Origin of the sequence: Streptomyces sp. CB03234, from assembly GCF_001905885.1 — a bacterium.
GTDB lineage: Bacteria > Actinomycetota > Actinomycetes > Streptomycetales > Streptomycetaceae > Streptomyces.
The window spans coordinates 1-110,780 of the sequence record NZ_LIYH01000008.1 but is presented as its reverse complement, the minus strand read 5'-3'; the positions used below and the strand labels follow the sequence as shown (position 1 = coordinate 110,780).

The window sequence follows — 110,780 nt, the reverse complement described above, 5'->3', positions numbered from 1 at the left end:
CCGCCGGGGCGATGGAGGTGATCGTCCCGTAGTTGGTGTAGACCGGGTCCGGACCGGGGCCGCCGGAGAGGTCGGGACTGATGGCCTGCCAGGTCACGCCGCCGTCCGTGGACCGGTTGAGCACCTCGGAGCCGTAGTACAGGATCTTCGGGTCCCGGGGATCGAAGACGACGGGCGTGAACCAGTTGCGCCGCTTGAAGGCCGTCTTGTCGGCGAAGTAGGTGAGGGTGTCGCCGCCGTCCGTGGACCGGAAGCAGTTGCCGTACTGGTAGCAGGCGAACACCTTGTTCACGTCGGTCGGGTCGATGAGGTTCTCCTCGCCGTCCCCGCCGAGGTACTCGTTGAAACCGTCCCCGCCCCAGGAGCGCAGGGAGCCGTTGTCCTGGGACCCGCCGGAGATCCGTGAGGGGTCCTGCGGGCTGATGGCGGCGCTGTAGAGCTGGGTGTACGGCTCGTGGCGGGCCTTGACCCAGCCGCCGTCCCCGTTCGCGTCCGACCGGTAGACGCCACCGTCGTTGCCCAGGTAGACGCGGCCCGGCCGGCGCGGGTCCCAGACCATCGCGTGCTGGTCGACGTGGATCGTCGCATCGTCGTACGTCCAGGTGGCGCCGGCGTCCTTCGAGGTCATCAGCGGTACCCCGGCGACGTGCACATGCCTGGCGTCCTCCGGGTCGGTCCACACCTTCCCGAACCACCAGCCGAAGCTCGACTGCGACCCGGTGAGCTTCTCGTCCGCCGGTGTCCGGCTCCAGGTGCCGCCCCCGTCGGTGGAGGTGTAGAAGCCCTCGAAGGGGCCGCTGGTCTTGTTGACGATGGCGTAGAGCCGTTCCCCGGCGACGGCCAGCCCGATCCGCCCCACGTCCGGCCCCCGCGCGGGCAGGCCGCCGCCGAGCCGCTCCCAGGTCCTCCCGCCGTCGGCGCTGCGGAACACACCGGAGCCGACGCCGCCGTACGTCCGCAGGGCCGGCGTACGGCGGTGGTCCCACAGCACCGCGTACAGCTCCTCGCCCTGGACGAACACCTCGGTGGCGCCGGTGAATTCGTTCTCCCCGGCGAGAATCCGCCGCCAGGTCTCCCCGCCGTCGTCCGAGCGGTACACGCCGCGGTCGCCACCGCCGTTGTACAGCGAGCCGGCCGCGGCCACGTAGATCCGCCGGGGATCGGCCGGGTCCACCGTGATGGCGCTGATCGCACCGGAGTCGCGCAGCCCGATGGGCCGCCAGTTCGCTCCGCCGTCGGTGCTGCGGTAGAGGCCGGTGCCTTCGTACGTGATGCTGCCGCCGCCCGGGTTGGGCTCGCCGGTCCCGGCGTACAGCGTGCCGTCGGGGGCGGTGGCGATCGCGCCCATGGCCTGGGTCCAGCCGTCCGGCCACGCGGACGTGAAGGTCTGCCCGGCGTCCGTGCTGCGCCATACGCCGCCACTGGCCGCCGCGGCGTACACGGTGTCGGCGCGCGTGGGGTCGAGCGCGAGGGAGACGATCCGTCCGCCGATGTTGGTGGGCCCGACGGACTTCCAGCGCCCGCCCACCGTGGGCAGCCGGCGTGCCTGCGCGGCGGCGGTCTCGTGGGCGTGGCGCGGAATCGACTGTCCCGGCAGCGTCTTCTGCAGGTACCGGTACTCGGCCGGCGCGGCAGGCCCCCGGACCGGCCGGTACACATCGGGCGGTCCCGGTGGCGCGGCCCCTGCGGGCGCCGTGAGCAGGCCCAGGCCCAGGAGCGGTGCGAGGACCAGCGGAAGCAGACGTCTGCGCATGGACACCCTCTCGTCGTCATGGCCATCTCAAGCCGTGCCGACGTTACGAGAGGGACCAGGGCAACAGAAGGGCGCACACCGGACTTTGTGGCGGCCGCGTCCGGCGGGCGCAAGGAGCGACCGCAGAACTACGTCTTTGGTGCCGGTCCGCCCGGGTCCGCGGTCGGATTCGCCGAGCCGGTACGGAAGTTGGCGTCACACCATGCGTATAGGACTACTTGGCACCGGAAACGTCGCACGAGCACTGGCCCAGGGCTGGAGTGCCACGGGACACGATGTGCTCCTCGGTTCGCGCCGGCCCGAGGACCGGACGGACCTCGGTCTCCCCGTGGCGGGACTGAGCGAGACGGCCACCCACGCGGGGGTGCTGGTCAACGCCACACCCGGGGCCGTCTCCGTGGAACTGCTGCACTCCATCGGGGCACCCGCACTGGCCGGCGCCCTCCTGATCGATGTGGGGGTCGGCCTCTCCGACGACTTCACCGAACTCTCGCACCCCAACAGCGGCCTGGGCGAACAGATCCAGGAAGCCTTCCCGCTGACCCCCGTCGTCAAGACGCTGTGCACCATGGACTCCACCGTGATGATCGCCCCGGACGCTCTCGAGGTGGTCCCCCTCCCGGCTGGCCGGTGAGACTCGGGCGGCGCGAGCCTCACAGGGACCGCGCCACCCGGAAGCCGACGTCGTCGATCCGCAGGGTCGGGTGGCTGCGGCGCCGCACCGAGGCGCGGCAGCTCCACCGCTCGTCGAACCACCCGCCGCCCCGCAGCACCCGGTAGGTGCCGTAGACCTCGGGGTCGTAGAGGTCCCAGCACCACTCCCACACATTGCCCAACGTGTCGTACAGACCCCAGGCGTTGGGCTGCCTGTCGCCCACGTCGTGGCTCCGCTCGTCCGAGTTGCCGCGATGCCAGGCGATCTCGTCGAGCTCCCCGTACCTCGCGCCGGTCGTACCGGCCCGGCAGGCGTGCTCCCACTCGGCCTCGGTGGGGAGCCGGTAGCCGGTGCAGGACGCGTCCCACTCGACGTCGTCGGTATCCGTACGGAGGTGATACGCGGGCGCCAGTCCTTCCCGCTCGGACAGGGCGTTGCAGAACCGGACCGCGTCCCACCAGGACACGTCCTCGACCGGCCGGCGGTCACCGTGCGAGGCGTGCGAGGCGTCGCCGGGCCGCCGGCCGGTGACGCGTGCGTACGCCGCCCGGGTGACCGGCGATCCCCCGATCCGGTAGGGCGCGAGTGCGACCGGCCAGCTCCGCCGGGTTCGCCGGTCCGACAGCCTGACCCGCCCCGCCGGGATGGTGACCATCTCGTAGTCCCCGCTCACATTCATGATCAGATGATCCCACCGCGACCACGGGTGCTGTCCGCCGTCCGGAGCTCATTGACCTGATCTTGAGCACCGCCTTAGGGTGATTGCCACCCCTCACATCGATCGCTCGTTGGGCGCCTCATGGTCCTCGCATCGCCTGCCCGCCGCCGCGCCGCTGTTTTCGCCGGCTCCGCCCTCCTGACCACGGGACTCGCGTTCACGCTGTCGGCGTGCGCGGACGGCGCCCCGCCCGCGGGCGGGCAGGGCGCCGTCTCCTCGACCTCCTTGACGCTCACCGGCGCCTCGCTCGCCGACGCCCTGGAGGCGCAGGCCACGGCCGTCGAGCGCCGACCCGGGCCGAAGGTGTGCACCACGGACCCGGCCGACCGGGCGGCCTGCCACAACCCGGGCGGGACGATTGACCCCCACGGGGGAGACCTGGACGGCGACGGCGTCTTCGAGCCGCACGAGCCCGTCGGCCCCGGCTACAAGGACCCGCGCGCGTACGACGGCGGGAGGACGTCCGGTGAGACGCAGTGCGAGTGGCTGCGCTCGCAGGGCAAGGCCTGCTGAGTCCGGCCGGGACGGCAAGTCGGCCGTTGGCGTGGCCCTGGGGCGGGGCCGAGCGGCATCACAGGGAGCCGCGCACGCCTGGCGCGTAACCCTCCGGCGCCGGAGGTGGGGGTGGGACACGGATGGCCACTCCAGTCCCGAGCTGGATGCCGGGGACCTTCTCACCCACCCCCCCCATGGCCGCGAGTCCCTCACGATCTCCGTCCGGCCCACCGCCACGCGCCGTACCCGGTGCCACTGACAGCGCCGGCCATGACCCGTGGCGGTACGGGCGGCACCGGCGGCACCGCTCAGCTCTCGCCCGGCCTGATGCGGCCGCGCCAGCCGCCGGATTCGCCGCCCTGACGCTCGATGAAGTCCTTGAACCGCCGCATGTCACCCTTCACGCGCTGGTCGATCGTGCCGGTGAGGTCGGCCGCCTTCTCCGCGACGCCGCTCGTCTCGACGTCCATCACCAGCTCCACGCGCGTGTGCGTGTCGTCCAGGCGCTGGAAGCTGACCACACCCTTCTGCTGGGTGTCACCGCTGATGGTCCTCCACGCGATCCGCTCGTCCGGCAGCTGGTCGACGATCTCGGTGTCGAACTCGCGCCGCACCCCACCGATCTTGGTCTTCCAGTGGTTGTGGCGGTCGTCGACCTGGATGACCTCTTCGACGCCCTCCATGAAGTTCGGGAATTCCTCGAACATGGTCCACTGGTTGTAGGCGGTGTGGACGGGGACCTCGACCTCGACAGCTTCCTTTACCGTGCTCATCAGCGTCTCTCCTCGTTCCCGGTCTGCGGCGCGGCAGGGATCCGCCGCGCACGTCGGCCGGTGATGCGGGTACCCGCTCACGTGGATCCATGCCCGCCCGTTCCACGTGACGGTGCCCCGCCCTCCTCCCCCCTGGAGGGCGGGGCACCGTCATACCCCCGCCGGTGGATCAGCCCCGGACGTTCTTGAGCAGCACCTTCACGTCGTGGCCCTTGTGCCAGCCCGTGTCCACGAGCGGGCTGTGGTGGCTCTCGGTGCCCCAGACGTAGTACTTGTGCCACGACTGATGCCACTGGCCGTTCAGGTTCGAGCCGGTGGCCGTGTAGACCTGGGCGACCTTGCCGTCGCGCTTGTTGTCCCAGATGTAGAGCTGGGCCTTGGTCTGCGTGTTCAGGCCGCTGTACCGGTCGCACTCGCGGTACTTGACCCCGGCGGCGTTGTCGTCGACCTGGATGGTCCGCCACGCCGTGCAGGCCGCGGCCACACCCACCTCCGACGGGGAGGCCGCCGCCGTCGGCGCCAGGGTGGCGGTGGCCGCCGCGGCGAGCGCCACCGCGCCCAGTGCCATGCGCTTGCGTACGTTCATCTTGCGTACGTCCATCTCGTGCCGTTCCTTTCCGACGACCACGGGCCCGGTCCCCCGGTCGGGTCCCCCGAAAGACCCGCGGTCCCGGCGGTCGCGGTGGTCGGCCGCGCGCCGTGGTGCTGGTCCAAGAACCTACGGGCGGTCCGCCCGCCGCGTCGTCCCCCGCCGGGTTGACCTGCCCGCCCACCCCCGGCGGTAGGTCCGCGGTTCCTGCAACTCCCGCGGTACGGCGAGCGGTTGACGTAGCACCCTCTCCACCCGGGTTACGCTGCGGCGATGCGGATCCGCCCCCTTGCCGCCGACGTACTGATCGCGGCGGCGACGACCACCGTGGCCGTGCTGCTCGGACAGGAGGCCACGAGCCAGGGGTGGCCCGCGCTCGACCTCGCCGGCCACCTGCTGGTGGGGCTGGTCAGCCTGCCGGTCGCGGTCCGCGGCAGGGCGCCCGTCGCCGTCTGCCTCTTCGTCCTGGCGATGTGGACCGTGTACGTCACCGCCGGCTACTGGCCCGTGGTGAACTCCTTCGCCCCCATGCTGGCCCTCTACACGGTCGCCTCGCTGCGCCCCCTGCGCACAGCGGCCGGCTGTGCGGCCCTGATGAGCGCCGTGTGGATCTACGCGGGCCTCGTCAGCGACCGCGCCCACATGCCGTCCGTCGTCGGTCAGGCCCTTGGTTTCTCCCTCGTCCTGGTCCGCTTCGGACATCTCGCCCGCCGCTCCGCCGAGCTGGCCCGCCGGCTGCGCGACGAACAGGAGGAGCGGGCCCGCCGCGAGGTGGCCGAGGAACGCGGCCGGATCGCACGTGAGCTCCACGACGTGGTCGCCCACCACATGTCGGTGATATCCGTGCAGGCGGGGCTGGCCCGCTTCGTCTTCGACTCCGACCCCGGCACGGCCCGCACCGCCCTGGGGACCATCGCGGGCACCAGCGCGGAGGCCCTGGAGGAACTGCGGCGCGTGCTGCAGGTGCTGCGCGCCGACGGGGACGGCGGCCCGGCCGCGCCCATGCCGGGCCTCGCCCGCCTGGAGGAGATGGCCGGACGCGTACGGGCCGGGGGAGTGCCGGTCGAGCTGCGCGTCGACGGTACGCCGCGCCCGCTGCCGCCCGGGGTGGACCTGTGCGCGTACCGGGTCGTCCAGGAGGCCCTGACGAACGTACTGAAACACGCGCCGGGCGCCCGTGCGCTGGTGGAGGTCCACTACCGGCAGCACCATGTGGCGGTTTCGGTCACGGACGACGGTGAGGGGGTGATTCAGGACAGAGTGCGCACGGGGAGTGGACATGGCTTGATCGGGATGCGGGAGCGGGCCAAGCTGTACGGGGGGACGATCAGCATCGGCCCGCGGAGCGAGGGGGGATTCGCCGTCCGGCTGACCCTGCCGACCTCCACCCGGACCGCACGGCAGGGAGACGGCACGACGGAATGACCAGGGTGCTCGTCGTCGACGACCAGTTCCTCATCCGGGCCGGACTGGTGGGGCTGTTGCGTGCCGCGCCGGGGATCGAGGTCGTGGGCGAGGCCAGTGACGGCGAGGAGGCCGTCGCGCTGGTGGCCGGGACCCGGCCCGACGTGGTCCTCATGGACATCAGGATGCCCGGCATGGGCGGCATCGCGGCCACGGAGAAGATCCTCGCCGAGGCGCCGGACCCGGCCCCCAAGGTCCTGGTGCTGACCACCTTCGACCTCGACGAGTACGTGTACGGGGCGCTGCGCGCCGGCGCCTCCGGCTTCCTGCTCAAGGACTCGGGACCCGAGCGGCTGCTCGCCGCGGTCGCGGCGGTCGGCGGCGGTGACGCGCTCTTCGCGCCCAGCGTCACCCGGCGGCTGGTGGAGGCGTTCGCGCGGCAGGCCGGCAGCGAGCCTGCCCAACCGCCCCCGGACCTCGGCATGTTGACCGGCCGGGAGACCGAGGTACTGCGGCTGACCGCGCGCGGCCTGAGCAACCAGGAGATCGCCGGTGAGCTCTTCATCAGCGAGGCGACCGTCAAGACCCACCTGAACCGCGCCATGAACAAGCTGGACCTGGACAGCCGCGCGCAGGCCGTCGTGGTGGCGTACGAGACGGGCCTGGTGACACCCGGCGGCGGCTGAGCCGATGAACCGAACGGTGCGACGGCACGTATGGAGGGTCGACCTTCTCTTTCGCACCGGTACGGCATTGGGGGCCATGGATGAAGCACGGGCGGCGCACCCTCCGGCGGGCCATCAGACTGGCGGCCGTCGGCGGGCTGCTCTGCGGCGGGCTGATGGTGTCGCAGGCGGTGGCGGGGGAGACGCCGACGTCGGACGGCCGTACGGCCGTCGACGGTGTCACCCCGTCCGCCGATCCGGCGGCGGATCTCGTCGCGCGGCTGGGTACGTCGCGTACCGCCGGTAGCTGGATCGGGGCGGACGGCCGCCCGGTCGTCGCGGTGACCGACGACGCCACGGCCGCCGAAGTGCGGCGCGCGGGAGCGCGGGCCGAGGTGAAGCGGCACAGCATGGAGGACCTCAGCTCGGCGACCGAGACCCTGCGGCGGGCTCCCAGGGTGCCCGGCACCGCCTGGGTGGTGGACTACGCCGCCAACGAGGTGAAGGTGTACGCGGACCGTACCGTCTCCGCCGCCGACTGGTCGCGCATGTCCGACGTCGCCCACCGGGCGGGAGACTTCGTCCATATGCGGCGGACCGAGGGCGAGTTCACCACCAGGGTCAATGGCGCGGTCCCCATCTTCAACGGAACCGGCCGCTGCTCCGTGGGCTTCAACGTCACCGACGGCCGGGACAACTTCATCCTGACGGCCGGGCATTGCGGCCCCGAGGGCACCCGCTGGTTCAGCGGCAGCCAGGGTCTCGACGGGCAGATCGGCACCACCGTCGCCCGCAGCTTCCCCGGCAAGGACTTCTCCCTCGTCCGGTACGACGACCGCGACGCCTTCGACGGGACCAACGCCGTGGACATCGGCGAGGGCCGGAGCGTGCCCGTCATCGGCGCGGCCGACCCCGTCGTCGGCCAGCAGGTCTTCCGCAGCGGCAGCACCACGGGACTCCGGTCGGGACGGGTGACCGCGTTGAACGCCACGGTGAACTACCGCGAGGGCACGGTGACCGGGCTGATCGCGACCACGGTCTGCGCCGAGCCCGGGGACAGCGGTGGCCCGCTCCTCGCGGAAGGCCTCGCGCTGGGAGTGACCTCGGGCGGCAACGGCGACTGCACGGAGGGAGGCATGACGTTCTTCCAGCCGGTGACCTCGGCGCTGACCGCCCTGGGCGTACGGGTCATCGACGGGCGCCTCGCCGCCGACCGGAGCACCGTCGCCGCCCCGACCACGCCGCCCTCGGCACCTCCGTCCCCCGCCGCCGCCGCGCCGCCCGCCCAGGCCGTCGCCCCACCGGGCGGCGGCACGGGGCAGCGGACGGTCACCGGGATCGTGAGTGCGCGCGAGCTCGTCCCGGGCCTCGGGGTCATCGGCGTGAGCCTGCTCGGGCTGCTCGCCGTCCGGTGGCTCCTCGCCGAGCGCGCCGACCGCGACCACCTCCGCGCGCACTACTCCCAGAACTGGGGTTGACGCTGGATGGATTATCTCTTTCGTGTCGAATAATCCGGTTATCGTCCCACGTGCTTAAGGTGAGCCCGCTGAAGCCACCCCCCTACGCTTGGGAGACATAACAATGGGTCAGTTCGCACGTACCTGGGGCGCCGGCATCTCCGCCGCCGCACTGATCGCCGGCTCGGTCGGAACCGCCGTGGCGGTCTCGTCCCCGTCCTCCGCGCCCAGCAAGCCCGCGGCGTCCAGCACCGCACTCACGACCGCGTCGGCCAACGCCACGATGAAGAGCGTGCGGGCGTGGCAGCAGTTCCGCATCCGCGGCGTCGTCAAGAGCCTGCGGCCGGGCAGCAAGGTCACCCTCCAGCAGAAGCAGGGCAGGCGCTGGGTGTCGCTCCCCGCCTCGATGAACACCACGTCCCGCTCCACCTACAGCATGCGCGTCGTGCTCGGCCTGAAGGGCCACAACAAGCTGCGCCTCGTCGACAGCCGCAAGCGGGTCGTATCGCCCGTCATCAACGTCTGGGTGCGCTGACACCCGCAGGCCTCCGGGCTCGCCCGCCGCAACGGCGTCGCGAGCCCGGCCCGTCCCGGCCCAGCCCGGCCCACGGGAAGGCACGTTAGGGTCGTCCTGTGTCCGAACTCGATGCGTTCAGCGATCAGCTCGACTGTCCGATGTACGTCGTGACAGCCGCGGCCGGCGACGAGCGGGCCGGCTGCCTGGTCGGATTCGCCTCCCAGTGCTCGATCCGGCCACCCCGCTTCGCCGTATGGCTCTCCACGGCCAACCGCACCTACCGGGTGGCACGCCACGCCACCCACCTGGGCGTCCACCTCCTCCACCGCGAACAGGCCGCCCTCGCCCGGCTCTTCGGCGGCGAGACCGGCGACGAGACCGACAAGTTCCGGCAGGTCGCCTGGGAGCCCCGCCACGGCGGGGTACCGGTCCTGTCCGACGCCTGCGTCTGGTTCGTCGGCCGTGTCCACAGCCGGGCCGACGGCGGGGACCACGTGGGCTTCCTCCTGGACCCCGTCGAGACCTCCCCACCGGCGCCGGGGCGCCCGCCGCTGGTCGTCCTCAGCGACGTCGCGGACCTGTCGCCGGGTCACCCCGCCTGACGCGGAGGCGTCTTCAGGCGGCGGGCCTGGTTGAATGTGCCGGGATCACGGGGGATGCGGGGGAGCGGGGGCACCGATGGACGAACAGGCCGTGCTGCTGGCGCGCTTCGGAGAGGACCGGGCCCACCTGAGAGCGGTGGCCTACCGGATGCTCGGCTCGCTCAGCGAGGCCGACGACGCGCTGCAGGACGCCTGGCTGCGCGCCAGTCGCGCCGGCACAGGAGGCGTCGAGAACCTCACCGGATGGCTGACCACCGTGGTGGCACGGGTCTGCCTGAACATGCTCCGCAGCCGGCGGACGCGGGGCGAGCAGCCCCTGGAGACGCCATGACCGAGCGGTCCCCGGCCGCGGCACGACAACTCGCGAGCCGCGCCCGCCGCCGGATCAAGGGCGGCACCCCGGAACCCCACGCAACCGACCTGGCGCGCCGCCGGCGTGTCGTCGACGCCTTCCTGGCCGCCACCCGCGGCGGCGACTTCGAGGGGCTCGTGGCACTCCTCCACCCCGACGTGGTGCTCCGGGCCGACCCGGCCGTCGTCCCCACCCCCGAGCCCGTCGTCGTCCGCGGTGCCCGTCCCGTGGCCGAGGGCGCGATGGCCGCCATGAGCCGGGCCAGGTTCACCGACCCGCCCTGCTCGACGGTACGGCCGGCCTGGTGATGGCCCCGCGCGGCTGGGTCACCTCGACCTCGCCGTTCTGGACGACTGACCGGGACACCCTCCACGCCATGGCGAGCGCGGGCGTCCCCTGGCCGGCCAGGTACCAACTAGGTACCATCGCAGGTATGCCGTCCTTGAACATCACCTTCACCGACGAGGAGCTGGAGGAGGTCCGCGCCGCGGCGGCCGCCGAAGGCAAGTCCCTCAAGCAGTACGTCCACGACCTGCCCCTGCGTGAACGTCAGCGGCGTCAGTTCGTCCGCTACGCCGTCTCCTGGGGCGAGGCGCACCGCGCCGAGTTCGACGAGGCCTTCCCCGACGAGCTTCCCCAGGCCGACGGCCGCCGGGGAGGCGCGGCCGCCTGATGGTGCTCTACATCGACGTTCCCTGGCTCCTGGACGTCCAGGAGCAGGCGGTACCCGAAGACGTCAGCGTCGCGGACTACTCCGCCCTCGTCGCGGCCGTCGCCCGCCACAAGACGCGCATCCCGCGCCCCACCACGGCCGAACCCGACCCCGCCTGGCGCGCGGCCGCCCTCCTGCACACCCTCGTACGCCTCCAGCCGCTGCCGCACCGCAACTCGCTGTACGCCTGTCAGGTCGCCGTCGCCTACATGCACGCCTCCGGCGAGGGGATCGACGCGCCGTACGGGGCCCTGGTGGACCTGGTGCGCGACATCCAGGCGGCCAAGGCCACCGTCTACCAGGCGGCGGACCGCATTCGCGGCTGGCGCATCTGAGCGCGCGCGGCGCGTCCCGCTCCGCCGCGACTCCGCCACGACTCCGCCACGACGCCGTGTCCGGCACCGCGCAGCGTGCCGACCGGCGTTCCGCTCCCCGTGCAGGGGACCTTCAGCAACCTCGCACCCGGCTGATCGTTTGCAGTCATGGGCGGGACCTCTCCGCCCATGACTGACTACCTGGAGGCCCGATGCGCAGGAAGCTCTCGACCACCGCCGCCGCGCTCGCGTTCGCTATCACCACCGCTCTGAGCGGCGTTGTCGCCTCTGCCGGCACCACCGTCGCCGCCGTCGCCGAACCCACGGTGCGCGAGCAGGCGGACCGGATCATGAACCTCACCTACCGGGAGTTCGCCAGGACGCCGCGCATCGAGCCGTTCAACTGGACCACCGACGGCTGCTCCGTACCCGCCGGCTACGCCCCGTACAGCCAAGTGTTCCGCCCCGCCTGCGTCCAGCACGACTTCGGGTACCGCAACTACGGTGCCAACCACGAGCTGAAGCTCAGCCCGACCCGCGAGACGAAGAACTGGATCGACAGCCGGTTCAGGACCGAGATGGAGCGTGTCTGCCAGGACACCTACGTCACACCCCTGGCCCACATCAACTGCGTGAACGCGGCCCAGGCGTACCACCTCGCGGTGAGCTTCGGAGGGGACGCGGCGTTCTTCTGAGGCGTGGTCCCGGGAGCGTAAGGGCCGTGCCGGATCCCTCCGGCACGGCCCTTACGCTCGTCGCGCATGCGCCCGCGTTCTTTCGTGGCCGTCGCTACTGCCCGGCCGGAGTCGTCGGCGTCCGTCCGGTGAAGCGGTGCCACCAGTGGCGGCGCCGGGGGTGCACGGCCCTGCCGAGCCGGCGGCCGATCAGCAGATAGCCCAGCAGGGCGCCCGTCGTGTTGAGCAGGACGTCGTCGACGTCGAAGGCCCGTCCGGTGATGAGGGCGCCCTGGACGAGTTCGACCAGCGTCATCACCAGCGCGGTGACCACCGCCACCCGCAGCAGCCCGCGAGCGCGCGGCACGAGCACCGGCAGCAGCACGCCGAACGGGACGCCCAGCACGACGTTGCCGCCGAGCTGCTTGACGGTGTCCCGGAAAGCGGGCTGGGCGAGATAGTCGCGGATGGAGTCCCCGGGCCGCAGATTGGTGTGCGTCATCGGCTCGGAGGCGGCCGAGGGTTCCAGGGTCAGCCGGGCCAGCACCACCGCGAAAGCCACCATCCCCGCGAAGGCCAGCAGCATGACCACCGCCCGGCCCCAGCGGGACGCGCCCCGCCTTTCCCTCACCGCGTCGTCGCGCAGGTCGGTTCGCGCCATCACCAGCTCCCAAGTCAGGTCGTCCGCTTGCGATCCCGTTACCCCCGACAAGACGCGGCACGCGCCCGTAACCGTGGGTGATGGTCCGGGATGCGCGCAGGGGGAGGTTCTGTTTGTCTGATGTGGCCCGGCTTGGGCGGCCACATTCAGATGTGGCAGACGTACCGGACGGAAAGCAGGACCATCGTGAGCATTGCGGACGAACCCAGCAGTCGAGTCCTCCAGATGCGCGCCAAGGCGCAGGAGTTGGAGCAGGCGGCGGAACGCGCCACCGACCCGCAGGACCGGCAGCGGCTGAGGGAGAAGGCTCGCCGGCTCAAGGAGCAGAGCGAGCAGGAGCGTGGCATGACACGCGAGGACATCGACCCGATGTAGCGGGCCGGTCGGGACAGGCGGCAGCCGTCTGCCATGGGTGACGCGTCATCGGCCGACGGCTGCCGTCCGCCCGTGCCCGGGGCATGTCGCACGACCTCGCACGGGCCTATCGCACGCGCCCTTCGGCCGCCTCTTCGTCCTGCTCGTCGGGCAGGTGGACGTCGTCGACGGAGATGTTCACCTCGACCACCTCCAGGCCCGTCATACGCTCGACCGCCTCGATGACGTTCTCCCGGACATCACCGGCCACGTCCGCGATGGCCAGGCCGTACTCGACGACGACTTCCAGGTCGATGGCGGCCTGGCGCTCCCCGACCTCCACCTTGACGCCGCGTGTGACGCTCGCGCGCCCGCCGGGAACGCGGTCGCGCACCGCTCCCATGGTGCGGGCGAGCCCGCCGCCCAGGGAATGAATGCCGTCCACCTCTCCGGCCGCCATCCCGGCGATCTTCACCACCACCCCGTCCGCGATGGTCGTCCTGCCCCGCGTCGCCGGGTCGGCGCCACGGGATTCGGACATGCTCTTCGTCGAACCGGTCGGCTCCGTCATGGGGAAGCCACCTCCTCGATGCGCACGCTCGGCTTCCGGGGGCATGGATGCGGTACGGATCCTCTTCCCAGCGTGCCCCCGGTGGACCTCCGACGCCACGCGAGCCCGGACCGACACACGCCCGGCGGGTGTGCGCCGCGTAGCAGGACGAGCACTGTTCGGGTACGGTCGGGAACAGAGAAGTCGTGGTTCCGAAGTGTGCGCCCGTGATCGCGATCACGGGCGTTTGTGCTGTCACACCCCATGTCGGGCCCGCACTCTCCGGGCCCGCACGGTGCGGGCCATTTCAGGCATAGGAGGCCGGAATGGCTACTGGAACGGTCAAGTGGTTCAACAGCGAGAAGGGCTTCGGCTTCATCGCGCAGGACGGCGGCGGGCCGGACGTCTTCGCCCACTACTCCCACATCACCGGCGCCGGTTACCGTGAGCTGACGGAGGGTCAGAAGGTGTCCTTCGACGTCACCGAGGGCCGCAAGGGGCCCCAGGCGGAGAACATCGTCTCCGCCTGACGCGAGGCGGACACCGACACGACCACAACGCGCGTGGTGCTCCGGCGGCGTGGCCCCGGGGACACCACGCGCGCGTCATGCGGGGCCCGGCCCGGTCAGGCGATGTGCAGCCGGGCCTCCACCGCGCCGCGCGCCGAAGCCACTGTGGCGGCTTCGGCCTCCACCTGCTCGCGGACGGCGGAGGACAGCCGTCCGAAGGGCGTGACCGTCAGGTCGACCTTGCGGCCGGCGGCCCTGGCGCGCCAGGTGCCGGCGATCTCCGAACCGACCAGCAGCGCGCCCGGGCCTCCGACGGCCCGCCAGATCTCCTTCTCCCGCCCCTTGTCCGGCACCAGCAACGTCCGGTCGCGTGCCTGCAGGTACGGGTCGCCCGGCGGCAGCAGCCGCACGAGTCCGCGGCTCCGGGCCGACAGCAGCGCGTCCAGGCCGGCGGCGGGCAGCCACGCCCTCCTGCCCTCCAGCGACACCTCGGCCAGGTCGTCCGGCCACACCGCTCTCACCCCGGCCGGCCTGGTGCCGAGGAACTTCGCCACCTCGGCGGGGCCGGCGGGGCCCAGGAACCGCAGATAGGCGCGGACCAGCTCGCTCGTCCCGGACGCCTCGGCCGGCACGGGAAACCCCTCGGCCAGCGGCGCGAGTACCGTCCCTGCCCCTTCCGGCACGACCCCGATCGCCCCGAAGAGCCCGGCCTGCTGGAAGAGCAGCCCGGAGATGTGCTGGGCGCCGCACCGCTCACACCAGTAGGTCAGCGACTCCGGTACGGCGGCGCTGACCGCCGTACTGACCTCGCCCTTGCTCATCGGCGCGGTCACCACCTCGCGGAACGCCTCGGCGGTGACCCGGAAGGCCGCGACACCGAGCCGCGCCCCCTCCCTGATCACCGCCGTGTCGATCCGCGCCGTCGCGTCGGCGTCGTCCACCGGCCACAGGGCCGCGGCGAGCGCGGGCAGACCACCGCGCCGGTGCAGATGCGGCGCGCCACGGAACGACCAGACGAGCTCCAGCCCGTCGGGGGACGCGCCCCGCGCGGCCAGCGCCAGCCGGGCGGAGCCGTACGGTGTGTCCTGCGCCCCCAGGGCGAGTACGCCGGGGTCGGGCGAGGAGCGGTCGAAGCCGTGGACCGCCACCCGGTGGGCCAGAACCTGACCCCGGCTCACATGGACCGGGCGCGTACCGCTCACGACCGCACCCTACCCACACCCGGAGCGGCCCCCCCCGAATATTGACGTGCGGCGTGACCGGCCCCTCCGTAGGGTCGGTGCCCGTGGAACCGCTCAGTGAGAAACAGATCCGCTCGTCGTTCGTCAACTGCACCAAGGGGGAGGCGGCCCGGCTCAGACTGCCGTCCGACTTCGCCGGCCTTCCGTGGGAGGACCTGGACTTCCTGGGGTGGGTGGATCCGGGGGCTCCGCTGCGGGCCCACCTCGTGCTGCCCCGTGCCGACGGTCCGGTGGGCATCACCCTGCGCGTCCCGGCCGTGAGCCGTACCAGTGCCGTGAAGTCCAGCCTCTGCCAGATATGCCTGACCGGACACGCCTCTTCCGGAGTGACCCTGCTCGCCGCGCCGCTGGCAGGTGCGCGGGGCCGCGAGGGCAACACGGTCGGGATCTACCTCTGCTCCGACCTCGCCTGCCCGTTGTACGTGCGCGGCAAGCGGCAGCCGAAGCTGCGCTCCGGGCGCTATGAGGAGTCCCTCACCCTGGAGGAGCGCATCGCCCGTATGGAGGCCAACCTGGACGCCTTCGCGGCCAAGGTCACCACGGGCTGAGTCCCGGACGCTGACACGCCTGGGACGTGCGTACCGGGGCCGGGCCTCGCGCACCGGTGATGATGAGCGCATGGACGTCACCGAGGTACTCCTGCCCGGGGTGGGGATCCGGTACGAGTTCACCAACCACGAGGGGGTCCGGATCGGCATCGTCGCGGGCCGGACCGGTGACTTCGAGCTGGTCGTCTACGTGGGCGGCGACCCCGACGAGGGCCGTCCCGTGGTGCGGCTCAACAGCGAGGAGGCGGACGCGGTCGCCGAGATCCTGGGGGCTCCGCGCATCGCGGAACGCTTCGCCGACCTCACCAAGGAGGTGCCCGGACTGCTGTCCGGCCAGGTCGAGGTCCGGTCCTCCAGCCCGTACGCGGGTCGGCCGCTGGGACGTACCAGGGCAAGGACCCGGACGGGTGCCTCCGTCGTGGCGATCGTCCGTGGTGAGGACGTGATCGCGTCGCCGACGCCGGACGAACGGCTCCGGGCCGGTGACGTCCTGGTCGTGATCGGGACCCGTGACGGAATCGCCGGCGTGGACCGGATCGTCCAGGGCTGAGTGTGCGTACTCCCGTCACGCTGCTGCTGGAGCTCGGCCTCATCCTCACCGCCCTCAGCGTGCTGGGTGCCGTGGCGCGCCGCTTCACGTTCTCGCCGGTCCCGCTCTACCTGCTCGCGGGCCTCGCCCTGGGCGAGGGCGGGATCGCGCCCGTCCCGGCCGCCGGCGAGTTCGTGGAGACCGGGGCCGCCATCGGGGTCGTCCTGCTCCTGCTCACCCTGGGGCTGCAGTTCTCCCTCACCGAGTTCACGGTCAGCATGCGCCGGCACGTGCCCTCCGCCCTGGTGGACCTCGTCCTGAACGCGGTGCCGGGCGCGGTGGCCGGATGGCTCCTCGGCCTGGACGGTGTCGGCATCCTGGCCCTGGCGGGCGCTACGTACGTCTCCTCCTCGGGCATGGTCGCCCGGCTCCTGGCCGACCTGCGACGACTGGGCAACCGCGAGACCCCGGCGATCCTGTCCGTGCTGGTCATGGAGGACTTCGCCATGGCCGCCTACCTGCCCCTGCTGGCCGTCCTCGCCTCCGGCGGCCCCTGGTGGCAGGCCGTGCTCGGGGTCCTCGCGGCGGTCGGTGCGGTGCTGGCGGCCTTCGCCGCCTCCTACCGGTGGGGTCATCACCTGGGCCGGCTGCTGTCGCACCCCGACGCCGAGCAGCTGATGCTGCGGGTCCTCGGCCTCACCCTGATCGTCGCCGCGCTCGCCGAACTCGTCCATGCCACCGCGGCGGTGGCCGCGTTCCTCGTCGGCCTCTCCCTCACCGGCGAGACCGCCGACCGGGCCCGGGCGGTGCTCAGCCCCCTGCGGGACCTGTTCTCGGCGATCTTCTTCCTGGCCATCGGGCTGTCGGTCGGCCCGGACGAGTTGGTGCCGCTCCTGCCGGCCGCCATGGCCCTGGCCGCGGTCACGGCCGCAACCAAACTCCTCACCGGCCAGTACGCCGCCTCCCGGGACCAAGTGGGCCGCCGGGGCCGGCTGCGCGCCGGGACGGCACTCATCGTGCGCGGCGAGTTCTCCATCGTCATCATCGGCCTGGTCGGCACGGTCAACGACGACCTCGCCCCACTGGTCACCGCGTACGTCTTCGTCCTCGCCATCGCGGGGCCGCTCCTGGCGCGACTCGCCGGCACCCCTCCCCGCCGCCTGGAGAAGGGCCGGTACGGATGACCGGTACGGATGAAACGTTCGATGGGGGAGAATACGTACGTATACGAGTGGCTTCTCCCGCGCGAATCCTTCCCGTGAAGCAGGTGGCGTCATGGAACACGAGTCGGAAGGGCGCATCCTGGCGCAGATAGAGCGCAGGCTCACCAGCGACGACCCCGAGCTCGCCGCCCGCATGAACACGCTCAACGAACAGTTCTCCGAGGGGCAGGAGGCGCGCCAAAGGCGCGAGGGCCAGGGAAGCGAACCGCTCGCCCCTGAGCGGAACCGGCACAGGAGGACCCTGCTGATCCTGGTCGTCATCGCCCTTGTGGGGCTGCTCCTGACGGCGATCCTCAACGCGTCGTCGAACGAGTCCCCGGCGCCGCCCGGCAGCACCACCCCCGCCGTGTCCGCGCGACCACTGGCGTGACCGGTGGTGCGGGAGCCGCGCGAGGGGCGGCGCCGCCCCTCAGCCCCGCTCAGCCCCGCTCAGCCCCGGCTCGGGTGCCATGCGCCCGAAGGCGGCCCGGATCCGGTCGTGGTGCTCCACGTCGGTCCATACGTCCATGGGGTGCGGGCGCGATACGTACCAGGCCCAGATGCTTGCGCCAAGGCCGGCCATCAGTGGTATCGCCAGCCAGGTCAGTGCAGCCACAGTGGTCTCCCTTCGCGTCGGGTGTACATGGGTGTGCGTACGCCGCGGAGCCGCACGGTGAGCGCCCCGGGCGGGGGCGCTCACCGGTGAGTCAGGACCCCAGCTCCTTGCGGCCGCCGCTGCTGATCTCGATCTTGCGCGGCCTGGCCTGCTCGGCGACCGGGATGCGCAGGGTCAGCACACCCGCGTCGTACGTCGCCTCGATCTTCTCCGTGTCCAGGGTCTCGCCGAGGAACACCTGGCGGGTGAACGTGCCGGTCGGCCGCTCCGAGATCACCAGTTCGGCGCCCTCCCGGCCGGTCACCGGCTTGCGTTCGGCCTGAACGGTCAGCACGTCCCGCTCGACGCTCAGGTCCACGGAGCCGGGGTCGACGCCCGGCAGGTCGAACGTGACCCAGACGGAGCCGTCTTCGCGCCAGGCGTCCATGGGCATCGCCGAAGGACGCTGCGCACCGTTGAAGAGCTGCTGAGTGAGTCGGTCCAGCTCACGGAAGGGATCCGTCCGCATCAGCATCGAGTCATCGCCTCCTCGTGTCGTCGGGGTGTCGTCGAGCGCCGCCGCGACGGGCGTCTCGCGACGGCTCTTATATAACTCACACCAGACAACTTGACAAGTGGGGACTCAACTTTTATCCCAGTAAGTGCATGCAGCCGGAGGAGAGGTCATGGCACGCGTGGTGCTGGAGGGCAGCGACATCGTCGTCCGCCTGTCCTGGTGGGAGAAACTGGCCGCACGCCGCCGACAGGTACGGGTTCCGGTCTCCGCGCTGCGCCCGGGTCCGGATCGAACCCGACTGGTGGCGGGCGCTGCGGGGTCGGTGCGGCAAGGGCGTCTGGATCCCCGCGCGGCGGTGCGTGGGCGTCCGGCACTTCGGCGACGAGACCGACTTCGTGGCCGTCCGGTCGGGCAGGCCCGTCCTGTGCGTCGAGCTGCGCCGGCGGGCACCCTTCAGCCGCTTGGCGGTGTCCGACCCCGACCCGGCGCAGACGATGCGCCACCTGCGGCCCCTGGTCCCGCGCGAGCGCCTGGGCTGAGCGCGCCGGGACGCGCACCGGCCCCGCCGCCGCACGCCCCGCGTACGTCAGAGCGCCTTCGTGACCGGGGGGACGTAGTCGCCCACGAGCGTGCGGTGCCACCAGGCGCGGGTGCGCCGCCGTTCGTGCCGGTCGGTGAAGCGGTAGCGGTAGAGGCGGACGCGGAGGTACGTCGGCGGGGAGCCGGCGAAGGGGTTGCCGCGCAGGAGCCCGAGGACGACCGGGTCGTTGTCGAGGAGCTTGACGAGCAGCGCCGCGAACCAGGGGACCGCGTACGCCGGCGAGATCGCGGCGAACCACATCAGCCAGTCCAGCCGCAGGTGGTACGGGGCGATTTGCGGCGGCACGCGGCCCACGTCACCCGGTTTGCCCTTGAAGCGGTACTCCTTCCACACCGTGTCGTCGGTGATCTCCGGCTCGTCGGTGCCTTCGATCACCACCTCGTGGCGCGTCCGGCCGACGCTGCCGAAGGCGCCGTAGGTGTTGACCAGGTGAAGGGGGTTGAAGGAGTAGTTCATCAGCTGGTGGCGGGAGAGCAGATTGCGGGCCGGCCAGTAGCTCAGAACGGCCACCAGCGCGGTGACGGCGACCACCGTGCCCGCGTACCAGGCCGGTGTGGCGGCGAAGGCGGGCGGCTCGGGCAGTGGCAGCACCTCGGCGGCCCGCGCCCCGTCGATCGCGGTCACCGCCAGGAGGACGGCCAGCCAGTTGAGCCACGCGAAGTTCCCCGATGCCACGAGCCAGAGCTGTGTCACCACGATGACGCCGGCGGCCACGCTCGCGACCGGCTGCGGCGCGAACAGCAGCACCGGGGCACCCAGCTGTGCGACGTGGTTGGCGGCGGTCTCCACCCGGTGCAGGGGCCTCGGCAGGTGGTGGAAGAACCAGCTGAACGGGCCCGGCATCGGCTGGGTCTCGTGGTGGTAGTACAGGCAGGTCAGGTCGCGCCAGCACGGATCGCCGCGCAATTTGATCAGCCCGGCGCCGAACTCCAGACGGAACAGCAGCCAGCGCAACAGGAACAGCACCAGGACCGGCGGCGCCGTGCGCTCGTTCCCCAGGAAGATCGCCAGGAAGCCGGCCTCCAGCAGCAACGACTCCCACATGAACGCGTACCACGTCTGCCCGGCATTGACGATCGACAGGTACAGCACCCACAGCAGCGCCCACATCAGCATCGAGGCCCACAGCGGTACGCGGTCGGCCGCACCCGCCGCCACGGCGGCGGAGAGCGCCACCCCCGTCCACGCGACCCCCGCGAAGAACCGGTCGGAGTAGTGGAGGTGGAAAACGCTGGGCGAGCGCCGGAAGGGCACGGACGCGACGAACCGTGGCACCGGCAGCAGCCCGCGCTCGCCGATGAGCGCCCGGAACTGCAGGAGGCTGCTCAAGAAGGCGACGAGGTACACGGCGGCCAGGCCACGCTGGAAGATCAGCCTGCCCAGCCAGTAGTCGCCCTCCGTGAACCACTCCACAGCGGCCTCCCCAGGAGGATCCCTCTCACCCGGCCGGGGTGCGGTCGGTGCGGTCGGTGCGGTCGGTGCGGCCGGTCCGGCCCGTCCGGTCGGTCCCCGCCGGGGCACCACGGCTCGCGTCCCGCAGGACGCGGGCGACCAGTTCCGGAGCGTCGGCCATCGGCACATGGCCGCAGCCGGGCAGCGGCACCAGCCGGGCCCCGGGGATCATGGCCTTGGCCCGCGCCGCCTGCCACGGCGGCAGAAGAGGGTCGCGCGTGCCCCACGCGATGGTGACCGGCACATCACGGATGTCACCGCTGAACAACCTCGACGTCCGCCCCGCCCGGAGGGCGGCCTTGCACGCCGCGCTCTGCCGGGCCAAGGCCAGCACCGCGTACGCGTACCTCCGCTCGGCGCCGTTCCAGAACCCCGCCGGGGCCAGCGCCGTCACACTGCGCACCCGCCCCGCCTGCGCCAGACGCAACGCGATCAGCCCGCCCAGCGAATGGCCCGCCACATGCGGCCGCTCCACCCCCAGCGCGGCGAACAGCGCACCCATCCAGGCAACCGCCGCGTCCAGGTCGCGCGGCACCGCCGGGTCCAGGTCGGGCGACTGCCCGAAGCCCGGAAGATCCATGGCGATCGTCTCCCGCCCGGTGATCAGCGGCGCCACGGCCCCCCACACCCGCCGGTCGTCGCCGACCCCGTGCAACAGGACCAGCGGCTCGCCGTCACCCTGCCGTTCGTACGCGACGGTGACGGCGGCCATGCCGGCGGCGTGACCTTCCACGAAAGCAGACGCCAGAGGGAGCATCGGACACCTCCCTCAGCCAGTCTCTCCCCACGGGAAAAATCCGTGAAGGCACGGCCGATTCCCGACTCCCGGGCCCCGGCGGTGGACAGCGCGACCGGTGCGGCGTTTTCCTATTGGTCGACGGGCGTGCAGGCGGCTTCGCGCGGCTTCACGCGGCTTCCGGCAACGGAAGGGGGCATCCGGCGATGCCTGACCCATTCCACACCTCCGTCACCACAGACCCCGGCGGCGACGCCGTCCTGACCGTGTCCGGCGAACTCGACATCGTCACCGGCGAGGAGCTTCGCAGCCGACTGCGCACCGCGCTGGACCGCTCGCACACCGTCCTCCTCGACCTGTCCGGCGTCACCTTCCTGGACTGCTCCGGCCTGCGCGTCCTGCTCTGGGCCCGTCGACAGGCCGCCGCCGAAGACGTCCGGCTCCTGCTCCACGCGCCTTCACCCGCCGTGGACAAGATCCTCAGGGCGACCCGCCTGGAAACGGCCTTCACCCTCTGCGCCCCCTCCCCGGCCACGGCACACCCCCTGCTCCCGGCAAGCGGCTGAACCGCCGGCCCCGGTCACCCGTCCGGGCCCGGCCGTTGGGCCGACTGACGCGCCTGCGCGGTGCGCGGTGCGCGGTCGGCCCGCAGCGTGGTGGGGGACGGTGGTGGGAGGGACCGCCACCGTCGTACTGCCACAGGACACGACGAGTGAGGCCGGGCCATGCAGGAAGCACGGTTGATCGCAGGCTCACGGGAGGGCGCTGCGCTCGTGACGCGGGACGAGGGCTACCAGCCCGCCGCCGGAACGGCCGCGCGCCCGCTGCCCTGGCTGGCCGCCGTCGCCGCCGCCTTCACGCTCGCCCAGCTCGTCCTGGTCGTACCCGGTCTCGGGCTCGGCTGGGACGAGACCGTGTACGTCAGCCAGGTGAGCCCCCAGGCCCCGGCGGCGTTCTTCAGCGCGCCCCGGGCGCGGGGCATCAGCTTCCTGGTGGCGCCCGTCGCGGCGCTGACCACGTCCATGGAGGCGCTCCGCGTCTACCTGGCCCTGCTGTCGGGCTGCGGCCTGTTCCTCGCGCTGTGGGTGTGGCGGCGGCTGCTGCCGGTACCGGTGCTCGCGGTCGGCGGGGCGCTGTTCGCGACCCTGTGGGTCACGTTGTTCTACGGCCCGCAGGCGATGCCGAACCTGTGGGTCGCCTACGGGGCGCTCGCCGCGGCCGGGTTCTTCCTGCGCGCCGCGCGGGACCCCGGCGACCGGTGGGCCCTGCCCGGCCTGGGCGCCGGCGTGGCACTCGCCGCGGTGATGCGCCCGACCGACGCGGTGTGGCTGGCCCTGCCCCTCGCGGTGGCGGCGCCGTTCACGCGGCCGGCCCGCCGCCGGCCCCTGGCGGTGGTGGCCGTGCTCGCGGCCGGTCTGGTGCTCGGCTGCGCCCCCTGGGTCGCCGAGGCGTACGCGCACTACGGCGGCCTTCCCGCGAGGCTGCGGCGCGCCAGCGAGATCCAGGGCCACCTCGGCTGGTACTTCGCCGTCGACGACCATGCGCGGGCCCTCGGCGGGCGGACGCTGTGCCGCCCCTGCGACGTGCCCTGGCGGCATCCGCTCGCCGCCGTCTGGTTCCTCGCGCTGCCCCTGCTCGTGGCGGGCGGCGTGTGGGCAGCCGCCAGTACCCGCCACCGTGCCCCGGTCGTCCTGGCGACCGTGACCGGCCTGGTGCTCGCCACGCCCTACCTCTTCACCGTCGGGTACGCCGCCCCGCGCTTCCTGCTGCCCGCGTACGCCCTGCTGGCCCTGCCCGTCGCCCAGTGCCTGGTCCGGGCGGCCGGGCGCCGCACGGCCGTCGCCCTGATGGCCCTGGCGGCCGTCGCGCACCTGGCGGTGCAGTACCGGGTGCTCGACGGCGTGGCCGACCGGGTACGCCGCGACAGCGTCACCCTCGGCCGTGTCGCCGCCGAGCTGCGCGCGCAGGGCGTCCGCCCGCCCTGTGTGGTCAGCGGCGAGGACGCGATCCGGGTGGCGTTCCGCGCCGGGTGCGCCTCCCGCCAGCCCTCGGGCCACGACGGCAGCATCACGCCCCAGGGCCTCGCCGCCCTGGGCCTGCGCCGGCCGGTCGCGGTCCTGGTCTCCGACCTGGGCGGCATCCCGCCCTACGCCCGCCACTGGCGCGTCCACCGGCTCCCCGACCTGGGCCACCGCACCGGCCTGCGCGGCTACCTGTCACCGGCGGCGACACCGGCGGGGTGACACGGCGGTTTATGCCGGGCGGTGCGGGAAACGCGGACAGCGACGCTGCGCTGCCTCAGGAGGCCGCGATGGAGTACGTCGAAGAGGGCCCCTACCGGTTCCGTATCGGCCGCCGGGGAGACATGCGGGTGCCGGGCGTGGTGTTCGCGTCCCGGGCGTTGCTGCGGGACGCGGAGAAGTCGCTGGAGCAGGTCGTCAACGTGGCGACGCTGCCGGGCATCGTGAGCGCCTCGTACGCCATGCCCGACATCCACTGGGGCTACGGCTTCCCCATCGGGGGAGTCGCGGCCACCGCCATCGACGAGGGCGGTGTCGTCTCGCCCGGCGGTGTCGGCTTCGACATCTCCTGCGGGGTACGGCTGCTGGCCGCCGACTGCGACCGGCGGGCGCTGGATCCGGTGCTGCACCCGCTCATGGACGGCCTCGGCCAGGTGATCCCGCGCGGCGCCGGACCGGGTGGCGTCTGGCGGCTGAGCAGCCGTGAGCTGGAACGGGTCCTCCAGGGAGGCTCCCGGTACGCGGTGGAGGAGGGCCACGGCGAGGAACGCGACCTGCGGCGCTGCGAGGACGGCGGGGCCGTCCCCGACGCGGACGTGGACCAGGTCAACGAGCGGGCGCGCGAGCGGGGGCTCGGCCAGGTCGGCAGCCTCGGCTCGGGAAACCACTTCCTGGAGGTCCAGCGGGTCGCCGAGGTCTACGACGAGGCCGTGGCCGCCGCGTTCGGGCTCGCCGCCGACCAGGTGTGCGTGATGATCCACTGCGGGTCGCGCGGGCTCGGGCACCAGATCTGCTCGGACCACGTCCGGGCGATGGACAAGGCCATGGCCCGGTACGGGATCGGCGTACCGGACCGGCAACTGGCCTGCACCCCGGTCGACTCGCCCGAGGGCCGCGCGTACCTGGGCGCGATGGCGGCGGCGGCCAACTACGGCCGCGCCAACCGCCAGTTGCTCGCCCAGGCGGCCCGCCGGGTCTTCCGCCGCGAGGCCGAAGCCCGGCTCACGCTCGTGTACGACGTGTCCCACAACCTCGCCAAGGTCGAGACGCACCCGGTCGACGGCCGGCCGCGCCGGCTGTGCGTCCACCGCAAGGGCGCCACCCGGGCGTTCCCGCCCGGCCACCCGGAGCTGCCAGCGGACCTGCGCGCCGTGGGCCAGCCGGTGCTCATCCCCGGCACCATGGGCACCGCCTCGTACGTCCTCACCGGCGTCCCCGGCGGCGACGCCTTCCACTCCACCTGCCACGGGGCGGGCCGTGTGATGAGCCGCCACCAGGCGGCCCGCACCATCGGCGGCAAGCAGCTGCGGGCCCGGCTGGAGGCGGACGGCATCGCGGTACGGCCGGTGTCGTGGCGGGGGCTGGCCGAGGAGACCCCGGAGGCGTACAAGGACGTCACCGCGGTGGTGGAGGCGAGCGAGGGCGCGGGACTGTGCCGCAAGGTGGCCCGCCTGGTCCCGCTCGGCGTGGTCAAGGGCTAGCTGTTCCCGGACGTCGGTCAGACGTCGACCGTCACCGCGCACGACCATCCGTACGGATCCGGCGCCAGGTGCAGCTCGTGCCACGACACGGCCTTGGGCACGGCGCCGGTGATCGGCACGGACCGTACGTCCGTCACCGCCATCCGTACGTCCAGCCCGCCGTCCACCGTCTCCACCTCGACGTCCACCGGCACGTCGCCGTGCACCTCCAGCCGGAAGACGACCTCGTCCAGCAGCGCCGCCAGCAGGTCGTCGTCGCTGCCCTCGGCCACCTGCACCTGCCGTACGGCGGTCGCCCGCACCCCCGAGACGTCCGCGAAGCACTCGACCATCCCGAGCACCGCCTCCACCAGGCACTGCTCACGGCTCCCGCCCCACGCCTCGACGCGCACGTCGGCCGTGTGCGGCACCGCGCGGTGCCCGCTCGCCCCGGGGCTCCGGTCCAGCCTGTCGTCGTCCGAGTCACCGGCCATGACGACCGCGTGCCCTTCTCACCCCACCCGCATGCGTCCCTAGCGCCATCCGTTACGGCACGGGCGGCACGCGTCAGGCCCGAGCGCCGGTCACGGGGGCAGCCGACTGATGCTCCCGGGTCGCGGAGCGGGGAGCATCGTCGTAGACAGGGGACATGAGCGAGGAGAAGACGTGGTGGCATCCCGGCGAGATCGTTCCCGCCAGCGGGATCTACGAGTGCGACTGCGGCGCGGGGCACCACTGGAGCACGGATGTGAAGGGTCACCGCTTCCCGCCCCTGCCGTTCGGGTGTCCGGGCAGCTCGTGGTCGCTGAAGACCGAGGCCCACCCGGACGAGCCGTCCGCGTAGGGGAAGCCGAGGAGGCGTCAGGCGTAGTGGCGGTAGACCGCCTGGGCCACGCAGGCGGGCTTGTCGCTGCCCTCGACCTCCACTGTGAAGGTCAGTGGCATCTGTACGCCGTTGCCCTTGACCTCCTCGACCGTACCGACGGCGCCGTGCAGGCGGACCCTGGCGCCGACCGGCACGGGGCTGGGGAAGCGGACCTTGTCCAGGCCGTAGTTGACGCTCATGGAGATCCCGGTGATCCGCAGCAGTTCGTTGAAGAGCGGGATGATCAGCGACAGGGTCAGGTAGCCGTGGGCGATGGGCCCGCCGAAGGGGCCCTCCTTGGCCTTCTCCGGGTCGGTGTGGATCCACTGGTGGTCATCGGTGGCGTCGGCGAAGGTGTTCACCCGCTCCTGGGTGATCTCCCGCCAGGCGGTGCGGCCGAGGTCGGCGCCGCTCAGGGAGGTGAGCTGGTCGAGGCCATGGGCTGTGGTGGGCATGGGGTTCCTTTCAGGGGTGCGCCGGGTCGCTGGGACCGTCGGCGTAGGCGGCGCGCAGGGCGGGCTTGATGATCTTTCCGGAGGCCGTACGGGGAAGGGCGCCGGCGAAGACGACCGACTTGGGGATCTTGTACTTGGCGAGCCTGCCGTGCAGGTGGCCGAGGACGTCGGGTGCGTCGGCGGCGCGGAATCCGGGCTTCAGGACCACGACCGCGCGGCCCACTTCGCCCCAGACGTCGTCGGCGACACCGATGACCGCGCATTCGGCGACGGCGGGATGGCTCAGGATCAGGTCCTCGACCTCGGCCGGGTAGACGTTCTCCCCGCCCGAGACGAACATGTCCTTGACCCGGTCGACGATGTAGGCGTACCCGTCCGCGTCCGTCCTGGCGACGTCGCCGGTGCGCAGCCAGCCGTCCTCGGTGAAGGCGTCCGCGGTGTCGTCCGGCCGGCCCCAGTAGCCGGACATGACGTTGGGGCCGCAGACGAGGATCTCGCCGCTCTCGCCCGGTGCGGCGGCACGGCCGTCGGGCAGCACCACACGGGTGTCGGTGAAGAAGTGCGGCACGCCCGCGGAGCCTGCCTTGGCCGAGGTCTGCTCCCGGTCCAGGTAGAGCACCCCGGGGGAGGCCTCGGTCATGCCGTAGCCCTGGCTGAAGGCCAGGCCGCGCGCCAGGTACGTGGCGATGGTGCGGGCCGGGACCGGTGCGCCGCCGCAGTTGAGGGTGCGGAGGCTGGACAGGTCGGTGTCCGCCCACCGGGGCCTGGCGGCCATGGCGTCGTACATGGTGGGAACGCCGAACATGTACGTCACGCGCTCGGCTTCGACGAGCCCCAGGACGCGGTCGGCGTCGAACGCGCCGAGCAGCACCACGCGCCCGCCCTTGAGGAGCGTCGGCAGACAGGTCATGTTGAGCCCGGCGGTGTGGAACAGCGGGGCGACGACCAGGGTGACCTCGTCACCGGCCAGGTCGATGTCGACCAGGACGTTGACGCTGTTCCAGACGATGTTGGCATGGGAGAGGACGGCGCCCTTGGGACGTCCGGTGGTTCCCGAGGTGTACATGATCATGCACGGGTCGTCCGGGGCGACCGCCTCGTCCAGCGGCTCCGTCCCGCCGCCGGCGAGCAGCTCCTCGTAGCCGAGGGCGCCGGTCCCCGGATCCCCGAGGGCGACGCGGTGGCACACGCCCGCCTCCGCGGCGGCCGCGGCCGCGACCCCGGCCGGCTCCTGCGCGTGGACCAGGACGGTGCTCCCCGAGTCGGAGAGGTTGTACGCCAGCTCCGGCGCCGCCAGCCGGGTGTTGAGCGGGACGAAGACCGCCCCGAGCACACCGGCCGCGAACAGCGTCTCCAGGAAGGCCGGGTGGTTGGGGCCCAGGTACGCGACCCGGTCGCCCCGGCCCGTACCCAGGGCGCGCAGGGCGTGCGCCAGGCGCAGCACCCGCTGGTGCAGCTCCCGGTACGTCCACGTACGGCCCTCGTGGACGACGGCGATCCGGTCCGGGGTCTTGCGGGCCCGGCGGGCCGGCCAGGAGCCGATGCCTTGGTTCAACACGGCGACCCCTTTCAGTCCTTGAGGAGGCCGAGCAGGCGGGCGGCGTTGTCCTTCAGGATCTTCGGCCGGACCTCCGGCTTGATGTCGAGCTTCTCGAAGTCGGCGAGCCACCGGTCGGGGGTGATGACGGGGTAGTCGGAGCCGAAGAGGACCTTGTCCTGGAGCAGGGAGTTGGCGTACCGCACCAGCTGCGGCGGGAAGTACTTCGGCGACCAGCCGGACAGGTCGATGTAGACGTACGGCTTGTGGGTGGCGACGGCCAGCGCCTCGTCCTGCCACGGGAAGGACGGGTGGGCCAGGATGATCCGCAGCTGCGGGAAGTCCACGGCGACGTCGTCGACGAGCATGGGGTTGGAGTACTTCAGCCGGATGCCACCGCCACCGGGAACACCGGCGCCGATGCCGGTCTGGCCGGTGTGGAACAGCGCGGGTACGCCGAGCTCCTCGATGGCTTCGTACAGCGGGTAGGCGAGCCGGTCGTCGGGCGAGAAGGCCTGGATGCTGGGGTGGAACTTGAAGCCGCGTACGCCGTACTCCTCCACCAGGCGGCGGGCCTCGCGCACTCCCGCCCGGCCCTTGTGCGGGTCGATGCTCGCGAAGGGAATGAGGACGCCGGGGTGGGCGGCGCAGCTCTCGGCGATCTCCTCGTTGGAGATGCGCGGGTGACCGGTGGCGTGTTCGGCGTCCACGGTGAACACCACGGCGGCCATGCGGCGTTCGCGGTAGTGGGCGGCCATCTCCTCGATGGTGGGCTGCCGGTGGCCGTGGGACGTGAAGTACTCCTCGGAGGCGCCGAGCAGCTCGGGGCTCAAGGACCCGTGGCCGTCCTTGGAGACCTCCGCGTGGGTGTGCATGTCGATGGCGGTCAGCTGCGTGACGTCGAGCGCGAGGTCGCTCATCTCAGGCCTCCGGTGCCTTGGGCGCCGGGATGCCGTAGGTCTCCGGCTCGGCGCCGACGCCGTCGTACCACTGCGCCGCGATCGCGCCGGCGCTCCAGCCGCCGTCGGCGAAGGCGACCGCCTTCTCCTTGGGGTGCGCCCACAGGGCCAGCCGGTCGCCGCCGATGCCGATGGCCTGTCCGGTGACGTCCTTGGCGGCGTCGGAGGCCAGGAAGGTGATCAGCGCGGCGACGTCCTCGACCGTGCCCAGGCCTTCGTCCTTGCGCAGCCAGTCCGGCAGCGGCTCGCCGGTGCGCTCGGCTTCGGCGATGACCGGTGCGAAGGCCGGGATGGTCTTGGTCATCTCGGTGGCCGCGACCGGCACGACGGCGTTGACGGTGATGCCGGCCCTGGCCAGCTCCATGGCCCAGGTACGCGCCATGGCGACGATGCCGGCCTTGGCGGCGGCGTAGTTGGTCTGGCCGAAGTTGCCCCGCTGCCCGGCCGGCGACGATATGAGGACGATCCGGCCTCCGGTCGCCTGCTCCCGCATCCGGACCGCGGCCGCCCGGGCGCAGGTGAAGGTGCCGCGCAGGTGCACCTTGATCACGGCGTCGAAGTCCTCGTCCGTCATCTTCCACAGCACGCGGTCGCGGAGGATGCCGGCGTTGGTGACGAGCACGTCCAGGCGTCCGAACTCCCGCACCGCCGTGTCCACCAGCTGCTCGGCCGCCGTGGTGTCGCCGACCGCGGCCACCACACCGGTGGCCTTGCCGCCCTCGGCGGTGATGGCGGCGACCGCGGCGTCGACCGAGTCGCGGTCGACGTCGTTGACGACGACCGAGGCTCCGGCGGCGGCCAGTGCCCGGGCGTAACCGAGCCCGAGCCCCCGTCCGCTGCCGGTCACGACCGCGACTTTGCCGTGCAGATCCATGGTGTGCACCTCTCTGGTGGTGTGTGGGGGAGGGCCGGGCGCGCGCAGCGGCACGGGGCAGCCGGCCACTGAGCGATCGACAGGAATCCTGATGGTTTGGAGTGTGGTCGATGCTCAGGATTCCTGTCAATGGCCTAGGGTGGGCGCATCATCGAGGACCGGTCGGCAGCACTTTGGAGGCGTGGACGTGGAGGCAGTGGCGAAGTCCGGGACGGGGGGAGGGGTGAGCACGGGCGGCCCCTCGCTGCTCTATCTGGTCAAGCGGACGGAACTGGTCGTACGCGCACGCCTCGAGGAGCTGCTCAAGCCCGCCGGCATCACGGCACTGCAGTACACGGCCCTCACCGTCCTGGAACGGCACGACGGCCTGTCCGCCGCGCAGCTCGCCCGGGACTCCTTCGTCACGGCCCAGTCCATGGCCGACATGGTCCGCACACTGGAGAACCGCGGCCTGATCCGCCGCGAGCCCAACCCCCGCAACCGGCGCGAGAAGGTCGTCCTCCTCGCCGACGCCGGCCGCCGGCTGCTGGCCGAGTACGCCGAGCCGGCGCGGCGGCTGGAGGAGCGCATGATCCTGGACTTCGACGAGGAGGAGACCGCCCGGTTCCGCGACTGCCTGAACCGTGCCTACCGCGCGCTGTCCTGACGCGGGATGTGCCTGGCGGTGGCCGGCGCCGCCGGTGGCGCGGTGGGTGTCCCGCCGGCCACCGGCGGCGCCGGCCTACTGGAGCGCGTACATGCGAATGGCGACGACGTCCTCGCCCTCGGGGCGGGCGAGCCCCACGAAGACCGTCTCGGCGAGCCACCGGTGGGCGGGCGCGTCCGTCCGGAAGGCGGGGGAGGTCCGGTAGTAGTGCCCGGCCTCCGAGACCTGCAGGTCGCCGTCGTACTGGTCCGGGCAGTCGGACTTGGGCCGGTAGTAGCCCCGGTTGACGATGTCGATCACCGCACCGTCGTCGGCCTGGATCAGGTAGCGCGCGTCCAGCTCGCAGACCTCGCCCCGGGTGCTGCTCCAGTCGCCGCCGCCCGCCAGCACTTTTCCGCGCAGCAGCGGCCCTTCCACGCTGCCTCCGACGATGGGGGTGAATTCGGTGACCTCTCCGTCGCCGTGACCGATGTGGAGCGTCTCGGCGACTTGGGCGCGGATCTCGAACGCGAAGGTGAGAGCAGGTGTGAAGGACACGGTGGGACTCCGTTTTCGTGAGTGGGGCGCGTCGTGTCCGCCGGGGGCGGGACGCGCGGGGGCAGGGGCGTGAGAGGTTGCTCGACGCGTCGGCCTGCTGGTCGTGGGGAGGGAATCGCCGCTGCTCGGAGGCGGTCGGGCAGCATGGCCGCCGCGATCGTCGAGGCCGGGCGCGGCAGCGGGGAAGCTGCGGTGGCGTGCGCACAGCGGCGGTGTGGACGCAGAAGCTACCGGCCCCCGTGCCGTTGTGTCACCCCCGTCCATGTCGCACTGCCGGATCTGCCGAGAGGACGGCTCAGGGTCTTGACGCGTTTGCCCGCCGGATGCAAGCGTGACATGCAACAACGTTATATGACGTTCGTTTATGAAGGCTTGCCGCCATCCCCACGCCTCGACGGCGAGCGCTCCTCTCCCGCTCCCCCTCCCTTCCTCTCTCCCCGGCAAGGAGCATCAGCCATGGCTGCAAGAAGACCGGTGCTGACGGTGCTCATCAGCGTGGGTGTGCTGGCCACCACGTCCTGCACCTCCACGTCCAACGGATCCGGCGGCGCGCCCCGCCCCCTCCGGCTCACCACCACCACAACGCCCGGTACCGGCGCGGTGGACCGGGTCACCTGGGCACTGCCCTACGGCGAGCCCACGACCCTGGACCCGGCGAAGGTCGGTGACTACTCGCCCCAGACGGTCGAGGCGAACCTCTGCGACACACTGACGCGGATGAACGCGGACTTCTCCCTGAGCCCCGGCCTGGCCCGCAAGGTGACCTGGAAGGACAACCGCACCCTGGTGCTCGACCTCCGGGCGGACGTGACGTTCTGGGACGGCTCCCGCATGACGCCCGAGGACGTGATCCACAGCCTGGAACGGCAGACCGACCCCAAGACGCAGGCGCTGTACGGGAACTACCTCGCCGCGGTGACGTCGATCAAGGCCACCGGCCCGCACCAGGTGACCCTGCGCACCAGGACGTACGACCAGACCCTCCCCAAAGCCCTGTCGACGTCCTTCGGCGCGGTCAGCCGGAAGGCGTACGCCCAGAAGGCCGGCGCCGCCTACGGCACCGCCAAGGGCGGACTCATGTGCACCGGGCCGTTCAAGCTGGCCTCCTGGAAGTCCGGCCACAGCATCACCCTCGAACGCAACGACGCCTACTGGGACGCCCGGCTCAAGCCCAAGGTCGGCGAACTCGTCTTCACCTTCATCACCAACAGCAACACACTGACCAGCGCCCTCCTCTCCGGCGAAGTGGACGGCACCTACGAACTGCCGCCCAGCAGTGCCACCGCGCTCGCCAGGGCCGGCAACGGCGACACCTACCTCGGCCCGTCCACCCAGAACGTCCTGCTGGTCCCCGGCAGCGCCCAGTCCCCCGCCGCGGACCGCCGGCTCCTGGACGCCCTGTCGCTCTCCCTGGACCGGACCGCACTGATCAAGAACGTGTTCGGCGGCGACGCCACGCCCCTGAAGTCGCTCGTCCCGCCCCTCACATGGCGCGGCGACAAGGCGGCCGACCGGTACGACGCCGCCTACGCGGCCCTGCCGGCCGCCCCCGCGCCCGACCTGGAGCGGGCCAGGAAACTGATGGCCCAGGTCGGCCCCGTGTCACGGCCCCTGGTGGCGGCGATCCCGGCGGGTGACCAGAAGGGACTGCAGACGCTCACGTTCCTCCAGGCCGCCGCCAAGAAGCTCGGGGTCGACATACAGCTCCGGCTGCTGCAGCCCACCGAGATGTCCTCGCTCTTCTACGACCCCTCCATCCGCCAGGGCATCGACCTGATCCTCACCTTCGGGTACGTCGGCATGCCCGACCCCGCGGCGTACGTGGCGGAAATGGTCACCCCGCGCGGGTTGTTCAACTGGACCGGCTACGACAACCCCGCCGTGACCCGGCTCCTCCAGCAGGCCCGTACGTCCTCCGACCCCCAGGCCTCGGCCAAGGCCTTCGGTGAAGCCCAGGCCCTCTTCACCCCCACCGTCCCGGTGATCCACCTCGCCGCCACCCACGAACGGATGTACATGAACAAGCGCATCAGCGGCGCGCCCACCTCCTTCGCCTACATGGGCATGCCGTGGGCCGCGTACCTCGGCGGCACCGCGAAGTGACCCGCGCACCCCTCACCCTCAAGGAGACGACGATGAGCACCAGCAGCCCGGGCGAGAAGCCGCTGTGGGACCACTCCGCCGCCGAACTGGCCGCCGGCATCCGCGACAAGGCCTTCTCCGCCACCGAGGTCGCGCAGGCGTTCCTCCAGCGGATCGACGAGACCAACCCGGCCGTCAACGCCCTCGTGGACATCCGCCCCGAGGAGGCACTCGCCCAGGCCGCGGAGGCGGACGCGAAGGTCGCCGCCGGTGAGCCGCTGGAACCGCTGCACGGCGTACCGGTCTCCATCAAGATCAACACCTCGCAGCGCGGATACGCCAGCTCCCACGGAATCCCCGCCTGGGCCGGCGCCGTCGCCGGGGACGACGCGGCGTGCGTCGCCGCCCTGCGCCGGGCGGGCGCGAACCTCATGGGCCGCAGCAACAGCCCCGCGTTCGCCGTACGGTGGTTCACCGGCAACGACCTGCACGGCCGGACGCTCAACCCGTGGAGCAGCGCCCACACCCCCGGCGGGTCCTCCGGCGGCGCCGCCGCCGCGGTCGCGTCCGGGATGGTGCCCATCGCCCAGGGCAACGACATCGGCGGTTCCATCCGGTTCCCGGCCTACTGCTGCGGCGCCGTCGGCCTCCGGCCCACGGTGGGCCTCGTCTCCGCCACCGAGCCGGCCCAGGGAGCGGAGTTCGACGCCCCGCTCTCCTTCCAGACCATGGCGGTGCACGGACCGCTGGGCTGGACGGTCGACGACGTCCGGCTGGGCCTGCACGCCATGGTGACCCCCGACCTCCTGGACCCGGTCGGCCTCCCGGCGCGCCCGCCGCTCGGCGAGCCGCGCCCGGTGAAGGTCGCCGTCGTCCGCGACGCCGGACTGGCCAAGCCGCACCCGGCCGTGGAGGCGGCCATCGACAGCGCGGCCGCCTGGCTCGGCGAAGCCGGCTACGAGGTGGAGGAGGCCGAGCTGCCGCTGCTCGGCGAGGCGGCGCGGCTGTGGTCGCTGCTGCTCTACGAGGAGCTGCGCACGATGATGCCGGAGATCGAACGGTTCGGCGACGACACGGTGCGGCTCTCGCTCGCCTCGTCGTTCGCCGCGGCCACCGAGCACTGGGGCGAGCGGCCCACGCTGGAGGCCTACATCAAGGGCTACGCGCGGCGCGGCACCCTCATCACCCGGCTCCAGCAGTACCTCGGCGACGACCGGATCCTGCTGACGCCCGTGTCGGCCGAGCCCCCGTTCGAACAGGACGCGGACCTGGCGGGCGACGCCCGCGTACGCGAACTGCTCGCCGCGCAGTGGCCCATGCAGGCCGTCCCGGTGCTCGGCTTCCCGGCGATGTCGGTACCCACCGGCCTCCGGGACGGGCTCCCGTCCGGTGTACAGCTGATCGGTGGGCGGTTCCGCGAGAACCTGCTCCTCCACGCGGCCACGGAGATCGAGGCCCGCGCCGAGCGGACCCGGCCGCCGCTGGCGCCGTCCGGCGCCGCCTGAGCCGGGCGACCGGCCGCGACACGCGCATGCGCCCCCTCGCCCGCCCTCCGGGGGCCGGCGAGGGGGCGCGACCGTGTCCGGTCCCGACCGTGGGAGGTCATTCCGCGGCGGCGTCTTCCGGCCGTCCTGCGCCGCCCCGGCATGGGGAGTCGCCCGGCGGGGGAGGCCACCCCTCATGTTCGTGATCCCCCGCACATCGGCATCGGCCTCGGAGCAGGCCCGGCGACGATTCCTGGCCGACGGGTACGCGCCCCTGCGCGGCCTGCTCAGCCCGCGAGGACAGGCCGACCTGCGCGAGGAAGCGGCCCGGCTGGAGAAAGTCGCGCGCCGCCGCGACTTCGCCATGACGTGCATGGACGCATCGCCGCGCCATATGACCACCCTCGGCGGCCAGGTGATCGCCCAGGAGTCCCGCATCATTCCGGAGGCGTACGCCGACGAGGGGCTGCGCGCCCTGCTGTCCGCACTCACCGGGGACGAGATCACCGGCGTCCCCGATCAGGTCGAGCGGCACGTGCTGAACATCCTGCACCGCCGGGGCGACACCCACGGCGCCCACACCGACGACTACCCGTACGCCCTGGTGCTCTTCCTCGAAGCACCCGGCGCACCGGACGACGGCGGTCTCCTGGAGTACGTGCCCCGCGCCGCGTCACTGCGCGACCTCGACGCCCCCTCGGTCCGCGCGGTCCACCACCGGCCGGGCGACGCCTACCTGCTGCGCAGCGACACCACCGCGCACCGGGTCACCCCGCTCGCCCGAACCGGCGTGCGCCGCACGGTCGTCAACTTCGCCTACACCACTCCGTACGCCACGCGCCGGCCCACGCCCTCCGCCCGCGAGCTGTACGCCTGACGCATGACGAAGGGCGCTTGTCCGGCCCCCTGTGTGCCCGGACAAGCGCCCTTCGTCGTGCGTCAGGCCACGGCCTGGTGCGCCCGTCTGCGAGGTTTCCAGCCCGGCTTGGGGATGGAGCCGATCAGGCGGCGCGTGTACGCGTCCCCCGGGTGGTCCAGGACCTCCGCGACCGGGCCGTACTCGACGACCTTCCCGGACCGCATCACCAGGACTTCGTCGCTGATGTGCCGCACGGCGCCGAGGTCGTGGGTGATGAACAGCAGGGACGTCCCCGTGGTGGCCCGGATGCGGGCGAGCAGCCCCAGGATCTGGGCCTGGATCGACACGTCCAGTGCGGCGATCGCCTCATCGAGGATCAGCACCCGCGGTTCGGCGGCGAGCGCGCGGGCGATGGCGACGCGTTGGCGCTGGCCGCCCGAGAGGGCCTTGGGCAGGGACGTGGCCTGCCGCTCGTCCAGGCCCACCATGTCGAACAGTTCCGCGACCCGGGCCCGCAGCGCCTCGCCCCGCAGCGGCTGGTGCAGCGCGACGGCCTCCGCGACCGCGTCGCACACCCGCTGGCGCCGGTCGAGCGAGGAGTAGGGGTCCTGGAAGACCATCTGGATCTGCCGGCCCCGGGCACGCCGCTCACCCCGCCGCACGCGCCCTGGCCGGCGCTCGCTTCCCGCGACCACGATCCGCCCCCCACTGGGCGCCTCCAGCCCGGCGATCATGCGAGCGGTGGTCGTCTTGCCGGATCCCGACTCACCGACGACCGCCAGTGACCCCTGCTCGGGAAGGCGGAAGGTGACGTCGTCGACGGCGACGAAGTCGCCGAACACCTTGCGCAGGTTCGTTACCTCAAGCATGCGTGCCGGCCTCCTCGGGCGAGTGCGTGTGGGGGAAGTGGCAGGCCGCCGTGGACTCGCCCGCGGAACGCGGTGCGGGCCGCTCGACGCGGCACAGCTCCCGCACATCGGGACACCGGTCGCTGAAGGCACACCCCGCCGGTACCTCGAACCCGGACAGCGGCCTGCCCGCGATGGCCCGCAGCTCGGCGCCGGTGTCGCCGACCGCCGGGCGGGACGCGAGCAGGGCGCGCGTGTACGGGTGACCGGCCCGCGACCGCAGCAGGCCGGCCGGGAGTTCCTCGACGGTCGAACCCGCGTACATCACCACGACCCGGTCGCACACGGCGGCGGCCAGTTCCAGGTCGTGCGTGATGAACAGCATGGCGAGCCCGCGGGCTTCCCGGGCCTCGCCGATGATGGCCATCACCTCCTCCTGCGTCGTCACGTCCAGCGCGGTGGTCGGCTCGTCGGCGAGCAGCAGCCGGGGTTCGGCGGCCAGCGCGGCGGCGATCATGACGCGTTGCAGCAGGCCGCCCGACAGCTCGTGCGGCCGCTGCCGCATGCGCCGTTCCGCGTCGCCGATGCCGACCTCCCGCAGGATGCCGGTCACCTTGGCGACGGCCTCGGCGGCGGGAACACCGCGAGCGGTCGTCAGCCCCTCCACCAGGAAGTCGCCGACGCTACGGGCCGGGTTGACGTGCGCCCGTGGATCCTGGAACACCATGGCGACGTCGCCGGCACGGAACGTACGCAGCCGTTCCCGGGACATGCCGGGTACGGACTCGCCGGCGAAGAGCAGCTCGCCGCGCATCCGGGCGCCCTGGGGCAGCAGGCGCAGAACCGAACGGGCCGTCAGGGACTTGCCCGATCCCGACTCGCCCACCAGGGCGACGGCCCGCCCTTCGGCGATGCTCAGGTCCGCGCGGTGGACGACGGTCTTCAGCGTTCCGTCCAGGGGCAGTTCGAGGCTGAGCCCCTCGATGTGCAGCAGGGGGGAGGATGTCATGCGTTTTCTCCGAGCAGGCGGCGGGACAGCCCCGTTCCCAGCAGGTTGAACGCGACCACCACCACGAGGATGACGAGGCCCGCGTACAGCGACTGCTGCGGCTGGCCGGCGAGGATCGAGGGGGCCCCGTTGGCCACCATCAGTCCCCACTCGGGGTCCGGCGGCTGGCTGCCCAGCCCCAGGAACGAGATGGCGGCCACGTCGAGGAGGGCGTACCCGAAGCCGATGGTGGCCTGGACGAGAACGAGGGGCAGCAGATTCGGCAGCAGGTGCCGCAGCCAGATCCGAGGGGTGGGCGCCCCGAGGAGCTGGAGCGCAGAGACGTACGGCAGGTTGCGCTCCTTGAGCGCGGCCGACCGCACCACCCGGGTGATCAGCGGGAGGTACGCGATCGACAGGGCCACCACCGGGGCGGCGAGCCCGGCTCCGAAGACGGCGGCGGCGAGCACCGCCATGATCAGGCCCGGGAACCCGAACACCACGTCCAGGGCGCCGGATACGAACCGGTCGAGCCACCCCCCGGCCCAGGCGGCGGTCAGCGCGAGCAGCGTGCCGAGCGTGGTGGAGATCAGGATCACCAGGGCCGGGGCCGCCAGGCTGGAACGCGTACCGCAGATGAGCCTGGAGAGGATGTCGCGTCCGGTGTCGTCCGTGCCCAGCAGGTGCGCCCCGGAGGGCCCGGCGTTGACGCCCAGCGGGTCGACGGCGTTGGGGTCGTACGGGGCGACCAGCGGGCCCACCGCGGCCAGCAGGACGAACAGGGCCACCACACCGCCGGCGGCGAGCGTCACACGGTCGCGCGGGCGCCCGGTCCGGGCCTTGGCACCGGGTATGCGCGCGGTACGGCTGAACAAGGCGGTGCTCATCCGGTCCCCTTCTGTGCGGCCGCCCGGGGGTCGAGCGCGGCGCTGACCAGGTCGACGGCGGTGTTGATGACGACGAACACGACCACGAAGATCAAAGACACGGCCTGGACCACGGCCATGTCCTGCTTCGACGCCGCCTCGATCATGAGGGCGCCCAGGCCACCGGTCCCGAACGCCTGCTCGGCGACGGCGGCGGTGGCGATGAGGCCCGCGACGCCCACGCCGGACACCGCGCACACGGGGCCGGACGCGTTGTGCAGCACGTGCCGTCTGATGACGGTCCGTTCGGGTACGCCCCGGCTGCGGGCGGTCTCCACATGCTCCGAGCGCATCTCCGCGCGCACCGCCGTCCGGGTCACCTGGGCGACGTAACCGGTCCACGTCACCGCCAGCGCGAGCGCCGGCAGCGTCAGGTGCGACAGGGTGCCGGCGAAGCCCTCGCCGGAGCCGTACACCGGGAACCACGGCAGCTGGACGGCGAACACCCAGATGAGCAGGACCGACATGATGAACGTCGGCACCGCCATCGCGCCCGCCGTGAGCGTCGTGGCCAGCGTCTCGGTCCGCCCCCCGCGCAGTGCGGCGACCGTGCCGATGAGCGTGCCGGCGAGGAGGACCAGGACGGAGGCGTACGCCACCAGCGCGACGGTGTCGCCCGCGCGGGCGCCGATGAGGCCCGCGACGGAGTCGCGGTAGACCAGGGACTTGCCGAAGTCGCCCTGGGCGAAGCTGCTCAGCCAGTGCCAGTAGCCCGCGAGGAACGGATCGTCCAGGTGGTATTCGCGGTGGATCTGCTCCAGTACCTCGGGGTCGGGGCTGCGGCTGCCGCCGACGAGCAGCGTGGCGGGGTCGCCGGGGGTGAGGAACAGGGCGCCGTAGATGGCCAGGCTGGAGGCGAGGACGGTCACCACGAGCGTGCCCAGCCGGGTGGCGACGAACCGGAGCGTCATGGCCGCTCACCCCTGGTGGCGCCGGCGGGCAGGACGGTGAGGCGCAGGCGTGAGGGGTGGGCGCGGCCGGTCCGCAGCGTCTGGAGGCTCGCCTTGGGGGTGACGGTCAGCCACGGGTTCTCGGTGGAGCCGGAGTTGGGCAGGTGGTTGGGGAAGTCGCTGCTGGCGATCACGAGCGCGAGCCGGTGCCCCGGGCGCAGCCGGTAGCCGGTGTGGCCCAGCGCGATCTCCGCCTCGCCCGCGCCGTCGGCCGTGTCCAGCTGCGCGCAGCCCCGCACGATCAGCCGTGCGGTGCCGTCCGGGGCGAGGTCGAGGAGCCGGACGAACACATCGAACGTGGGCGCGGTGCTGTCCACGTGGAGCACCGCGTGCACGGGCCCGGCGAGGTCGAGCGGCGTGCCGGACGCCGGGCCGGTGAAGACCAGGACGTCGTCCCGGTCCGCCGTGGGGCGCTCGTCCGGATGGTCACGCAGCAGCATGAAGGTGTTCTCGGTGGCGGAGGGTACGAGGTCGTCCGGGTCGTACCGCCATTCCACGGATCCCGTGCCCGACGACGGCGCGGCGTCGAGGCGCCCGCCCGGCACCGGGCCGGTGGCCGCTGCCGGTTCCCCCAGGTACAGGTCGACCGGCGCGGCCTCCGGCGGCGGCCAGGCCGTCGCCGTACGCCAGCCGACGTGCCCGAGCTTCCACCGCACGCGCGGCAGCGACTCGGGCCGGGCACTGCCCTTGAGGAAGACGTCGAAGAACTCCAGCGCGGGCCCGGTGTAGGAGTCCAGCATGGTGTCGAGAGCGGCCTCGTCGGCCATGTGATCGGTGCCCGGGGTCACCGGGGCGTTCTCGAGGAAGTAGTTCTCGTGGTCCGTCGTGTCGGCGACCAGGTACTGCACCGCCGACCAGCCGGGGCGCCGGGCCAGTTCGGTGTAGTCCCGCATGTGGGCGATGCCGAGGTTGTCGAACCAGCCCACGCAGTGCAGCACCGGTACCGGACGGGCGTCGTAGGGGTGCGGTCCGTTGTACGGGGGCAGCGGGATGCCGCCGACGATCAGGTCGAAGCCCGCCGAGCGCTTCCCGATGACCGCGAAGGCCTGTTCGTACGCGGCGATCAGCGGACGCGTGGTGAGGTCGGCCTCGTACTCGTAGCTGTCGTTGTCGATCCAGTGGTGCGCCTGGTAGTCGGCGCCCTCCAGCCACAACGGCTGCCGGCCGGACCCGGTGTCGTAACTCGCCACCCCGGGGCCGTTGCTGGTGCAGGTCACCCGGGGCACGATCGCCCGGAGGGCGGGATGCTGGCCGGCGACCGCCGACCACTGGGTGAAGCCGTAGTACGAGTCGCCGAACATGCCCACGAGGCCGTTGGACCACGGCTGGTGCGTCACCCACTCGATGGTGTCGTACCCGTCGTCCACCTCGCCGGTCCAGCCCAGAGTCTCGCCCTGCGAGCGGAACTTGCCCCGGACGTCCTGGACCACCATCACGTAACCGCGTGCCGTGAACCGCTCCGCCACCTTCTCGAAGAAGACGTAACGGCTGTTCTTGTCGTACGGCAGGCGGACGAGCACGGTCGGGGCGGGGTCGGGGCGGGCGCCGTAGACGTCGGTGGCCAGCAGCACTCCGTCCCGCATGCGCACCATGTGCTGCTGCGCCTGCGGGGGGACGGGCTGGGGGGTGACGCGCTCGACGGCAAGGCTCATGGGCCCTCCACAGAGAAGAAACGCTGAGAAAACAACGTGATATAACAACGTTGCATCTGAGTGTCCGCACCGTCAACCCCACTGAGCTAGGTTGCCCTCATGCCGATCGACGTCGACGAAGTCCAGCGCCGCAAGGAAATCGCCCGGGCCACCCTTGCCGTCGCCGCCCGTGACGGGGCCCGCGCGGTCACCATCCGCGCCGTCGCCAAGGAACTGGGCGGCTCCACGGCGATGGTCACCAACTACGTGCCCACCCGCATAGCGCTGATCACCAACGCCGTCCATGCCGCCGAATCCCGCTGGCGCGCCGACCTGGAAGCGCGCGTGGGCGATCTGCGGGGCAAGGAACGCCTGCGGGCCATGGTGGAGTGGAACCTCAGCACCGAGCCCGACGACCTGCTGCTGCGTACGCTCTGGGTCGAGATGCTCTCCTCGGCGCACACCGACCCCAACGGGATCGACCGGGACGAGGCGCGCGAGTCACGGCAGGAGTTCGTCGACGCGGCCATCGCGGCCGGAGCGCCCGACGCCGACCTGGCCGCCGACGTCCTCTCCCTGCTGACCCGCGGCTACTTCGTCTCCACCGTCGAGGACCCGGCCTTCTGGACGGCCGAGCGGACGGCCCGGGTCGCCCGGGCCGTCGTCGACGCACTGGTCGGCGACTGACCAGGGGGCCTACGGGGCCGGCTCCACGGGGCCGAAGTCCCTCTCGATCAGGTCCCTGGCGCGCAGCAGGGCATCGGCGATCGCCGGCTCCCGGCCCGTGAAGCGCTGGGTGGGGGTGGGGACGCTGATGGCCGCGACCCCCCAGGCGGCCGTGCGGACCGCGACGCCGACGGCGCAGATGCCGAGCGTGTGCTCCTCACGGTCGAGGGCGACGCCCGTGCGGCGCACGCCGTCGAGGTCGCGGCGCAGTGCCGAGCGGGTGGTGAGGGTGTGCGCTGTCTCGGCGGTGAGCCGGTTCGGTACGGCGTCCTCGAGCGCCGTCACCGGGAGGGCGGCCAGCATGGCCTTGCCCGGCGCGCAGCAGTGCGGGGGGAAGCCGGCGCCCACCGCACTGACCGCGCGCAGCCGTTGGTCGGAGACGACCTGGTCGACGAAGAGCACCTGGTGGTTCTCCAGGACCGACAGGTCTACGGTCTCCCGCAGTTCCCGGGAGAGTTCCTCCAGGTACGGACGGAGGTCGACGACGAGGGCGGACCGTACGGAAGCGGCCATACGGCGGACCTCCGGACCCAGCCGGTAGCGCCCCCGGTTGCCCGCCAGGGTCACCAGCCCCTCCGCCTCCAGCGCGCCGAGGATCCGGTGCACGGTGGACTTGGCCAGACCGATCCGCTCGACGACCTCCGCCTGGGTCAGCCCCGACGGAGCCGCCCGGAGGAGACGCAGCACCTCCGCCGCCCGGGCGATGACCTGGATGCCGCCCGTGCCGCCTCGTCCCGCCCGCGTCTGCTCGTCGACCGCCGTCATGGCAAGTGCCCCCTTCTCACGTCGTGTCCAGGACAGACTGCCGTACGGAGGGGGAACGTGCGGCTACCGGCCCGGCAGACCGAGGAGCCGCTCCGTCTCCGCCACTCCGGCGACGGCCAGGTCCAGGTCCCGGGCGAGGGCGACCGCGCGCTCGACCAACGGCCGGTTGCCGGGCGCCAGTTCCCCCTTGCGCAGGTGCAGGGTGTCCTCCAGCCCGGCGCGGGCGTTGCCGCCCAGAGCCAGCCCCATGGCGGTGAGCGGCAGGTTGTGCCGGCCGATCGCGACCACCTGCCAGACCGCGTCCGGGGGCAGCCGGCGCACCATGGCGAGGAGGTTGTCCGCGGTGGCGGCCATGCCGCCCCGGACGCCGAGGACGACGGAGAACTGCAGCGGCTCGGCGAGCAGGCCTTCCTCCCACAGCCGCAGGCACGCCTCCAGGTGGCCCGTGTCGTAGATCTCCAGTTCCGGTTTGATGTCCAGCTCCCGCATCCGGGCGGCCAGACGCCGCACCTTGCCGGGCGGATTGCGGAACTCGCCGTCGCCGAAACTCATCGAGCAGGGGTTGAGCGTGGCCATCCGGGGCCGCAGCTCCACCAGCCGCTCCCGCTCCTCGAACGGCACGCTCAGTCCGACCCCCGTGGACAACTGGATCAGCACCGGGCACCGTTCGGCGATCAGCTCCATGGTCCGGCGCGCGGTCCCAGGGTCGGCGGTCGGCCGCTGGTTCTCGTCACGCAGATGCAGGTGGGCGACCGACGCGCCCGCGTCGTACGCGTCGGCGACGGCCGCGGCGATCTCCTCCGGAGCGGTCGGCAGGTGCGGGTTGTCGGCCGTGGTGGCGATCGGCCCGGTGGGGGCGACGGTGATGACGACGCCCATCTCAGCCCTCCCCGGGCGGCAGCGCGATGGTGACGAGCAGGGTGGCGGGGCGGTGGGAGCGGTTCTCCAGCGAACGGGTCTCTCCCTTGTCCAGGTGGACGGAGTCGTACCGCCGCAGCGTCGCCTCCCGGCCGTCGGCGGTGACCACCAGCTCGCCGTCGAGGACGACGTACACCGTCTCCTCCACCGTGGGCGCCGCCTGCGCCACCCCGCCCGGCAGGTAGTACGACAGCCCCGTCCAGAACCGGGTGGTCGGCCCGGCCTCATGTCCCTGCAGCCGCAGCGCGCCGACACCGTGGTGCGACGGCGGCCGGTACGGCGGGGCCTGATCGAGCGCCGTGACGCGCATCGGGCTCATCCGCGCTCCCCCGTCTCGATCCGGTACGTGCCGGCCGGGTCGACGATGGCGACCAGGCGCACGATGCAGCCGTCACCGCCCGTCCAGCGCCAGGGGAAGGCGGCGAAGGTGACGCGCTTGCCGGTGACCTTGTCCAGGTCGCCGCCCACGTTCTCGAAGCCGATGATGCCCTGGGACAGGATGGCCCGGTGGCACGGCTCCCACTCGGGGAAGTCGTCCAGCACCGCGCGGCCGGTCTCGGCCTCGTACTCCTCGCAGGCCCACGGCAGCAGGCCGTCCGGGGCGCCCGGACCGTGCGGGCCGATGGCGGTGGCCAGCGGGTGGTCGAGGGCCTGGGTGTCGGTGCCGACGGCCTTGACGCCCTTGGCGGCGAACCACTCGCCGGCCTCCTTGTAGAAACCGGGGGAGTAGGCGTAGTAGTCGCTGTTGTCGCCGTAGGTGTGGTGCCAGCCGGTGTTCACGACGACGATGTCGCCGGGGCGTATCGCGGGGGTGGCGGCCTCCAGGTCGGCGGCGGTGACCACCTCCCACTTCTTCTTGGGTATCGACACCACCACGCCGGTGCCGAAGAAGGAGCTGAGCGGGATCTCGTCGAGCAGCGGGGTGTTCTCCACGACGTGGCCGGGGGCGTCGATGTGGGTGCCCGAGTGCATGACCGTGGTGATCCGCTGGGTCAGGACGCGGGACTTGGACATGCTGTGCAGGCGCTCGATCCGCACGTCCTCGAAGTACGGCCAGCAGGGCGTGCCGTGCCCCCACGGGTGGGAGAGGTCGTAGAACTCCAGGCCCTGCTCGGCCGCGCCCAGGGGCCAGGTGAAGGAGGTGTCGTTCATCGTGTCAGCCTTTCGCGGGTCGGTCGTCGGACGGGGTGTCGTCCGCACGGGAGGTGAGCTGCTCGGTGACGTGCCGGGCGAGCCGGGCGGCCGCCCGGTCGCGGCTGCCGTCGGGCCAGGCGAGGAAGCCGCGGCCGCTCTTGGCGCCCAGGTCGCCCGCGGCCACGAGGTCGCGCAGCAGGGGCGAGGGAGCGGGGGAGCGGTCCAGGGCGGGCAGGACGGCGTCGTGGATGGCGAGGGTGAGGTCGAGGCCGACGTAATCGGCGTTCTCCAGTGGGCCCATGGCGCCCAGCCGCAGGCCGATGGTGTTGCGCACCACCGTGTCGACGGTCTCCGCGCTGCACAACCCGCCGGCGACCAGTGCGATCGCCTCGCGCCACAGCGCGTGCTGCAGACGGTTGCCGACGAACCCCGGTACGTCGCGCTCGACGCGTACCGGCAGCTTGCCGAGGGCGGCGAGCAGAGCGGTGGTGCGCGTCATCGTCCGCTCGCTGGTGTGGCTGCCGCGGACCACCTCGACGACGGGTATCAGGCCGGGTGGGTTCCACCAGTGGGTGCCCACCACCCGTTCGGGGCGGGTGGTGCGCTCGGCGATGCCGCTCACCGGCAGGACGGAGGTGTTGGTGGCCAGCAGGGCGTCCGGCAGCAGTCGGTCCAGGCGCGCGAACAGGTCCCGCTTCACCGCCAGGTCCTCGGCGACGGCCTCCACGACGAGATCGGCGCCCGTGACGGCGGTGGCCAGGTCGGTGCTGCCGTCGACGGCGACGCCGTCGGTGCCCCGCAGGGCGTCCACCGCGCGGTGCAGGGCGCCGGGGTCGAGGTCGTGCAGCCGCACCGGATGGCCCGCGGCCGCGAACACCTCCGCGATGCCGTGACCCATCAGACCCGCGCCGACGACGGCGACGGTCAGCATGCGGTGTACCCGCCGTCGAGGTACAGCACCTGTCCGGTGACAAAAGCCGAGGCGTCGCTGAGCAGGTAGATCAACGCCCCGGAGAAATCGGCCGGTTCGGCCAGGCGGCCGAGCGGGACGCGGGCGAGGATGGCGTCGCGGGTCGCGGTGGCCTTCGCGTCGTCCTCGTACATCCAGGCGGTCAGCTCCGAGCGGAACAGCGTGGGAGCCAGTACGTTCACCCGGATCCCGGCACCGCCCCACTCGGCGGCCAGCGTGCGCCCGAGCAGGTCGACCGCGGCCTTGGAGGGGCAGTAGGCGGAGTATCCGGCGGCGTGGCCGAGCCTGCCCCGGGTGGACGACACCAGCACCACGCTGCCGCCACCGCCGCGGCCGAGGATGTGCCGCCCCACTGCCCGGCACATCAGCCACGGTCCGCGCACGTTGGCCGACTGCACGGCGTCGAAGTCCTCCACCGCCATCTCGGTGATGGGCGCGACGTGGTTCATGCCGGAGGCGACGAGCAGGCCGTGCACGTCGCCGTACGCCTCGACCGCGGCGTCCACGATCGCCTCGGCGTCCGCCGGGCCGTCCGGCCGGCGCCCGACCGTGACGACGCGGCCGGGTCCGTCCAGCTCGGCGGCGAGTGCGTTCAGCTTGTCGGTGTGGGCGCCGGCGAGGGTCAGGTGAGCGCCCGACGCGTGCAGGGCGCGCGCCGCGGCGCTGCCGAGCGCGCCGGTGGCGCCGGTGATGAGGACCGAGCGTTGGTCGAGACGGAAGTCGGTGAGGGGAGAAACAGCAGGAAGGAGTGCCACGAGAACCCCCTAGGTTCCGTGATGCGAATCAGACGTGCCGTATCGCGGTTCAACGTAGGGCCCGCCTGAGCCCCCGTCAATGACTTCCACATGACGGGGTGTTGGCGCGCGCGGCCGACTCCGGCGGGCGGGCCCCGGGCTCCACGGTGCGGGCGAACGTGGTGCGGCCTACCGCGACCGTGCCCGCCGCCGCCCGGCCTCGGACGAGGCCCTCGTCAGTCCTGGCCGCCGTCACCTGCCGCCGGTCCGGCCAGGCCGCGTTCCATGGTGTCCACCAGGAGGTTCAGGGCGTCCAGCACCTGGCCCCGCCCCTCGCCGAGACCGGCCAGCAGCCGGGCCTCGATGGCCAGTTGATGGGGGAACAGGGCGTCCACGGCGGCCTTGCCCTCCTCCGTGAGCGCCACCAGGGACGCGCGGCGGTCGGCGGGGTTGGCCGTACGGGCGATGAGGCCCCGCTTCTCCAGTTTGGCCAGCGCCTTGCTGATGGCCGCCCGGGACAGCTTGCGCAGGTCGGCGATGCGGCTGGCGGTCACCGGCTGGTCGAGGTGGCGCAGCGGGACGAGGAGGTCGACCTCGGGCAGGGTCAGCGGCGCACCCTCGTAGAGCGGTTCGACCGCCCGGTCGCGCAGGGCCATGATCCTCTTGAGGAGCGCCACGATCTCCATGGGAGACGTGTCCAGGCCGGGATGGCGGGCCGCCCACTGTTCAGCGGCGGTGGGGACGGACGGAATCACAGGGACCTCTTTGTAAACCGGTGAACTACTTGTTATCTTGTCTCCATGGTAAGCAGTCATCCTGTCCAGGTCGACACCCGGAGCCGCCGGCGCGCCGCCGTCCCACCCACGTCCAAGGAGCGCGTCACCGGCCTGCTCCTCGTCCTCGGCTCACTGACGGCGGTCGCCCCGTTCGCGACCGACATGTACGTACCGGGTTTCCCCGCCATGGGCGCCGCGCTGCACACCAGCAGCGCCACCATCCAGCTCACGATGACCGCCTTCCTGGCCGGCATGGTCGCCGGTCAGATCCTCCTCGGCCCCCTCAGCGACAGCCTCGGCAGGCGCCGGCTGCTGATCGGCGGCAGCGCGGGTTTCATCCTGTTCTCGCTGGTCTGCGCCCTGGCGCCCAACGCCTACGCCCTCATGGCCGCCCGTTTCCTCCAGGGAGCCGCCGGCGCCGTGGGCATGGTGCTGGCCCGAGCGGTGATCACCGACCGCTTCCACGGCCCGGACATCCCCCGCTACTTCGCGGTGCTCTCCCAGATCCTGGGCGTGGCACCCGTCGCCGCGCCCGTCCTCGGCGGCGCGGTCCTCGCGGTGTCCAGCTGGCGGGCCGTGTTCTGGGTCCTGTGCCTCATCGGCGTCCTGCTGCTGATCGGCGTGCTGCTCAAGGTGCCCGAGTCGCTGCCGCCGGAGCGCCGCCACGGCGGCGGCCTGTCCGGCACGTTCCGCGCGATGGGCCGCCTCACCCGCAACCGCCCCTTCATGGGGTACGTCCTCGTGCTCGGGTTCTCGTCGGCGGCGCTGTTCGCCTACATCAGCGGTTCCAGCTTCGTCTTCGAGCGGGTCCACGACGTCTCCGCCGGCATGTACTCGCTGATCTTCGCGGTGAACGCCCTTGGCATGCTCCTCGCCGGCACGGCCTTCGCCGGGCTGGCCCGCCACATCCGGCTCAACGTACTGCTCAGCCTCAGCGTCGCCGTGGCCGCCACCGGCACGCTCGCCCAGGTCGTGGTCACCGCCCTCCTCGGCGAGAGCTTCACCGGGACCTGGATCACCCTCTTCGTGGTCATGTGCGGCATCGGCATGATCTTCCCGGCGACGATGAGCCTCGGCCAGAACATCGGCCGCACCGCCCCCGGAGCGGCGTCCGCGCTCCTGGGCGGACTGCAGTTCCTGTGCGGGGCCATCGCCTCCCCGCTCGTCGGCGCCTTCGGCGAGAGCAGTTCCCTGCCGATGGCCACGATCATGCTCGTCTCCCTGGCCCTGGCCGTCCTGACGCTGTTGTGCCTGGTACGCCCCCGGCACGGCCACGGCGAGATCTCCACCACCACTCCGTAACCACGCACCCGACTGGAGCCCTGATGACCATCGAGTTCACCACCCGGTACCGCACCCGCTCCCGCATCCCGGCCGAGCCGGGCAAGCCGTACTTCATAGAGAAGGGCCTGGGCGACCGCGCCCACCTGTTCGGCGACCTCGTCACCGTCTACGCCGGCGGCGAGCAGACCGAGAACATGTTCAACTTCTTCACCGTCGAGGGCCCCAAGGGCGAGCTCATCCCGGCCCACTCCCACCCCGACACCTACGAGGTCTTCTACGTCACCGACGGCGCGGTGCGGCTGTTCGTCGAGGACCTGGAGGGCGAACAGCACGAAAAGCTGCTCACGCCGGGCGACTTCGGCTTCGTACCGAAGAACTGCGCGCACGCCTACCGCATCGAGCGCCACCACAGCCGGGTCGTCGGCGTGGCCGCGGGCCCCGGCGGCACCTTCGAGCGGTTCTTCGAGAACCTCGGCACCCCCACCGAGGAACTCACCCTGCCGCGCGAGCCGCACGTCCCCGCACCGGAGAAGTTCCGCACCGTGCCGCAGCAGTACGACGTGACCTTCCTGCCCGGCCACGAATGGCGCACCGGGAACTGACCGCCACCCGCCCCCCAACGCCCCCGCCGGAAAGAAGCCACCCATGACCAGCACCGAGGACGTCGGCCTCGTCGACGTCCACGCCCACTTCGTCACCGACTCCTACGTACGCCGGGCCAAGGAAGCCGGCCACCGCATGCCCGACGGCGTTCCCGCATGGCCCTCCTGGTCCGCCACGGCCCACATCGAGCTGATGGACCGCTGCGGCATCGACACCGCCATGCTGTCCGTGTCGTCGCCCGGCGTGCACTTCGGCGACGACACCGCCGCCCGCCGCCTGGCCCGCGAGGTCAACGAGGACGGCGCGGAGGCGGTACGCGAACACCCGGGCCGCTTCGGCCTGTTCGCCTCCCTGCCGCTGCCGGACGTCGACGGCTCCCTCGAGGAGATCGCGTACGCCTTCGACGCCCTGGGCGCCGACGGCGTGGTCCTGGAGACCAACACCCACGGCACCTACCTGGGAAACCCGTCCCTCGAACCGGTCTGGGCCGAACTCGACCGCCGAAGGGCCGTGGTCTTCCTGCACCCCACATCGCCGGTCTGCTGGGAGCAGTCCGCGCTCGGGCGGCCCCGGCCGATGATCGAGTTCGTCTTCGACACCGCCCGCACGGTCACCGACCTGCTCATGGCCGGCACCCTGGAGCGCCACCCCGACCTGAAGATCATCGTCCCGCACTGCGGCGGCGCGCTGCCGGTCCTCGCCGACCGCATCAACGGCTTCATGAAGATGTTCATGCCCGCCGGCACCGACGCCCCGGACGCGGTCGAGCAACTGCGCCGCCTCTACTACGACCTCGCCGGCCCCGCCCTGCCCCGCCAGCTGCCCGCCCTGCTGAGCCTGGCCGACCCCGACCGGCTCCTCTACGGCAGCGACCACGTCTGGACGCCGGCCGCCGGCGTCGAGCACCACGTCCGGAGCCTCGACACCGCACCCACCCCCTCACCGGGCGCCACCTGGCGCTCCCTCACCACCGCCAACGCCCGCCGCGTCCTGCCGCGCCTGACTCCCTGACGGTGCGGGCCGCGGCCGAGGCCTCCGGCGTCGCAACCCGCGTGATCGGGCGTTCGGCGCAGGGAAGTGGGCCGAGTACGCCGCCGTGCCCGTCAACCCCATGCCTGTCCCGACGCCCGTTCAGGGGAATCTCGCCAGGCGTCTCGTGCGGGGTGGGCCCCCTCCGATCGCATGCGAGGCTCCGTGTTCCCCTGGCAACGTCCGGTGATCCGGCGGGATTCGGGATCATGACGCAGCGCCGGCCCCGCCCGAACGGGCCGCGGGCGCCCTCCACGCCTTGTTGCGTGGGCCGACCGTGCTTCCTACGGTCCCCACCATGAGCATCCCCACCGAGCCCATCGGCAGCATCCCCCGGCCGCGCTCTTTGCAGGCGGCCCTCGCCGAGTACGCCCAAGGGCGGCTGAGCGACGAAGAATTGAGGAGGCTTCAGGACCAGGCGACGGCCGACACCCTGGCCAGGCTGGAGCAGCTGGGCTGTGCCGTCCTGGTCGACGGGGAGCAGGCCAAGCCGAGCTTCGCCACGTACCCCCTCTCGGGTCTCACCACCCTCGACCCGGACGGCGCCGTCATCCCCTTCGCCGACGGCCACACCCGGCAGCTGCCCCGGCTGACCGCGGGGCCCTTCCGCTACCAGGTCCGTGCGGAGACCTACCTGCGCGACGCCCTGCGTCACACCGACCGGCCCGTCAAACAGGCGGTGATCGCACCGTCCGCCCTCAGCCTGCTCTACCCCGGCGAGCCCGTGGACGGCTACTCCCGCGAAGCGTTCCTGCGGGATCTCGCCGACGAGGCCGAGGCCGACATCCGCGGCTGCCTGGAGGCGGGCGCGTACCGCGTCCAACTCGACTTCACGGAAGGCCGGCTGTCCCTCAAGCTGGATCCGTCAGGGAGTGTGCTGGACGACTTCATCGCCCTCAACAACGAGGTGCTCGGCCGGTTCAGCGAGGACGAGCGGGCCCGCCTGGGCGTGCACACCTGCCCGGGCGGGGACCAGGACTCCACCCACAGCCTGGACATCGACTACGCCGGCCTGCTGCCCAAGCTCTTCCGGCTGAGGGTCGGCAACTTCTATGTCCAGCTGGCCAGCGAGCCCGACCCCGAGCGCGTTCTGCACCTGATCGCCGAGCAACTGAGGCCGGGGATCCGCGTGTTCGTCGGAGTGACCGACCCGATCTCCACCACGGTCGAGACCGCCGAAGAGGTACGCGACCGGGTGCTGCTCGCTGCCCGGTACATCCCGCTCGACCAGTTGGGCACCTGCGACGACTGCGGCTTCTCGCCGTTCGCCGACGACTCCAGCACCTCACGTGACCTGGCCTTCGCCAAGATCGAGGCACGCGTACGGGGAACCAGCCTGGCGTCCCGGGCCCTCGGCCTCTGACCGCGCTGCCCCACCCGGCATGCGACCCACGGTGACCTGCCGCCAGCAGGTCACCGTGCACCCGAGTGCGGGGCGCAACGGCGCACGCCCGGTGCACCACGTCCGGACCCCGCCGGCGTGGGCGCGGCTCCGACTCCACCCGCACCGCCATACGCGGGACCCGCGCAGGAGCGATGAGCTGCGGATCCGGCGCCGGGAACGAGGCCTGCGGCAGGGGCGCTGCGCGCCCGCCCGTTCCGCGCCCCGGCGCGGCGCCGTCGTGGGGATCAGCCGTTCAGCCGGCTACGCAGCAGCCGCTTGCCGAGTTCCGCGCCCTTGCGGCTGTCCGACTGCGCCTTGCGGAACAGCTCGACGACCTCCGTGTCCTGCTCCCGCTCGGCGTCCTTGATGTAGGTCTCCAGCCGCAGAGCGTTGCTCAGGCACGCCTCGACGTACCAGATGAGGTTGTAGTCCTTGTCCTTGGTACCGGTGGTTTCACCGGTTTCCGTGTTGCTGCTCATGGCGCCTCTCCTTGAATGCCGGGGGTGGCGGTGCATGGGCCGGTCGGCCCGCCGTAGGCCGATGACTCGACCATCCGATAGTGGGAGGAAGCCACCGTAACCACACCCCGGAGTCGTGTGGGACCACTCCACCCGGGCAAGGGCACGGTGTTCACACCAACGGCCGCGCCGCCGGCCGAGGAACCGGTCGAGGAACCGATCGGGGCCGGGAGAGCGTCATTTGTACGAACCAGGAGCACACGGGGCGGCCGGACGGCTACGTACCAGGCGGACCGGCAGCGGGGGAGCGGCAGTGGCATGGCGGCGAACATGGGGCGCATACGACCGCGAGGCATGCGAACGGCGGCCGCGGCCGCGGTCACCGCGGGCCTGTTGCTCTTCCCGGGCGTGGTCCCGAACGTGCCCGGTCGCCTTGGGAGCCTTGTAGAAACGTTTCTGCCATGGCTCGGGCTCCTCGCACCAGTGCTGCTGGGTCTTGGCCTGCTGCGCCGCAACCCGCTCGGTGTCGTCGCGGCCCTGGTGCTGGTGGCGGTCTGGCTCGCCGTGTTCGGCCGGCCGCTGCTCGTCCGGCCCGAGGCGGCGTACGACCTGACAGTCGTCCAGCACAATATCGACGACCGCAATCCCGACCCGGCGGGTACGGCGCGGGCCCTGCTCGACGCCCGTGCCGACCTCGTCGCACTGGAGGAACTGACGCCCTCCGCCCTGCCCGCCGTGTCCGCTGCTCTGGCGGCCGAGTACCCCCACCACGCCAACGCCGGCACGGTCGGCCTGTGGTCGAAACATCCTCTGTCCGAAACCGGGCCGGTGGACATCCGGCCCAGCGGCGTGGGGACGCGATGGCTGCGGTCCCTGCGCGCGACGGTGTCCACTCCCCGTGGCCCGGTTGCCGTGTACGTGGCTCATCTGCCGTCCGTACGCATCGGGTTCAGCGGCTTCCGCTCGACGCGCCGTGACGAGAGCGCCGCTCTGCTCGCGCATGCCCTCGCCGCCGAACCAGTGGATCGGATCATCCTGCTGGGAGACCTGAACGGTACGGTCGACGACCGCGGCCTCGCCCCGGTGACGTCGCGCCTGAGCGGACCGCGTACCGGCCTGGCGTTCAGCTGGCCCGCGGCTCTGCCGGTGGCCCGGATCGACCACGCCCTGGCCCGCGGGGCGTTCCTCACCCACGTCTGGACGCTGCCCGAGACCGGCAGCGACCACCTGCCCGTGGCGGCCCGCGTCCGCCTGTGAGCTGCGGGCTCGGCGTCCAGGACGAGTGGGTGCGGCCTTCAAGTGGGAGCGGGATCGCGCCGATGGTGGTGGTGTGAAACTTCTTTCCAAGGCCGCGGTGGTGGTGGCTGCGGTGGTGCTGGGCACCATCGTGGCACCGGTGGGACGTGCTCAGGTGCAGCAGCGGGCGGCGGTGGCCACGCAGCGGTGGGACGAGACACGGTTGCGGGCGCTGTTCGGGTCGGAGAACCGTACGATGCGGACCGAACAGCGGGTGGTCGCGCTGACGTTCAACGCGGCGTGGAACGACCGGGGACTGGATACGGTGCTGGCCGTCCTGGGCCGCCACAAGACGCCGGCCACGTTCTTCCTGACGGGTGACTTCGCCGACCGCTGCCCGGAGGCGGTCCGCCGGATCGCGACGGCCGGATACGGCCTGGGCAACCACTCCTACAGCCACCCCTACTTCGCGGACCTGACCGCGCCCGGGCGGGCGAGTGAGGTATTGACGGCGGACCGGGCGATCCGGGCGGCGTCCGGAGCGGTGCCGCTGCCGTTCTTCCGCTTCCCTTACGGGGAAACCACCGAGCGGCACATCACGGAAGTCAACGGCCTGGGTTTCGCCGACATCGAGTTCACCACCGACACCAAAGGATATCTGGGCGCGGCCGGAGGGATGACGGTGGACAAGGCGGTACGGCGGGCCGTGGACGCCCTGCGGCCGGGCGCGATCCTGCAGATGCACATCGGGGTTCCGGACGGTAAGGGCCCGGTCCTCGACGCCGAGGCGCTGCCACGGATCATCGAGGCCTTCGAGTCCCGTGGATACCGGATCACCGACTTGCGGGGCCTGGTCAGCGAGTGACCACGCCTGCCGGGCGCGACCACGGCCCATGGCGTGCGGGGCCGCGGACTCCTGGACCGCTGGGTCCGCCGCCGCTGCTGGCGCCGACCCAAGGCGCCTTGCCGCTGAAGGGACGGTCAGACGTACTGGGCGATCCAGTCCTCCTCGGCCGCGGCGGCCTTGGCCAGGCGCAGGGCACCCTGGGCAACGACCAGGGCGGGGTCGTGGACCCGGGCGACGGTGCAGGCGCTCCACAGCTCCGGCAGGGTGTGGGCACGGGCGGTGGCGAGGGCGGTGGTCCAGTAGCCGGGGTAGTCGAGGGTTCCGCCGGCGGTGTGGAGGACGTCGGGGTTGAGGATGTTCACCAGCGTGGCGATGGCCAGCCCGAAGGATTCTCCGGCCGCGTCGACGATGTCCCGGACGCCTGCGTCGTCGGCGGCGAGCGCGGCGTGCACCTGGTCCGGGCGGAGGCCGGTGGCGCGTACGATCGCGGCTCCGCCCGCGAGTTCGTCGAGGCGCTTGATGCCGTGGGCGGTCGGTACCGGCATGCTCCCGACTTCGCCCGCCCACCCCCGGGAGCCGCGGACGACCCGGCCCCGGTGGAGACAGGCGGAGCCGATGGCGGTGCCGGAGAGCATCACCACGAGGGTCGAGGCGCTGTGGCGCCCTTCGGCCTCCCGGGCGAGGGCGGCCCGGATGTCGTTGACCAGGAGGTGGGGGACGCCCAGACCGGTGGGGCCGGGCCAGCCGTTCAGGGCCGGCAGGACGTCGCAGACGGCGACGCGGCCGTTGTCGACCAGTCCGGGAACGGCGATGCCGACGGAGGCCGGTGCCAGGCCGTTGTCGGTGAGGAACGTGGCGATCGCGGTACCGATCTCGTCCTGGGTGGCGTCGGGACCGGTGGTGACGCGGCGGATGACGGGTTCATCGTCCCCGTGGATCTGCGCGTACATGAGGAGCTTGGTGCCGCCGATGTCGATACCTACTGCCGAGTGTCGCATCCGGGTGACTGCCTCGCGGAGATCGGGGAGGGGGACCGACTCTACCGGTCGGCCGGCACGGGGTCAGCGGACCTTTCGCCCCCCCCGCGAAAGGTGCGCGCGCACTGCGCCGCACCTCGGTGAGGGCGACGAGGGCGGCGCCTGTCTGAGCGTTCGGGCAGCGAGGCCGAAGGCCGAAGGCCGGACACGGGCCGGCATGTCCCTGGGCCGGCTCGCCTTCCTTGCCTCTGACCACGCAGAAGGGGTGCCCGGCGGGATCGGTGAAGACGCGCCACCTGTCCCGACCCGGCTGGTGAACCGGCTTGCCCGCGCCCAGCTCCAGGAGCCGGGTCTCGGCCTCGTCCAGGTCCTCGACGGCGAAGTCGAGGTGGAACTGCTGGGGAACGGACTGGTCGGGCCAGCGTGGAGCCCGGTAGTCGTCGACCCGCTGGAAGCCGATGAAGAATCCGTCCTCACGGGTCAGAGCGGCGAAGTCGGCGTCCGACCGTGGGTGGGGTTCGAGGCCGGTGGCCTGCTGGTAGAAGGCCGCCAGACCCAGCGGATCGGAGCAGTCGAGTGTTATCGCGGTCAACTTCATCTGCAGGGGCATGGCACCTCCGGGCCGGTCGGTGAACTTTCGCGACGCACACCCTGGAGGCGGCCGTCGACTTGACGAACGGCGGGCCGTGAGCGACGCAAGCGTCCCCTGTTTACGCCGCCGCCGGGAGGGCCTGGCGGAGTCGGTGGACGCCTTCCTCCAGTTGTGCGGTGCCTGGGGTGCTGACATAGCTGAGCCGCAGGTGTGGGGCGGGTGCCTCGGCGGTGAAGTAGGGGCTTCCGGCAGTGACGGCCACGCCGTGGCGCAGGGCGGCCGCGGTGATGGCGGACTCGTCGGTTCCGTCGGGCAGCCGCAGCCACAAGTGGTATCCGCCGCGCGGTGGCCGGTGCGGCAGCAGAGCGGGCAGCGCGCTGCCCAGCGCGGCGAGCAGGGTGGTTCGGCGGTCGCGCAAGGCACCGGCGAGCGCCCGCAGATGGCTGGCCCAGGCGGGGGAGCCGACCAGTTCCAGGGCGGTCTCCTGCAGGGGGCGGGGGACGAAGAAGCTGTCGATGACCTGGATCGCGCGCAGCCGCTCCAGCACCGGGCCGCGGGCGGACAGGGCGCCGATCCGCAGGCTGGGGGAGGCGGCTTTGGTGAGCGAGCGCACATGGACGACGACGCCGTCCGGGTCGTCCGCGGCCAGCGGGAGCGGCAGGGACGGGGAGTCGGCGTGCACCAGACGGCGGGCGAAGTCGTCCTCGACGACGAAGGCGCCCGCCGCCCGGGCGATCCTCAGCACAGCGGCGCGGCGCGGCGGGGGCAGGACGGTTCCGGTGGGGTTGTGGAACAGCGGCTGGCAGACGAACACCCGGGCCCGGGTGGCCTCGAACGCCTCGGCCAGCAGATCGGTACGTACACCGTCCGCGTCGACCGGCACCGGGACGGGCCGCAGCCCGGCGGCGCGGGCGATGGCGAGCATGCCCGGATAGGTGGGCGATTCGACCAGGACGGGGGAGCCGGGAGTCGTCAGGGCCCGCAGGGCGGTGGTGAGCGCGCTCTGGGCCCCGGCGGTGATCAGGACGTCCGAGGCGTCGAGCGAGCCGCCCGGCCCGCCGATGTCGCGGGCGAACCAGTCCCGCAGCTCGGCCAGGCCCTCCACCGGGGGGCGGGACCAGGTGCCGGGCCGGCGGCCGGCCCGGGCCAGGGCGGCGGCCAGCGCCCGCTCCGGCTGGAGCGCCGCGTGCAGATAACCCCCGTTGAGGTCGATGACCTCGGGCGGAGGAGTGGTGAGCGTGGCCAGGACCCCGGCGGCGCCCGCGCCGCGGCTGCCCGCGTGGACGGCGGCGTGCGGCGCGTCCGCGCTCAGGGCGACCTCCTGCCAGGAGACGTCGCCGACGCCGCCCGCGACACGGCGGGCGGTCGCCTTGAACACCCCGGCACCGGGACGGGAGGTGACGAGCCCTTCGGCGGCGAGGGCGGCGATCGCCCGGGAGACCGTCACAGGACTCACCTGATACCGCGCCACCAACGCCCGGCTGGAGGGCAGCTTCTGACCCTCCGGATAGCGGTTCAGCTCGTCCCGCAAGGTCGCGGCCAGGCGCTCCACACTGCTACTGTCATTCATGACAGTACAAGATAGCGCTACTCTTTCTTCGGCGATAGCGGTCCGCAACGGTACCGGCACCCTCCTGGCCGCTCTCGGCGTGGTGTCCTTCTCCTTCAGCTTCCCTGCCACCGTGTGGGCCCTGGACGGCTTCGGCCCGTGGACGGCGACCGGCGTTCGGGGTCTGCTGGCGGCCCTGCTCGCCGCCGCCTGTTTGTACGGTGCGCGCGTGCCGGTGCCCGCGCGGCAGCACTGGCCGGGTCTGCTCACCGTGGCCGGCGGCTGCGTCGTCGGCTTCCCCCTGCTGAGCACGCTCGCCCTGCAGACCTCCACCACCGCGCACTCGGCCGTTGTCATCGGCGTACTGCCACTGGCCACCGCCACCATCTCGGCCGCCCTGACCGGACGGCGGCCTTCGCGCGTGTTCTGGACGGCCGCGATCCTCGGCGCCGTCACCGTGGTCGGCTTCACGCTCCAGCAGAGCCACGGCCTGCCGACGCTCGGCGACGTGTACCTCTTCGGCGCCCTGGTGGTGTGCGCCGCCGGGTACGCCCAGGGCGGCCGTCTCGCGTCCCACATGCCCGGCTGGCAGGTCATCGCCTGGGGCGTCGTCGCCGCTCTGCCGGTGTCCGCCCTCGTGACGGCCCTCTCCCTGCCCTGGGAACCGGTACAGATGACCGCCAAGGCGGCCGTGGGAATGGCCTACCTCGCCGCCGTGTCCCAGTTCGGCGGGTTCGTCGTCTGGTACCGGGGCATGGCCGCCATCGGGGTGCCCAAGGCGAGCCAGATCCAGCTTGCCCAGCCCCTGATCACCCTCGTGTGGGCGGTCCTGCTCATGGGCGAACAGCTCTCGCCGCTCGCCGTGCTCACCGCTCTGATCGTCCTCGGCTGCATCGCGGCCACCCAGCGCGCCCGCAGCTGACGGGCACGAGGCGGCGCCTGAGCAGTCCGATTCGCCGGTTGAGCCGGCCTGGCGGAGGGCGGTGGCCTTGTACGGATCGTCAGGTGCGAGGGTGTGTCTCGTACATCCGTACCGCCACCACCAGGCCGGAGGCGGCGGTGAGGGCGGCGATGGCCCAGATGGCGGTGGTCAGGCTGTAGGCGTCGGCGAGGGCTCCGGCGAGGAGGGCGCCCACCGCGAAGCCGCCGTCGCGCCAGAGGCGGTAGACGCCGACGGCGCGGGCGCGCCAGGCGGGGTGGGCGACGTCGCCGATGACGGCGAGCAGGGTGGGGTAGACCAGCGCGGTGCCGATGCCGAGGAGGACCTGTGCGGCGGCCCAGACGGCGAAGGTGGTGCCGGCGGCGACGAGGGCGATGGCGGCGGCCTGGAGCAGCATCCCGGCGGTGATCAGGTGTTTGCGGCCGATACGGTCCGACCACCAGCCGGTGAGCATCTGGCCGGCGCCCCAGACGGCCGGGTAGAGCGCGGCGAGGATGCCGATCTGTGCGACGGACATGCCGTGCCTGGCGAAGAGCAGGGGGAAGATGCCCCAGGCGAGGGCGTCGTTGAGGTTGTTGACCAGACCGGCCTGGCTCGCGGCGGACAGGGCCTTGTCGTGAAGGCTGGTGAGGCGGGCGATCCGGCGGGTGGTCAGTTCCCCGTCGTGCCCGCTGCCCGTCGCGGGGACGTGGCCGGCGGCTTCGAAGCGGGCGTGGTCGCGGGTCTCGCGTACCGCGAGGGTGGACAGGCCCAGGGCCAGTACGACGTAGGCGGCACCGAGCAGGAACGGCTCGGGTCGCAGCCCGGCGTGCTCGGCGATGGCGCCGGTGGCCATGGCGGTGGCGGCGACGGCGACGTATCCGGCAGCCTCGTTGAAGCCCATGGCCAGGCCGCGGCGCTCCGGGCCGGCCAGGTCGATCTTCATGATGACGGTGGTGGACCAGGTCAGGCCCTGGTTGACGCCGAGCAGGACGTTGGCGGCGATGATCCAGCCCCAGGACGGGCCCCAGGCGAGCATCGCGGGCACGGGCAGGGCGATGAGCCATCCGGCGATGAGAACCGGTTTGCGCCCGTAACGGTCGGACCAGGTGCCGGCGAAGAAGTTGGTGACGGCCTTGGTGGCGCCGAAGGCCAGGATGTAGGTCATGGCCGCGGTGTACGCGGACAGGTGGAAGACGTCGTCGGCGAGCAGCGGCAGGACGGTGCGCTCCTGGCCGAGCATGCCGCCGACCAGCGCGTTGATGACGACGAGCAGGCTGAACTGGGCGAGGTTGGGCCGCAGTCCGAGGCGTACGCCGCGGCGGGTCCCGCCGGTGACGGGGGCGGTCACGCGGTCTTCTCCAACGGACGGCCGGTGGCCCTGGACCAGTCGGCCGGCCCGCCGTCGAGGACGGCGAGATCCTTGTGTCCGGATCGCTGCAGCAAACTGGCCGCGGTCATGGCACGTTCACCGTGACCGCAGGCCACGACGGGGCGCCGAGGTGCCTCGTCGCTGTGTCCGGTGAGCTCGCCGAGTTCGATGTGGACCGCGCCGGGGATGTGTCCGGCCGTGTGCTCGGCCCGCTGGCGGACGTCGAGGACGGGGCGGCCGGCGATCCGGTCGGCGGTGAGCAGCTCGATGCGTTCCCGCTCCCCACCACCCGCGGTCCAGGCGTCCATACCGCCGCCGAGGTGTCCTGCCAGCCGCTCATGGCCGATCTTCAGCGCCTGCCAGGTGACGTCGGCCAGGTCCTGGCCGGCGGCGCCGACGAACACGAGCGGGGTGTCGTCGGGCAGCAGCCAGCCGAGCCAGGTGGCGAACTGGTCCCGCAGCGGGATGGAGACGGCACCGGGGATGTGGCCCGCGGCGAAGTCCGCCACGGGGCGTACGTCGACGACCTGGGCCCCCTCGCCGATCAGGTGGCGCACCTGGTCCACGGAGAGCGCGGGCAGGACCGGCGCCGAACGCAGAACGGCCGGCCCACGCCGGTTCACCTCGCTCAGGCGGTCGAAGTACGCGGGGTAGGAGCCGAGACTGCCGAGCAACAGGCGTACGAAGGTGTCCTCGTCCGGCGCGGCGAGCAGGGCATTGGCCCGCTTCTGCGCGGCGATGGTGGTGGTGCGCTCGGCACCCGGCGGCGCGGAACAGAAGGATCCGGCGCCGTGCGTCGGCCACACCGCCGTGACGTCCGGCAGTTCGGCCAGGCGCCGCAGTGAGCGGTACTGGGCGCGGGCCAGCTCCTCCGCGCGGTCGGCGCCCAGCAAGTCCGTACGGGCGGCCGAGCCGACGATCAGGGAACCGCCGGTGAAGACGCCGAGCTCGCGGGTGCCGTCCAGCAGCAGGAAGCACAGATGCTCGTCGGTGTGGCCGGGAGTGGCCAGCGCGCGCAGAGTCAGGCCGCCGAGGTCCGTCTCGTCGCCGTCGGTGAGCCCGGTGTGCGGGAAGGCCCGGTTGCCGGCGGCGGAGGCGAGCACGGCCGCGCCGTCGTCGGCGGCCAGCTGCACCGCACCGGACAGGAAGTCGGCGTGCAGGTGGGTGTCGGCGGCGAAGGCGACCGTGAGCCCACGCCGCGCGGCAGCAGCGCGCAGTGCACGCAGATCACGGCTCGCGTCCACGGCCAGGGCCCGTCCGTCGCCGAGGCTGACGAGGTAGGCGCTGTTGCCCAGGCCCTCATCGACCAGCGGTATCAGGTGATCGTCGGCGAAGCCCATCGGATCCTCCAGGGTGCGCGGAAGGTGCGGAGGGCTCCAGCACCCGTCCTTGGTTACACTATTCCATGGAATACTGGAGGAAGCCATGGGAGACCCCGCGCGCAAAGCCGCGCTGTACGACGCCTTCGCACGCACCGGCAAGGCTCTGAGCAGCGGGAAGCGCCTGGAACTGCTCGATCTGCTGGCGCAGGGCGAGCGCTCTGTCGACGCGCTCGCCAGGGCCGCGGGGCTGAACCTGACCACTGCCTCGGCGCATCTGCAGACCCTCAAGCAGGCCGGACTCGTGGCCACCCGTCGCGACGGCGTACGCATCCACTACCGGCTGGCCGGCGACGACGTCGCCGCCCTCTACGCCCTGCTGCGCCAGGTCGCCCGGACCCATCAGGCCGGCGTCGAGCCGGCCCGCACCGCCTACCTCGGCGCGGACGACGCCGAGGAGGTCGACCGCGAGGAACTGCTGGCGCGCGCCCGGGCGGGCGGGGTCGTCGTCCTCGACGTCCGCCCGGTGGAGGAGTACGCCGCCGGCCACATCCCCGGCGCGGTCTCCATCCCCGTCGACGAACTCGCCGAAAGGATCGACGAGTTGCCGAGCGACGTCGAGGTGGTCGCGTACTGCCGCGGCGCCTACTGCGTCCTCGCCCACGACGCCGTACGGCTGCTGAACGCTCGCGGTCGCAAGGCGGTCCGGCTGACCGACGGGATGCTCGAGTGGCGGCTGGCCGATCTCCCCGTGGACAGCGGGGCCGCCGCGTAATCCTCGCGATCGACGCCGGTCCGACGCCGGTCCGGTGCGGCCGGCGTGCTGGAGAGGGGGCGCTACGGAGGCCTGACCGCTGTCCGGCTCAGCGGTCCGTCGCGTCGGCGTCGTCCTCGGGTCCCGGCGGCAGAGCCGCCCCCGTGATCGAGAGCGAGCGGTAGACGCGGTCCAGATGGCGTCGCAGCCGGTCGGCCATGTCCATCGAATCGGGATCCAGCGCCCACTGGAGCTGGAGCCCGTCCATGACGGCGATGATTTCCTGAGCCTCCGTCAGGCAGTCAGTCCCCGGCCGGAGTTCACCCGAGTCGACGCCGCGCCGCAGGGTGTCGGACAGGTCACGCAGGACCGCGCGGTAGCGCCGGGTGAAGAAGGTGTGGGCGGGGTGGCCGGGGTCGGAGGACTCGCCGACCAGGACGTTGAACATCCGGGTCCGGCCGGGACGGCGGCTGTTGTAGTCGACGAGTTCGAGCAGGCGCAGGAAGCACTCGGCGGCGGAGTCGAACCCGGTCGAGAAGAACCGTTCGATGTCGTGTTCCTCGCTGCGCTCCAGCACGGAGACGAGCAGGTCCTCCTTGCTGCGGAAGTGGTGCAGCAGGCCGCCTTGGGTGATGCCGACGTCCTTGGCGATACGGGCGAGGGAGGAGGCGTGGAAGCCCCACTGGGCGAAGTGCTCCACCGCCGCGTCCAGGATGCGCAGGCGCCGCTCGTCCCCCACGGCGTAGCCGCCGCGAGCCGCGGCCGTCTTGCCGTTTCGTGGGGCTTTCGTACGCGCCGTCCGCTCGTCCTCGTGATCCATGGGAAGCACCTTAACCAGCCGGTGAGCCGGGCCGGATCGCTGTGACCCACGCCACATTCACAAAACCTACTACCCACTCGGTATTCGTGATTGCCTGTGCTCGCCCGAACGGCGGGGTCACCCCCACGCCCGGTACGGAGCATTCCGGCGATCACGGTCGTCCCCCTCGCCTGCGCCCCCCACGAATGCGCCGTTCCCCGATCCCCGTTCCTCGCCTTCGGCGATCCCGTACCCCTTCCCCTCTTCCGTCCGCGAGAGCCGCCGCACCCCGAGGAGCCGGACATGTCCAGATCCGAGACCGACCGCGTCCCCGTACCACCGTCCGTTCCAGCCTCCGCGGCGACGCGTACCGGGGGCCCGCTGGGCAGGCTGCTGTTCCTGCTCGCCGTCGGCAACACCGCGATGTTCATGGTCTACATGGGCGTAGGGCAGGTGCTGCTGCCCGTACAGGTCGAGCTGCTCGATCCGGCGAACAAGATCGCCAACCTGGGCCTGGTCTCCGGGATCGCCGCCGTCTTCGCGACCCTGTTCAACCCGCTGGCCGGACTGCTCTCGGACCGCTCCCGGCGGCGCAACCCCTGGATCCTCGGCGGCGGCCTCGCCGCGCTGGGCGCGCTCGCGCTGCTGGGCGCGATGAAGACGATCCTGCTGGTCACCATCGGCTGGTGCCTGGTGCAGGCGATGATGAACGTCTACCAGGCCGCCATCACCGCCGTCGTCCCCGACCGGGTGCCCATGGAACGCCGGGGGCTCGCCTCCGCCATGGTCGGCATGGGCGTCCCCATCGGCACGATCATCGGCGTCACCGTCGCCGCCACGTTCGTCCCGCACGACGTGCGCACGGGCTACCTCGTCCTCGGCGCGGTCATCGCCGGCGTCGCGGTGCTCTTCACCGCTCTCGTACGGGAGCAGAAGCTCCCCGAGGTGGAGACGGTGCCGCTGGGCCGGCAGCTCGCCGCGTTCGGGTCCGCCCTGAAAGCCGGCGACTTCCGGTGGGCGTTCATCGGCCGGTTCCTGATGATGCTCGGCTACTTCGCCGTCTTCCTGTACCAGCTGTACATCCTCCAGGACCACATCGACCTGCCCGAGGGCATGTCCCCCGCCGCCGCGGTGGCGATCATCTCGCCGGTCAGCGCGGTCTGCACGCTGCTGGCGACGGTGGTCGGCGGTGTGCTCTCCGACCGGATCGGCCGGCGCAAGCCGTTCATCGCGGTCTCCTGCGTCTTCACCGCGCTCGGCATGCTGGTGCCGGTGGTCAGCCCGACCTGGACCGGCATGCTCGTCTTCTCCGTGGTCACCGGGCTGTCGTTCGGCTGCTTCATGGCCGTGGACACGGCACTGGTCACGCTGGTGCTGCCGAGCGCGGACGACGCCGCCCGCGACATGGGCGTCCTGAACATCGCCAACGCCGGTCCCCAGATCATCGCGCCCTTCATGGCCTCGCTGGTCGTCGCCTCACTTGGTGGCTACACAGCGCTCTTCATCACCGGTGCCGTGATCACCGTCCTCGGCGCCCTGTCCGTCGTCCCGATCCGCGGCGTCCGCTGACCACGGCGTCCGCCGACCCCGCTGTCCACCCCCCTGTCCCCGGAGAACCCATGCCTGCCGCACCGCCCCGCAACGACGGCCACCCCTACCAGGACCCGTCTCTCCCCGTGGACGCGCGCGTTGCCGACCTCCTCGCCCGCATGACGCTGGAGGAGAAGGCCGGCCTGCTCTTCCACACCATGCTGGCCATGCACCCCGACGGCCGCCCGGTCGAGGCGGGCGACGACGCCATGATCCCCTCCGACACCACCGGCCTGCTGCGGTCCAAGCTGATGAGCCACTTCAACCTGGTCGGCACCGCCGGGCCCCGGCAGATGGCCGAGTGGCACAACGCCGTCCAGGAGATCGCCGCCGGCACCCGCCTCGGCATCCCGGTGACCGTCTCCACCGACCCGCGCCACTCCTTCACCGCCAACATCGGCGCGTCGATCCAGGCCGGCGCGTTCTCCGCCTGGCCCGAGCCGACCGGGCTCGCCGCCACCCGCGATCCCGAACTCGTCCACCGCTTCGCCGACATCGCCCGCCGCGAGTACCTCGCCGTCGGCCTCCGCGTCGCCCTGCACCCGCAGATCGACCTCGCGACCGAGCCCCGCTGGTCGCGCCAGTCCGGCACGTTCGGCGCCGACGCCACCCTGACGAGCGAACTGGTCCAGGCGTACATCCGCGGCTTCCAGGGCGACACGCTCGGCCCGCACAGCGTGGCCACCATGGTGAAGCACTTCCCGGGCGGCGGCCCGCAGAAGGACGGCGAGGACCCGCACTTCCCGCACGGCAAGGAGCAGGTCTACCCGGGCGGTATGCGCGACCACCACCTGGAGCCGTTCAAGGCCGCCATCGCCGCCGGGGCGTCGCAGATGATGCCGTACTACGGCCAGCCCATCGGCACCGACTGGGAAGAGGTCGGCTTCGGCTTCAACAAGGGCGTCATCACCGGTCTGCTGCGCGAACAACTCGGCTTCGAGGGGATCGTCTGCACCGACTGGGGCCTGCTGACGGACGCGTCGATCTTCGGGGAGCCGCACCAGGCCCGCGCCTGGGGCGTCGAGCACCTCACCGTCGCCGAGCGCGCGGCGAAGGCCCTCGACGCGGGCGCCGACCAGTTCGGCGGCGAGGCCTGCCCCGGGACCGTGGTCGAGCTGGTCCGCACCGGCCGTGTCGCCGAGGAGCGCATCGACACCTCCGTACGCCGCCTGCTGCGCGAGAAGTTCGTCCTCGGGCTCTTCGACCACCCGTACGTCGACCCCGACCTGGCGGAGGAAGTCGTCGGCAACAGCGAGTTCCGCGCCGCCGGCGAGGCCGCGCAGCGCCGCTCCCTCACCGTCCTGGTCAACCGCGACAAGACCCTGCCGGCCGGGGCCGCGGGCCGGCGCCCGAGGCTGTACGCCGAGGGCGTCGACGCCCGCGTCGCGGCGGGGTACGGCGAGGTGGTGGCCGACCCGGCCGACGCCGACCTCGCGGTGCTGCGGCTCCATACCCCGTACGAGCACCGGGACAACAGGTTCGAGTCGCTGTTCCACTCCGGGCGCCTGGACTTCACCGACGAGGAGCTCAAGCCGATCCTGCGGCTGCTCGACGCCGTACCGACCGTCGTCCTGCTCAACCTCGAACGGCCCGCCGTCGTCCCGGAGATCGCCGAACGGGCCGCCGCGCTCATCGCCGACTACGGCGCGAGCGACGAGGCGCTGCTGGACGTCGCCTTCGGCCGCGCCACGGCCGAGGGGCGGCTGCCGTTCGAGATGCCCCGCTCCATGGCCGCCGTCGAGGCCTCCAGCCCCGACGTACCGCACGACACGGCCGACCCCGTCTTCCCGTACGGGTCGGGCCTGGCCATCTGAGCCGCCGCGCCCCGACCCCGAGCTGCACCGCGGAGCCACCGCGCCCGCTCCCGAGTCGGCGGGCGTCGGCCCACCGATGCCCGGCCCTCGCACGCCGCACACTGCCGCACACCGCACACTGCCGCACCGCGGAGCACCGCACCCCCTCCCCGAGCCGCCGGGGGCGGCGACACCTGACACGCGCCGCCCCCGGTTCGTACTTCTCCGCCCGAAGGGACACCCCTCACCCATGCCTTCCACCCCGCGCAGACTCCTCGCCGCCACCGCGACCGGCGTCGCCCTCGCCTGCCTCGGCGTGGCCGCCGCCGCCGACACCGCCGGCCCGCAGTCCAGCGCCGACGGCCGACCGCTCGCCGGGCTGCGCGTGCTGCTGTCCAACGACGACTCCATGCAGGCCGCCAAGGCGTCGAACTCCGACGGACTCGGCCTGTACGAGATCCGCAAGGCGCTGTGCGACGCGGGCGCCGACGTCGTCGTCATGGCGCCGTGGCAGGTGCAGTCCGGCAAGGGCACCGCCGTCACCAACGGCGGCACGCTCACGCTCGCCCGGCGCGCCCAGCTGCCCGCCGGTTACGGCGACGACTGCGCCGGCACCCCCTCCGGCTCGCCCGTCTACGGCATCTGCCTGTCCGACGGCCCGTGCGGCGCCGACAGCCCGAGCGCCACCCCGGCCGACACCGTCAAGTTCGCGCTGCGCGGGGGCCTCGCCGCGAAGGCCGGCTGGGCGGACGGCCCCGACCTGGTGGTGACCGGCATCAACTCCGGGCCCAACGTCAGCGCCCAGGTCAACGACTCCGGCACGGTCGGCGCCGCCATCGCCGCCATCGACCAAGGCGTGCCCGCCGTGGCCTTCTCCTCCTCCGGGGACGCGACCCAGATGCGCTTCCCGGTCGCCAACTACCGTGCCCACGCCCGGTTCGCCGCCGCCTTCCTCGGCGGGATGCGCGAACGCGACCTGTTCACCGACCGGTTCGCGCTCAAGGTGGACTACCCGGACGTGAGCGCCGGGCAGCGGGCCAACGCCCCGGTGTGGACCAGCGTCGGCCACGGTCAGGTCGTGTGGCACGCCTACCAGCCGAAGCAGACGGGGGGCGACACCTACGACATCACCATGGGCGTGTGCGCCAACCACCCCGGCGACCGGTGCACCGAGACCGTGAAGGACGCGGACTCCACCGCCCTGCTCGGCCGGGGCCACATCGCCGTCGCGCCGGTCACCGCCGACCGTACGTACGGCGCCAGGGCCGACGCCACGAGGGAGCTCGCCCGGGTGAAGCACTACGTCACCCACGACGCCCCCCGCTCCTGACCGCACCCAGAGGAGAAACCCTTCATGCCGCACCTCACCGTCCGTACGCCACGTGGCCCCGTGCGCGGGGAGCGCCACGCCACCGGCGTACGGTTCCTCGGCATCCCCTACGCGCAGCCGCCGGTCGGCGCACTCCGGTTCGCCGCGCCCGTACCGCCCGAGCCGTGGTCGGACGTCCTCGACGCGACCGCGTACGGGCCGACCGCGCAGCGCCGGCCGTTCGCCGAGGTCACCACGATCCCCGAGCCGACCATCCCCGGCGAGTCCACGCTCAACCTCAACGTCTTCACCCCGGACCCGTCCCCGGACGCCGGGCTGCCGGTCCTGGTGTGGATCCATGGCGGCGGCTTCGTCGCCGGGTCCGCCGCGAGCCCCTGGTACGACGGCGGGGCCTTCAACCGGGACGGCGTGGTCCTGGTCTCCCTCGGCTACCGGCTCGGCATCGAGGGCTTCCTCCACCTGCCGGACGCGCCCGACAACCGGGGCGTACGCGACTGGATCGCGGCGCTGGAATGGGTACGCGACACCATCGCCTGCTTCGGCGGCGACCCCGCCAAGGTCACCGTCGCCGGCCAGTCGGCGGGCGGCGGGGCCGTACAGACGCTGCTCGCCACGCCGGCCGCGAGCGGCCTGTTCCGGGCCGCCATCTCGGTGTCGGGTGCCGTGATGCAGCCGCAGGGACGGGAGGTGGCCGAGGCCGTCAACCGGCTCTTCACGGCCCGTACCGGCGTCCCGGCGACCGCCGCCGCGCTGCGGGACGTGCCGGACGGCGACCTGCTCACCCACCAGGACGCGCTGGCCGCGCCCGGGCCGGACCGGGGACAGCTGCCGATGCTCGTCCTCGCGCCCTTCGCCGACGGGGAGCTGATCCCGCACCCGGTGCCGGACGCGCTCACCGCGGGCGACGCGGGCGCGGACATCCCGCTGATGGCGGGCTTCACGGCGCACGAGTTCAACGGCATGCCGCAGCCGGGAGCCACCGACGCCGACGTACGTGGTCTGCTCGCCTCCCTCGGCCTCGACGCCGACCGCACCCGGCTCTTCCTCAAGATGTACGAGCGGTACGCGGGCGAGCCGGCGGTCCTGATGGGCCAGGCGATCACGGACACCACCTTCCGCGCGCCCACGCTGGCCGTCGCCGACGCGCGGGCCCGGCGTTCCCGGCCGACCTGGCTCTACCAGTTCGAGTGGGCCGCCACCGCGCCGGGCTTCGCGGGCGCGGCGTACCACTGCGTCGACCTGCCGTTCGCCTTCGACCTGCTCGGCGCGGAAGGCGTCCGCGCCGCCCTCGGTGACGCCCCGCCGCAGCACCTCGCCGACGCCGTGCACGCCGCCTGGGTGGCGTTCGTACGGGACCTGGACCCGGGCTCCGCCTGGCCTCGGTACACCGCCGAGGGGCGGGAGGTGATGCTCTGGAACGGCGAGCCGCGCGTCGCACACGACCCGCTGCGCCCGGTGCGGGAGGTCTGGCTGTCCGCCTGAGACCAAAAGGTGGTAGCAGCCGTCCCGGCGCCGGCGCCGGGACGGCGGACGCCGGACGCCGAGCGCGGACAGGACGGGGCTCAGCAGGGTGTCAGCTCGGGGTCGACCACACGCAGGCCCCGGGGCTCCAGGCTCCGCCCACGGCAGAAGGCCGCCCGGTGCGGGATGGGGCAGCAGACCGAGCTCGGGTACCAGCCAGGCTTGATCAAGCCGCCGTCCTATTCCGGGTCCCAGGCCAGGAGCAGGTCGAAGAGACGTCGGTCGCCGTCGAGCTTCAGGGCGTCCACCGGAATACGGCCGTACAGGGCCAGGACCAGCTCACTGGCCGTGCCCCGGGCGGAGGCGTCGGCCGCGTCCGGGTGCTCGCCGGGTGCGGTGGCGGGCATGGTGCCGGGCGTGGGGATGCGGGCAGTCCGTGCGCCGTCGGCGGAGAGGGACAGGCGCCAGGATCGGCCCTCGGCGGCGTGGTAGTCGACGGCGGCCGGCGCGTGCGGCCAGGCGTCCGTCGTAACGCAGCAGGTGGACAGGAACTCGTCGACACCGTCGAGTGCCGCCTCGTCCGGCAGCGGCTGCGGGGCGCCCAGGGTGACCTGGGCGTCGTAGGTGTGCACCGCCACCTCCTGAAGCTGGTGCCGGGCGACGGCACCGCAGGTCTGCGGCGACTGCGACCCACCCCACCACGTCCAGCAGCCGCGATCCGGGCCGGTCTCCCGCAGTGCGCTCAGCAACTGCTGCGTGGACTCGGCCGACCAGGCCAGCAGGGCCTCGCGCTCCCGGGGCGCAGCCGGGGCACCTTCCGAAGCGGTCCGGGCCGGGGGAGCGTCGGCAGGCCCTGTGGCGACGGTGGCGGCCCAGCGGCGGCGCCCCTTGCCCAGGTGCTGCACCAGATCGAACAGCGTTCACTCGGGACAGGCCGGCACCTGCACGTCGAGGCCGGGCGCGGAGGCGACCGCGGCCCGGAACGCGATCGACCGTTCGTCGATCAGCCGCAGCAGGACGGGGAACTCCAGGGTCTTTTCCACGTCGGCTGTCTATCACCCGGCTCCGGCAACCGGACAGCGATTTTCGCGTGCTGCCGCGACGGGCCCCGCGGCACTGGCCGCGCCCCCGGCGCGGCTTCCCCTCATCGATCGCGAAGGTCTCCATCGGCCTCGTCCGCAGCGCCACTTTCTCGGCTCCGGATCGAGCAGGGTCACCGATCAGGCCTTGTTCATGCCATCAGGCCCCGAGCGGTACCGTGAGGTCGCGCCGCGCTCAACCAGGCTGCAAATACACCCTTCCAGCGCCTGCCGGTGCCTACTTTCCTTCAACTTTGCCATAAATCTTGCGCATCAAGACAAGACCGCGAGTTCGTTGACGCTCTGGTTCGTCTCGAACTAAGTTTCCAGCGGGCCGTGAGGAACATTCCTTCGTGAGGTCTGGTCGGCATGTCATGTTCTCATCCGAACCGAGGAGGGGTTATGTCCAACTCCATCGCCGAACCACGACGTCGCTGACCAACTCGGCACCCACACCCGCCCCTTCAGGGCTTACGCACAGCTCATGCCTGCGCGAGCGTACGTCACATCCGCACGCCTCCCAGGGCCGCACGCGACCTGCCGTGCGCGACGCGGCGCGATCCGTTCCGGATACGGCGCCCGGCTGGAGGCCGCGCCCCTGAAGCGTAAGCGTGCCCATTGCCCCGGAACCCACTGCCGTACCGGCCATGACGGCGGAGTCGTGATGCCGTCGTCGCGCCCTCTGTCACTGTGAAGGAGAAGCATGTCTGCCCCCACTGTCCGGCCGCAGTCAGCGGCGGCTTTCTGCTCCGGCTGGTTACCCGTGACCTCGCGTCGCTGTGAGGACAGCGCCGGGCCGGGGCCGGCGGCAGGCCAGCGCCCGGCACCACGCCGGCCGGCGACGCAAGCGAGGCAAGAGACGAGACCGGCGAGAGCACGGCAACTGCCCGCCGCGGCGACTGCCCGGCCGGTGCCCTCAACTCAAGTGCCCTGGTGGTCCTTTGAAGAATCATGCCGCGGTTCATTTTCTACCGAGCTGCTGAGGGGCCGTACCTCCTGCCGCTCGGTGGCACCGTAGTGCTGTGCGCGCCGGCCTGGTTCCCGTTGGGCGCGCTCACTGCCCGCCGCCTGGACCCCGCCCCCGTCCGGCGGGTCACTCTCATGCTCTGAGGGCTGCGACTCGCGCAACCCGTGACCTGACCCTCGCCCGCCACCGGCGGGCCGCTGCCCGCGTCCCCCACCCGACGACGCCGGCGCCCCCGGCCGCCCAGCAGGTGCACGCACCCTCATGCTGCGGCGGCTCTCCGGCGTCTCCCCACACTCCCTCGCACGACGATCGGCCGTGTTCCCGTGATTCCCTCAGCTCTGCTCCCCCCGCCCGGACCCAGGCGCGCCCTGGCCCTGTTGACGCTCGCGAGTGCCACGGCCAAGGGAATCTTCCTCACCTCCGGAGTGCTGTACTTCACCGAGGTCGTACACCTGGACCCGCTCGACGTCGGTCTGGGCCTCAGCGCGGCCGGCATCGTCTCCATGGGCCTCGGCGTGCTCGCCGGCCGCCTCGCCGACCGTATCGGCCCCTGGCCGGTGCTCATGGCCAGCCTGCTGGTCAGCGCGGCTGCCACGGCCGCGTTCCTGCTGGTCCAGGGTGCGGTGTCGTTCCTGGCCGTGGTCGTCGTCGCGATGGCCGCCCAGGGCGTTCTCCTGGTGGCCCGCGGCCCGATCATCAACGCGATCGGCGGCACCTCAGCCCAGGAACTGCGGGCCTACGTCCGGGCGGTCACCAATGTCGGCATCACCGCCGGGGCGGCGCTGGCGGGCTGGGCGGTGCACCAGGACACCGTGGAGGCCTACCGGCTCCTGGTCGCGGCGGACAGCGTGTTCTTCCTCGTAGCCGCAGGGCTGGCATTGCGGCTGCCGAGGCCCAAGCCGGTGCCGGCGCTGCCCGGGCCACGCTGGACGGCCCTTCGCGACCGCCCCTATCTCGCGGTTGCCGCGCTGGACGGAGTGCTGTCGATCCAGTACCGCGTGCTGACCGTCGCCGTACCGCTGTGGATCATCGGCCACACCGATGCGCCGAGGTGGACGGTCTCCGGCGCTGTGGTCCTCAACACGGTGATCATCGTCGCGCTCCAGGTGCGCCTCTCCCGCGGTGTGGACGCACCACGGACCGCGGGAAGGGCGCTGCGCCGGGCCGGTGCCACGCTGGGCGTGGCCAGCACGTTGATCGCATGCGTCTCTTTGGTCCCCGCGCACCAGGCGGTCCTGCTCCTCGCCCTGGGCATCGCGCTGCACAGTCTGGGGGAGATCTGGCAGGCGGCCGGTGGCTTCGAACTCTCCAACGATCTCGCCCCGCCGCATGCGCTCGGCCAGTACCTCGGAGTGTTCGGCATCGGCATGGGGCTTGCCGAGTCGTTCGCGCCGGCGCTGCTCACCTGGCTGTGCCTCGGGTACGGGGTGCCGGGCTGGCTGGCCGTCGGTGCGCTGTTCGTGATCACCGGAGCGCTCGCGCCGGCAGTGGTACGACGCGCCGAGGCCACGCGTACCCACTCCACCCGAGCCACCGCCGTGCCAGGCCCGGCCTCCGCCACCTGACCGGCAGCACCTCTCGCAACTCCCTGCTCAGCCCCCTCTCTTCCGATCTTCCGAAAGTGAGTCCTCCTGCCATGACTTCGCAGCGCGCGGCGCTCACGCCGCAGATGTTGCAGTACGCCGAGAAGTTCGACGACCGCGGGGACATCAGGTGGCTGCCCTACCTGATGTACTTCCACCCCGCCGGGCACACCTCCGAGGTCGTCCGTACGGACAAGATCGGCTTCCGCCTCTCGGTGGGACAGGGGCAACGCGCCTCAGCCGGCGGCGAGGTACCGGACGGGCCGGTGCGCCTGATCGCCGGAAGCTCCACGGTGTTCGGTATCGGCGCGAGTTCGGATGCCCACACGCTCGCTTCCCGCCTCTGGGACAAGCACGCCCCGGCCCGTCCGTGGCTCAACTTCGGTGGGCGCAGCTTCAATTCCGCGCAGGAACTGCTGCTGTTCACCCTCTATCGGCACCTCGTGCCCAGCATTGACGAGATCGTCCTGTTCACCGGGTTCAACAACCTCGGTCTCGCGCGGTTGCCACAGCACCTCCAGGGGGACCACGGGGCCTTCTTCAACGGACACGAGTACGCCGAGCAGGTCCGTGCCGCCCGGCTGGCGAAGTTCCGGGAGAACGGACTGTCCCGGCGGGCGGCGCACAAGGCGGTCGCAGAGCCGCAGACCGACCACACTCCGCCGTCGCTGGACGAACAGATCGACCGGGCCACCGAGCTGACGATCCGCCACCTGGACAACTGGCGGCTGCTCGCCGCCGGCCTCGGCGCGAAGCTCACCTTCGTACTCCAGCCCCTGGCCCCCTGGGTGAGGGAACAGCCCTGCTCCGAGGAGAGCCGCCTGTTCGCCGAACTCGACGCCATCGCCGACTTCGGCCGTGCCTACGGAGACATCTGCACCGTCGACGCCGGGCGCCGCTACGCCCGCGCGCTGAGCGCCGGATGCGAGCGCATCGGTGTGCCCTTCCTCGACATGAACCCGGTCCTGGCCGAAGCCGCCGATCCCGGACAGTGGCTCTTCGTCGACCGCATCCACTTCACCGACGAAGGCCATGACATCGTCGCGGGCCTGCTGGCCGACCGCCTCCGGCTGAACTGACCGACCGGCGCCTCGACGACGTACACGCCCGGACCACCTGCCGGCCGGACGTGCATCCCCGCCCCAACCCGTATGGAGAGATCCCCACATGAAACTGATCCGCCGCGTTCTCGACCGCATCTTCCGGCGCTCCCGCTCCAAGCGGAAGGGCCAGGACGCATCCATCTACCCGATGTTCTGAGCGGTGCGTACCCCGATGAATCCCGCCGTGGCGACCAATCCACCGCACCTGACACCGCGCTCGGCCTACGCCCTGCTGACCGAGCCGGAATGCCCGGCCGCCGAGCAGCCGACGGCCGACCGCATCCGTACCCACATGTCCGCGACATCCGCAGCCGCAGAGGATCTCGCGTCGCTCACCATCGGCCGGCTGCGAGAGGTGGCCCGCGACTGGGCGGCGGCCGAGCGCACGCGCTTCCGGGCCCTCGCCGCACGCGCCCGTGACGACTCCGAACGGCTGCTTCTCGCGCAGGGGGCCGCGCTCGACTGCGCACCGCTCGGGCTGATGTCCGGCGCCTGGCTGCAGTGGCTGAGCAGCATGGCCACCGCGGACGCCCCGGCTGCGCTCGCGGCGCTCACGTTGTACGCCTCCGACGTGGGCGTGGGCCGTCCGAACGATTCTCGCGGAGCGGCCTTCGCCCAGCTGCTGCGTGCCCTGCGCGTCGCGGAGCACGCCCACCCCGCCGCCCGTCTCGCACACGACCTCCGGATCGGGGAGGACGCCTTCGTACTGCCGTCCCTGCTGTTGTTGATGGGTCGCCGCCCCGACGAGTTCCACGCCGAGATCCTCGGCGCGGACCTGTGCCTGCGCGAGGCCGGGCTGCTGCCCGCACTGGAACTGGCCGACCTGGCGGACGCCGCCGTCGAAGCCTCCGACGTGGACCCCGGGCGGCCCCGGGCGCACGCCGATGTGCCAGGCGGGCTGACTGCGGCCGAGCGGGCGCTGGAGGCGCTGGACGGCCGGTCCGGCGACCCGGCCCGGGTCGAGGACGGCTTCCGCTGGGCGCTCGCCGTGCTGAGGCCGTGGAGCGAGGGCCTGCTGGGCCGGCTGACCGCCAGACTCGACCCCGCCCACCGGGCCGCGGAGATGCTCCGCGCGAGAGCCCGGGAGGGCTCGGTCTATCACCACGATCACGAGCTCGCCGGGCGCCCGCTCTCCGCGTGGCTGCGGGAGGCCGTCCACGCCCCGCGGCCCCTGCTCGACGCTCTGGCCACGAGCCCGCTCATCCGGCCCGGAAAGCCCGAGCGCAGCCCCTTGATCAACGGGCTGGTCGGCGAGCGCGGGCCCATGTTCCGGGTCTTCACCGAGACCGACCTGGACATTCTGGCCAACTGGATACGCTCCCTGCCCGACACCACCGGTGACGCCCCCGCGGACAAGGACGGCACGACCCCGGCGGACGGCGCCCATGCCACCACTGCTGGTGTCAACGGCGCCGGGTTCCCCCTCGGCCGGGCCGCGGACGGCGAGCCGGCGGAAAACGATCTCCCACCGACCGACCTTCGGGAGGCCTACGCCCGTCTGCAGCGGCGGACCCAGACCCCGGCACTGACCGCCTACGCCAGGAGGTACGTACACGGCTGGCTCGGCCGGGCCGCCCACCGCATGGACCAGGACGGTGTTCCGCTTCCCGGCCAGTGGCCCGCCGAAGGGCTGCGTCCCTGGCTCGCCGACCAGCACGACCGGCACGCGGAAGAATTCGAGAGCACCGCGAAGGCCGAGCTGCCGACCCGGGAACAGCTCATCGAGTCGACCGTACAGCTGGCACCCCTCACCATGATCGACGGAGCCTGGCTGCAAGGATTCACCGACTACGGCCTGGCCTCGTCGGACATCGGGTTCTCCCTCTTCGAGACGTACTGGGACGAACTCGGCAACGGCCGCGCCGACCTCAACCATCCCCTGATCTACCGCCAGTTGGTGGAGAGCATGGGTATCGAACTCCCGCCCACCGGGACCATCGACTTCGCCCGATGGCCGGGATTCGAGGACCGTTCCTTCGAACTTCCGGTGTTCTGGCTCTCCATCGGGCGCTTCCCGAAGACCTTCCAGCCCGAGATCCTGGGACTCAATCTCGCCATGGAACTCTCCGGCGTCGGAGGCAGCTATCGGCGCGCCCGGCTCGCCCTGCGTGCGTACGGGTTCAGCACCCGCTTCGTGGACATCCACAACACCATCGACAACGTGGCCACCGGCCATTCCGCCTGGGCGGCCGACGCCATCGACAGCTACATGTCGACCGTCGCACCGCCCCCCGGCACCCGTGCCCGCCAGGAGGTGTGGGCACGCGTCCGCACCGGTTACCGCGCGCTGAACCCTCCCGCCGGGTGGTCCGCCAGGCGAGCCCAGCGCCGTGCCGAGTCCGCAAGCCGACCGTTGTGAAAGTGAGCACCGACATGCCCGATCTCGTACTGGGGATATCCGCCTTCTACCACGACAGCGCGGCCGCCCTGATCGCGGACGGAGCCCCGCTCGCCGCCGCGCAGGAAGAGCGGTTCACTCGCGTCCGCCACGACCCCTCCTTCCCCGGCAACGCCGTCCGCTACTGCCTGCGGGAAGCCGGCGCCACTCTCGACGACGTCTCCGCCGTCGCCTACTACGAGGATCCGGAGCTGAAATACCAGCGGGTGCGGGCCACATACCGCGCGACAGCCCCGCAGGGCCTCGCGACCTTCCGCCGTACGCTGCCCGAGTGGCGCTCCTGGAAGCGCACCGCCACCCGCCGCGTCCGCACCGAGCTGAACGGGCTCGGCCTGGGGCGTGCCCCAGAGGTCGGCGCACGCCGCCACCACGAGTCGCACGCGGCCTCCGCCTTCTTTCCCAGCCCGTACGAGAACGCCGCCGTGCTCTGTGTCGACAGCGTCGGTGAATGGGCCACCACCACCCTGTGGCACGGCACCGGTACCGCGCTGCGGCCCGTCGCCGAGATCAGATTCCCGCACTCGCTCGGACTGCTCTACTCCGCCTTCACCTATTTCTGCGGCTTCAAGGTCGACTCGGGCGAGTACAAACTCATGGGCCTCGCCCCTTACGGCACCCCGCGATACGCCGACCTGATCAGGGAACACCTCATCGATGTGAAGGAGGACGGCTCCTTCCGGCTGGACACCCGGTACTTCGAGTTCCTCTACGGACAGGTGATGACCGGCAAGGCCTTCGAGACGCTCTTCGGCGGGCCGCGCCGCCTGCCCGAAGCGGATCTCACCGAGCGTGAGTTCGACCTCGCCGCCTCGGTACAGGCGGTGACCGAGGAGGTGGTGCTCCGGCTGGCCCGCACCGCCCGCCGCCTCACCGGGGAGAAGCACCTGTGCCTGGCCGGCGGCGTCGCACTCAACTGCGTCGCCAACGGCAAGGTGGTGCGCGAAGGCCTCTTCGACGAGGTGTGGATCCAGCCCGCGGCCGGCGACGCGGGCGGGGCTCTCGGCGCCGCCACGGCGGTGGCGATCGAGCGCGGTGCCGGCCGGGACCACCTGTCCGGCGGGCACGACGCCATGTCCGGATCGCTCCTCGGTCCCGCCTACACCGGCGAGGAGATCGGCCGAACCCTGGACCGGCTGGGCGCCTCCTACACCCGGCTGGACACCGCCCAGGTCGCGTCCACCGTGGCCGGACACCTCGCGGACGGCGCCGTGGTCGGCTGGTTCCAGGGACGCATGGAGTTCGGTCCCCGCGCGCTCGGTTCCCGGTCGATCATCGGTGACCCCCGTGATCCCCGGATGCAGTCCACCATGAACCTCAAGATCAAGTTCCGGGAGTCGTTCCGGCCCTTCGCCCCCTCGGTGCTGTGCGAGGACGTCAAGGACTACTTCGAACTCGACCAGGAAAGCCCCTACATGCTGGTCGTCGCCCCGGTCGCCGAGGCCCAGCGCGTCCAGCCGGAGCGGGCCACCGACGCCACCGGCCTGGACCTCCTGAAGGTCACCCGCTCCACCATCCCCGCGGTCACGCACGTGGACGGCTCCGCCCGCGTCCAGACCGTCAGCCCCCACAGCAATGCCCCGTACCACCGGCTGCTGACCGCCTTCAAGGAACGGACCGGCTGCCCGGTGCTGATCAACACCTCCTTCAACGTCCGCGGCGAGCCCATCGTCAACACTCCGGAGGAGGCCTACACCTGCTTCATGCGCACCGGCATGGACGTCCTGGTCCTCGGCGACCACCTGCTGCTCAAGCAGGACCAGCCCGCCTGGAGCGAAGAGGCCGACTGGCGGGAAGCCATCCCGCTCGACTGACACACCGCACCCGTACCTTTCTGTCCGCGCCCCTCACTCACCCGAGAGATCCCCGTGCGAAACGTTCTGCTGACCATGACCTACGTACTGCTCCTGGCCCCGGCAGCCGTGGTACTCCGGCTGCTCGGCCGCGACCCCCTGGACCGCACCGTGGACCGCACCCGCGACTCGTACCTGATCAATCTCCCCGAAGCTCCCGTCACCGGCCGGATGGTGACCCGATGACCACCGCCTCCCGTCCTCCGCGCCGCCTCGCCTTCCTGGAGAGCAATCTCACCGGCACCGGAATGCGCGCCCTGCGCCAGGCCGTGGCCATGGGCCTGAGCCCCGTCTTCGTCACCTCCGACCCGGCCCGCTACGACGCCGAACCGCAGACCGCGCGCGCCATCCGCGAAACCTCCGAGCAGATCCTCGTCTGCGACACCCAGGACCCCGAGACCATCGCGAAGACACTGCTCACCGCCCTGGGGCCGGGCGGATCGTCCCAGGACGCCGGGCTGTGCGGCGTGATGACGGTGATGGAGTACTACGTACCGACGGCCGCGGCCGTCGCCCACCGCCTCGGCCTGCCGGGAATCGCCCCCGACGCCGCTGCCCGTGCGCGCGACAAGCTCCGGACCAGGACGGCCTGCGCCGAACACGGCGTGGCGGTGCCTGGATTCCGCTTCGTCCGCTCCACCGACGAGATCGACTCCCTCCTCGAGGAAATCCCTCTCCCGTGCGTCGTCAAACCGATCGACGAGTCGGCGAGCATCGGGGTACGCATCTGCCACACCATTGAGCAACTCGCCCAGGGAATCACGGAGATCGCGCAGAGTCCCGTGAACTCCAAGGGGCAACCTCGCATTCCCGGCGCCCTGGTCGAGGAGTGCGTCTTCGGCCACGAGGTCAGCGTGGAGACCTTCACCTTCGCGGGAAGGACGACCGTTCTCGGGGTGACGGACAAGCTCCTCGGCACCACTCCGCACTTCGTCGAACTCGGCCACACCTTCCCCTCCACCGTCCCCCACGCCCAGCAGGCCGCCGACCTCGCCCTGGCAGCGCTCGACGCCATCGGCTTCGACTTCGGACCCGCGCACACGGAGGTGAAACTGACCCCACGCGGCCCTGTCCTGATCGAGATCAACGCACGGACCGGCGGCGACTTCATTCCGGATCTCGTCGAACAGGCCCTGGGCATCCCGCTCCTGGAGCAGTCCATCGTCGCGCACAGCGGTGGTACGCCCGACCTGACCCCCACCCGGTCCGAGGGAGCCGCCATCCGCTTCCTCGCCGGCCGCGACGGCGTGGTCGCACAAGCCCCCGACCTCACCGTCATGGCCAACTTCCCCTCGGTGGTCTCCTACCACAGCAAGGCCCAACCGGGCCGCACCACCCGATACCCGCACAACAGCCACGAACGGCTCGGCCACGTACTGACCCGCGCGGCGACCGCCTCACTGGCGGCCGCGGAAGCCGATGCCGCCCTGTGCCACCTGGCCCCGACCTACAGGTGATCCATCCCCGGCAGCGGAGCGGCCCTCCGTACCCTGCCTGGTTCCTCCCGCCGCGACGATGAGCGGGAGGAACCGGAGCACGCCGCCGACCATACGGGCGACCGAGGGGGCGAAGCACCACATGCCCTCAGAGGTCACCAGTCGACGTGCGCGGTGATCCAGGCGGCCAGGCCGTCTTCGTTGTCCTCGGGGGGCAGCTCAGGGCCGCAGGTGAGTGGGGTGCAGGACAGCTGCAGGTGGGTGAGGTAGCCGTAGGGGCCGTTGTCGGCCGCGGGTCCGAGCACCAGGGCATGGGTGGGGGTGCGCCAGACGCGGTGCGTCAGCGCGGGCCCGGTGACCAGGGCGGTGGACGACAGAACCGTCCGCTCCGGGGCAGTGCCGAGGTGGTCGGTCACCGCCTGTGCTGCTTGAGCGAGCACGGCCTCGCAGTCGTGGACGGTGCATGGTCTGCGGCCACTCCATCCCGGCTGCTGCTGCCAGTCGTCCATGAGGCCGTACAGCCACGGCCCATTTGCCATGTCCTCGTCGAACGGGTCGACGGGGTACAGCTCGCCGAAGACCAGGAAGTGCCGGGCATCGGGGTGGCCGAACGAGCTGCGGCCGTCACTGCACAGTACGTGTCCGTATCCCGTACGGAAGGAGTCACAGACCAGTTCGTGCTCCCAGCTCCATCCGCGTCGCCGCAACTCGGCATCGATCGCGTCACCGTCATCGGGGATCCGCGGTGCGGTCGGCAGGGCGATGAGCTCGGCGACGGCCGCAGCGGTCAACGGCCGGTGAGCGAGGGCGTGTACGGGTATCGGCATACGGATCACTCTAGAAGCGGCGGACACCGTCGACAGTTCTTGGTCGATGAACCCGCTACCGGAGACCTCACTTACTTCGAGGCAGGACCGCTGAGCATCAGAGTGGGTTGAGGCGGGACTTGAGCAGGCAGAACTCATTGCCTTCGGGGTCGGTCAGGACATGCCACTGCTCATCCCCTGTCTGGCCGATGTCGGCAGGGCGGGCACCGAGCTTCAGCAGGCGTTCGAGCTCGGCGTCCTGATCGCGGTCGGTGGGGTTGACGTCGATGTGCAGCCGGGATTTCCCCTTCTCAGGCTCATCCCTGTAACTGAGGATGATCGTCGGCTGCGGACCGCCGAACCCTTCGCGCGGCCCGATCTCCAGCGTGCCGTCGTCCTCGCGGTCGAGCACGACGAAGTCCAGGACCTCACACCAGAACCGCGCCAGCAGCTCGGGATCGCGGCAACCGAGCACGAGCTCACTGATACGACATGCCATGACGAAACCTGCTCTCAGCCTGGAAACTGCCGGGGAGGCCACACGCGAACCTCATGGGATCCCAGCAGTGCAAACAATCCCGCGAACCGTACCGGACGAGCCGAGGACGGGCGAAATGATTTCAGGGCCGACCCTCTCCGGGCAGCGGATCAACTCCGTCGGCCATGCAGGAGGGTAACGGACCGTGAGACGCAGCCCAGTCAGTGGAGCCGGGGCGCCGGATGTCCGCGTACACCCGTGCCCTCACCCCGGCCCCGCTTGGGTGCGTCACACCGGGGTGGTGCCGGAGGTGGCCCACCGGCTGCCGGAGGCCCTCCATGACCGCGCGAATGGTCTCCACGGCGCCGGCCCGGGTCTGCGACGCGCTGCTCGTCGATGCGCATGCTCCCGTGGCGACGACGCCGCACCGGTGTGCGGTACGCGGACAGCCGCGCGACCGCCCGGCCCGAGTGAGCGCCGTAGGCGTGCCGCCCGGGTCCCGGCCGGACGTATGGCCGGGGGCCTAGACCGGTTCGGCGGCCTTGAGGAGCCGCTGAGGCAGGTAGGGGGACTCGACCCGGATGTCCCAGCCCCGGCGGCGGGCGTGGCAGGCCAGGGCGAGGACGTTGAGGTCGATCGTGGCGTCGGGATCGTCGGCGCGGTCGGCGACCCGGTAGTGATCACGGTGGGCTTCGAGGGCATCGGCCAAAGCCAGGTTGAAGCTCTCCTCGTCGCCCTCCACGAGCTGCGACAGCAGTACGGCCGGCGGCGGGAAGAAGCCCCAGTCCTTGGCCTTCTCGACTTCCCGCAGTGCCCGCTCCGTCGCCGACTCGGGATCCGCCCCCCTCAGATAGGCGTGAAGAGCCTCCCGGAACGCGGCGAAGGCGGAGCCGTCCTTGCCGGCAACCGCAGGTCCGGCGAGGACCAGGGGGGCGAGGTTCTCGCGAACGCCGGTGATCAGGGCGAAGGCAGTGGCGTTCTCCCAGTTGCCGGCGCTCGCCTCCTCTCCCCGCGCAGCCGGGTAGCGCAGGTTCTGGCCGTCAACGGTCACCTCCACCTCGGTGCCCGGCTCTGCCAGGGCGATGCGGAACAGGGCCGCCCCCAGCTGGGAGGCCAGCCGCAGGTTCGCGAGCTGGGCGTCCGTGACATCGGCGGAGTCCCCAGCGCGCCACTTGAAGAGGAGCTCCTGATCACGCATGGCGCTCCCGAGCCGCCATACGGCGAGGGGTTCTCCTTCGTCCGTGGTGAAGGCATCCCGGGTGGACTGGTCGAACAGGGCCTCGCTCTCCGCGTTGACCGTCCGCTCGTATGCCGGCCGCTCGACCACCAGCGGACCTGCGGCCAGCGCGGCGACCGCGTCAGGGCGGCGGTCGCGGCCAAAACCCCCCACCCGCGGGCCGCGGTCCTCGAAACCGGTGACCAGAGCGTGTGGGAGGTAGTCGGTGTGGAGGGCCGGCGCCCAGCCCAGGGTCCGGTACGCGAGCGCGGCCAGGCCGAGCGGCAGGAGAGGGAGGAGACTGCTCGGCGAGGCAGTGGGGCCGTGAACGGTGGCGTGTGCGACCAGGAGGGCGGCCAGACCGGAGTCGAAGGCCTCCCGGTCCTCGGCGGCCACGGCGCGCAGTGCCCTCAGCGCCACGCTCTCCGGCCGGTCGAGGAGGCCTTCGCCGGTCTCCTCGGCCCGGCTGCGGATCCGGGCCAGCGCGGCGTCGATGGCGGCGAGCTTCGCCTGCGCGCTCGGCGGGTAGTCCTCGTCGTTTCCGGTGTCGTCCAGGACGTGAGCCGTGAAGCCCGTGACGAGCTCGCCGGCGGGGCTTCCCTGTGCCTCCCCAGCGAACTTCTCGCGAGCGAAGTGGAAGGCCTCACCGTGCCACTTGGCCTTGCCTCTGAGGATCGCGAGGCAGAACGCGTCGATCCACTCCCCAGGGGTCACGCTTTCCTCGGCCCCGGCGCCGGCCTCGTCGCTCGGGTCATAGCTCATGCCGAAGTTCACGTAGTCGAGGAAGACCTGGAAGGTGCAGTGCGGGTAGTACGCCGAAAAGCAGACGGCGCCGGCCGCAGCCTCGGTCGCGTCCTTGAGAGCGGCCTTGGCCTCCGGGGTGTCGAGGCTCGGCGTCTCGACGGAGAGGGCACCCAGGTAATCGAGGAACTCGTCGGCGACCGACTGCCATTCGTAGGTGGCCATCCGGCCGGCCTTCGACATGGACCGGACGTGTCCCCCGATCCGGTTCGCGAAGTCCTCGCGCGCCGCCGATACGACTGCCTCGCTTACCTGATGACGCTCTATCCGCACTGCTCTACTCCTTGACGCCGGTATTCGTGCGGACAGCGTAGGACCTGTCCGGCCGATCACGTGACTACCGCTTGCCGTCGGACGGGCGATCAACCGCCTTAAGACGTCGTTTCCTTTGGCGATGCCTTGAGCCATGTGCCCATGGCGTCCCGCCGTTCCGGTCCCGCCGAGACCCCCGCCGCTGACGGCCGGCAAAGCTCCATGCATCGCGTTCACCGATTGAGATGCCATCAAGTCGCGCCTGTCCTGGCGATATACCGTGCGGCCATGTCAGCGTTCATACAACAACTCCCTGCCCTGATCGGCGTGGTGATCGGTGCCCTGGGCTCGTACTTGGCGAGCACGCGCGGCGATCAAGCCCGCTTCCGTCGCGAGCAGGCGGCCCAATGGGAAGAGCGGCGGATGACGGCGTACGCCGACTACGCCAGGTCGCTGAAGAAGAGTGTCACCCTGGCATACCGGGTCGCGGCGCACCTCGGCAACGATCCGCACCCGCATCCCCTGTCACCCGAGGAAGCGGCGCCGCACCTGGCCGATGCCACTGATGCCCGGGATCCAGCCGGGGAGGCACTGTTGATGCTCGGCACCCCGGACGTCGTGGAGAAAGCCCGCGAGTGGGTCGTCGTGGTGATGGAGATGGAAGGGTTCCTGCGAGACCGGACTCATTGCCCGGAAACCTGGTCGACCTTGCTCAAGCGCCAACGCGCCGCACGTGAGGGCTACTACGTGGCCGTCCGACGTGACCTGGCGCTCCCACCTGGCCATTCCGGAGAATGGCGACGTGCCCAGCCCCGGACTCCCTGAGTACGGGGGGGCAAGCGCTCCAGCCGGGGTGGCGAAGCCGGCGTGGCCGGCGTGAATGCCGAGGAACGTTGCCGCGCCGGCCCCCCAACATGTCTCACCGGTCCGCCGCAACGGGCGCCGGGGTGACGCCGGCTCGCCCCGTGGTCACCGGAGGCCGAGCGCCGGACCGGTGAGGCATATTCAGTGCCGTGCGAGGAAGTCGGTGATGAGCTTGAGCCACTGCTCAGGGCATTCGGTGAACGGCAGGTGTCCGGCCGGGAGTTCAGCGACCTCGGCGGTGGGGATGGCGGCCGCGAGTTCCCGCTGAAGGGCCGGGGATATGAGCGGGTCGGCGGTGGTGACGACGACGAGTGCCGGTACGTGGATGTCGGCAAGGTCGCCGCGGACGTCGACCCTTCGGACCAGGTCGACCTGCTCTGCGGTGCCGGCGGGCAGGGCGGACGCGAGCTGCCCGGCGGCACCGGAAACCTGGGCGGGGGTCATGGCGTTGAGAGCCGGTTCGCCCAGTGCCATCAGGTTCAGGTATTCGGCGAGCACGTCGTGCCGGCCGGCTTCGAACAGCTGGTGCCAGATGGAGGCGGCGAGGTCGGTGCGGGTGTCGGCGTGCGCGAACGTCGCGCTCAGGAGGAGTGAGGTGACGCGTTCCGGGTGACGCGCGGCGAGGCGGATCGCGACAGGCCCGCCGAGTGAGTATCCGCTGACAGCGAAGGTGTCGAGCCCCTCGGCGTCGGCCGCTGCAACAAGCTGCTCCGCCAGCTCGTCGACGTCAAGGTCCCCCTGGTTCTTCGGGGTCGCGCCGCTGCCGGGGTAGTCCACCCCGACAACGGTGTGCCTCGCGGCGAGCCCTTCCATGATCGGTCCGTAGTTGGCCTCGATGCCGCCGCCCGCCCCGTGGGCGAGAAGGAGGCCGGGGCCGCTTCCGCGGACGGTGCGGGCGAAGGCGACAGGTGTCGGCGTGGTCATCAGAGCTTCCCTTTCGCGGCATGATGGTCGGCTCGCCTCAGCTTTAGCGAACGCTAAAGCTGTGCGATGTCGACGACCGTAGCAGTACTTCTTTAGCGATCGCTACGGTTGGCGATAGACTGCGGCCATGAGCAGCAGAAGCGCCGCGGCCAAGGCCGCGCCCAGGCGGAGCCGGCGCTCCTTCGACCGCGATCAGGCCCTGGCCGCCGCGCTGCGGGAGTTCTGGACGCACGGTTTCGATGCGACGTCGGTTGCCTCGCTCACCAAGGCGATGGGGATCAACCCGCCGAGCCTGTACGCCGCCTTCGGCGACAAGCGGCAGCTGTTCGACGAGGCCGTCCAGCTGTACGTGCACACGTACGGAGCTCCCCCGCCGCAGGGTCCGGACGCCTATTCGGCCATCGCCGCCATGCTGCGGCACCTCGCCGCCGACTACGCCGACGCGAGCCACCCGCCGGGCTGCCTCATCATCACGGGGGCGACCAACTGCACCCCTGGCTCGCAGGACGTGAAGGACAAGCTGCGCGCCATGCGCGAGGACACGAAGGCCTCGATCGCCGCCTGCATCCGCACCGACATCGACGCCGGGCGACTTCCCGCCGACATCGACGCTGACGGGCTGGCGGCCTTCTACGCGGCCGTCATCCAGGGGATGAACCAGCAGGCCTGCGACGGGGCGGGGCGGGAGACACTGGATCGCATCGTCGACGCGGCGATGGCCGCGTGGCCGGACGCACCCGACACATCAGGAGCGAAATCACCGTCCCCACCCTCCTGACACTCTCCGCCAGGCACCCCCGGGACCGACACGACCCGCCGGATACCGGCACCTCCGCCGGCGCGGGAGCAAGGTGGGGCAGGCCCACCCAGCCGGTTCCTCCATGACCCGGTCCAACGGTGGTTGTCAGTCCTCGTTCGTAGGGTTACGGCATGCCTGATGCCTTCACTGTCCTGTGGACCCATGACACATGCCGTGCCCTGCGCAAGGCGGGTCGCGTGGGCGAGCGGCCGCCTGTTGCCTTCAGTGGCGTGCATTCCTCCCTGCCCGCCTGGTCGGGCGCCCGGGTGGGGGACGAGGTGTACGCGCTGCATGTCAACCGATGCGTCGTCTACGTGGTGAGCCGGATGCGGGTCACCGACATGGAGCGGCGCCAGTGCTGCGGCAACACACCGGCGACGTGGCAGGACCCGGCGTTCCCCGGGCACGGCGACTGGTCGATGCTCGGTGCCGACGGCTGCGGTGCCGCGGCGGTGCACGTGGACGCGACGCCCGTACGCTTCGATGTGCCCGTCCCGGGCGATCTGCTGGCCACACTCACCTGGCGCAACCGGAGAGGCCACACCCGCGGTCTGAAGTACGTGACGGCAGATGGCCGCCTCGAGCGCTCGATCAGCCTCCAGGGGTTCTACCGCCTGACCTCCGAGTCGGCCGGCGAGTTGGCGGCGCTCGTCGGCAACGCCGCACCCTGATGCCAGCGGACGCGGGAACTGCGATGACGCGGTCGTGCTCGCCGACCCCCTCCCCAGGGCGCAGGGACCGGTCTTCGGCTGCCAGGAACCGTCCGACCGATCGGGAGACGGCGATGGCCGGACGGGTTTCTCGGCGGCTGAGTACGGGAGGAGGAACACTGAGTACGCCACCGGATGTGGCCCGGCCGTGCCGCTGCTGGAATGAGCAGCATGATCTCTGACGCATCCCGGCGGGTGAACATGCGGCACGTCGCCAACACCGGCGCGGCCCTCGCCGCGACGTTGCTGCCGCTGGCCGCCGCCGTTGTGCTGGCCAAAACGATGGCCGGTGACCCCCTGGCGCCGGTCAACGCGCTGATCACCACCGGCGGGCAGCGTGCGCGGATCTCACCGTCGGTATGGCGCCGATGTGGCAGGGCCACGCTGTCCGAGTGGAAGGGCGAGTGGAAGGGCGAGACGCCGGCGCGCACACGCTGCGGGCGATCAGTACCGCGCCGGCCATGGCGCCGGAGCGTGGAGCGGCTGCGTACCCCCGCCGTTCTCGGGGCTTCCGGCGCGGCCACTGCGGAGGAGCAGGGCGAGTCCCGCGCGGATGCGGGGCAGAGCCGGTGACGCGGCGGTGCCCATCCGGTTGAGGTACGCGCCAGGACGTGGTGCGCGGCGGCGTCGTTCTCCTGCCAGGCGGTGAGCAGGGCGCGCACGACGCCCGGCGCTTCGCGGGCGGGTCCGGCGAGGTGACCACCTGCTCTCCCTCAATCCCATGCGTTGAAGAGCAGTCCGCCCAGAGTGGTGATGCCGTAGGAGCGAACCTGGCGCCATTCGCCCTGAGTGAGCACTGAAGTGTCCACCCCGGAGAGTGGTGTGGTGAGCCGTTCACGGGCGAAGACCAGAAAACCCTCGTCGGTGAAGGTCTGGGCCCAGGGTGGCGGTGCTGCGAACTCCTCGTCGTACCAGTCGCGGCGTTCCGTGGCGAACGCGACCCAGGGGTAATGGGCGTGGCACAGGATGATGTTCTCGTCCGTGCCGTCGTGGACGGACGCACTGTGGAATGTGCGGGGGTACGCCTGTTCCTCCACCTCGCCCACCCTGCCTCCGGTGGTACGGGCGACTGCGTACAGCGCGGTACGGAATGCCCGCAGGTCGGTATCGGGAAGGGGACCGTCCTTCGGCCGAAGGAACCCTGTCGCCCCCCGCGGCAGCAGGAATGTGCTCTTGTCCTTGGCCATGTGCACATCCTGCCCCGTGCCTTCGCGTACGGGCCGTGAGCCCTGCTGGCGAGCGCGCGGCCCGGCGGGCGGCCCCGGGCCTACTGCTCCCGGCCGGCCGCCTGCTTGTGGCGCTGGTAATAGCGTGCGACGCGGGCGCGGTTGCCGCAGCGGGCGGCGGAGCACCAGCGGCGACGAGGGTTGGCGGGCAGGAAGAGCATCACGCAGTCGTCCGCTTCGCACTCTCTGAGCCTGCCGATGGCGGGGTCGGTGAGCAGGTCGGCGGCGGCCTCGGCCAGCAGGGCGGCGAGGCGGATTCCGAGCGGGCCGGTGCGCCGGACCGTGGGCGTGACCCTGCCGCCGTCCCACGTCAGTTCGCGGACGGCGGGCGCGACGCGCTGGGCATCGGTGAGGCCGCGCAGCGCGGCGGCAGGGGGCTCCTGCCCGCGCAGCAAGGCGTGCACCGCCCTCTCGGTGTGGGCCCGCACGGCGTGGATGGCCGCGAGGTCGGCCTCCGTCGGTACGTCGCCGCCCGTCTCCGGGCCCATCCGTGCCTCCTCCAGCGCCAGCCATGCCGCCAGGCGCTCCGGCGTGTCGAGCAGGTCGGTACGGCCTCCGGCGGTCGCGGGGCGCGTGTTCACGAGGTCCAGGGCCAGGGGCTCACCGGTGAGCGGTTCACTGTCACGCATATGGCTAACGGTACAGGAGTCGGTTGACACATTAGCGTGCGCACGCCTATACCTAATGCGTAAACACATCATGGAGGCATGTGAAATGACCGCTCCCGCAGCCCTTCCCCGCATACCGGTGCCGGCCCGCTCCACCCACCGCTTCGTCGAGGTCGCCGGCGTGGAGGTGTTCTACCGGGAGTCGCTGCCCGAGCGCGCCGACGCCCCGGTCCTCCTGCTCCTGCACGGTTTCCCCTCCGCCTCGCACCAGTTCCGGCGGCTGATCGACACCCTCGGCCGGCACTACCGGCTGATCGCCCCCGACTACCCGGGCTTCGGGCACACCCGCACCCTTGACGGCTTCACCTACTCCTTCGAGCGCCTGACTGACATCGTCGAGGGCTTCACCGAGCAACTCGGGCTGACCCGGTACGCCATGTACCTCTTCGACTTCGGCGCCCCGGTCGGCTTCCGCCTGGCACTCCGCCACCCCGAGCGGGTGACCGGACTCGTCGTACAGAACGGCAACGCGTACGCCGAGGGACTGTCCGACGCCGCCCGCGACTTCACCGCGCTCACCCCCGACACACCCGGCGCCGAGCAGACCATCCTGGGCCTGTTCACCCTCGCCGCCACCCGCGCCCAGTACGAGGGCGGAACCGCCGACCCCACGCTGGTCGCACCGGAGGGCTGGTTGCTCGACCAGTACTTCCTGGACCAGCCCGGCCGCAAGCGGGCCCAGCTCGCCCTCGCCTACGACTACAAGAGCAACATCGCCGCCTACCCCGACTGGCAGGCCTGGCTGCGCGAGCACCGCCCGCCCACCCTCATCACCTGGGGCACCGGCGACCCCTTCTTCCCCGAACCCGGCGCCCGCGCCTACCTGCGCGACGTACCCGAAGCGGAACTCCACCTGTTCCCCACGGGCCACTTCGCGCTGGAGGACCACCTGCCCGACATCGCCCCGCTCGTCGCGGGCTTCCTCAACTGCCTCCCGACCTGACTGGCCCCCTGGCCCCCGTCGCCAGGAGCGCTCGTTCCGGCACGCGGTGAGCTGCTTGCACGCCCCCAGCGCGGACGGTTCTGCGCCTGTTTCCCTCAGCGCACGGGCCCTCCGCTTCCTGTGGCAACACGATGGACGCCGTGCCCTTGGTGCGATCAATGCTGGTGCGGGGCGGCGCACCGTCGCTCTCGTCCTCCCGCCGCAGCAGCTCCACCCGCCGCTGCTCCAGCTCCACCGTCTTGTTTCCGTTCACGACCGCCGTGAATTCACCGAAGGCGATGCTTCGACAACGACCGCCCCGTGCGCCTGCGTAGCCACGCAATCAAGCCCAGCCCCGTGAACCATCGCCACACGCTCTGCACCAGGCAGGCGGACGTGCGGACTGGGAGAGCTCGGGACGCCGGCCATCGGCTCCCGCGCGGACCGCCCGCACAGGCAGTCCGGCACCCAGTCCGGCAGCGTCGTCCGTCACCCAACAGGCCGCCCAGACCGGCACACGCCGCCGGCTTCGGTTGACCTGCCGGACAGCACGCCCGCGGATCCACAGCCGCATCGCGGCGACGGTGACCGTGCCGCGCCGTGCTGACGGCAGCGGAGCTACGAAACCTACCGTGCTGGGTGGATTCAGACGACCGGCCTACCTCACTGGGTCTACCGCGCTGGTTTGACGCGTGCCGGGTGCGTGTGTGGCAGCCTTCAGCCGTCCGAGTTCCATACGGCACACGGAACCATGAAAAGCCGCATCCTCGCTGTCTGGAATCTCGGCCGCCGGCGGCAGTGATCGCGCCGACGATCGGATCCGCTCCAGCTCACCATCGACCGAACAGAAACGGGGAATTCATGTCTTCTTCACCCAGCACCTCCCACCGGCGAATCGCGCGTGGGGCGGCATCGCTGCTCTTCGCCGGAGCCATAGCCGCGGGCGCCTCCATGGCGACCGCTCCCTCGGCCTCCGCGGCCATCATTCCCAACCGCTGCGAGTACACCAGCAGCGAGCCGACCCTGTCGTACGCGCCCAACACCTACAAGCTGGCCGTCAAGCAGGTGCAGTGCGAGCTGAACTGGTCGCTGTACAACACGACCCTGACGGTGGACGGCTACTTCGGCTCCGACACCCGTGCGGCCGTGCGGAAGCTTCAGGACTGCTCCAACATCACCATCGACGGAGTTGTCGGACCGAACACCTGGAGCAAGCTCAACTCCTGGGCCCGGTCCAACTCCTGGGCCGACCTGTCGGGAAATTGCTGACGCCTCCACCAGCCCGCCGGAACACGCGAGGCTGATTGCACTTCGAAGGACAGGGAAATCCCCGGCCTCTTCGCCAAGCGGAGGCCGGAGATTTCCTGCCGAAGCCGGGTATCCGGGCTCGCATTCGCCGCCGCGCGCCGGGCCGGCACCGGGCGCGGCCGCCGACCAGGTACAGTTCGGCGCACCCGGCCATCGGCTGCCCACGATCGCCACCGACGGGGTCGAGGTCCGGAGAGTTCCAGACCCCCTCCTCCAACCAGCAGTCCCCCCGTCGCCCATGCCGCTCCAATCGGCGAGGCGCCCCTCGATACGGAACCCGCTCGGGCCCCACTGCCCGAACGCGGATCACCGCGGCTCCCCGGCCTTGTCATCGGGGCCCGGATTGGGCTTGCTGACGACGCTGTTCCGGGTGGCGACGGCGTACGCGAAGGCCAGGACGGTCAGGGCGGCGGCCGCCAGCCAGAGGGGCGCGCGAAGGCCGAGGGTGTCGGCGACGAAGCCGCCCGTGAGGGCACCGAGGGGGACGGCGGCCATGGAGAAGGTTCGGTTGGCACTGTTGACGCGGCCCAGCAGCTCGGCCGGGACGAGGCGTTGGCGCAGTGTGACGGAGAGGACGTTCCAGACGGCGAAGGCGGCTCCGGTACCACCCCAGGCGAGGGCGGCCAGGGCGGGGTGGGGGTGGATCGCGAGGGCGAGGTCGAGCGCCGCGGTGACAGCGATCGCGGCGATCTGGAGGGGACGGCGCTCGAAACGGCGTACGAGGGCCGGCGTGAGCAGGGAACCGGCGACACCGCCGATCGCGCCGATCGCGAGCATGATGCCGTAGCCGGTCTCCGACACACCCATGGGGCCGCGGGCCAGCAGAACGAGGGTGGCTTCCCAGGCCATGGTGAAGAACGTGAGCGCCGAGCCGGTCAGGACGATCGTGCGGATGAGGGGGGCTCGCCACAGCCAGCGCATGCCGGCCGCCGCGTCGGTGACCACCGTGCGGACGACAGGCCCACGGGGTGGGGACGGTGGCGGGAAGGTGCGGATCCGGGTGAGCAGGAGTACGCCGAGGGCCATGGCGGCGGCGTTCAGGCCGAAGGGCAGGACGGGCGAGGCGGCGAAGAGCAGACCGCCGAGGGCCGGGCCGGCCAGGTCCTGGCCGACGCGTTCGGCGGTGATGAGGGCGCTGTTGGTCTTCTCCAGCTTCTCGTCCGCCACGATGCGGGGTACGAGGGACTGGGCGGCGTTGTCGTACGCGGCCTCGCCGATGCCCAGTAGGAACGCCAGCACGTACAGCAGGGGCATGGAGCGCACGTCGGCCAGCAGGGCGAGGGAGAGCCCGGCGAGTATCACGGTGCGGGCCGTGTTCGCCCAGGCCATGAAGGTCTCCGGCCGGCTGCGGTCGACGAGGGCGCCGATCGGCAGGCCGAAGAGGAACCAGGGCAGGAAGGCGCAGGCCGTCAGGGCGCTGACGGCGAACGGGTCGCGGGTGGTGGCCGCGGCCAGCAGGGGCAGGGCGACGACACGGACCCCGTCGCCCAGGTTGGACAGGGTGGCGGCGGCGAGGAGGCGCGGGAAGCGGGTGTCGCGGGTGGCGGTCGACGTCACCGGGGCGGCTCCTGGCTGAGCGGGGTGCCGGCCAGGGCTGCTGCGAGCCGGCCACGGGGTGCCGGGTCGGGGAGGGCGGCATGGCGGTCGATGATGCGGGTGGCCAGTGCGTCGGTGTCGACGGTGTCGAGGAAGGCCCGCAACGCCGCGAAACATTCTTTGGCCCGGGTGGAGACGGTGTCCGGGGCGTCGGCGAAGCGCCAGGGGAAGGTCTCGCGCAGGGCGGGCGTGATGGCGGCGGCCTGGTCGACGAGGTCGTGCAGGACGTCGGCCCACATCGGCGGGGTGTCGCCGCTGAAGGTGATGTGGACGGAAGCGCTGTCGGTGGTCCAGGCGTCGTGGACGACGCCACGTGGGATGTAGAGGGACTCGCCCGGACGCAGGTCGAGTTCGGCGATCACCGGGGTGTCGTAGTGCTTCCCCGGCTCGGGAAGGGTACGCGGCCACTGCACCGGGGGCGCCTGGAGGCGCCAGTGCTTGACCCCGTGCACTTGGCGGACCAGGACGGACATGGGGTCGTAGTGCGGACCCGCGCCGCGCGAGTGCGGCGGGGTGAGGTAGGCGCCTGCCGAGGTGGAAAGGCCCAGTTCGGCCGACAACCGCTCACAGAAGGAGGCGACTTCGGGGCAGTAGCGCACCATGCCGCGCAACACCACGGTCGCCCCGCGTTCCATTTCGCGGAGGACGGCGTGCGGGTCGGCGACTCCGTCGGCCTGGCCGGCTCCTGTCCCGGTGCGGTGGGTGAAACGGGACGCGGGGACGTATCCGCCGTCGCGCAGCAGCCGGAGGTAGGGGATCCGCAGGCCGCGGCCCACGATCAGGTCCTCGGCGAGGGCCAGGCCGAAGACGTCGTCGAAGTCGCCCAGGCCACGGGAGTGGAGCGGTGTGCTCTCCCAGGCTCGGCGCAGTTCGGCGGTGTCGCTGACGAGGCGGTCCAGCACCATGTCACGTACTCCTGTATCGGGCGGGTTCAGCGGTCCAGCAGCCGCAGCCGAGGCGGTTCGGCCAGGCCCAGGTGCGGGGCGAAGCGCACGGCACGGTCTTCGAGGTCCGCCACGCCGGTGAAGCCCCGGTCGTAGAGCGCGGGAAGGAGCGCGGCGGTGTTCCAGTGGCGGCAGCAGTGCCGGTGCAGCGCGGCGCGTGAGACCCGCCGCAGGGGATAGCCACGGTCGGTCAGCTGGGCGTTCAGCCGGTCGACCTCGGCGATGAGCTCGTACAGGCGGGCTGTGCCCGGTGTGGCGCGGACGGCGTCGGCGAGAGCCGGCAGCGGGGCCGAACCGCATGACCAGCGATAGGAACGCACCAGAGCTCGCGCGATGGTGCGCTCGTCGGTGCCGGCCGCTTCCTCCGTGCCGATCCAGTGCCGAAGGCCGGTGGCGGACAGCAGCCCGCGCTGCCGGGCGAGGTCGGCCGCGTAGCGCTCCAACAGGTGTATGTCCTCGTCGCGCTTGCCGGTGAGAAGCTGGAGCACCGTCCGGTGGTGCAGACGGGGGTAGTCGTCCGCGTAGATCTGCGCTGCCGTGAGGAGGGCGAGGCGGTCGGAGTCGGCGGCGCGCCGCCAGTTCTCCATGTGTACGGTCGTCGGCACGCGGGCTGCCGTGGTGGCGGGTGGAGGTGGTACCGGGGTCCGCGCGAGGCGGGACAGCAGAGCCCGGGCGTCCTGGGTCTTGATGTCCCAGGTGTGCTGCGGGCCGTCGACGATCTCGCGGACCGCCTCGGCGATCGCCCGGGTCACGCCGTCTGCCTGGTGGAGGATTCCCCGCCAGGTGCGTGCGGTGAAGGGAAAGTGGTCGGCGGCGGTCAGCAACCGGGCCTCGTCGTCGGCGCCGATCACACGCGAGCGGACCATCCGGCGCAGCGCGACGCGGACCGAGACCAGCGCGACGGTCAGCGGCCGGGAGCCGTCGCCGACATCGGTGTGGACGAGGGCCACCTCGTCGTCGCGTTCGATCAGCCCCGTGGCGTAGAGCCGGTGGACGACGCCGCTGCCTCTCATGCCGTACGGCCCCAGCTCGGCGGCCCGCAGCGCGCCCATGCTGGCCGCCCCGTACACGGCGGCGCCGCGGGCGATGACCTCGCAGATCTCCTTGTGGCGCACCGACGCGGACTGGAAGAACTGGCCGTCCAGGATGACCACCCGGTCCCCGGCACCGGCCGGGCCGGCTGTCAGGTCCCCGTGCCGGACGGGCGGGTGCACCACGGCGTCCGGCAGCAGTACGCGGACGGCCTCGGCGTCCAGGGAGGGTCCGGCGTACACGTGGGTGGTGCTCATCGTGCGTCTCCGTCCGGGGAACGGTACCGGCCGGCGCCGGAGCTGACGTTCGTACGGTCGTCGAAGTCCAGGCCGGGTGCGATCACCTTGACCACGGGAATGCCGGTCGGGCTCGGCAGGACCACGCGGATCGGTTCGGTTCCGGTGCGGGCGGCGATGGAGCCGGCGAGAGCGCGGATGTCGGCGTCGAAGTCGCCCCCTGCCGGCGCGTCCCACCATGGCGTCGTCCGGGTTCCGAGGTCCTCCCTGACCAGGGGACGGTCGCCGGCCGTACGGTAGAGGACCGGCGGGAGGTCGTCGCGGGCTCCGGCGATGGCGGTGAGGCGGCTCTGGGCGGCCTCGGTCAGGGCCCGGGTCAGGGCGATGGCCGGGTCGAGGTGGCAGCCGGCGCCGGTGTAGGTCACCGGGTGGGCCTCGGAGCGGATGCGTACCTCGAAGCAGGCCGGGTCGCGTTCGGCCACCACCACGTCGACGGACACCTGGGCCGTGGCGTACTGCTCGAGGAGGAAGCGACAGTCCGTGTCGCGGACGGAGCCGAGGTCGAGGCGGTGCCAGTCGGAGCGGGGCCGGGCACGCAGCCGGGCCAGCGCGTCGCGCTCACACAGCTCGGCGAGGGCGTGGGCGGTCGCCTCGGCAAGGGTGTTGCCCGAGGCGAGGCCGTTGCTGGTGGTGCGGAAGAGGGGCGGTGCCCACTCCGCGCGGTAGGTGTGGTCGAGGCGTACGGCGGGCTCCGGCACCAGAGTCGGTTGCCCACTGAGCAGCCCTTCGCCGGCCAGCCAGGGCAGGGGCAGGTCGGCGTGGAGCAGGGAGCCCTCGGCGAGATCGAGGGCGGTGAGCTCATACGGCAGGTCCAGCGCCCGCGCGGTGGACGTGCGTGACGCCGGCGGTGGGTTCTCGGCGTGCCAGAGCTCGATGGCCTCCATGGTGGCGGAGACTCGCGCGGCGGCGGGCGTGAGGCCCTTGCCCTGGGAGAGCGACACGGTGCGCGAGGCCGGGCGTACGGCCTGGAAGACCGGGATGCCGATGTCGTCGAGGCCGGTCACGTCGGCGACCCGGGTCACCCCGTACCGGGCGAGCTGCGGGCGGATCCGCTGCCAGGTGTCCTCGGGCGGCACCACGCGGTGCGTACCGCGGAGGTATCCCTTGGCCGGTGCCGGCGTTCCCTGGTCGCTGATCGCGAGCACGTGCAACTCTCCCGTTTCAAAAACGTGATGGGCGCGGGGCGGAGCCCGCGGACCGGAACGGTTTCGGCCGGACGAGACCGCCACCCCGCGCCCCGTTCATGTCGGCAGGGCCGATCAGGTGTGGTGGGCCACGCTCACCACGGTCTCCTCGTCGATCTCCTCGACCTCGAAGACCTCAGCCAGCTCCTCGTTGGAGTACTGCATGTTGCACCTCCTCAATCCGTAGGGAGGTCCCCCGTGCGGGGCCCTTGGGCCTCACTCTGGCCTACGAGCGTGAACTTCTGCAAGGATTTAGTTATTGCCACATTGTCGCAATAAGAGGGCTTGGGTGGGCGGTCGGGTGGGAAAGAGGCTGCTGGCAATCACTGCCACAGCAGTCACGTTGGCCGGATGGGGAACGGGCCTCGGCAGCGGCGTGACAAGGCACGCCGGGCGTCAGGCGCCCGGTCGGGGCGCTGCGGCGAGAAGACCGAACTGGTGCAGCCCCTCACGCGTGGTCACCCTCGACCAGCACGCGACGGAGCTGGTTCCGGCCATGGGACCGGGCGGCTGGCCCGCCCGGGTGACCGGCGTCACGCTGCCGTGCCGTGGACCGGAAGGCAGGTCGTAGTCCCTGGACGCCGTCCATCGGCCGGAGTTGAGACCGGTGGTCTCGAACGGCACGTACCCGCGGCCGCCGAACGCGTCGACGGACAGGTACCGCCTGTCCTCGGGACCGCTTCTGAAGCTCCATGCGTCCTGGCGGGACGCCTGCGAGGAAGTGTGGGGCGGTGTTGCCTGAATTGCTACTGGACCGTGCACGTCACCCCTGCCACGTGCGTAGCCGCGGGGGATGGGATACGGGGGCCGAGAATGCTGGTGACGGAGTTCAGCACGGAGGTCGCGGCAGCGCCGGAGCGGTTCGGCCGTGGGAGGAGGTGACGAGCCGTTCGCATATGCGCAATCGGTTGCGCAGCAACGACCAGGACGACTTCCGCGCGAAGATGCGTGTCCTGGACCTGGGGAGTTACAGGTCTCCGTGCTTGCCTACCCGTATCTGGAGGTCGTGCGGACAGCGAAGCTGGTACGGCAGTCCGATCCCGAGGTGTATCAGATCAACTACTTCCGCGGCGGAAGGGGCACTATGTCCCTGCCGGGGGTGACACGGCGCTGCGCACAGGTGACCTGATGGTGCTGGACAGCAGGCGTCCCTTCCACGGCGATGTCCACGCCCATCCGGACAGTTGGTCGCATGTGACGGTGCAGTGTCCTCGCGGGCTGCTGCCGCTGCCGGAGAAGACGGTGCAGCACCTGGTCGCTGTCCCGATCAGCGGGCACCGCGGTATGGGCGCGGTGTTCGGCCGCTGGCTGGCCGACATCGGCGCACGCGCCACCGAGTTCACCGCGGCCGACATCCTCATTCTTGCCTCGGTCACCGTGGACCTCCTGGCATCCGTCATCGCCCGGTGCCTGGAGGCCGAGGCAGCGCTGAGCCCAGAGGCCCGCAGGACCGCCCTACGGGCCCGGATCAGCGCATTCGTCGAAGAGCGCCTCGCCGATCCGGCCATGACGCCCCAGATGATCGCCGACGCCCACCACATCTCGCTGCGCCACCTCCAGCAGATGTTCGCCGAGGACGACACATCGCCGGCGGCCTGGATACGCCACCGCCGCCTGGAACGCTGCCGCCTCGACCTGACCAACCCGCACCTCCACGCCCACCCGGTCCAGGCCATCGCCGCCCGATGGGGTTTCACCGACCCGGCACACTTCAGCCGCCTGTTCCGGGCCACCTACGCGATACCGCCGCGGGACTACAGAAACCTGACGCTCGAGGTGTGCGCGCATCGTCAACAGCCCTGCGCGGAATGACAAGGCCGGGAACTCTCGCTCTCGGCATCCGGGACATCGACCGCGATCGGGCAGTGCTCTTGTGCCCGCGCCGATCGAACGCGTTCACGGGTTTCGAAGCATGTCCGGCATCAGCCCGTGGAGATGCGAGAGTCCATCCGTCGAGAGAGAAGGATGAGTTATGCGTATGCGCAATGTCCTCGCTGGTAGTGCGGCCCTTGGGTCCGCGCTTGTGCTGGGCGGCCTGGCCGCTCCCGCGCAGGCCGCTCCCGCACCTGTCGACAGCAACACGACGGCAGCCGCACCGATCAGCATCTCCGCCATCGTCCGCGTCGGCTGGTACTCCAGCCTGGCGCGGTGCGAGGCCGATGGAGCCAACTCCGCCTACAGCTACTGGTACTGCGCGTGGAGCTCCAGCCGCGGTGCCTGGGGGCTGTACGTGGACACCGATTCGTAGCCACGAGGTGATCGGGCCCGCCTGGCCGGGCTGTCATGAATGACGGAACACGTGCCGGGGCGTCGGCGGTGCCGCCTGCTGGGCCTGCGGCTCGCCCACCACCGGTGGCCCGGGCCCCCGGGCCACCGCCGGCAGCGCGGTGGGTGCATGTGGCCTCCGGCGGGCCCGGCTCCGTGCCCGGCTCCGTGCCCGGCGATGACGAAGGCTGCGTCCGCGTCCGGAGAGTTCCCCTCCCGGCAAGCGGTGGAGTGTCACGCCTTCAGGGCGATGAGGCGATACAACGGGCCCGGGCGCGGCGCGTCCTGGTCCGGTAGCACAGAGAGCCGTCGGCTCGCCTGGTCACGATGCCCGTGCCACACGCGATGTCCAGGATCGTACAGGGACCTTGCGGCAGCAACTGCTCCAAGGCGTCCGCCGACGCCTGCGCTCGCGGTTCGCCGCCTCGGGAAGTGTCGTAGTCCCGGGCCTCGCTGTCGTAGTCGATCACCTGGCATCCCATCCGTGCGCCATCCAGTGCACCTACTGCGAGCATGTTCAGGACATCGGGGGCTACTGAACGACTGAGGAGGTCCCGCTGCACCACTGGGCGGAGGTCTCATCAGGGCCCGGCACCTCCTGACACCTGGTCGACCAGACCCTCAAGGAGCAGCCCGCGCCGCTGCGCGCCTCCCGCCCGGACGCCGTCGCAGACGGCGCGATCATTCCGATGCGCTTCACGTTCACGCGGGCATCAGGAACGGACAGCGGATCCGGGTCCGAGCGCTCGGCGGCCCGAGGGCAGCAATGGCGGAGTGCCGGGAGACCTGTACGTCGCCGTGCACGTCCACGACTGATCCGCCGCGCGGTATCCGGCCAAGTGCGATTGCTTTGTGCCATTCGTCGGCAACTGGCGCCCGACAGCACTGAGGTGCGGCTACATAAGAAGGCGCGGGTGGCGCACTGCCACCCGGGTGGTGATGGCCGGTCGTGGGGGAGGTCTGGACGGTTGCTGACCATCAACGTGGCGGTGCTGCTCGCAGTCATCGTCGTCTTGCGGCTGCGGCGGCGTACGGAGGCCCGCAGCCGCGTCGACGAGAAGCTGACCGTCGTCATCGTCCTGGCGTTGGGTGTCCTGATCGCTCCCACTGGAGTGGGCGAGGGAATCGCGAACATTCTGGGGCAGCTCGCGACCGGCGTCACCCAGGCCAGCCGATGAGCACCCGCCCACGCAAGGGACGGGTGCCGGCGACCAGGCGCCCGCCGGCGCGGGGGCGCACCCGAAGGCCGGGCAAGCGGCGACAGCGTGCAGATGACCGGCTGATCGGCCTTCTCGTGGCCGTGGGCCTGGCCGTCGGCCTGGTGGTGGCCCTCGTCAACTGGCTGCTGGCCCACTGGTGGGTCCTGATCGTCCCCGGCACGCTCGCGGGGCTGGCCGGCGGCGGCCGGCTCTACCAGAAGCAGCAGAGAGCGCGGTGGGAAGCGGTCCGCGCGCAGGGCCTGCGCTACGGGCTGTCCCAGCTGGACGCCCTGCACCACACCCGGTTCGAAGACGCGGTACGGGACCTGATGCGCCGTGACGGCTGCACGGACGCGGCCCGGGTGGGCGGCGGGGGAGATCTGGGCGCGGACGTGAAAGCCACTGACCCCTACGGGCGTCGCTGGGTGATCCAATGCAAGCACCGCCGCAACGGGCTCGCCGGCTCCCCGGTGGGCACTCCGCATCTCCAGGTGCTCAACGGCACCGCCCGCCAGGTCCACGGCGCCGATGTCGCGGTGATCGTGACCAACGGCAGGGTCACCGCACCGGCGGTGGTCTTCGCCAAGCAGCAGCGGCTGCACGTGGTCGACCGCCACACCCTCGGAGTGTGGGCGTCCGGCTCGCGTCCCCTGTGGGAGCTGCTCCGGGCCGTCCCGCCGCCTCGCAAACCGACCGCCCTCTCCTGAGCAGGCATCCCTGCAGAGGCCTGCCGGCCAAGGCTGTCGAGATCCCGCGCTCTGCCCGCCGGGGCGTACGGCCCTGGAAAGAGGCATGAAGATGTGGATTCCGCATGGCGAGGTGCGCACCCGGCTCGGTCCGAAGCGTCCTTGACGTACGCGATCACCCTGGGATGGAATCGCGATCGACGCGGCCGCGCGGTTCCTCAAGGACGACCCGGAAGGGTTGCGTCCACTGATGGATGCCGCTGATCTGCTCGTTGACCAGCCCAAACCCGACAGCATCGCTGAGTACGACTCGCCCTGATCCGCGCCGGATGTGTGCGGGCCGCTACCGGGACCCGGAAGAGATCAAGGACGAGGCCGTCACCTCGTATTCATCCACCGGCTGATCGCATGCTGTCCCTGTGGATCGTGCAGGGCCGCAGTCCGGCAGGCCCGAGTGGCGAGACCCTGCAGATCATCGTCCCAGGACGGCGCTGGTCACGAAGGACGCGCAGCTATCAGCCGGATTCTCTCAATTCCCTCGCGAGTACGGTCCAGCGTTCCGCAACCCCTCTGACGGCCGGGTACCTTTCCAGCAGTTCCTCGTCCGTCAGGGACAGCTCAGTGGCAGTGGTCGTCGCGTGGGCAGTGGGGAGATGTGAGAGAGGCAGGGCCCTGGCGCGGTCCTCGTTCGGCATCAGGCCTCCGGTCGTTTGGGGCATGCGCCTGGCCTCCCGCGGGGAGCCGGGAGGCGGCGCGGCCTCGCCCAAGCGGGGACCCGGGGCGGGGCCGACACGGCTACCCGACGGGGACTCGAGTGCCGTGAGCACAGGATGCACCCGAATTCGGCCACAGGGTAGAGGTGTGGCTGAAAACGACTGCGGCACATTCTGGCCTTACGAGCCTGCCCACCAATGGCGACCGTTACGCCGGCCTTGGCCGTGGCGCAGCAGCACACCAGGCCGCGGCAGACAGTCACTACGCGGCGCGGCCCGCAGCACGGGCGTCTTGGCCCGGCCGTGAGAGGGGGATCTCTGATGCCACGTGGGCAGTGATCTCACCGGTCGGGCCGGCCCCGGGACCACCGCCGGCTGCTGGAGGGCATCCCGTCCACGTTTCGCACCGGCGTTCCGGCTCCGGGACGTCCGTCTGAGCAGCGGTCACCGCACCACCGCATCTTTCGACTGTCGAATGCCTATACGCGCATCGACGCGCCGGTGTACGGTCTCGGGCCGATGGGCTTTGGGAGCGCTCCCATCATGCTGTGTCCACTTCATACGAGGAGGAACGCCATGAAACGCGTTTTGGCCTTACTGGCCACCTGTGCGACGGTCCTGGGCCTCACCGCGCTGACCGGCCCCCAGGCCGCGGCCGCCACCGGCTGCAAGGTCGACTACACGATCACCAACCAGTGGCAGGGCGGCTTCCAGGCCGGAGTGAAGATCACCAACCTGGGCGCCCCCGTCAACGGATGGACGCTCAAGTTCACCATGCCGGACGCCGGACAGAAGATCGTCCAGGGCTGGAACGCCACCTGGTCGCAATCCGGCTCCACGGTCACCGCCGTCGGCGTCGACTGGAACCGCACTCTGGCCACCGGCGCGGCCACCGACCTTGGATTCACCGGCTCCTTCACGGCCGCCAACCCCAAGCCCACGGCGTTCACGCTCAATGGCGTCACCTGTACGGGCTCCGTCGAGGAGGAGCCCCCGCCCACACCGGGCAACGGCACCCCCGTCGATATCAACGGACAGCTCCACGTCTGCGGCGTGAACCTGTGCAACCAGTACAACCGCCCCATCCAACTGCGGGGCATGAGCACGCACGGCATCCAGTGGTTCAACAAGTGTTACAACGCCGCGTCCCTGGACGCGCTGGCGACGAACTGGAAGTCGGACCTGCTGCGCATCGCCATGTATGTGCAGGAGAGCGGTTATGAGACAGACCCGGCGGGCTTCACCAGCCGCGTGAACAACCTCGTCGACATGGCCGAGGCGCGCGGCATGTACGCCATGATCGACTTCCACACCCTGACGCCGGGCGACCCGAACTACAACCTCGACCGCGCGAAGACGTTCTTCGCGTCCGTCGCCGCCCGCAACGCCGCCAAGAAGAACGTGATCTACGAGATCGCCAATGAGCCCAACGGCGTGAGCTGGGCGGCCATCAAGAGCTACGCCGAGCAGGTCATCCCGGTGATCCGGGCCGCCGACCCGGACGCCGTCGTCATCGTCGGCACCCGCGGCTGGTCCTCGCTGGGAGTCTCGGACGGCTCCAACGAGAGCGAGGTCGTCAACAATCCCGTCAACGCCACCAACATCATGTACGCGTTCCACTTCTACGCGGCGAGCCACAAGGACAACTACCGCGCCACGGTGAGCCGGGCGGCCTCCCAGCTGCCGCTGTTCGTCACTGAGTTCGGCACGGTGACCTACACCGGCGGGGGAGCGGTGGACCGGGCGAGCACCACGGCCTGGCTGGACCTGCTCGATCAGCTGAAGATCGGCTACGCGAACTGGACCTACTCCGACGCCAATGAGGGCAGCGCCGCCTTCAAACCCGGCACCTGCAACGGCACGGACTACAGCAGCAGCGGCGTGCTGACCGAGTCCGGGGCGCTGCTCAAGAGCCGGATCAGCACCCCCGACACCTTCCCCACCAGCTGACCTTCGCCGGGGCCCCGGCCTAGCCGGGGCCCCGTCTCGCTGATCGGGAGCGCTCCACTGCTTTTTCGCGCCCTTCCTCTTTACCGCGCCGGCACCGTGAACAGGTGCACCGACGGTTGCACCGCCCAAATCAAGGCCACCAACCTCGGCCCGTCGCTCAACGGCTGGCGCCCCGGCAGACTGATCGGCGGAGGAGCCGGGCGTAGTGGTGGTCCTGGTTGCGGGGGGCTTCCGTGCAGGGTCGCAATGACCGGATGAGGTGCTGTGCACTGCTGAGGGGGTTTCCGGAGGTGCGGTGGCCTTCTGGAAGCGGAGGGCGATGACTGGGCCAGAAAATGGGCGGTGGCCGGGTCGAGGGAGCTGCCGTGCCCTTCCCGCCTCACCGAGGCGATGACCGTGCCCACGGACACGGTGAGGTCAAGACCGTCGAGGCCGCCGGCGGGTGCACTTGCACGACCGGGTCACCCCTCGCGGCACGCGTCTTGGGCGGCTGGTGGCCGGCGAACGTACTGCGGAGGAACCCGGCCAAGCCCTGCACCGGTTTTGGCGCCCTGCTCGGCCTTCCGCGTGGGGTGACGCCCCAGTCGTGCCGGCAAAGTCGGTTGTTCGTTGCTCGGTTCGTGGCACGCCGTCGTGAGCTGCCTGATGAGTGTTTGGGCGGTGACGGAGCCATTGCTGTGGTCACGACCCTGGCCTGCCCGGGGGCTGATGGCCGGGCAGGCCAGGGAACCCGACGCTCGAAGAGGGCCCTTGACCGTTTCGGGGTCAATCGGTGGGATTCACCGGACTGCGGCCTCATCGGCCGTCTACCGTACGGACATACCGCGCTGCCCGTCGCGGTCGGGATGAGGAGGAAGTTCTGTGTCATCGCCCTGTGACCCCCAGCACGCTCCCACCGGCGATGTGAGCGCAGCGCTCATGATGATCGATTCTCGGCTCCAGGCCGTCTACGAAGGCAAGACCGCGACCGATCCCGAACACCAAGCGCTGATCGACCAGTTCGCCGCCTCCCTGGGGCCCAGGGGAGTCGATGAGGTACTGGACGGGGCATGCACACTGATCTTCATGTTCATGAAGTGGCTGCGGATGGCGTACGAGGACCACGACGAGGACGTCATCGCATGCGTGGTGCCCAACCTCGTGGCCACCATGCGGATGATGCCCAAGAGCGTCCCTTCCGAGACCATCCCCACCATGGCCGGCCTGCTCGTCGCCGCAGGCACCGGCCTGAGCCCCAACCTGTGGCGCAAACAGTACGGGTACTGGACCGATGACGAGATGACTCCCCTGGAAGCCACTGTCTTCCTGCTCGCTGAGCACATCAACCGCCTCACCGACGACCCCAACTTCGCCACCCGTCTGATCAGCGAGGCTCTATCCGCGGCGGACGCAGACTGACGGGGACGCACCCTTTCGCGACAGCGCCCCCTCGGGCGGCGGCCTTCCCTGCCGGCGCTGCGAACCGAAGCCCCAAAGCGGCCTCGGACCTGTCACCCCGGCGGCGGGAGGGCGGCCGGCGGGCCTCCCGGCGGCGCGGGGGCAAGCCACGGAACGCGTCCCGTCGCTACTGGGCCCTCAACTCGCGCAGCATGTACTGTCCGGAGCCGCCTCCTGACCGCCGCGACGGCCGTCGGCGCGCTGGTGTTTGTCGCCGGGTGCGGCCAGGGAAATGACGGGAGCACGGCGGCCGAGGGCATCGTGCTGAATCTGGGAGGCCGCATCGCCGTCCTGGATTCGATCGATGCCAAGCCCACGATCGTCGCCGCGAGAAAGACCCGGCTGCTGGGACCGGCGGCCGCGTGGTTCCCCGCGGCAGACAACGACAAGACCTGGGCAGTCACTGAGGAGCCGGCCGCCACCGCCTGTAGTGGGAAGAAGCTGCCCCCGTCCGTTCAGGCCCGCTTCACCATCACCGAACACGACACCAGCGGCAGCCCGTCCCGCACGAAACTCAGCCTGCCCTGCGGCATGGAGCCCGTGGCGCAGACGCCTCAAGGACTGCTCGTCCACCGGACCACCGAGGACACGGCTGGGACGGGCAACGGGAAGATCGCTCTTACCGACATCGTCCTGCTGGACAAGCAGGCCCAGTCCGTCACCCAGGTGATCGCCAAGTACGCCACCGTGCTCAGCACCGCGGGTACCCGCGTTGTGCGAAAGCAGAACGACTGCAAGAGCAGTGCGTGCGTCAACGTGTACTCCATCGACGACAAAAAATCGAAGGCCGCCCCGCGCTGCGAAGCAGGCGACGCGGCAGGCCGCGGAGCCATCGACGCCAGCGGCCGCTGGTATGCCACCGCCGTGGGGTCGGGCGAGGCGTACCAGGTCGCCGTCCTCGACCTCGAGGCCAACAAATGCCAGGAAGCCGACACCTACCCCGCAGCGGCTGGCAGTCAGATCGACCTCAAGGGAGCCCTAAGAGCTCCTAACGGAATGCGGTTGGAGCGTGTCCTCCAGCTGGGTGACTCGGTTGCTTGGGTGTGAGGAAGTGTGATTCCCCAACCGTGGCTGATTGATGATGAGTTGTGGTCGCGGATCGAGCCGTTGCTGCCTGTCCGGCAGAGTCGGCATCGGCACCCCGGCCGGAAGGCACTGGATGACCGCAAGGTGCTGTGCGGCATCCTCTTCGTCCTCTACACGGGCATCCGATGGGAGTGGCTGCCGGCTGAGCTGGGCTTCGGCTCAGGCATGACCTGCTGGCGCCGGCTGCGGGACTGGAACAACGCAGGGGTCTGGCAACGCCTGCACGAGGTGCTGTTGGCCGAGCTGCGGGCCGCGGACCGGCTGGACCTGTCGAGGGCGGTGATCGACAGCCCCACAGCCTGGCGGCTGCTCGCCGACACGGACAATGCGTAGTCGCTTCGCTGCGAGCGGCCCGCGCTGCTTGCCCGGGAAGTTTCCTGGCTGCAGGCCGCCGAAACCGGTGAGGGCATACCTGCGGTGACAGCCCCAGGACACGAACTGCGCAGCCCGTCCTGGACATCGAGGCCACACTGATCACATGGCCACGGTCGCGCAGGCCAGGGTGCCCGCCTCGGTCTTGCCGCCGGGCACCGTCAGGGACACGGGTGCCGGCCAGGACGCCGGGCGCGGCGACAGGGTGATCTTGTCCTGGTTCGTGGCCTGCCAGCCCACCGTGCGCAGGGCCGCCAGAGCCCCGGTGGTTTCCGGGGACAAATTCGTGCGGCGGATCGCGGCGGCGAGCCGAGAACCGTCGCTGGCACTGGTTTATGGTTGGCTGAAGATGTACACACCGGCTGGACCAGGTTGGTTGCTTGGCGGACATGTCCTCCACGCGGCAGAGGGAGGGAGCGGCCTTGCTCCCTCCCTCTGCGTTCGGGAGACGTCGAGATTGACGCTGTCCCACGTTCGGTGCCGTGCTTCGATGCGGGTGAGGACGTCGCTGACCGGCTGTGGACCGGGTCTTCGACTGGTACGTAGGAGACACTGCCGCAGCGCGGCCGCCCCCTGCCGGGACGGCGGATGTGAGGTCGTTGTAGGCAACACCTGCTTGGCTATGCCGGATCTGACACGGCGTCTGTAGTTCCGATCACGGTCGGTCGTTGAGCGCGGGTCCGGCACGGCGGGAGGGGCGGCAGTTCCACCGGGTGCGTCCGGGGCAGGGCGCGGCGGCCACCGCGCCCTGCCCCGGACCTGCTCAGGCGCTCTCGATATCGCGCAACGCCGCGCGCGGCGTATCACCGGAAAGCGCCTCATTCATGCGGCGCAGCAACAGGGTGTTGAGCTGTGTTTGCGTGTTGTTGTCAATGACCGCTTCCCAGCCGTCCTTCTCTTGTGCGACCAGGGCGATGTACGGTCCGCGGCGTATCATGCACGTGATCCCAATATCACGCCCCTCCCAGAAGATCCTGTAGCTAGCAAGCTCATCGCCGAGTTGCGCCTTTTCTGATGAGGTGTACGCCGAAGGGTCGGGCCTGACGTCGGTCGAGTCGTCCCTGAAGCCGTCCTCCAGCGCGTCAAAGGTTCGCTCGGCATCGCCCTCGGACGCGTGGGCCAGCACCTGGAGCTCGGCATGCCACCCCGTTGCTTCCGAGAGATCGTTGGGGCTGTAGCCCGCTGTGACCCCGGCTCGTACGCGGTTCCCGCAAAGCTTGGGGTAGTTCCCGCAGATCGTGGCCTCGTAGCCGCCCCGCTCGCCGTCGGGGAAAAAATCGGGGGAGGTCTCGAAGCGCGTTCCTTCCATGGCTGCCCGGTCGGGGAGGATCGCGTTGGCTGTCTTCTGGGTGGGGGGCAACGGATCGGCGGCGGGTGTGTCGACGGGCGGCTTCGAAGCCCCGTGGGCCGAGGTGCCTGGCCCTGCCCCCTCGCTTTCGTCGATGAACACTCGGGCGCCGCCGTATCCAGCCAGGGCAACGAGGATCATGAGAGCAACGGCGAGCACGGCGAGGAGCCATCGGCCCTGCCGGTTGTTGTTGATGGTCAGCGGCCCCAGTGAAATCTGGTTGCGGCTGACCTTGGCCCCGCCATCGATCACCACGCTGCCTGTGATCGTTTGAGGCGGCTGCTCGGCGGCCGCTTCGGCAAGGGCTTTCAGATGCCGGCCGAAGCCGGGGTCGGCGGCCACCTCACGCTCCAGGACCGCCCGCACCGCCGCCGCGCCCGCCGCATCGTCCGGGTTCCCCAGAAACGTATCCAGCGCAGCAAGGTCGTCCTCTGCGCCTCTCATTCGTTCCCTGAGCGCTGCGATCAATGTCTCCGCCGCCATGCCACCCGCTGCCGACGCGGCACCGCCGGCCCCCTGGGCCAAGATTTGCAGGACCCCCGAGACTAAGTCTGGCGTATTCACCTGAGACGTCTCCCTCCCCACGCACAACTGCCGTCATTAATCCCTGCACCACGACCCGGTCCTCGACAGGAGTCCCGTCCGAACCTGGCATATACCCATCAGAACGCTGGTGTCCTGCGCCGGTGGGCAGTCGTTATTTGGCCTGTGGTGCGAGGCACGCAGGAAGGGACGTTGTTCTCTCTCTCAGGTTCGAACCCGCCGGAGCGGGAGATGCCGCGCAGTCTGCGGATCTCCCCGTACGCCATTTCCAGGCGGGCGGCGAGGTCGCTGTTCTCAGTCCGTAGCTGCTTGATCCGCGCGAGCGTGATGAGAGGCCCCGAGTTTCGTAGAGTCCGATCTTGATGGTTCAGGCGGACTCAGGGGACTGGCTCCTGGCTTCGCCAGAAGGCTTCCTCGTACTCGGCGGGTGGCACGTAGTAGAGCGCGGTGTGGAGACGCTCTTCATTGTACCACGTGACCCACTGAAAGATCGCTCGCTCGACCTGGGCAGGGTCCTTCCAGGGGCCTTGCATCTCGATCAGCTCGGCCTTGAAGGTGCCGTTCAGCGCCTCGGTCATGGCGTTGTCGTACGAGTCCGCGACTGATCCGACGGAGGCAGAGGCGCCGATGTCGGCGAGCCGGTCAGAGTACCGAATTGGTACGTATTGCGACCCGCGGTCGCTGTGATGGACGAGACCGGAGTCCTTCTTGATCCTCCGTCTCCACAGCGCCATCTCCAGGGCGTCCAGCGGAAGTTCGGTCCGCGACGAATGCCGCGTATGCCCAGCCGGACCAGGTGCGGACATAGGTCATGTCGGCCACTCAGAGCTGGTCGGGCCGGGAGGCGGTGAAGTCACGGTCGACCAAGGTCCGGAGGACGAGGTGCTGACGGCTCCGGGATGGTAGTGCGGCGCCGTCGGCCACGGATGACGCCGCGATGCCGAGCTCGGCCATCAGCCGCTCGACGGTGCAGCGGGCCGCCTCGTGGCCCTTGCGCCGAAGGGCGTGGGCGTTCCGGCGGGCGCCAAGTGCCGCCCGAGTCCGCGTGGACCTGCTCGATCAGCGGCATCAGCTGCTCGTCGCGGAGCCGGCGGGCCGACTTCGGCCGCTTCTTGCGGGGGAAGCACGTCGACGGCGACAGGTCCAGCACCCGGCAGACAGGATCGACCCCGAGACCTCTGTCACGCAGGTGGTCTATCACCTGCTCGGCCTCGTCCGGGGACGGTCGATCTCCTGGGCAAAAAACACCGAAGCGGCTTTGCGGATCTCATTCGCCCGCCTCAACTCCGCTACTTCTTTGCGGAGTTGTTTGAGCTCGTCCTGCTCGGCGGTGGTCAGCCGATCATCGCGTTCACCGCGGTCGGCCTCGGCCTGGCGGACCCAGCCGCGCAGGGCCTCCTTGTGGATGCCCAGATCTTTCGCGACGTGGGCGATCGGCCGACCGGTGGCGCGGACCTCACGGATCGCGCGCTCGCGAAGCTGATCGGGGTATTTACGGGGTGCTGCCATGGTGCTGGTGGCTCTCCTTCGCCAGGACGGTAACCCTGGCATCAAGGACTCCACAGATCTCGGTACAGCTCACCAGCACCTCGCCCGGGATTTCCACCGCCGCCTGGCCGCTCTGCAGCAGGCCGGAACCCTCGCCGACCCGCGCGCAGCTCAAGTCGAACGACTCAAGACGAGGTCGACTGCCGCCCACGACCAGCGTCAGCACCCCGGAACAACGTCACACCAGGCCCCTGACCAGCCACTTCAAATTGGCGCAGCTTCCTGGTTACGGCACTTGCCGCCACCAGGACCGCCGCCAGTACCAGGCCGATACTCTGACCGGCATGAGTGACGGCATTGCGTGGATAGGCGCACACCACCACACCCCTCCATCGGCCGTGCCCGGCATGCTCGGCGGCATCTCGCTGACCCTGGCTCGAGGCGTGGAGACGGACGAGTTCCTCATCAACCTGGGCGCCGACCTCCACGAGCTAGCCGCGCGCATCGCGTGCAGGGAGCTGCGAGCACTGGCCGGGCAGCCGGGCCAGCCCTCGCCCCTGCTCAACCGCGCCATGTACGGCACGTGCGGTGAGTGGACGTACGTGCTGGAGGACTGGGGCATGGCGACCTGGGCGACCGGCTACCAAGGCAAGGTCGAGTCGATGCTCCCCTGCGAGGGCGAGGAGATCCTCTGCCTGACGGCCAACCGTTTCAGCCCCCCGGCCCTGATCATCCATGCGCCCGGTGCCTGCGCGTACCGGGCTGACTTCGGCACCGACACCGGGCAGGGCTCGGCCCTCGATGCCGCCCTCAGCGCCGCGGGCGCGGTGTTCCCGTCGATGCCTGAGGCCAGTGAGGCCGAAGTCGTCGCGTACTTCGAGGAGCATGGTGAGCGCCTGCCCGAGCTGGTGTTCACCGCCGTGGGCGCCTACACGGGCGTGGCCATTGACCAGGACGCTGTGAAGGCCGGTGACCTTCCCGGTGTCCTCATCGCCCCGGCCTGACCGTCTTCCGCGCGCATGAGACAGGCCCCCACCCTGATCGCAGGGTGGGGGCCAATGCCTTTGAGGCCGGGGGGTGTTACGTCGCGGCCAGCTTGCAGATCACCGGCTGACCGCCGCCGATGCCGTACGTGCAGGTGCCGCCGTCATCCATCCGCGTGTCCAGCCAGTACGCATTCTTGTCCATGATCCGCTTGTCCCGCATGAACGTCGCGAAGTGGTTGCCCATGGATTCCTGGTTGTGCATGCCGGAGATGGCCGACCGGCCGCACACCTCGCTGAACGTGGGGTCGGTGCCGTTCAGGGAGAACAGGTGGACCATGCTGCCGTGCTTCTTGGCGTAGGTGCCAATACACGCTGCGCCCGTCGGCGTGGTCCCGCCCGGGAGCAGGGCGGGGTTGAGGCCGCCCTCAGCGGACGACATGCCGCCGCTGTTGTAGGAGGAGGCGAACGCGAACGCGTCACAGTTCAGCGTGTCGGCCGCGTCTACCAGGGCGGAGGCGTCCCCGTTCGCGGCGGCCCACCCGGTGGGGCAGATCCGGTTGCGGCTACGGGAGTTCTGCGCGCTGTCGCCCATGTAGTACAGGGGCTTTCGATCGGCCATCGAACCCGGGTGCTTGGGGGTGGCCTTCTGGATCAGCCACGCGTGCGCTGCGGCCTGCGGGAAAGCCTTGGCGTTGAAGATGTAGGTGGGCGCGTGGTTGACGAACACACAGCCCGTGCCGGGACCGGCGTTGGTGGTGTCGCATCGGATCTGGTCGACATCCTCCGTGCCGCCGTCGTAGTCCAAAGACCACTGGTAGCCGGTCATGAAGGGGCGGATCTTCCCGTCCGCAGGCAGAATGTTCGCGTCGATCTTCACATCCGGCTTGTACAGGTACGTCTTGCCGGCAACCGAGGCGTCCCATGTGTAGGGGGTGGTCAGCGACGTGGAATGCATCTCGCCCGGCACCCACCACGTCTTGCCCGTCCATGCGCTGTGATCGGGCTCTTGCGGCGTACACGACCCCTGGCACAGGTGCTCCACGCCCACGAAGTTGATCTCACGGAACGCGGGGGGAATCTGCTGCGCGGGCTCGATCGTCAGGTGTGCTCGGTGAAGCTGTTCTGTCCATCGAGCTGAAGCATCCGCAGGAACAGCGGCCTGGATCGTGCCGTCCATGCGGATGTAGATCGGCACCGACCTGACATCACACTCGGTGAACCGGGTAGCGAGGATGTTCTCGAAGTCGGTGTGACACCACTCCACCCCGGCCGTCGCCACCGCCGCACCCGCTGCCTTCGCCCCGCTCCTGGGCGCCTTGCCCTTGGCCACCGGCGTCGACTTGCCGAAGCACACCTGACGGCCGTCCGCATCCGCCTCGCTGCACTGCTCCACCGCCGACTTCGACGAACGCGCAGACAGCGGCGTACCGGCCGAGCCCAGCGGCTTCGTCTGGTAGTAGTTCGGCGGCGTGTTCAGCGACGTCGGATCGGGGCGCACTGTAGTTGGGTGTCGGCAGCGTCAGATCAACCGGCAGCTCGATACGGAACTTGGCCCATGGCGACCACGACGTTTCGTACAGGGAGCCGTCGAACGCCGACATGTGGAAGACATAGTTCGTGTTCAGCGCCAGCTTGCCCACCGGCACATTCACCGTGACCGTCGACCCCGACGCCACGTAGGGGGAGACAATGACACCCCACTCGTTGTCGGCGATGCTCACCTTCTTCAGCGGATTGCCTGCCGCATCCGCGGTCCACACCTCAAACGTCAGCGTCGACTTGTCCCCGTCCGCGTCGGTCACCTTGTTCTTGAGCTGGACCTTGTGAGACGTCACCCGCTGGAACCCGCCAGGCGCAGCATTCCGCGACAGAGGCGCAGCCGTCGGGCTCTTCCCCGACACCGGCCGCGCCCCCGCGGCAGCCGCACGCGTGGCCTTCTCCTGCCCGGCAGCGGGCCGGGTCAAGGGGGCGGCGTTGGGGTCGGGCTGGGCGGCCGGAGCCGTCTCGACCGCACCGGCCACACCGCCGGCACTGAACAGCAGCATGGCCACCGTGCCGACGGCTAACCGCGAGAGAGCGTGTTTCCTTCTGATTTTCAACCTTCCCAACAAGACATGTCCCTTCGGCCCTGCCCTCCCTCGAACCGGGGGCAGGACGCTGCTGGTATGTGTCGCGCCGCCCCCTTTCCTACGCGGCGTGATCATCACCAGGCAACGCACCCAACCTGTGCGGTGCTTCTTTAACCGGAGCTAACGGAAGTGATCTGGCGCACGGTTATACGAGACAGCGTCAAAGCCTTGCAAAGGTGTCCTCGCACCCGCACAAATCCCAAATCAGCACTGCCATCGCCCGCGCCTGCGCCCACCCGCACAACCTAGGGGGGTGTCTGGAAAGTCGGTGGCTCGTTGCTCTGTTTGTGGTGCGTCGACA

At 71.3% G+C, this 110,780-nt stretch carries 110 protein-coding genes and 7 pseudogenes (1 of these 117 running past the window's edge); 60 read left to right on the top strand and 57 right to left on the bottom strand.

Annotation, left to right across the window (positions count from 1 at the left end):
• Positions 1–1,753 carry the 5' portion of a sialidase family protein gene (locus tag AMK26_RS31330; RefSeq protein WP_073758860.1) on the bottom strand. 473 nt of this gene lie to the left of the window's left edge, so the window shows 1,753 of its 2,226 coding nt (coding positions 1–1,753); the start codon lies at positions 1,751–1,753; its stop codon lies beyond the left edge, outside the window.
• 202 nt (positions 1,754–1,955) lie between these two features.
• Here AMK26_RS31330 and AMK26_RS31325 point away from each other — a divergent pair.
• Positions 1,956–2,357 (top strand): annotated as a pseudogene (locus AMK26_RS31325) (NADPH-dependent F420 reductase); the annotation flags it as partial.
• 49 nt (positions 2,358–2,406) lie between these two features.
• Here the strand turns inward: AMK26_RS31325 and AMK26_RS31320 are convergent.
• Positions 2,407–3,087, bottom strand: coding sequence for a formylglycine-generating enzyme family protein (locus AMK26_RS31320; protein WP_073758859.1), 681 nt, complete (start codon positions 3,085–3,087; stop codon positions 2,407–2,409).
• A 120-nt stretch (positions 3,088–3,207) separates the two neighbouring features.
• Here AMK26_RS31320 and AMK26_RS31315 point away from each other — a divergent pair, with 120 nt between their 5' ends.
• A complete protein-coding gene (locus tag AMK26_RS31315) occupies positions 3,208–3,639 on the top strand; it encodes a hypothetical protein (protein ID WP_073758858.1) in 432 nt (143 codons plus the stop codon).
• 290 nt (positions 3,640–3,929) lie between these two features.
• Here AMK26_RS31315 and AMK26_RS31310 read toward each other — a convergent pair whose 3' ends face one another.
• Positions 3,930–4,394 (bottom strand): SRPBCC family protein, encoded by a 465-nt coding sequence (locus AMK26_RS31310; protein ID WP_073758857.1) that lies wholly within the window; start codon positions 4,392–4,394, stop codon positions 3,930–3,932.
• Positions 4,395–4,563: 169 nt separating this feature from the next.
• The gene (locus AMK26_RS31305) at positions 4,564–4,995 is read right to left on the bottom strand and encodes a hypothetical protein (RefSeq protein ID WP_073758856.1); all 432 of its coding nucleotides are present in this window, start codon (positions 4,993–4,995) and stop codon (positions 4,564–4,566) included.
• Positions 4,996–5,256: 261 nt separating this feature from the next.
• Between AMK26_RS31305 and AMK26_RS31300 the strand changes: the two genes are divergently transcribed.
• The 9 genes and pseudogenes from AMK26_RS31300 to AMK26_RS31255 all read left to right on the top strand — a co-directional run bounded on the left by AMK26_RS31300 (position 5,257) and on the right by AMK26_RS31255 (position 11,701).
• A complete protein-coding gene (locus AMK26_RS31300) occupies positions 5,257–6,408 on the top strand; it encodes a sensor histidine kinase (RefSeq protein WP_073758855.1) in 1,152 nt (383 codons plus the stop codon).
• On the top strand, positions 6,405–7,073 hold the full coding sequence (locus AMK26_RS31295; RefSeq protein WP_073758854.1) for a response regulator transcription factor: 669 nt from the start codon (positions 6,405–6,407) through the stop codon (positions 7,071–7,073). The genes AMK26_RS31300 and AMK26_RS31295 overlap by 4 nt, the downstream gene beginning before the upstream one ends.
• An 80-nt stretch (positions 7,074–7,153) precedes the next feature.
• Entirely contained in the window at positions 7,154–8,530 is a 1,377-nt protein-coding gene (locus tag AMK26_RS31290) for a S1 family peptidase (protein WP_073758853.1), read from the top strand.
• 103 nt (positions 8,531–8,633) lie between these two features.
• Entirely contained in the window at positions 8,634–9,044 is a 411-nt protein-coding gene (locus AMK26_RS31285) for a hypothetical protein (protein ID WP_073758852.1), read from the top strand.
• Between the two features lie 98 nt (positions 9,045–9,142).
• Positions 9,143–9,628 carry a flavin reductase family protein gene (locus AMK26_RS31280; RefSeq protein ID WP_073758851.1) on the top strand — a complete coding sequence of 162 codons (486 nt, stop codon included), beginning with the start codon at positions 9,143–9,145 and terminating at the stop codon, positions 9,626–9,628.
• 76 nt (positions 9,629–9,704) lie between these two features.
• Positions 9,705–10,302: pseudogene (locus AMK26_RS35920) on the top strand (sigma factor); the annotation flags it as partial.
• Between the two features lie 111 nt (positions 10,303–10,413).
• Entirely contained in the window at positions 10,414–10,653 is a 240-nt protein-coding gene (locus AMK26_RS31265; protein ID WP_073758848.1) for a hypothetical protein, read from the top strand.
• Complete coding sequence (locus tag AMK26_RS31260) at positions 10,653–11,027, top strand: toxin Doc (RefSeq protein WP_073758847.1); 375 nt, start codon at positions 10,653–10,655, stop codon at positions 11,025–11,027. Before AMK26_RS31265 ends, AMK26_RS31260 begins: the two co-directional genes overlap by 1 nt.
• Before the next feature lie 191 nt (positions 11,028–11,218).
• The gene (locus AMK26_RS31255; protein WP_073758846.1) at positions 11,219–11,701 is read left to right on the top strand and encodes a phospholipase A2; all 483 of its coding nucleotides are present in this window, start codon (positions 11,219–11,221) and stop codon (positions 11,699–11,701) included.
• Positions 11,702–11,795: 94 nt separating this feature from the next.
• Here AMK26_RS31255 and AMK26_RS31250 read toward each other — a convergent pair whose 3' ends face one another.
• A complete protein-coding gene (locus AMK26_RS31250) occupies positions 11,796–12,341 on the bottom strand; it encodes a VanZ family protein (RefSeq protein WP_241838151.1) in 546 nt (181 codons plus the stop codon).
• 186 nt (positions 12,342–12,527) lie between these two features.
• Here AMK26_RS31250 and AMK26_RS31245 point away from each other — a divergent pair, with 186 nt between their 5' ends.
• Positions 12,528–12,716 (top strand): DUF6381 family protein, encoded by a 189-nt coding sequence (locus AMK26_RS31245; RefSeq protein WP_073759331.1) that lies wholly within the window; start codon positions 12,528–12,530, stop codon positions 12,714–12,716.
• 106 nt (positions 12,717–12,822) lie between these two features.
• Here the strand turns inward: AMK26_RS31245 and AMK26_RS31240 are convergent, their stop codons facing one another.
• Positions 12,823–13,266 (bottom strand): Asp23/Gls24 family envelope stress response protein, encoded by a 444-nt coding sequence (locus tag AMK26_RS31240; RefSeq protein WP_073758845.1) that lies wholly within the window; start codon positions 13,264–13,266, stop codon positions 12,823–12,825.
• Between the two features lie 305 nt (positions 13,267–13,571).
• Here AMK26_RS31240 and AMK26_RS31235 point away from each other — a divergent pair, with 305 nt between their 5' ends.
• Entirely contained in the window at positions 13,572–13,775 is a 204-nt protein-coding gene (locus AMK26_RS31235; RefSeq protein ID WP_073758844.1) for a cold-shock protein, read from the top strand.
• Between the two features lie 95 nt (positions 13,776–13,870).
• Here AMK26_RS31235 and AMK26_RS31230 read toward each other — a convergent pair whose 3' ends face one another.
• Positions 13,871–14,956, bottom strand: coding sequence for a DNA glycosylase AlkZ-like family protein (locus AMK26_RS31230; RefSeq protein WP_073758843.1), 1,086 nt, complete (start codon positions 14,954–14,956; stop codon positions 13,871–13,873).
• Between the two features lie 83 nt (positions 14,957–15,039).
• Between AMK26_RS31230 and AMK26_RS31225 the strand changes: the two genes are divergently transcribed.
• The 4 genes from AMK26_RS31225 (at position 15,040) to AMK26_RS31210 (ending at position 17,665) form a co-directional block, all read left to right on the top strand.
• Positions 15,040–15,543, top strand: coding sequence for an FBP domain-containing protein (locus tag AMK26_RS31225; protein WP_073759329.1), 504 nt, complete (start codon positions 15,040–15,042; stop codon positions 15,541–15,543).
• A gap of 70 nt (positions 15,544–15,613) precedes the next feature.
• Entirely contained in the window at positions 15,614–16,093 is a 480-nt protein-coding gene (locus AMK26_RS31220) for a cation:proton antiporter regulatory subunit (protein ID WP_073758842.1), read from the top strand.
• A 2-nt stretch (positions 16,094–16,095) separates the two neighbouring features.
• Entirely contained in the window at positions 16,096–17,256 is a 1,161-nt protein-coding gene (locus AMK26_RS31215; protein WP_073758841.1) for a cation:proton antiporter, read from the top strand.
• Between the two features lie 91 nt (positions 17,257–17,347).
• Positions 17,348–17,665: a DUF3040 domain-containing protein gene (locus AMK26_RS31210; RefSeq protein WP_073758840.1), complete on the top strand. Its 318-nt coding sequence runs from the start codon at positions 17,348–17,350 to the stop codon at positions 17,663–17,665.
• Between the two features lie 39 nt (positions 17,666–17,704).
• Here the strand turns inward: AMK26_RS31210 and AMK26_RS31205 are convergent, their stop codons facing one another.
• Positions 17,705–17,890, bottom strand: a complete 186-nt coding sequence (locus AMK26_RS31205; protein WP_073758839.1) for a hypothetical protein — start codon at positions 17,888–17,890, stop codon at positions 17,705–17,707.
• A 91-nt stretch (positions 17,891–17,981) separates the two neighbouring features.
• On the bottom strand, positions 17,982–18,404 hold the full coding sequence (locus AMK26_RS31200; RefSeq protein WP_073758838.1) for an Hsp20/alpha crystallin family protein: 423 nt from the start codon (positions 18,402–18,404) through the stop codon (positions 17,982–17,984).
• Positions 18,405–18,745: 341 nt separating this feature from the next.
• Between AMK26_RS31200 and AMK26_RS38160 the strand changes: the two genes are divergently transcribed.
• Positions 18,746–18,925: a hypothetical protein gene (locus AMK26_RS38160; protein ID WP_241838149.1), complete on the top strand. Its 180-nt coding sequence runs from the start codon at positions 18,746–18,748 to the stop codon at positions 18,923–18,925.
• A 47-nt stretch (positions 18,926–18,972) separates the two neighbouring features.
• On the opposite strand, the gene AMK26_RS31190 is transcribed toward AMK26_RS38160, so the two are convergent.
• Positions 18,973–20,400 carry a lipase maturation factor family protein gene (locus AMK26_RS31190; RefSeq protein WP_073758837.1) on the bottom strand — a complete coding sequence of 476 codons (1,428 nt, stop codon included), beginning with the start codon at positions 20,398–20,400 and terminating at the stop codon, positions 18,973–18,975.
• A gap of 25 nt (positions 20,401–20,425) precedes the next feature.
• Complete coding sequence (locus AMK26_RS31185; RefSeq protein ID WP_079277897.1) at positions 20,426–21,196, bottom strand: alpha/beta fold hydrolase; 771 nt, start codon at positions 21,194–21,196, stop codon at positions 20,426–20,428.
• Between the two features lie 185 nt (positions 21,197–21,381).
• Between AMK26_RS31185 and AMK26_RS31180 the strand changes: the two genes are divergently transcribed.
• From AMK26_RS31180 to AMK26_RS31170, 3 genes are all read left to right on the top strand, one after another.
• Complete coding sequence (locus tag AMK26_RS31180; RefSeq protein WP_073758835.1) at positions 21,382–21,741, top strand: STAS domain-containing protein; 360 nt, start codon at positions 21,382–21,384, stop codon at positions 21,739–21,741.
• A gap of 159 nt (positions 21,742–21,900) precedes the next feature.
• Positions 21,901–23,418, top strand: a complete 1,518-nt coding sequence (locus AMK26_RS31175; RefSeq protein ID WP_073758834.1) for a hypothetical protein — start codon at positions 21,901–21,903, stop codon at positions 23,416–23,418.
• 68 nt (positions 23,419–23,486) lie between these two features.
• Positions 23,487–24,896, top strand: coding sequence for an RtcB family protein (locus AMK26_RS31170; RefSeq protein WP_073758833.1), 1,410 nt, complete (start codon positions 23,487–23,489; stop codon positions 24,894–24,896).
• 17 nt (positions 24,897–24,913) lie between these two features.
• On the opposite strand, the gene AMK26_RS31165 is transcribed toward AMK26_RS31170, so the two are convergent.
• Positions 24,914–25,369, bottom strand: a complete 456-nt coding sequence (locus tag AMK26_RS31165; protein WP_073758832.1) for an archease — start codon at positions 25,367–25,369, stop codon at positions 24,914–24,916.
• Between the two features lie 155 nt (positions 25,370–25,524).
• On the opposite strand from AMK26_RS31165, the gene AMK26_RS31160 reads away from it, so the two are divergent.
• Entirely contained in the window at positions 25,525–25,719 is a 195-nt protein-coding gene (locus AMK26_RS31160; RefSeq protein ID WP_073758831.1) for a hypothetical protein, read from the top strand.
• A gap of 17 nt (positions 25,720–25,736) precedes the next feature.
• On the opposite strand, the gene AMK26_RS31155 is transcribed toward AMK26_RS31160, so the two are convergent.
• Genes AMK26_RS31155 through AMK26_RS31140 form a run of 4 tightly spaced genes read right to left on the bottom strand, consistent with a single transcriptional unit; the run spans position 25,737 to position 29,565 of the window.
• Positions 25,737–26,195, bottom strand: a complete 459-nt coding sequence (locus AMK26_RS31155) for a MaoC family dehydratase (protein ID WP_073758830.1) — start codon at positions 26,193–26,195, stop codon at positions 25,737–25,739.
• A 10-nt stretch (positions 26,196–26,205) separates the two neighbouring features.
• Entirely contained in the window at positions 26,206–27,753 is a 1,548-nt protein-coding gene (locus tag AMK26_RS31150; RefSeq protein ID WP_073758829.1) for an acyl-CoA synthetase, read from the bottom strand.
• 11 nt (positions 27,754–27,764) lie between these two features.
• Positions 27,765–28,652 carry an amidohydrolase family protein gene (locus AMK26_RS31145; RefSeq protein ID WP_073758828.1) on the bottom strand — a complete coding sequence of 296 codons (888 nt, stop codon included), beginning with the start codon at positions 28,650–28,652 and terminating at the stop codon, positions 27,765–27,767.
• 1 nt (position 28,653) lies between these two features.
• On the bottom strand, positions 28,654–29,565 hold the full coding sequence (locus tag AMK26_RS31140) for an SDR family oxidoreductase (protein ID WP_073758827.1): 912 nt from the start codon (positions 29,563–29,565) through the stop codon (positions 28,654–28,656).
• Between the two features lie 181 nt (positions 29,566–29,746).
• On the opposite strand from AMK26_RS31140, the gene AMK26_RS31135 reads away from it, so the two are divergent.
• Positions 29,747–30,211 carry a MarR family winged helix-turn-helix transcriptional regulator gene (locus tag AMK26_RS31135; protein ID WP_443333199.1) on the top strand — a complete coding sequence of 155 codons (465 nt, stop codon included), beginning with the start codon at positions 29,747–29,749 and terminating at the stop codon, positions 30,209–30,211.
• A gap of 75 nt (positions 30,212–30,286) precedes the next feature.
• Here the strand turns inward: AMK26_RS31135 and AMK26_RS31130 are convergent, their stop codons facing one another.
• The gene (locus AMK26_RS31130; RefSeq protein WP_073758825.1) at positions 30,287–30,748 is read right to left on the bottom strand and encodes a DUF3237 domain-containing protein; all 462 of its coding nucleotides are present in this window, start codon (positions 30,746–30,748) and stop codon (positions 30,287–30,289) included.
• 456 nt (positions 30,749–31,204) lie between these two features.
• On the opposite strand from AMK26_RS31130, the gene AMK26_RS31125 reads away from it, so the two are divergent.
• From AMK26_RS31125 to AMK26_RS31115, 3 genes are all read left to right on the top strand, one after another.
• A complete protein-coding gene (locus AMK26_RS31125) occupies positions 31,205–32,851 on the top strand; it encodes an ABC transporter substrate-binding protein (RefSeq protein WP_073758824.1) in 1,647 nt (548 codons plus the stop codon).
• A 32-nt stretch (positions 32,852–32,883) separates the two neighbouring features.
• Positions 32,884–34,335: an amidase gene (locus tag AMK26_RS31120; RefSeq protein WP_073758823.1), complete on the top strand. Its 1,452-nt coding sequence runs from the start codon at positions 32,884–32,886 to the stop codon at positions 34,333–34,335.
• Between the two features lie 175 nt (positions 34,336–34,510).
• Complete coding sequence (locus AMK26_RS31115) at positions 34,511–35,191, top strand: HalD/BesD family halogenase (protein ID WP_073758822.1); 681 nt, start codon at positions 34,511–34,513, stop codon at positions 35,189–35,191.
• Positions 35,192–35,253: 62 nt separating this feature from the next.
• On the opposite strand, the gene AMK26_RS31110 is transcribed toward AMK26_RS31115, so the two are convergent.
• The 5 genes from AMK26_RS31110 to AMK26_RS31090 are packed head-to-tail and all read right to left on the bottom strand — an operon-like array spanning position 35,254 to position 40,537.
• Entirely contained in the window at positions 35,254–36,042 is a 789-nt protein-coding gene (locus AMK26_RS31110; RefSeq protein ID WP_073758821.1) for an ABC transporter ATP-binding protein, read from the bottom strand.
• The gene (locus AMK26_RS31105) at positions 36,035–37,030 is read right to left on the bottom strand and encodes an ABC transporter ATP-binding protein (protein ID WP_073758820.1); all 996 of its coding nucleotides are present in this window, start codon (positions 37,028–37,030) and stop codon (positions 36,035–36,037) included. The genes AMK26_RS31110 and AMK26_RS31105 overlap by 8 nt, the downstream gene beginning before the upstream one ends.
• Positions 37,027–37,896 carry an ABC transporter permease gene (locus tag AMK26_RS31100; protein ID WP_073758819.1) on the bottom strand — a complete coding sequence of 290 codons (870 nt, stop codon included), beginning with the start codon at positions 37,894–37,896 and terminating at the stop codon, positions 37,027–37,029. Before AMK26_RS31100 ends, AMK26_RS31105 begins: the two co-directional genes overlap by 4 nt.
• Positions 37,893–38,846 (bottom strand): ABC transporter permease, encoded by a 954-nt coding sequence (locus AMK26_RS31095; RefSeq protein ID WP_073758818.1) that lies wholly within the window; start codon positions 38,844–38,846, stop codon positions 37,893–37,895. Before AMK26_RS31095 ends, AMK26_RS31100 begins: the two co-directional genes overlap by 4 nt.
• Complete coding sequence (locus AMK26_RS31090; protein ID WP_073758817.1) at positions 38,843–40,537, bottom strand: CocE/NonD family hydrolase; 1,695 nt, start codon at positions 40,535–40,537, stop codon at positions 38,843–38,845. The genes AMK26_RS31095 and AMK26_RS31090 overlap by 4 nt, the downstream gene beginning before the upstream one ends.
• A gap of 99 nt (positions 40,538–40,636) precedes the next feature.
• On the opposite strand from AMK26_RS31090, the gene AMK26_RS31085 reads away from it, so the two are divergent.
• Positions 40,637–41,203 carry a TetR/AcrR family transcriptional regulator gene (locus tag AMK26_RS31085; RefSeq protein WP_073758816.1) on the top strand — a complete coding sequence of 189 codons (567 nt, stop codon included), beginning with the start codon at positions 40,637–40,639 and terminating at the stop codon, positions 41,201–41,203.
• Between the two features lie 9 nt (positions 41,204–41,212).
• On the opposite strand, the gene AMK26_RS31080 is transcribed toward AMK26_RS31085, so the two are convergent.
• The 7 genes from AMK26_RS31080 to AMK26_RS31050 all read right to left on the bottom strand — a co-directional run bounded on the left by AMK26_RS31080 (position 41,213) and on the right by AMK26_RS31050 (position 46,518).
• Positions 41,213–42,007, bottom strand: a complete 795-nt coding sequence (locus AMK26_RS31080; protein WP_073758815.1) for an IclR family transcriptional regulator — start codon at positions 42,005–42,007, stop codon at positions 41,213–41,215.
• A gap of 63 nt (positions 42,008–42,070) precedes the next feature.
• A complete protein-coding gene (locus tag AMK26_RS31075; RefSeq protein ID WP_073758814.1) occupies positions 42,071–42,886 on the bottom strand; it encodes a 3-keto-5-aminohexanoate cleavage protein in 816 nt (271 codons plus the stop codon).
• Position 42,887: 1 nt separating this feature from the next.
• Positions 42,888–43,244 (bottom strand): beta-D-galactosidase, encoded by a 357-nt coding sequence (locus AMK26_RS31070; protein ID WP_198944212.1) that lies wholly within the window; start codon positions 43,242–43,244, stop codon positions 42,888–42,890.
• Complete coding sequence (locus tag AMK26_RS31065; protein WP_073758811.1) at positions 43,241–44,077, bottom strand: cyclase family protein; 837 nt, start codon at positions 44,075–44,077, stop codon at positions 43,241–43,243. Before AMK26_RS31065 ends, AMK26_RS31070 begins: the two co-directional genes overlap by 4 nt.
• A 4-nt stretch (positions 44,078–44,081) precedes the next feature.
• The gene (locus AMK26_RS31060; RefSeq protein WP_073758809.1) at positions 44,082–44,990 is read right to left on the bottom strand and encodes a 3-hydroxyacyl-CoA dehydrogenase family protein; all 909 of its coding nucleotides are present in this window, start codon (positions 44,988–44,990) and stop codon (positions 44,082–44,084) included.
• Complete coding sequence (locus AMK26_RS31055) at positions 44,984–45,784, bottom strand: SDR family NAD(P)-dependent oxidoreductase (protein WP_073758807.1); 801 nt, start codon at positions 45,782–45,784, stop codon at positions 44,984–44,986. Before AMK26_RS31055 ends, AMK26_RS31060 begins: the two co-directional genes overlap by 7 nt.
• A gap of 215 nt (positions 45,785–45,999) precedes the next feature.
• Positions 46,000–46,518: a MarR family winged helix-turn-helix transcriptional regulator gene (locus AMK26_RS31050; protein WP_073758805.1), complete on the bottom strand. Its 519-nt coding sequence runs from the start codon at positions 46,516–46,518 to the stop codon at positions 46,000–46,002.
• 45 nt (positions 46,519–46,563) lie between these two features.
• Here AMK26_RS31050 and AMK26_RS31045 point away from each other — a divergent pair, with 45 nt between their 5' ends.
• From AMK26_RS31045 to AMK26_RS31030, 4 genes are all read left to right on the top strand, one after another.
• Positions 46,564–47,841, top strand: a complete 1,278-nt coding sequence (locus AMK26_RS31045) for a multidrug effflux MFS transporter (RefSeq protein WP_073758803.1) — start codon at positions 46,564–46,566, stop codon at positions 47,839–47,841.
• A 23-nt stretch (positions 47,842–47,864) separates the two neighbouring features.
• Positions 47,865–48,425: a quercetin 2,3-dioxygenase gene (locus AMK26_RS31040; RefSeq protein ID WP_073758801.1), complete on the top strand. Its 561-nt coding sequence runs from the start codon at positions 47,865–47,867 to the stop codon at positions 48,423–48,425.
• 43 nt (positions 48,426–48,468) lie between these two features.
• Positions 48,469–49,437: an amidohydrolase family protein gene (locus AMK26_RS31035; RefSeq protein ID WP_073758798.1), complete on the top strand. Its 969-nt coding sequence runs from the start codon at positions 48,469–48,471 to the stop codon at positions 49,435–49,437.
• Positions 49,438–49,753: 316 nt separating this feature from the next.
• Complete coding sequence (locus AMK26_RS31030; protein WP_073758796.1) at positions 49,754–50,818, top strand: cobalamin-independent methionine synthase II family protein; 1,065 nt, start codon at positions 49,754–49,756, stop codon at positions 50,816–50,818.
• 266 nt (positions 50,819–51,084) lie between these two features.
• Here AMK26_RS31030 and AMK26_RS31025 read toward each other — a convergent pair whose 3' ends face one another.
• Complete coding sequence (locus AMK26_RS31025) at positions 51,085–51,318, bottom strand: hypothetical protein (protein ID WP_073758794.1); 234 nt, start codon at positions 51,316–51,318, stop codon at positions 51,085–51,087.
• Positions 51,319–51,627: 309 nt separating this feature from the next.
• Here AMK26_RS31025 and AMK26_RS31020 point away from each other — a divergent pair, with 309 nt between their 5' ends.
• A complete protein-coding gene (locus tag AMK26_RS31020; protein ID WP_073759327.1) occupies positions 51,628–52,554 on the top strand; it encodes an endonuclease/exonuclease/phosphatase family protein in 927 nt (308 codons plus the stop codon).
• Positions 52,555–52,627: 73 nt separating this feature from the next.
• Positions 52,628–53,398: a polysaccharide deacetylase family protein gene (locus AMK26_RS31015; protein WP_241838145.1), complete on the top strand. Its 771-nt coding sequence runs from the start codon at positions 52,628–52,630 to the stop codon at positions 53,396–53,398.
• A gap of 116 nt (positions 53,399–53,514) precedes the next feature.
• Here AMK26_RS31015 and AMK26_RS31010 read toward each other — a convergent pair whose 3' ends face one another.
• From AMK26_RS31010 to AMK26_RS31000, 3 genes and pseudogenes are all read right to left on the bottom strand, one after another.
• Complete coding sequence (locus tag AMK26_RS31010) at positions 53,515–54,378, bottom strand: ROK family protein (protein ID WP_073758790.1); 864 nt, start codon at positions 54,376–54,378, stop codon at positions 53,515–53,517.
• A gap of 226 nt (positions 54,379–54,604) precedes the next feature.
• Positions 54,605–54,967, bottom strand: a pseudogene (locus tag AMK26_RS31005) (VOC family protein); the annotation flags it as partial.
• A gap of 100 nt (positions 54,968–55,067) precedes the next feature.
• On the bottom strand, positions 55,068–56,519 hold the full coding sequence (locus tag AMK26_RS31000) for an aminotransferase-like domain-containing protein (protein WP_073758788.1): 1,452 nt from the start codon (positions 56,517–56,519) through the stop codon (positions 55,068–55,070).
• Between AMK26_RS31000 and AMK26_RS30995 the strand changes: the two genes are divergently transcribed.
• Positions 56,518–57,420 (top strand): DMT family transporter, encoded by a 903-nt coding sequence (locus AMK26_RS30995; protein ID WP_073758786.1) that lies wholly within the window; start codon positions 56,518–56,520, stop codon positions 57,418–57,420. The two genes, AMK26_RS31000 and AMK26_RS30995, sit on opposite strands and share 2 nt — an antisense overlap.
• A 79-nt stretch (positions 57,421–57,499) precedes the next feature.
• Here AMK26_RS30995 and AMK26_RS30990 read toward each other — a convergent pair whose 3' ends face one another.
• Together AMK26_RS30990 and AMK26_RS30985 are read right to left on the bottom strand one after the other, a co-directional pair.
• On the bottom strand, positions 57,500–58,768 hold the full coding sequence (locus AMK26_RS30990) for an MFS transporter (RefSeq protein WP_073758784.1): 1,269 nt from the start codon (positions 58,766–58,768) through the stop codon (positions 57,500–57,502).
• Positions 58,765–60,129 (bottom strand): MBL fold metallo-hydrolase, encoded by a 1,365-nt coding sequence (locus tag AMK26_RS30985; RefSeq protein WP_073758782.1) that lies wholly within the window; start codon positions 60,127–60,129, stop codon positions 58,765–58,767. The genes AMK26_RS30990 and AMK26_RS30985 overlap by 4 nt, the downstream gene beginning before the upstream one ends.
• An 85-nt stretch (positions 60,130–60,214) precedes the next feature.
• Here AMK26_RS30985 and AMK26_RS30980 point away from each other — a divergent pair, with 85 nt between their 5' ends.
• On the top strand, positions 60,215–60,883 hold the full coding sequence (locus AMK26_RS30980; RefSeq protein WP_073758780.1) for an ArsR/SmtB family transcription factor: 669 nt from the start codon (positions 60,215–60,217) through the stop codon (positions 60,881–60,883).
• 88 nt (positions 60,884–60,971) lie between these two features.
• Here the strand turns inward: AMK26_RS30980 and AMK26_RS30975 are convergent, their stop codons facing one another.
• Positions 60,972–61,682 carry a TetR/AcrR family transcriptional regulator gene (locus AMK26_RS30975; RefSeq protein WP_079277894.1) on the bottom strand — a complete coding sequence of 237 codons (711 nt, stop codon included), beginning with the start codon at positions 61,680–61,682 and terminating at the stop codon, positions 60,972–60,974.
• Between the two features lie 282 nt (positions 61,683–61,964).
• On the opposite strand from AMK26_RS30975, the gene AMK26_RS30970 reads away from it, so the two are divergent.
• The 4 genes from AMK26_RS30970 (at position 61,965) to AMK26_RS30955 (ending at position 67,856) form a co-directional block, all read left to right on the top strand.
• Positions 61,965–63,230 carry an MFS transporter gene (locus AMK26_RS30970; protein ID WP_073758778.1) on the top strand — a complete coding sequence of 422 codons (1,266 nt, stop codon included), beginning with the start codon at positions 61,965–61,967 and terminating at the stop codon, positions 63,228–63,230.
• Between the two features lie 50 nt (positions 63,231–63,280).
• Positions 63,281–65,065: a glycoside hydrolase family 3 protein gene (locus AMK26_RS30965; protein WP_073758776.1), complete on the top strand. Its 1,785-nt coding sequence runs from the start codon at positions 63,281–63,283 to the stop codon at positions 65,063–65,065.
• Positions 65,066–65,294: 229 nt separating this feature from the next.
• Positions 65,295–66,374, top strand: a complete 1,080-nt coding sequence (locus tag AMK26_RS30960; protein ID WP_073758774.1) for a 5'/3'-nucleotidase SurE — start codon at positions 65,295–65,297, stop codon at positions 66,372–66,374.
• Between the two features lie 24 nt (positions 66,375–66,398).
• Entirely contained in the window at positions 66,399–67,856 is a 1,458-nt protein-coding gene (locus AMK26_RS30955; protein WP_073758772.1) for a carboxylesterase/lipase family protein, read from the top strand.
• 218 nt (positions 67,857–68,074) lie between these two features.
• Here AMK26_RS30955 and AMK26_RS30950 read toward each other — a convergent pair.
• A pseudogene (locus tag AMK26_RS30950) lies at positions 68,075–68,878 on the bottom strand (maleylpyruvate isomerase family mycothiol-dependent enzyme).
• A 1,380-nt stretch (positions 68,879–70,258) separates the two neighbouring features.
• Here AMK26_RS30950 and AMK26_RS30945 point away from each other — a divergent pair.
• The 6 genes from AMK26_RS30945 to AMK26_RS30925 all read left to right on the top strand — a co-directional run bounded on the left by AMK26_RS30945 (position 70,259) and on the right by AMK26_RS30925 (position 78,272).
• On the top strand, positions 70,259–71,446 hold the full coding sequence (locus tag AMK26_RS30945; RefSeq protein ID WP_241838143.1) for an MFS transporter: 1,188 nt from the start codon (positions 70,259–70,261) through the stop codon (positions 71,444–71,446).
• Positions 71,447–71,517: 71 nt separating this feature from the next.
• Positions 71,518–72,543 carry an SGNH/GDSL hydrolase family protein gene (locus AMK26_RS30940; protein WP_073758770.1) on the top strand — a complete coding sequence of 342 codons (1,026 nt, stop codon included), beginning with the start codon at positions 71,518–71,520 and terminating at the stop codon, positions 72,541–72,543.
• Between the two features lie 208 nt (positions 72,544–72,751).
• Complete coding sequence (locus AMK26_RS30935; RefSeq protein ID WP_143608671.1) at positions 72,752–74,926, top strand: iron-containing redox enzyme family protein; 2,175 nt, start codon at positions 72,752–72,754, stop codon at positions 74,924–74,926.
• Positions 74,927–74,940: 14 nt separating this feature from the next.
• On the top strand, positions 74,941–76,776 hold the full coding sequence (locus AMK26_RS30930) for a carbamoyltransferase family protein (protein WP_073759319.1): 1,836 nt from the start codon (positions 74,941–74,943) through the stop codon (positions 76,774–76,776).
• A gap of 54 nt (positions 76,777–76,830) precedes the next feature.
• Entirely contained in the window at positions 76,831–77,001 is a 171-nt protein-coding gene (locus tag AMK26_RS37130) for a hypothetical protein (protein WP_158071161.1), read from the top strand.
• Positions 76,998–78,272: an ATP-grasp domain-containing protein gene (locus tag AMK26_RS30925; RefSeq protein WP_073758768.1), complete on the top strand. Its 1,275-nt coding sequence runs from the start codon at positions 76,998–77,000 to the stop codon at positions 78,270–78,272. The genes AMK26_RS37130 and AMK26_RS30925 overlap by 4 nt, the downstream gene beginning before the upstream one ends.
• Before the next feature lie 134 nt (positions 78,273–78,406).
• Here the strand turns inward: AMK26_RS30925 and AMK26_RS38155 are convergent, their stop codons facing one another.
• The 3 genes from AMK26_RS38155 to AMK26_RS30910 all read right to left on the bottom strand — a co-directional run bounded on the left by AMK26_RS38155 (position 78,407) and on the right by AMK26_RS30910 (position 81,717).
• On the bottom strand, positions 78,407–79,078 hold the full coding sequence (locus AMK26_RS38155) for a hypothetical protein (RefSeq protein ID WP_241838142.1): 672 nt from the start codon (positions 79,076–79,078) through the stop codon (positions 78,407–78,409).
• A gap of 97 nt (positions 79,079–79,175) precedes the next feature.
• A complete protein-coding gene (locus tag AMK26_RS30915) occupies positions 79,176–79,556 on the bottom strand; it encodes a VOC family protein (protein WP_073758765.1) in 381 nt (126 codons plus the stop codon).
• A 502-nt stretch (positions 79,557–80,058) separates the two neighbouring features.
• Positions 80,059–81,717 (bottom strand): immunity 49 family protein, encoded by a 1,659-nt coding sequence (locus AMK26_RS30910; protein ID WP_241838141.1) that lies wholly within the window; start codon positions 81,715–81,717, stop codon positions 80,059–80,061.
• Positions 81,718–82,092: 375 nt separating this feature from the next.
• Here AMK26_RS30910 and AMK26_RS30905 point away from each other — a divergent pair, with 375 nt between their 5' ends.
• A complete protein-coding gene (locus AMK26_RS30905; RefSeq protein WP_073758761.1) occupies positions 82,093–82,629 on the top strand; it encodes a hypothetical protein in 537 nt (178 codons plus the stop codon).
• Between the two features lie 180 nt (positions 82,630–82,809).
• Here AMK26_RS30905 and AMK26_RS30900 read toward each other — a convergent pair whose 3' ends face one another.
• Positions 82,810–83,592, bottom strand: a complete 783-nt coding sequence (locus AMK26_RS30900; RefSeq protein ID WP_073758759.1) for an alpha/beta fold hydrolase — start codon at positions 83,590–83,592, stop codon at positions 82,810–82,812.
• A gap of 127 nt (positions 83,593–83,719) precedes the next feature.
• On the opposite strand from AMK26_RS30900, the gene AMK26_RS30895 reads away from it, so the two are divergent.
• From AMK26_RS30895 to AMK26_RS38150, 3 genes are all read left to right on the top strand, one after another.
• On the top strand, positions 83,720–84,370 hold the full coding sequence (locus AMK26_RS30895) for a TetR/AcrR family transcriptional regulator (protein WP_073758757.1): 651 nt from the start codon (positions 83,720–83,722) through the stop codon (positions 84,368–84,370).
• Between the two features lie 251 nt (positions 84,371–84,621).
• Positions 84,622–85,062 carry a hypothetical protein gene (locus AMK26_RS30890; RefSeq protein ID WP_241838139.1) on the top strand — a complete coding sequence of 147 codons (441 nt, stop codon included), beginning with the start codon at positions 84,622–84,624 and terminating at the stop codon, positions 85,060–85,062.
• Positions 85,063–85,272: 210 nt separating this feature from the next.
• Positions 85,273–85,674, top strand: coding sequence for a hypothetical protein (locus tag AMK26_RS38150; RefSeq protein WP_241838138.1), 402 nt, complete (start codon positions 85,273–85,275; stop codon positions 85,672–85,674).
• 140 nt (positions 85,675–85,814) lie between these two features.
• On the opposite strand, the gene AMK26_RS30880 is transcribed toward AMK26_RS38150, so the two are convergent.
• Both AMK26_RS30880 and AMK26_RS30875 read right to left on the bottom strand, forming a co-directional pair.
• Positions 85,815–86,288: a hypothetical protein gene (locus tag AMK26_RS30880; RefSeq protein WP_073758751.1), complete on the bottom strand. Its 474-nt coding sequence runs from the start codon at positions 86,286–86,288 to the stop codon at positions 85,815–85,817.
• A gap of 80 nt (positions 86,289–86,368) precedes the next feature.
• Positions 86,369–86,956 (bottom strand): CGNR zinc finger domain-containing protein, encoded by a 588-nt coding sequence (locus AMK26_RS30875; RefSeq protein ID WP_073758749.1) that lies wholly within the window; start codon positions 86,954–86,956, stop codon positions 86,369–86,371.
• An 85-nt stretch (positions 86,957–87,041) separates the two neighbouring features.
• Here AMK26_RS30875 and AMK26_RS30870 point away from each other — a divergent pair, with 85 nt between their 5' ends.
• Positions 87,042–87,938 (top strand): alpha/beta fold hydrolase, encoded by an 897-nt coding sequence (locus tag AMK26_RS30870; protein WP_073758747.1) that lies wholly within the window; start codon positions 87,042–87,044, stop codon positions 87,936–87,938.
• On the opposite strand, the gene AMK26_RS38765 is transcribed toward AMK26_RS30870, so the two are convergent.
• Positions 87,919–88,191, bottom strand: a complete 273-nt coding sequence (locus tag AMK26_RS38765) for a DUF6191 domain-containing protein (protein WP_443333198.1) — start codon at positions 88,189–88,191, stop codon at positions 87,919–87,921. The two genes, AMK26_RS30870 and AMK26_RS38765, sit on opposite strands and share 20 nt — an antisense overlap.
• 587 nt (positions 88,192–88,778) lie before the next feature.
• Here AMK26_RS38765 and AMK26_RS30865 point away from each other — a divergent pair.
• A complete protein-coding gene (locus AMK26_RS30865) occupies positions 88,779–89,186 on the top strand; it encodes a peptidoglycan-binding domain-containing protein (protein ID WP_073758745.1) in 408 nt (135 codons plus the stop codon).
• A gap of 345 nt (positions 89,187–89,531) precedes the next feature.
• On the opposite strand, the gene AMK26_RS30860 is transcribed toward AMK26_RS30865, so the two are convergent.
• From AMK26_RS30860 to AMK26_RS30845, 4 genes are read right to left on the bottom strand one after another with little or no spacing between them, the layout of a single operon-like run.
• Positions 89,532–90,782, bottom strand: coding sequence for an MFS transporter (locus AMK26_RS30860; protein WP_073758743.1), 1,251 nt, complete (start codon positions 90,780–90,782; stop codon positions 89,532–89,534).
• Positions 90,779–91,726, bottom strand: coding sequence for a JmjC domain-containing protein (locus AMK26_RS30855; RefSeq protein ID WP_073758741.1), 948 nt, complete (start codon positions 91,724–91,726; stop codon positions 90,779–90,781). The genes AMK26_RS30860 and AMK26_RS30855 overlap by 4 nt, the downstream gene beginning before the upstream one ends.
• A gap of 26 nt (positions 91,727–91,752) precedes the next feature.
• Positions 91,753–93,054 (bottom strand): TfuA-like protein, encoded by a 1,302-nt coding sequence (locus AMK26_RS30850; RefSeq protein WP_073758739.1) that lies wholly within the window; start codon positions 93,052–93,054, stop codon positions 91,753–91,755.
• A complete protein-coding gene (locus AMK26_RS30845; RefSeq protein ID WP_073758737.1) occupies positions 93,051–94,238 on the bottom strand; it encodes a YcaO-like family protein in 1,188 nt (395 codons plus the stop codon). The genes AMK26_RS30850 and AMK26_RS30845 overlap by 4 nt, the downstream gene beginning before the upstream one ends.
• A gap of 1,167 nt (positions 94,239–95,405) precedes the next feature.
• On the opposite strand from AMK26_RS30845, the gene AMK26_RS30835 reads away from it, so the two are divergent.
• Positions 95,406–96,089: a helix-turn-helix domain-containing protein gene (locus AMK26_RS30835; RefSeq protein ID WP_241838136.1), complete on the top strand. Its 684-nt coding sequence runs from the start codon at positions 95,406–95,408 to the stop codon at positions 96,087–96,089.
• A 160-nt stretch (positions 96,090–96,249) separates the two neighbouring features.
• Entirely contained in the window at positions 96,250–96,525 is a 276-nt protein-coding gene (locus AMK26_RS30830; RefSeq protein WP_143608669.1) for a hypothetical protein, read from the top strand.
• Positions 96,526–96,856: 331 nt separating this feature from the next.
• Here AMK26_RS30830 and AMK26_RS38145 read toward each other — a convergent pair.
• Positions 96,857–97,012: pseudogene (locus AMK26_RS38145) on the bottom strand (class I SAM-dependent methyltransferase); the annotation flags it as partial.
• A 498-nt stretch (positions 97,013–97,510) separates the two neighbouring features.
• Between AMK26_RS38145 and AMK26_RS30820 the strand changes: the two are divergent.
• The 6 genes and pseudogenes from AMK26_RS30820 to AMK26_RS30790 form a co-directional block, all read left to right on the top strand.
• Positions 97,511–97,720: a hypothetical protein gene (locus AMK26_RS30820; protein WP_073758731.1), complete on the top strand. Its 210-nt coding sequence runs from the start codon at positions 97,511–97,513 to the stop codon at positions 97,718–97,720.
• A complete protein-coding gene (locus AMK26_RS30815) occupies positions 97,717–98,448 on the top strand; it encodes a restriction endonuclease (RefSeq protein WP_073758729.1) in 732 nt (243 codons plus the stop codon). Before AMK26_RS30820 ends, AMK26_RS30815 begins: the two co-directional genes overlap by 4 nt.
• 1,268 nt (positions 98,449–99,716) lie before the next feature.
• A complete protein-coding gene (locus AMK26_RS30805) occupies positions 99,717–101,090 on the top strand; it encodes a cellulase family glycosylhydrolase (RefSeq protein WP_073758727.1) in 1,374 nt (457 codons plus the stop codon).
• 861 nt (positions 101,091–101,951) lie between these two features.
• On the top strand, positions 101,952–102,488 hold the full coding sequence (locus AMK26_RS30800; RefSeq protein ID WP_073758725.1) for a hypothetical protein: 537 nt from the start codon (positions 101,952–101,954) through the stop codon (positions 102,486–102,488).
• 300 nt (positions 102,489–102,788) lie between these two features.
• Positions 102,789–103,574, top strand: a complete 786-nt coding sequence (locus AMK26_RS30795; protein WP_158071160.1) for a hypothetical protein — start codon at positions 102,789–102,791, stop codon at positions 103,572–103,574.
• A gap of 9 nt (positions 103,575–103,583) precedes the next feature.
• Positions 103,584–103,904: pseudogene (locus tag AMK26_RS30790) on the top strand (transposase); the annotation flags it as partial.
• Positions 103,905–104,087: 183 nt separating this feature from the next.
• Here the strand turns inward: AMK26_RS30790 and AMK26_RS30785 are convergent.
• The 6 genes and pseudogenes from AMK26_RS30785 to AMK26_RS37125 form a co-directional block, all read right to left on the bottom strand.
• Positions 104,088–104,267, bottom strand: coding sequence for a hypothetical protein (locus AMK26_RS30785; protein ID WP_073758721.1), 180 nt, complete (start codon positions 104,265–104,267; stop codon positions 104,088–104,090).
• 481 nt (positions 104,268–104,748) lie between these two features.
• Positions 104,749–105,897: a hypothetical protein gene (locus AMK26_RS30780; RefSeq protein ID WP_143608667.1), complete on the bottom strand. Its 1,149-nt coding sequence runs from the start codon at positions 105,895–105,897 to the stop codon at positions 104,749–104,751.
• Between the two features lie 356 nt (positions 105,898–106,253).
• Positions 106,254–106,454, bottom strand: a complete 201-nt coding sequence (locus tag AMK26_RS38140; protein ID WP_241838134.1) for an integrase core domain-containing protein — start codon at positions 106,452–106,454, stop codon at positions 106,254–106,256.
• A 244-nt stretch (positions 106,455–106,698) separates the two neighbouring features.
• Positions 106,699–106,905: pseudogene (locus AMK26_RS38760) on the bottom strand (IS3 family transposase); the annotation flags it as partial.
• Positions 106,906–107,073: 168 nt separating this feature from the next.
• Entirely contained in the window at positions 107,074–107,385 is a 312-nt protein-coding gene (locus AMK26_RS30770) for a transposase (protein WP_073758717.1), read from the bottom strand.
• Positions 107,369–107,590, bottom strand: coding sequence for a hypothetical protein (locus AMK26_RS37125; protein ID WP_073758715.1), 222 nt, complete (start codon positions 107,588–107,590; stop codon positions 107,369–107,371). Before AMK26_RS37125 ends, AMK26_RS30770 begins: the two co-directional genes overlap by 17 nt.
• A gap of 118 nt (positions 107,591–107,708) precedes the next feature.
• Between AMK26_RS37125 and AMK26_RS30760 the strand changes: the two genes are divergently transcribed.
• A complete protein-coding gene (locus tag AMK26_RS30760; protein ID WP_143608663.1) occupies positions 107,709–108,368 on the top strand; it encodes a hypothetical protein in 660 nt (219 codons plus the stop codon).
• 76 nt (positions 108,369–108,444) lie between these two features.
• Here AMK26_RS30760 and AMK26_RS30755 read toward each other — a convergent pair whose 3' ends face one another.
• Positions 108,445–109,545, bottom strand: coding sequence for a hypothetical protein (locus AMK26_RS30755; RefSeq protein ID WP_143608661.1), 1,101 nt, complete (start codon positions 109,543–109,545; stop codon positions 108,445–108,447).
• Between the two features lie 10 nt (positions 109,546–109,555).
• A complete protein-coding gene (locus tag AMK26_RS36825; protein WP_143608659.1) occupies positions 109,556–110,395 on the bottom strand; it encodes a hypothetical protein in 840 nt (279 codons plus the stop codon).
• Positions 110,396–110,780 lie beyond the last annotated feature (385 nt).

Bases quoted from the DNA above. Each gene is read 5' to 3' on its own strand.
- AMK26_RS30915 (WP_073758765.1), bottom strand. From the start codon at position 79,556: ATGGCATGTCGTATCAGTGAGCTCGTGCTCGGTTGCCGCGATCCCGAG.
- AMK26_RS31310 (WP_073758857.1), bottom strand. From the start codon at position 4,394: ATGAGCACGGTAAAGGAAGCTGTCGAGGTCGAGGTCCCCGTCCACACC.
- AMK26_RS31165 (WP_073758832.1), bottom strand. From the start codon at position 25,369: ATGGCCGGTGACTCGGACGACGACAGGCTGGACCGGAGCCCCGGGGCG.
- AMK26_RS31100 (WP_073758819.1), bottom strand. From the start codon at position 37,896: ATGAGCACCGCCTTGTTCAGCCGTACCGCGCGCATACCCGGTGCCAAG.
- AMK26_RS31315 (WP_073758858.1), top strand. From the start codon at position 3,208: ATGGTCCTCGCATCGCCTGCCCGCCGCCGCGCCGCTGTTTTCGCCGGC.
- AMK26_RS30905 (WP_073758761.1), top strand. From the start codon at position 82,093: ATGTCAGCGTTCATACAACAACTCCCTGCCCTGATCGGCGTGGTGATC.
- AMK26_RS30955 (WP_073758772.1), top strand. From the start codon at position 66,399: ATGCCGCACCTCACCGTCCGTACGCCACGTGGCCCCGTGCGCGGGGAG.
- AMK26_RS31320 (WP_073758859.1), bottom strand. From the start codon at position 3,087: ATGAATGTGAGCGGGGACTACGAGATGGTCACCATCCCGGCGGGGCGG.
- AMK26_RS30770 (WP_073758717.1), bottom strand. From the start codon at position 107,385: ATGGCAGCACCCCGTAAATACCCCGATCAGCTTCGCGAGCGCGCGATC.
- AMK26_RS36825 (WP_143608659.1), bottom strand. From the start codon at position 110,395: ATGCTGCTGTTCAGTGCCGGCGGTGTGGCCGGTGCGGTCGAGACGGCT.
- AMK26_RS31020 (WP_073759327.1), top strand. From the start codon at position 51,628: ATGGGGCGCATACGACCGCGAGGCATGCGAACGGCGGCCGCGGCCGCG.
- AMK26_RS31040 (WP_073758801.1), top strand. From the start codon at position 47,865: ATGACCATCGAGTTCACCACCCGGTACCGCACCCGCTCCCGCATCCCG.
- AMK26_RS31180 (WP_073758835.1), top strand. From the start codon at position 21,382: ATGCCTGACCCATTCCACACCTCCGTCACCACAGACCCCGGCGGCGAC.
- AMK26_RS31030 (WP_073758796.1), top strand. From the start codon at position 49,754: ATGAGCATCCCCACCGAGCCCATCGGCAGCATCCCCCGGCCGCGCTCT.
- AMK26_RS31255 (WP_073758846.1), top strand. From the start codon at position 11,219: ATGCGCAGGAAGCTCTCGACCACCGCCGCCGCGCTCGCGTTCGCTATC.
- AMK26_RS30875 (WP_073758749.1), bottom strand. From the start codon at position 86,956: ATGCGTGACAGTGAACCGCTCACCGGTGAGCCCCTGGCCCTGGACCTC.
- AMK26_RS31085 (WP_073758816.1), top strand. From the start codon at position 40,637: ATGCCGATCGACGTCGACGAAGTCCAGCGCCGCAAGGAAATCGCCCGG.
- AMK26_RS30910 (WP_241838141.1), bottom strand. From the start codon at position 81,717: ATGGCCACCTACGAATGGCAGTCGGTCGCCGACGAGTTCCTCGATTAC.
- AMK26_RS31045 (WP_073758803.1), top strand. From the start codon at position 46,564: ATGGTAAGCAGTCATCCTGTCCAGGTCGACACCCGGAGCCGCCGGCGC.
- AMK26_RS30960 (WP_073758774.1), top strand. From the start codon at position 65,295: ATGCCTTCCACCCCGCGCAGACTCCTCGCCGCCACCGCGACCGGCGTC.
- AMK26_RS30815 (WP_073758729.1), top strand. From the start codon at position 97,717: ATGAGCACCCGCCCACGCAAGGGACGGGTGCCGGCGACCAGGCGCCCG.
- AMK26_RS30980 (WP_073758780.1), top strand. From the start codon at position 60,215: ATGGGAGACCCCGCGCGCAAAGCCGCGCTGTACGACGCCTTCGCACGC.
- AMK26_RS30975 (WP_079277894.1), bottom strand. From the start codon at position 61,682: ATGGATCACGAGGACGAGCGGACGGCGCGTACGAAAGCCCCACGAAAC.
- AMK26_RS31295 (WP_073758854.1), top strand. From the start codon at position 6,405: ATGACCAGGGTGCTCGTCGTCGACGACCAGTTCCTCATCCGGGCCGGA.
- AMK26_RS30835 (WP_241838136.1), top strand. From the start codon at position 95,406: ATGGTGCTGGACAGCAGGCGTCCCTTCCACGGCGATGTCCACGCCCAT.
- AMK26_RS31105 (WP_073758820.1), bottom strand. From the start codon at position 37,030: ATGACATCCTCCCCCCTGCTGCACATCGAGGGGCTCAGCCTCGAACTG.
- AMK26_RS31090 (WP_073758817.1), bottom strand. From the start codon at position 40,537: ATGAGCCTTGCCGTCGAGCGCGTCACCCCCCAGCCCGTCCCCCCGCAG.
- AMK26_RS31080 (WP_073758815.1), bottom strand. From the start codon at position 42,007: ATGACGGCGGTCGACGAGCAGACGCGGGCGGGACGAGGCGGCACGGGC.
- AMK26_RS31115 (WP_073758822.1), top strand. From the start codon at position 34,511: ATGTTCGTGATCCCCCGCACATCGGCATCGGCCTCGGAGCAGGCCCGG.
- AMK26_RS30880 (WP_073758751.1), bottom strand. From the start codon at position 86,288: ATGGCCAAGGACAAGAGCACATTCCTGCTGCCGCGGGGGGCGACAGGG.
- AMK26_RS31035 (WP_073758798.1), top strand. From the start codon at position 48,469: ATGACCAGCACCGAGGACGTCGGCCTCGTCGACGTCCACGCCCACTTC.
- AMK26_RS30760 (WP_143608663.1), top strand. From the start codon at position 107,709: ATGAGTGACGGCATTGCGTGGATAGGCGCACACCACCACACCCCTCCA.
- AMK26_RS31120 (WP_073758823.1), top strand. From the start codon at position 32,884: ATGAGCACCAGCAGCCCGGGCGAGAAGCCGCTGTGGGACCACTCCGCC.
- AMK26_RS31110 (WP_073758821.1), bottom strand. From the start codon at position 36,042: ATGCTTGAGGTAACGAACCTGCGCAAGGTGTTCGGCGACTTCGTCGCC.
- AMK26_RS31185 (WP_079277897.1), bottom strand. From the start codon at position 21,196: ATGCTCCCTCTGGCGTCTGCTTTCGTGGAAGGTCACGCCGCCGGCATG.
- AMK26_RS31305 (WP_073758856.1), bottom strand. From the start codon at position 4,995: ATGGACGTACGCAAGATGAACGTACGCAAGCGCATGGCACTGGGCGCG.
- AMK26_RS30855 (WP_073758741.1), bottom strand. From the start codon at position 91,726: ATGGTGCTGGACCGCCTCGTCAGCGACACCGCCGAACTGCGCCGAGCC.
- AMK26_RS31125 (WP_073758824.1), top strand. From the start codon at position 31,205: ATGGCTGCAAGAAGACCGGTGCTGACGGTGCTCATCAGCGTGGGTGTG.
- AMK26_RS31140 (WP_073758827.1), bottom strand. From the start codon at position 29,565: ATGGATCTGCACGGCAAAGTCGCGGTCGTGACCGGCAGCGGACGGGGG.
- AMK26_RS31160 (WP_073758831.1), top strand. From the start codon at position 25,525: ATGAGCGAGGAGAAGACGTGGTGGCATCCCGGCGAGATCGTTCCCGCC.
- AMK26_RS30930 (WP_073759319.1), top strand. From the start codon at position 74,941: ATGCCCGATCTCGTACTGGGGATATCCGCCTTCTACCACGACAGCGCG.
- AMK26_RS30985 (WP_073758782.1), bottom strand. From the start codon at position 60,129: ATGGGCTTCGCCGACGATCACCTGATACCGCTGGTCGATGAGGGCCTG.
- AMK26_RS31095 (WP_073758818.1), bottom strand. From the start codon at position 38,846: ATGACGCTCCGGTTCGTCGCCACCCGGCTGGGCACGCTCGTGGTGACC.
- AMK26_RS31065 (WP_073758811.1), bottom strand. From the start codon at position 44,077: ATGAACGACACCTCCTTCACCTGGCCCCTGGGCGCGGCCGAGCAGGGC.
- AMK26_RS31265 (WP_073758848.1), top strand. From the start codon at position 10,414: ATGCCGTCCTTGAACATCACCTTCACCGACGAGGAGCTGGAGGAGGTC.
- AMK26_RS30870 (WP_073758747.1), top strand. From the start codon at position 87,042: ATGACCGCTCCCGCAGCCCTTCCCCGCATACCGGTGCCGGCCCGCTCC.
- AMK26_RS31155 (WP_073758830.1), bottom strand. From the start codon at position 26,195: ATGCCCACCACAGCCCATGGCCTCGACCAGCTCACCTCCCTGAGCGGC.
- AMK26_RS30895 (WP_073758757.1), top strand. From the start codon at position 83,720: ATGAGCAGCAGAAGCGCCGCGGCCAAGGCCGCGCCCAGGCGGAGCCGG.
- AMK26_RS38150 (WP_241838138.1), top strand. From the start codon at position 85,273: ATGATCTCTGACGCATCCCGGCGGGTGAACATGCGGCACGTCGCCAAC.
- AMK26_RS31075 (WP_073758814.1), bottom strand. From the start codon at position 42,886: ATGGGCGTCGTCATCACCGTCGCCCCCACCGGGCCGATCGCCACCACG.
- AMK26_RS30830 (WP_143608669.1), top strand. From the start codon at position 96,250: ATGCGTATGCGCAATGTCCTCGCTGGTAGTGCGGCCCTTGGGTCCGCG.
- AMK26_RS30925 (WP_073758768.1), top strand. From the start codon at position 76,998: ATGACCACCGCCTCCCGTCCTCCGCGCCGCCTCGCCTTCCTGGAGAGC.
- AMK26_RS31285 (WP_073758852.1), top strand. From the start codon at position 8,634: ATGGGTCAGTTCGCACGTACCTGGGGCGCCGGCATCTCCGCCGCCGCA.
- AMK26_RS30850 (WP_073758739.1), bottom strand. From the start codon at position 93,054: ATGAGCACCACCCACGTGTACGCCGGACCCTCCCTGGACGCCGAGGCC.
- AMK26_RS30965 (WP_073758776.1), top strand. From the start codon at position 63,281: ATGCCTGCCGCACCGCCCCGCAACGACGGCCACCCCTACCAGGACCCG.
- AMK26_RS31260 (WP_073758847.1), top strand. From the start codon at position 10,653: ATGGTGCTCTACATCGACGTTCCCTGGCTCCTGGACGTCCAGGAGCAG.
- AMK26_RS30970 (WP_073758778.1), top strand. From the start codon at position 61,965: ATGTCCAGATCCGAGACCGACCGCGTCCCCGTACCACCGTCCGTTCCA.
- AMK26_RS31235 (WP_073758844.1), top strand. From the start codon at position 13,572: ATGGCTACTGGAACGGTCAAGTGGTTCAACAGCGAGAAGGGCTTCGGC.
- AMK26_RS31175 (WP_073758834.1), top strand. From the start codon at position 21,901: ATGCAGGAAGCACGGTTGATCGCAGGCTCACGGGAGGGCGCTGCGCTC.
- AMK26_RS38155 (WP_241838142.1), bottom strand. From the start codon at position 79,078: ATGCCGATACCCGTACACGCCCTCGCTCACCGGCCGTTGACCGCTGCG.
- AMK26_RS30940 (WP_073758770.1), top strand. From the start codon at position 71,518: ATGACTTCGCAGCGCGCGGCGCTCACGCCGCAGATGTTGCAGTACGCC.
- AMK26_RS31170 (WP_073758833.1), top strand. From the start codon at position 23,487: ATGGAGTACGTCGAAGAGGGCCCCTACCGGTTCCGTATCGGCCGCCGG.
- AMK26_RS31220 (WP_073758842.1), top strand. From the start codon at position 15,614: ATGGACGTCACCGAGGTACTCCTGCCCGGGGTGGGGATCCGGTACGAG.
- AMK26_RS30995 (WP_073758786.1), top strand. From the start codon at position 56,518: ATGACAGTACAAGATAGCGCTACTCTTTCTTCGGCGATAGCGGTCCGC.
- AMK26_RS31250 (WP_241838151.1), bottom strand. From the start codon at position 12,341: ATGGCGCGAACCGACCTGCGCGACGACGCGGTGAGGGAAAGGCGGGGC.
- AMK26_RS31000 (WP_073758788.1), bottom strand. From the start codon at position 56,519: ATGAATGACAGTAGCAGTGTGGAGCGCCTGGCCGCGACCTTGCGGGAC.
- AMK26_RS31070 (WP_198944212.1), bottom strand. From the start codon at position 43,244: ATGAGCCCGATGCGCGTCACGGCGCTCGATCAGGCCCCGCCGTACCGG.
- AMK26_RS31145 (WP_073758828.1), bottom strand. From the start codon at position 28,652: ATGAGCGACCTCGCGCTCGACGTCACGCAGCTGACCGCCATCGACATG.
- AMK26_RS31290 (WP_073758853.1), top strand. From the start codon at position 7,154: ATGAAGCACGGGCGGCGCACCCTCCGGCGGGCCATCAGACTGGCGGCC.
- AMK26_RS31300 (WP_073758855.1), top strand. From the start codon at position 5,257: ATGCGGATCCGCCCCCTTGCCGCCGACGTACTGATCGCGGCGGCGACG.
- AMK26_RS30805 (WP_073758727.1), top strand. From the start codon at position 99,717: ATGAAACGCGTTTTGGCCTTACTGGCCACCTGTGCGACGGTCCTGGGC.
- AMK26_RS31010 (WP_073758790.1), bottom strand. From the start codon at position 54,378: ATGCGACACTCGGCAGTAGGTATCGACATCGGCGGCACCAAGCTCCTC.
- AMK26_RS31210 (WP_073758840.1), top strand. From the start codon at position 17,348: ATGGAACACGAGTCGGAAGGGCGCATCCTGGCGCAGATAGAGCGCAGG.
- AMK26_RS31200 (WP_073758838.1), bottom strand. From the start codon at position 18,404: ATGCTGATGCGGACGGATCCCTTCCGTGAGCTGGACCGACTCACTCAG.
- AMK26_RS38140 (WP_241838134.1), bottom strand. From the start codon at position 106,454: ATGACCGAGGCGCTGAACGGCACCTTCAAGGCCGAGCTGATCGAGATG.
- AMK26_RS30865 (WP_073758745.1), top strand. From the start codon at position 88,779: ATGTCTTCTTCACCCAGCACCTCCCACCGGCGAATCGCGCGTGGGGCG.
- AMK26_RS31060 (WP_073758809.1), bottom strand. From the start codon at position 44,990: ATGCTGACCGTCGCCGTCGTCGGCGCGGGTCTGATGGGTCACGGCATC.
- AMK26_RS30900 (WP_073758759.1), bottom strand. From the start codon at position 83,592: ATGACCACGCCGACACCTGTCGCCTTCGCCCGCACCGTCCGCGGAAGC.
- AMK26_RS31240 (WP_073758845.1), bottom strand. From the start codon at position 13,266: ATGACGGAGCCGACCGGTTCGACGAAGAGCATGTCCGAATCCCGTGGC.
- AMK26_RS31025 (WP_073758794.1), bottom strand. From the start codon at position 51,318: ATGAGCAGCAACACGGAAACCGGTGAAACCACCGGTACCAAGGACAAG.